This is a genomic window from Dyella sp. SG562, assembly GCF_011759495.1.
Classification (GTDB): Bacteria; Pseudomonadota; Gammaproteobacteria; order Xanthomonadales; family Rhodanobacteraceae; genus Dyella_D; species Dyella_D marensis.
Map to the genome: position 1 here is coordinate 1 of NZ_JAAOYS010000005.1, position 114,704 is coordinate 114,704.

91 protein-coding genes and 9 tRNA genes (1 of these 100 running past the window's edge) are annotated in these 114,704 nt (G+C 67.9%); 41 read left to right on the plus strand and 59 right to left on the minus strand.

Features of this window, described 5'->3' with window-relative positions:
- Positions 1–353 precede the first annotated feature (353 nt).
- Positions 354–1,997: an acetolactate synthase large subunit gene (locus FHW84_RS11065; protein ID WP_167255428.1), complete on the plus strand. Its 1,644-nt coding sequence runs from the start codon at positions 354–356 to the stop codon at positions 1,995–1,997.
- 13 nt (positions 1,998–2,010) lie between these two features.
- Entirely contained in the window at positions 2,011–3,441 is a 1,431-nt protein-coding gene (locus FHW84_RS11070; protein ID WP_167255430.1) for an aldehyde dehydrogenase family protein, read from the plus strand.
- Positions 3,442–3,611: 170 nt separating this feature from the next.
- Here the strand turns inward: FHW84_RS11070 and FHW84_RS11075 are convergent, their stop codons facing one another.
- Entirely contained in the window at positions 3,612–4,541 is a 930-nt protein-coding gene (locus FHW84_RS11075; RefSeq protein WP_167255432.1) for an AraC family transcriptional regulator, read from the minus strand.
- Positions 4,542–4,720: 179 nt separating this feature from the next.
- On the opposite strand from FHW84_RS11075, the gene FHW84_RS11080 reads away from it, so the two are divergent.
- The gene (locus FHW84_RS11080) at positions 4,721–5,782 is read left to right on the plus strand and encodes an NAD(P)-dependent alcohol dehydrogenase (RefSeq protein WP_167255433.1); all 1,062 of its coding nucleotides are present in this window, start codon (positions 4,721–4,723) and stop codon (positions 5,780–5,782) included.
- Between the two features lie 179 nt (positions 5,783–5,961).
- Here FHW84_RS11080 and FHW84_RS11085 read toward each other — a convergent pair whose 3' ends face one another.
- On the minus strand, positions 5,962–7,377 hold the full coding sequence (locus FHW84_RS11085; RefSeq protein ID WP_167255435.1) for a sugar porter family MFS transporter: 1,416 nt from the start codon (positions 7,375–7,377) through the stop codon (positions 5,962–5,964).
- 220 nt (positions 7,378–7,597) lie between these two features.
- Here FHW84_RS11085 and FHW84_RS11090 point away from each other — a divergent pair, with 220 nt between their 5' ends.
- On the plus strand, positions 7,598–8,335 hold the full coding sequence (locus tag FHW84_RS11090) for a YdcF family protein (protein ID WP_343203599.1): 738 nt from the start codon (positions 7,598–7,600) through the stop codon (positions 8,333–8,335).
- A gap of 62 nt (positions 8,336–8,397) precedes the next feature.
- Here FHW84_RS11090 and FHW84_RS11095 read toward each other — a convergent pair whose 3' ends face one another.
- The gene (locus FHW84_RS11095; protein ID WP_167255439.1) at positions 8,398–10,611 is read right to left on the minus strand and encodes a hypothetical protein; all 2,214 of its coding nucleotides are present in this window, start codon (positions 10,609–10,611) and stop codon (positions 8,398–8,400) included.
- A 281-nt stretch (positions 10,612–10,892) separates the two neighbouring features.
- On the opposite strand from FHW84_RS11095, the gene FHW84_RS11100 reads away from it, so the two are divergent.
- From FHW84_RS11100 to FHW84_RS11125, 6 genes are all read left to right on the plus strand, one after another.
- Positions 10,893–12,323 carry a phospholipase gene (locus FHW84_RS11100; protein ID WP_167255441.1) on the plus strand — a complete coding sequence of 477 codons (1,431 nt, stop codon included), beginning with the start codon at positions 10,893–10,895 and terminating at the stop codon, positions 12,321–12,323.
- Between the two features lie 108 nt (positions 12,324–12,431).
- Entirely contained in the window at positions 12,432–12,986 is a 555-nt protein-coding gene (locus FHW84_RS11105; protein WP_167255443.1) for an RNA polymerase sigma factor, read from the plus strand.
- Entirely contained in the window at positions 12,983–13,927 is a 945-nt protein-coding gene (locus FHW84_RS11110; protein ID WP_167255445.1) for a hypothetical protein, read from the plus strand. The genes FHW84_RS11105 and FHW84_RS11110 overlap by 4 nt, the downstream gene beginning before the upstream one ends.
- Complete coding sequence (locus FHW84_RS11115) at positions 13,924–14,517, plus strand: YigZ family protein (RefSeq protein ID WP_167255447.1); 594 nt, start codon at positions 13,924–13,926, stop codon at positions 14,515–14,517. Before FHW84_RS11110 ends, FHW84_RS11115 begins: the two co-directional genes overlap by 4 nt.
- A gap of 258 nt (positions 14,518–14,775) precedes the next feature.
- Complete coding sequence (locus tag FHW84_RS11120; protein WP_167255450.1) at positions 14,776–15,885, plus strand: acyltransferase; 1,110 nt, start codon at positions 14,776–14,778, stop codon at positions 15,883–15,885.
- 101 nt (positions 15,886–15,986) lie between these two features.
- On the plus strand, positions 15,987–17,759 hold the full coding sequence (locus tag FHW84_RS11125; RefSeq protein WP_167255452.1) for an ABC transporter transmembrane domain-containing protein: 1,773 nt from the start codon (positions 15,987–15,989) through the stop codon (positions 17,757–17,759).
- A gap of 175 nt (positions 17,760–17,934) precedes the next feature.
- Here FHW84_RS11125 and FHW84_RS11130 read toward each other — a convergent pair whose 3' ends face one another.
- The 4 genes from FHW84_RS11130 to FHW84_RS11145 form a co-directional block, all read right to left on the minus strand.
- On the minus strand, positions 17,935–18,666 hold the full coding sequence (locus tag FHW84_RS11130) for a copper homeostasis protein CutC (RefSeq protein WP_167255454.1): 732 nt from the start codon (positions 18,664–18,666) through the stop codon (positions 17,935–17,937).
- Complete coding sequence (locus tag FHW84_RS11135; RefSeq protein WP_167255456.1) at positions 18,666–19,691, minus strand: N(4)-(beta-N-acetylglucosaminyl)-L-asparaginase; 1,026 nt, start codon at positions 19,689–19,691, stop codon at positions 18,666–18,668. Before FHW84_RS11135 ends, FHW84_RS11130 begins: the two co-directional genes overlap by 1 nt.
- Before the next feature lie 92 nt (positions 19,692–19,783).
- Positions 19,784–22,798: a TonB-dependent receptor gene (locus FHW84_RS11140; protein WP_167255458.1), complete on the minus strand. Its 3,015-nt coding sequence runs from the start codon at positions 22,796–22,798 to the stop codon at positions 19,784–19,786.
- A 92-nt stretch (positions 22,799–22,890) separates the two neighbouring features.
- Positions 22,891–23,892, minus strand: a complete 1,002-nt coding sequence (locus tag FHW84_RS11145) for a glucokinase (protein WP_167255460.1) — start codon at positions 23,890–23,892, stop codon at positions 22,891–22,893.
- A 365-nt stretch (positions 23,893–24,257) separates the two neighbouring features.
- Between FHW84_RS11145 and FHW84_RS11150 the strand changes: the two genes are divergently transcribed.
- Positions 24,258–25,310, plus strand: coding sequence for a LacI family DNA-binding transcriptional regulator (locus FHW84_RS11150; protein ID WP_167255462.1), 1,053 nt, complete (start codon positions 24,258–24,260; stop codon positions 25,308–25,310).
- A gap of 71 nt (positions 25,311–25,381) precedes the next feature.
- Here FHW84_RS11150 and FHW84_RS11155 read toward each other — a convergent pair whose 3' ends face one another.
- The 9 genes from FHW84_RS11155 to FHW84_RS11195 all read right to left on the minus strand — a co-directional run bounded on the left by FHW84_RS11155 (position 25,382) and on the right by FHW84_RS11195 (position 33,377).
- Positions 25,382–25,588, minus strand: a complete 207-nt coding sequence (locus FHW84_RS11155; protein WP_049620931.1) for a cold-shock protein — start codon at positions 25,586–25,588, stop codon at positions 25,382–25,384.
- A gap of 162 nt (positions 25,589–25,750) precedes the next feature.
- The gene (locus tag FHW84_RS11160; protein WP_343203593.1) at positions 25,751–26,494 is read right to left on the minus strand and encodes an S-methyl-5'-thioinosine phosphorylase; all 744 of its coding nucleotides are present in this window, start codon (positions 26,492–26,494) and stop codon (positions 25,751–25,753) included.
- Between the two features lie 103 nt (positions 26,495–26,597).
- Positions 26,598–27,161 (minus strand): NADPH-dependent FMN reductase, encoded by a 564-nt coding sequence (locus FHW84_RS11165; protein ID WP_167255466.1) that lies wholly within the window; start codon positions 27,159–27,161, stop codon positions 26,598–26,600.
- 21 nt (positions 27,162–27,182) lie between these two features.
- Positions 27,183–27,743 (minus strand): hypoxanthine-guanine phosphoribosyltransferase, encoded by a 561-nt coding sequence (locus FHW84_RS11170; RefSeq protein WP_167255468.1) that lies wholly within the window; start codon positions 27,741–27,743, stop codon positions 27,183–27,185.
- Positions 27,740–28,756: a beta-N-acetylhexosaminidase gene (gene nagZ, locus FHW84_RS11175; RefSeq protein ID WP_167255470.1), complete on the minus strand. Its 1,017-nt coding sequence runs from the start codon at positions 28,754–28,756 to the stop codon at positions 27,740–27,742. Before nagZ ends, FHW84_RS11170 begins: the two co-directional genes overlap by 4 nt.
- Complete coding sequence (locus FHW84_RS11180; RefSeq protein ID WP_167255472.1) at positions 28,756–29,283, minus strand: CYTH domain-containing protein; 528 nt, start codon at positions 29,281–29,283, stop codon at positions 28,756–28,758. Before FHW84_RS11180 ends, nagZ begins: the two co-directional genes overlap by 1 nt.
- A gap of 4 nt (positions 29,284–29,287) precedes the next feature.
- The gene (rlmD, locus tag FHW84_RS11185) at positions 29,288–30,601 is read right to left on the minus strand and encodes a 23S rRNA (uracil(1939)-C(5))-methyltransferase RlmD (RefSeq protein WP_167255474.1); all 1,314 of its coding nucleotides are present in this window, start codon (positions 30,599–30,601) and stop codon (positions 29,288–29,290) included.
- A gap of 77 nt (positions 30,602–30,678) precedes the next feature.
- Complete coding sequence (locus tag FHW84_RS11190; protein ID WP_167255476.1) at positions 30,679–31,290, minus strand: YdbL family protein; 612 nt, start codon at positions 31,288–31,290, stop codon at positions 30,679–30,681.
- Positions 31,291–31,355: 65 nt separating this feature from the next.
- The gene (locus FHW84_RS11195; RefSeq protein WP_167255478.1) at positions 31,356–33,377 is read right to left on the minus strand and encodes a hypothetical protein; all 2,022 of its coding nucleotides are present in this window, start codon (positions 33,375–33,377) and stop codon (positions 31,356–31,358) included.
- Between the two features lie 122 nt (positions 33,378–33,499).
- On the opposite strand from FHW84_RS11195, the gene FHW84_RS11200 reads away from it, so the two are divergent.
- Positions 33,500–34,189, plus strand: coding sequence for a response regulator (locus tag FHW84_RS11200; protein WP_243868075.1), 690 nt, complete (start codon positions 33,500–33,502; stop codon positions 34,187–34,189).
- Between the two features lie 445 nt (positions 34,190–34,634).
- On the opposite strand, the gene recO is transcribed toward FHW84_RS11200, so the two are convergent.
- The 11 genes from recO to FHW84_RS11255 form a co-directional block, all read right to left on the minus strand.
- Positions 34,635–35,345 (minus strand): DNA repair protein RecO, encoded by a 711-nt coding sequence (recO, locus tag FHW84_RS11205; RefSeq protein ID WP_167255482.1) that lies wholly within the window; start codon positions 35,343–35,345, stop codon positions 34,635–34,637.
- A 98-nt stretch (positions 35,346–35,443) separates the two neighbouring features.
- Positions 35,444–36,388 carry a GTPase Era gene (gene era, locus FHW84_RS11210; RefSeq protein WP_167255484.1) on the minus strand — a complete coding sequence of 315 codons (945 nt, stop codon included), beginning with the start codon at positions 36,386–36,388 and terminating at the stop codon, positions 35,444–35,446.
- Complete coding sequence (gene rnc / locus FHW84_RS11215; protein ID WP_167255486.1) at positions 36,385–37,041, minus strand: ribonuclease III; 657 nt, start codon at positions 37,039–37,041, stop codon at positions 36,385–36,387. The genes era and rnc overlap by 4 nt, the downstream gene beginning before the upstream one ends.
- Before the next feature lie 7 nt (positions 37,042–37,048).
- Positions 37,049–37,429 (minus strand): DUF4845 domain-containing protein, encoded by a 381-nt coding sequence (locus tag FHW84_RS11220; RefSeq protein ID WP_167255488.1) that lies wholly within the window; start codon positions 37,427–37,429, stop codon positions 37,049–37,051.
- A gap of 145 nt (positions 37,430–37,574) precedes the next feature.
- On the minus strand, positions 37,575–38,486 hold the full coding sequence (lepB, locus tag FHW84_RS11225; RefSeq protein WP_167255490.1) for a signal peptidase I: 912 nt from the start codon (positions 38,484–38,486) through the stop codon (positions 37,575–37,577).
- Positions 38,487–38,590: 104 nt separating this feature from the next.
- Positions 38,591–40,381, minus strand: a complete 1,791-nt coding sequence (gene lepA, locus FHW84_RS11230) for a translation elongation factor 4 (RefSeq protein WP_167255492.1) — start codon at positions 40,379–40,381, stop codon at positions 38,591–38,593.
- A gap of 172 nt (positions 40,382–40,553) precedes the next feature.
- The gene (locus FHW84_RS11235; RefSeq protein ID WP_167255494.1) at positions 40,554–42,047 is read right to left on the minus strand and encodes a DegQ family serine endoprotease; all 1,494 of its coding nucleotides are present in this window, start codon (positions 42,045–42,047) and stop codon (positions 40,554–40,556) included.
- 144 nt (positions 42,048–42,191) lie between these two features.
- Positions 42,192–42,881, minus strand: coding sequence for a sigma-E factor negative regulatory protein (locus FHW84_RS23380; protein WP_167255496.1), 690 nt, complete (start codon positions 42,879–42,881; stop codon positions 42,192–42,194).
- Positions 42,878–43,471, minus strand: a complete 594-nt coding sequence (gene rpoE, locus FHW84_RS11245) for an RNA polymerase sigma factor RpoE (RefSeq protein WP_167255498.1) — start codon at positions 43,469–43,471, stop codon at positions 42,878–42,880. Before rpoE ends, FHW84_RS23380 begins: the two co-directional genes overlap by 4 nt.
- 229 nt (positions 43,472–43,700) lie before the next feature.
- Positions 43,701–46,241: an EAL domain-containing protein gene (locus FHW84_RS11250; protein ID WP_167256000.1), complete on the minus strand. Its 2,541-nt coding sequence runs from the start codon at positions 46,239–46,241 to the stop codon at positions 43,701–43,703.
- 29 nt (positions 46,242–46,270) lie between these two features.
- A complete protein-coding gene (locus FHW84_RS11255; RefSeq protein ID WP_167255500.1) occupies positions 46,271–46,765 on the minus strand; it encodes a hypothetical protein in 495 nt (164 codons plus the stop codon).
- Positions 46,766–46,965: 200 nt separating this feature from the next.
- On the opposite strand from FHW84_RS11255, the gene FHW84_RS11260 reads away from it, so the two are divergent.
- Complete coding sequence (locus FHW84_RS11260) at positions 46,966–49,026, plus strand: 3-hydroxyacyl-CoA dehydrogenase NAD-binding domain-containing protein (RefSeq protein ID WP_167255502.1); 2,061 nt, start codon at positions 46,966–46,968, stop codon at positions 49,024–49,026.
- Between the two features lie 233 nt (positions 49,027–49,259).
- Here the strand turns inward: FHW84_RS11260 and FHW84_RS11265 are convergent, their stop codons facing one another.
- From FHW84_RS11265 to FHW84_RS11285, 5 genes are all read right to left on the minus strand, one after another.
- The gene (locus FHW84_RS11265; protein ID WP_167255504.1) at positions 49,260–49,862 is read right to left on the minus strand and encodes a DUF2058 family protein; all 603 of its coding nucleotides are present in this window, start codon (positions 49,860–49,862) and stop codon (positions 49,260–49,262) included.
- A 51-nt stretch (positions 49,863–49,913) separates the two neighbouring features.
- Positions 49,914–50,129: a SlyX family protein gene (locus FHW84_RS11270; protein WP_167255506.1), complete on the minus strand. Its 216-nt coding sequence runs from the start codon at positions 50,127–50,129 to the stop codon at positions 49,914–49,916.
- 1 nt (position 50,130) lies between these two features.
- Positions 50,131–51,468 carry a UDP-glucose/GDP-mannose dehydrogenase family protein gene (locus FHW84_RS11275; protein WP_167255508.1) on the minus strand — a complete coding sequence of 446 codons (1,338 nt, stop codon included), beginning with the start codon at positions 51,466–51,468 and terminating at the stop codon, positions 50,131–50,133.
- Between the two features lie 154 nt (positions 51,469–51,622).
- A complete protein-coding gene (locus FHW84_RS11280) occupies positions 51,623–52,396 on the minus strand; it encodes an FKBP-type peptidyl-prolyl cis-trans isomerase (RefSeq protein ID WP_167255510.1) in 774 nt (257 codons plus the stop codon).
- A gap of 173 nt (positions 52,397–52,569) precedes the next feature.
- Positions 52,570–54,336, minus strand: a complete 1,767-nt coding sequence (locus FHW84_RS11285; protein ID WP_167255512.1) for a cation:proton antiporter — start codon at positions 54,334–54,336, stop codon at positions 52,570–52,572.
- Positions 54,337–54,527: 191 nt separating this feature from the next.
- Between FHW84_RS11285 and FHW84_RS11290 the strand changes: the two genes are divergently transcribed.
- The 3 genes from FHW84_RS11290 to FHW84_RS11300 all read left to right on the plus strand — a co-directional run bounded on the left by FHW84_RS11290 (position 54,528) and on the right by FHW84_RS11300 (position 54,854).
- A tRNA-Ala gene (locus tag FHW84_RS11290) sits at positions 54,528–54,603 on the plus strand.
- A gap of 16 nt (positions 54,604–54,619) precedes the next feature.
- A tRNA-Glu gene (locus tag FHW84_RS11295) sits at positions 54,620–54,695 on the plus strand.
- An 82-nt stretch (positions 54,696–54,777) separates the two neighbouring features.
- Positions 54,778–54,854, plus strand: a tRNA-Asp gene (locus FHW84_RS11300).
- Positions 54,855–54,928: 74 nt separating this feature from the next.
- On the opposite strand, the gene FHW84_RS11305 is transcribed toward FHW84_RS11300, so the two are convergent.
- Both FHW84_RS11305 and FHW84_RS11310 read right to left on the minus strand, forming a co-directional pair.
- Positions 54,929–55,429, minus strand: a complete 501-nt coding sequence (locus FHW84_RS11305) for a DUF1249 domain-containing protein (RefSeq protein WP_167255514.1) — start codon at positions 55,427–55,429, stop codon at positions 54,929–54,931.
- A gap of 25 nt (positions 55,430–55,454) precedes the next feature.
- Entirely contained in the window at positions 55,455–56,270 is an 816-nt protein-coding gene (locus FHW84_RS11310) for a pyruvate, water dikinase regulatory protein (protein ID WP_167255516.1), read from the minus strand.
- 219 nt (positions 56,271–56,489) lie between these two features.
- Here FHW84_RS11310 and ppsA point away from each other — a divergent pair, with 219 nt between their 5' ends.
- Positions 56,490–58,877, plus strand: a complete 2,388-nt coding sequence (gene ppsA / locus FHW84_RS11315) for a phosphoenolpyruvate synthase (protein ID WP_167255518.1) — start codon at positions 56,490–56,492, stop codon at positions 58,875–58,877.
- 126 nt (positions 58,878–59,003) lie between these two features.
- A complete protein-coding gene (lepB, locus tag FHW84_RS11320; protein ID WP_167255520.1) occupies positions 59,004–59,678 on the plus strand; it encodes a signal peptidase I in 675 nt (224 codons plus the stop codon).
- A gap of 5 nt (positions 59,679–59,683) precedes the next feature.
- Here the strand turns inward: lepB (FHW84_RS11320) and FHW84_RS11325 are convergent, their stop codons facing one another.
- A complete protein-coding gene (locus FHW84_RS11325; RefSeq protein ID WP_167255522.1) occupies positions 59,684–60,385 on the minus strand; it encodes a protein phosphatase 2C domain-containing protein in 702 nt (233 codons plus the stop codon).
- A 112-nt stretch (positions 60,386–60,497) separates the two neighbouring features.
- On the opposite strand from FHW84_RS11325, the gene FHW84_RS11330 reads away from it, so the two are divergent.
- A tRNA-Ser gene (locus FHW84_RS11330) sits at positions 60,498–60,587 on the plus strand.
- Positions 60,588–61,096: 509 nt separating this feature from the next.
- Here FHW84_RS11330 and dnaQ read toward each other — a convergent pair.
- Genes dnaQ through FHW84_RS11345 form a run of 3 tightly spaced genes read right to left on the minus strand, consistent with a single transcriptional unit; the run spans position 61,097 to position 62,990 of the window.
- Complete coding sequence (gene dnaQ, locus FHW84_RS11335; RefSeq protein ID WP_167255524.1) at positions 61,097–61,834, minus strand: DNA polymerase III subunit epsilon; 738 nt, start codon at positions 61,832–61,834, stop codon at positions 61,097–61,099.
- Positions 61,831–62,274, minus strand: a complete 444-nt coding sequence (gene rnhA / locus FHW84_RS11340) for a ribonuclease HI (protein WP_167256002.1) — start codon at positions 62,272–62,274, stop codon at positions 61,831–61,833. Before rnhA ends, dnaQ begins: the two co-directional genes overlap by 4 nt.
- Positions 62,275–62,297: 23 nt before the next feature.
- Positions 62,298–62,990: a methyltransferase domain-containing protein gene (locus FHW84_RS11345; RefSeq protein WP_167255526.1), complete on the minus strand. Its 693-nt coding sequence runs from the start codon at positions 62,988–62,990 to the stop codon at positions 62,298–62,300.
- Positions 62,991–63,193: 203 nt separating this feature from the next.
- Here FHW84_RS11345 and gloB point away from each other — a divergent pair, with 203 nt between their 5' ends.
- Both gloB and FHW84_RS11355 read left to right on the plus strand, forming a co-directional pair.
- Complete coding sequence (gloB, locus tag FHW84_RS11350; protein WP_167255528.1) at positions 63,194–63,958, plus strand: hydroxyacylglutathione hydrolase; 765 nt, start codon at positions 63,194–63,196, stop codon at positions 63,956–63,958.
- Entirely contained in the window at positions 63,955–65,187 is a 1,233-nt protein-coding gene (locus FHW84_RS11355) for a LysM peptidoglycan-binding domain-containing protein (RefSeq protein WP_343203594.1), read from the plus strand. The genes gloB and FHW84_RS11355 overlap by 4 nt, the downstream gene beginning before the upstream one ends.
- 263 nt (positions 65,188–65,450) lie before the next feature.
- On the opposite strand, the gene FHW84_RS11360 is transcribed toward FHW84_RS11355, so the two are convergent.
- The 10 genes from FHW84_RS11360 to FHW84_RS11405 all read right to left on the minus strand — a co-directional run bounded on the left by FHW84_RS11360 (position 65,451) and on the right by FHW84_RS11405 (position 76,865).
- Positions 65,451–67,355 carry a SurA N-terminal domain-containing protein gene (locus tag FHW84_RS11360; RefSeq protein WP_167255530.1) on the minus strand — a complete coding sequence of 635 codons (1,905 nt, stop codon included), beginning with the start codon at positions 67,353–67,355 and terminating at the stop codon, positions 65,451–65,453.
- A 90-nt stretch (positions 67,356–67,445) separates the two neighbouring features.
- Positions 67,446–67,522, minus strand: a tRNA-Asp gene (locus FHW84_RS11365).
- A 9-nt stretch (positions 67,523–67,531) separates the two neighbouring features.
- Positions 67,532–67,606 (minus strand) — tRNA-Val (locus tag FHW84_RS11370).
- A gap of 20 nt (positions 67,607–67,626) precedes the next feature.
- Positions 67,627–67,899 carry an HU family DNA-binding protein gene (locus FHW84_RS11375; protein WP_019465590.1) on the minus strand — a complete coding sequence of 91 codons (273 nt, stop codon included), beginning with the start codon at positions 67,897–67,899 and terminating at the stop codon, positions 67,627–67,629.
- Between the two features lie 343 nt (positions 67,900–68,242).
- On the minus strand, positions 68,243–70,753 hold the full coding sequence (lon, locus tag FHW84_RS11380; RefSeq protein ID WP_167255532.1) for an endopeptidase La: 2,511 nt from the start codon (positions 70,751–70,753) through the stop codon (positions 68,243–68,245).
- A gap of 218 nt (positions 70,754–70,971) precedes the next feature.
- On the minus strand, positions 70,972–72,267 hold the full coding sequence (gene clpX, locus FHW84_RS11385) for an ATP-dependent Clp protease ATP-binding subunit ClpX (protein ID WP_167255534.1): 1,296 nt from the start codon (positions 72,265–72,267) through the stop codon (positions 70,972–70,974).
- A 104-nt stretch (positions 72,268–72,371) separates the two neighbouring features.
- Positions 72,372–73,001 carry an ATP-dependent Clp endopeptidase proteolytic subunit ClpP gene (gene clpP / locus FHW84_RS11390; protein WP_167255536.1) on the minus strand — a complete coding sequence of 210 codons (630 nt, stop codon included), beginning with the start codon at positions 72,999–73,001 and terminating at the stop codon, positions 72,372–72,374.
- Positions 73,002–73,202: 201 nt separating this feature from the next.
- A complete protein-coding gene (gene tig, locus FHW84_RS11395) occupies positions 73,203–74,495 on the minus strand; it encodes a trigger factor (protein WP_167255538.1) in 1,293 nt (430 codons plus the stop codon).
- An 86-nt stretch (positions 74,496–74,581) separates the two neighbouring features.
- Positions 74,582–74,666, minus strand: a tRNA-Leu gene (locus FHW84_RS11400).
- A 249-nt stretch (positions 74,667–74,915) separates the two neighbouring features.
- Positions 74,916–76,865: a formylglycine-generating enzyme family protein gene (locus FHW84_RS11405; RefSeq protein ID WP_167255540.1), complete on the minus strand. Its 1,950-nt coding sequence runs from the start codon at positions 76,863–76,865 to the stop codon at positions 74,916–74,918.
- Between the two features lie 108 nt (positions 76,866–76,973).
- On the opposite strand from FHW84_RS11405, the gene rnd reads away from it, so the two are divergent.
- Complete coding sequence (gene rnd / locus FHW84_RS11410) at positions 76,974–78,089, plus strand: ribonuclease D (protein ID WP_167255542.1); 1,116 nt, start codon at positions 76,974–76,976, stop codon at positions 78,087–78,089.
- Between the two features lie 59 nt (positions 78,090–78,148).
- Positions 78,149–78,224 (plus strand) — tRNA-Ala (locus FHW84_RS11415).
- 107 nt (positions 78,225–78,331) lie between these two features.
- Here the strand turns inward: FHW84_RS11415 and FHW84_RS11420 are convergent.
- The 3 genes from FHW84_RS11420 to FHW84_RS11430 all read right to left on the minus strand — a co-directional run bounded on the left by FHW84_RS11420 (position 78,332) and on the right by FHW84_RS11430 (position 80,212).
- Entirely contained in the window at positions 78,332–78,691 is a 360-nt protein-coding gene (locus FHW84_RS11420; RefSeq protein WP_167255544.1) for a hypothetical protein, read from the minus strand.
- Positions 78,692–78,859: 168 nt separating this feature from the next.
- Positions 78,860–79,180 (minus strand): hypothetical protein, encoded by a 321-nt coding sequence (locus FHW84_RS11425; protein WP_243868076.1) that lies wholly within the window; start codon positions 79,178–79,180, stop codon positions 78,860–78,862.
- 96 nt (positions 79,181–79,276) lie between these two features.
- On the minus strand, positions 79,277–80,212 hold the full coding sequence (locus FHW84_RS11430; RefSeq protein ID WP_167255548.1) for a LysR family transcriptional regulator: 936 nt from the start codon (positions 80,210–80,212) through the stop codon (positions 79,277–79,279).
- Between the two features lie 127 nt (positions 80,213–80,339).
- On the opposite strand from FHW84_RS11430, the gene FHW84_RS11435 reads away from it, so the two are divergent.
- A complete protein-coding gene (locus FHW84_RS11435; RefSeq protein WP_167255550.1) occupies positions 80,340–81,989 on the plus strand; it encodes an MFS transporter in 1,650 nt (549 codons plus the stop codon).
- Positions 81,990–82,009: 20 nt separating this feature from the next.
- Here FHW84_RS11435 and FHW84_RS11440 read toward each other — a convergent pair whose 3' ends face one another.
- The 4 genes from FHW84_RS11440 to FHW84_RS11455 all read right to left on the minus strand — a co-directional run bounded on the left by FHW84_RS11440 (position 82,010) and on the right by FHW84_RS11455 (position 90,339).
- Positions 82,010–82,603, minus strand: a complete 594-nt coding sequence (locus FHW84_RS11440) for a DUF899 family protein (protein WP_167255552.1) — start codon at positions 82,601–82,603, stop codon at positions 82,010–82,012.
- A gap of 18 nt (positions 82,604–82,621) precedes the next feature.
- Positions 82,622–83,326, minus strand: a complete 705-nt coding sequence (locus FHW84_RS11445; protein ID WP_167255554.1) for a thioredoxin family protein — start codon at positions 83,324–83,326, stop codon at positions 82,622–82,624.
- A gap of 63 nt (positions 83,327–83,389) precedes the next feature.
- A complete protein-coding gene (locus FHW84_RS11450) occupies positions 83,390–83,836 on the minus strand; it encodes a metalloregulator ArsR/SmtB family transcription factor (protein ID WP_167255556.1) in 447 nt (148 codons plus the stop codon).
- A 140-nt stretch (positions 83,837–83,976) separates the two neighbouring features.
- A complete protein-coding gene (locus FHW84_RS11455; protein WP_167255558.1) occupies positions 83,977–90,339 on the minus strand; it encodes an autotransporter-associated beta strand repeat-containing protein in 6,363 nt (2,120 codons plus the stop codon).
- Positions 90,340–90,762: 423 nt separating this feature from the next.
- Here FHW84_RS11455 and FHW84_RS11460 point away from each other — a divergent pair, with 423 nt between their 5' ends.
- The 6 genes from FHW84_RS11460 (at position 90,763) to FHW84_RS11485 (ending at position 97,390) form a co-directional block, all read left to right on the plus strand.
- The gene (locus FHW84_RS11460; RefSeq protein WP_208399751.1) at positions 90,763–91,236 is read left to right on the plus strand and encodes a RidA family protein; all 474 of its coding nucleotides are present in this window, start codon (positions 90,763–90,765) and stop codon (positions 91,234–91,236) included.
- Between the two features lie 270 nt (positions 91,237–91,506).
- On the plus strand, positions 91,507–93,693 hold the full coding sequence (locus tag FHW84_RS11465; RefSeq protein ID WP_343203595.1) for a TonB-dependent siderophore receptor: 2,187 nt from the start codon (positions 91,507–91,509) through the stop codon (positions 93,691–93,693).
- A gap of 3 nt (positions 93,694–93,696) precedes the next feature.
- Positions 93,697–93,957, plus strand: a complete 261-nt coding sequence (locus tag FHW84_RS11470) for a hypothetical protein (RefSeq protein WP_167255560.1) — start codon at positions 93,697–93,699, stop codon at positions 93,955–93,957.
- On the plus strand, positions 93,954–94,214 hold the full coding sequence (locus FHW84_RS11475) for a hypothetical protein (RefSeq protein ID WP_167255562.1): 261 nt from the start codon (positions 93,954–93,956) through the stop codon (positions 94,212–94,214). Before FHW84_RS11470 ends, FHW84_RS11475 begins: the two co-directional genes overlap by 4 nt.
- A gap of 7 nt (positions 94,215–94,221) precedes the next feature.
- Complete coding sequence (locus tag FHW84_RS11480) at positions 94,222–95,808, plus strand: PepSY-associated TM helix domain-containing protein (RefSeq protein WP_167255564.1); 1,587 nt, start codon at positions 94,222–94,224, stop codon at positions 95,806–95,808.
- A gap of 166 nt (positions 95,809–95,974) precedes the next feature.
- Positions 95,975–97,390 carry a cytochrome B6 gene (locus FHW84_RS11485; RefSeq protein WP_167255566.1) on the plus strand — a complete coding sequence of 472 codons (1,416 nt, stop codon included), beginning with the start codon at positions 95,975–95,977 and terminating at the stop codon, positions 97,388–97,390.
- A gap of 85 nt (positions 97,391–97,475) precedes the next feature.
- On the opposite strand, the gene FHW84_RS11490 is transcribed toward FHW84_RS11485, so the two are convergent.
- Positions 97,476–99,935 carry a membrane-bound PQQ-dependent dehydrogenase, glucose/quinate/shikimate family gene (locus FHW84_RS11490; protein WP_167255568.1) on the minus strand — a complete coding sequence of 820 codons (2,460 nt, stop codon included), beginning with the start codon at positions 99,933–99,935 and terminating at the stop codon, positions 97,476–97,478.
- Between the two features lie 244 nt (positions 99,936–100,179).
- Here FHW84_RS11490 and FHW84_RS11495 point away from each other — a divergent pair.
- Positions 100,180–100,256, plus strand: a tRNA-Arg gene (locus tag FHW84_RS11495).
- 29 nt (positions 100,257–100,285) lie between these two features.
- Here the strand turns inward: FHW84_RS11495 and FHW84_RS11500 are convergent.
- Positions 100,286–101,368, minus strand: a complete 1,083-nt coding sequence (locus FHW84_RS11500) for an acyltransferase (protein ID WP_167255570.1) — start codon at positions 101,366–101,368, stop codon at positions 100,286–100,288.
- A gap of 261 nt (positions 101,369–101,629) precedes the next feature.
- Here FHW84_RS11500 and FHW84_RS11505 point away from each other — a divergent pair, with 261 nt between their 5' ends.
- From FHW84_RS11505 to FHW84_RS11525, 5 genes are all read left to right on the plus strand, one after another.
- The gene (locus tag FHW84_RS11505) at positions 101,630–103,165 is read left to right on the plus strand and encodes an aldehyde dehydrogenase family protein (protein ID WP_167255572.1); all 1,536 of its coding nucleotides are present in this window, start codon (positions 101,630–101,632) and stop codon (positions 103,163–103,165) included.
- A 79-nt stretch (positions 103,166–103,244) separates the two neighbouring features.
- Entirely contained in the window at positions 103,245–104,012 is a 768-nt protein-coding gene (locus FHW84_RS11510; protein ID WP_167255574.1) for a class I SAM-dependent methyltransferase, read from the plus strand.
- Between the two features lie 11 nt (positions 104,013–104,023).
- Positions 104,024–105,061 (plus strand): quinone-dependent dihydroorotate dehydrogenase, encoded by a 1,038-nt coding sequence (locus FHW84_RS11515; protein WP_167255576.1) that lies wholly within the window; start codon positions 104,024–104,026, stop codon positions 105,059–105,061.
- Between the two features lie 31 nt (positions 105,062–105,092).
- Positions 105,093–106,121: a UDP-N-acetylmuramate dehydrogenase gene (murB, locus tag FHW84_RS11520; RefSeq protein ID WP_167256011.1), complete on the plus strand. Its 1,029-nt coding sequence runs from the start codon at positions 105,093–105,095 to the stop codon at positions 106,119–106,121.
- A 3-nt stretch (positions 106,122–106,124) separates the two neighbouring features.
- Positions 106,125–106,586, plus strand: coding sequence for a hypothetical protein (locus tag FHW84_RS11525; protein ID WP_167255578.1), 462 nt, complete (start codon positions 106,125–106,127; stop codon positions 106,584–106,586).
- A gap of 9 nt (positions 106,587–106,595) precedes the next feature.
- Here the strand turns inward: FHW84_RS11525 and FHW84_RS11530 are convergent, their stop codons facing one another.
- Positions 106,596–107,834: an MFS transporter gene (locus tag FHW84_RS11530; protein ID WP_167255580.1), complete on the minus strand. Its 1,239-nt coding sequence runs from the start codon at positions 107,832–107,834 to the stop codon at positions 106,596–106,598.
- Between the two features lie 128 nt (positions 107,835–107,962).
- Between FHW84_RS11530 and FHW84_RS11535 the strand changes: the two genes are divergently transcribed.
- Entirely contained in the window at positions 107,963–108,763 is an 801-nt protein-coding gene (locus tag FHW84_RS11535; protein ID WP_167255582.1) for a helix-turn-helix transcriptional regulator, read from the plus strand.
- 108 nt (positions 108,764–108,871) lie between these two features.
- Here the strand turns inward: FHW84_RS11535 and FHW84_RS11540 are convergent, their stop codons facing one another.
- Positions 108,872–109,816 (minus strand): NAD-dependent epimerase/dehydratase family protein, encoded by a 945-nt coding sequence (locus FHW84_RS11540; protein ID WP_167255584.1) that lies wholly within the window; start codon positions 109,814–109,816, stop codon positions 108,872–108,874.
- Between the two features lie 91 nt (positions 109,817–109,907).
- Between FHW84_RS11540 and FHW84_RS11545 the strand changes: the two genes are divergently transcribed.
- From FHW84_RS11545 to FHW84_RS11560, 4 genes are all read left to right on the plus strand, one after another.
- The gene (locus FHW84_RS11545; protein ID WP_167255586.1) at positions 109,908–110,801 is read left to right on the plus strand and encodes a LysR family transcriptional regulator; all 894 of its coding nucleotides are present in this window, start codon (positions 109,908–109,910) and stop codon (positions 110,799–110,801) included.
- A 206-nt stretch (positions 110,802–111,007) separates the two neighbouring features.
- Positions 111,008–113,116: a polyphosphate kinase 1 gene (gene ppk1, locus FHW84_RS11550; protein ID WP_208399766.1), complete on the plus strand. Its 2,109-nt coding sequence runs from the start codon at positions 111,008–111,010 to the stop codon at positions 113,114–113,116.
- Between the two features lie 122 nt (positions 113,117–113,238).
- Positions 113,239–113,412 carry a hypothetical protein gene (locus tag FHW84_RS11555; protein ID WP_167255590.1) on the plus strand — a complete coding sequence of 58 codons (174 nt, stop codon included), beginning with the start codon at positions 113,239–113,241 and terminating at the stop codon, positions 113,410–113,412.
- 110 nt (positions 113,413–113,522) lie between these two features.
- A protein-coding gene (locus FHW84_RS11560) for an asparagine synthase-related protein (protein ID WP_167255592.1) crosses the window boundary here: on the plus strand, positions 113,523–114,704 show its 5' portion. 387 nt of this gene lie beyond the right edge of the window; the window shows 1,182 of its 1,569 coding nt (coding positions 1–1,182); its start codon is at positions 113,523–113,525; the stop codon falls past the right edge of the window.

Sequence of the window (114,704 nt, forward strand, 5' to 3'; positions counted from 1 at the left end):
TCCGCGTTCAGCCGCCTTGCGGTCGATCCTGCCTTGCTCATCGCCTCTCCCGGTCATCAACACTATGGGTGTTGCATTGACCCGTTGAAACCGCCCCAGCAAAGAGAAAGTGACTCGGGCGCCGGCAGGCGTCCGAAATGCCCGCTGCATAAGCGGCCAGTTCGCGACCACGCGAAAACCAGGCGATACAGAAACCGGATCCCGGCCTACGCCGGGATGACGAGCAGGTCAGGATGACGCGCAGCAAATAACAAACCCCCAAATTCCATATAACCAAACCCACCCCATCTCACACCTTTTAAACGAGAACGAGCGCATCCTGCCCGGCCATCCCCCCGATGGAACGCGAATGCATGAAAGCAGCAGCGTTATTCGTAAAAGCCCTCGAAGCCGAAGGCGTAAGACGCATCTTCGGCGTCCCCGGCGAAGAAAACCTCGACCTCGTCGAAGCCCTCCGCGACTCCAAGATCGAACTGATCGTCACCCGCCACGAACAAGCCGCCGGCTTCATGGCCGCCACCTGGGGCCGCCTCACCGGCGAAGCCGGCGTCGCGCTGTCCACCCTCGGCCCCGGCGCCACCAACCTGGTCACCGCCGCGGCCTATGCGCAGCTCGGCGCCATGCCGATGATGATGATCACCGGCCAGAAACCCATCCGCACGCACAAGCAGGGCCTGTTCCAGCTGGTCGACGTGGTCGACATGATGCAGCCGCTGACCAAGTACACGCGGCAGATCGTCTCCGCGCCCACCATCCCCGCACGCGTGCGCGAAGCCTTTCGCCGCGCCGAAGAGGAACGCCCCGGCGCCGTGCATCTGGAACTGCCTGAAGACATCGCCCGCGACGAAGTGGACGAAGCCATCCTGCTGCCCACCGAATACGCGCGCCGCCCCTCGCCCGACGACGCCGCCCTGGTGCAGGCCGGCGAGGCCATCACGTCCGCGAAGCACCCGATCCTGATGATCGGCGCCGCCGCCAACCGCCAGCGCACCGCGGTGGCGCTGCGCACCTTCATCGACAAGCTCGGCATCCCGTTCTTCACCACCCAGATGGGCAAGGGCGTGGTCGACGAGGACCACCCGCTGTGGCTGGGCAATGCCGCGCTCTCCGATGGCGACTTCGTGCATCGCGCGATCGACGCCGCCGACGTGATCGTCAACGTCGGCCACGACGTGGTGGAGAAGCCGCCGTTCTTCATGCACAAGGGCCGGCGCACCGTCATCCACATCAACTTCTCCTCGGCGGAAGTGGACACGGTCTATTTCCCGCAGATCGAAGTGGTGGGCGACATCGCGCATACGGTGGAACGCCTGACCGACGCGCTGACCCCGCAGGCGCACTGGAACTTCAAGTACTTCGACAAGGTGCGCGAGGCTTTCCACCGCCAGCTGGCCGAGCACGAGAACGACCCGCGCTTCCCCATCCACCCGGTGCGGCTGGTCGCCGACACGCGCCGCTACATGCCCGACGACGGCGTGCTGTGCCTGGACAACGGCATGTACAAGATCTGGTATGCGCGCTACTACCGCGCCCGCCAGCCCAACACCGTGCTGCTGGATAACGCGCTCGCCACCATGGGCGCCGGCCTGCCCTCGGCCATGGCGGCCAAGCTGGTGTATCCGGAGCGCAAGGTGCTGGCGATCTGCGGCGACGGCGGCTTCATGATGAATGCGCAGGAGCTGGAAACCGCCGTGCGCCTGAAGATGGACCTGGTGATCCTGCTGCTGCGCGACGACGCCTACGGCATGATCCGCTGGAAGCAGGCGGAGATGGGCTACCAGGATTTCGGCATGCAGTTCAGCAACCCGGACTTCGTCAAGTTCGCCGAAGCGCACGGCGCGCATGGCCACCGTCCGCAGAATGCGGACGAGTTCCTGCCCACGCTCAAGCGCGCCTTCGACCAGGGCGGCGTGCACCTGATCGACCTGGCCATCGACTACAGCGACAACCACCGCATCCTCAACGAAGAGATCCGCCGCCTCAGCGCGGCGGTGTGACCGGAGCGCCTGCATGCTTGAGAAAAAATATCCCTACTACCTGGCCAACAAGGCGCAGACCTCCAAGGAATGGATGGACGTGCTGGACAAGTACAGCGGCAAGGTCGCCACGCGCGTGGCGGTGCCGGATGCCAAGGCCACCGAGCAGGCGATCGCCGCCGCGGTGAAGGCCGCCGAGCCGATGCGGCAGTTCAAGCCCTGGGCGCGCCAGGCCGTGCTGCAGCATTGCGTGCAGCGCTTTACCGAGCGGCGCGACGAACTGGCCTATGCGCTGTGCGTGGAAGCGGGCAAGCCGATCAAGGATTCGGCCGGCGAAGTCACCCGCCTGATCGAAACCTTCGGCATCGCCGCCGAGGAAGCGGTGCGCACCAACGGCGAAACCATCAACCTGGAAATCGCCAGGCGGCTCGATGGCTACCATGGCTATACGAAGCGCGTGCCGCTGGGGCCAGTGTCCTTCATCACGCCGTTCAACTTTCCGCTCAACCTGGTGGCGCACAAGGTGGCGCCGGCCATCGCGGCCGGTTGTCCGTTCGTGCTGAAGCCGGCCGAGCGCACGCCGATCGGCGCGCTGATCATCGGCGAGGTGCTGGCGGAAACCGATCTTCCCAAAGGTGCGTTCTCCATCCTTAACCTCGACGGCAAGCACGCCTCGCCGCTGGTGGAAGACCCCCGCTTCAAGCTGCTGTCCTTCACCGGCAGCCAGATCGGCTGGGACCTGAAGACCCGCGCCGGCCACAAGAAGGTGACGCTGGAACTGGGCGGCAATGCGGCCTGCATCGTCGATGCGGATCAGAAGCCGCGGCTGGACCACGTGATCGAGCGCCTGGTATTCGGTGCGTTCTATCAGTCGGGCCAGAGCTGCATCAGCGTGCAGCGCATCTACGTGCACGAAAGCCTGTACGACGAGCTGAAGAAACGCCTGGTCGCGGCGGTGAAAAACCTGAAGTCCGGCGATCCGAAGAAGAAGGAAACCTTCCTCGGCCCGATGATCGACGAAGCCGCGGCCGAGCGGCTGCATGGCTGGATCGAGGAAGCGCGCAAGGCCGGCGGCAAGGTCCTGTGCGGCGGCAAGCGCAAGGGACCGATGCTTGAGGCCACCTTGATGGAGGGCGTGCCGCGCGACGCGAAGGTCAACCGGCAGGAAGTGTTCGGGCCGTTCGCGCTGCTGGCGCCGTTCAAGACGCTCGACGAAGCGATCGCGATGACCAACGATTCCGACTACGGCCTGCAGGCGGGCATCTTCACCGACAGCCTGGCTCATGCGATGCGCGCGTGGAACGAGCTGGAACAAGGCGGCGTGATCGTCAACGACGTGCCGAGCTTCCGCGTGGACAATATGCCGTATGGCGGCGTGAAGCTGTCCGGCGCAGGGCGCGAAGGCGTGCGCTATGCGATCGAGGATATGACTGAGATTCGGTTGATGGTGATGAGAGAGAGCTGAAAGACAGAACTCTTCTCCCCTCCGGGGAGAAGATGCCGGCAGGCAGATGAGGGGCGGGGCTTGCCATGTAGGATCGACAGGGCGCTGCTCGCGCTCTCTTCCCGCATCTACGCTCCGCCCGGCCCCTCACCCCAACCCTCTCCCCGGAGGGGAGAGGGAGCAGAAGCGGGTCACGCCACGCTTGCTTCCACCCTCAACCGCACCACATCCCGCAGCGGCGGCGCGCCGAAATGCCGGCTGTATTCGCGGCTGAACTGCGACGGGCTTTCATAGCCCACGCGATGCGCCGCGGTCGCCACGTCGCAGCGCTCCGACAGCAACAGCCGCCGCGCCTCCTGCAGCCGCAGCTGCTTCTGGTACTGCAAGGGACTGACCGCCGTCACCGCGCGAAAGTGGTGATGCAGCGACGAGGTCGACATGTTCACCTGCGCCGCCAGATCGTCGATGCGCAACGGCCGCTGATAGTGCTCGCGCAGCCACTGGATGGCGCGGGTGATCTGATGCCCCTGGCTGCCCGCCGTGGCGATCTGCGCCAGGCGCGCGCCCTGCTCTCCCGTCAGCAGGCGATACAGCAGCTCGCGTTCCAGCAGCGGCCCCAGCACCGGCAGATCCTGCGGCGTCTCCAGCAGGCGCACCAGGCGCAGCACCGGATCGAGCAGGTCGCCGGTGACCGGGCTCAGCGCAATGCCGCGCGAGGGAGCCGACGCGCGCGCCGCGCGCACTTCGGGCAGCAGCTCGCGCACGCGCGGCAGGTCGAAACGGATCTTGAGGCACAGGCAAGGCTCGTCCGGCGCCGCGCGCGACACCTGCGCCAGCACCGGCACGTCCACCGAGGTGAGCAGATAGCGGCCCGGCTCGAACACCAGCGCCTCCTGGCCCAGCACGATCTGCTTGGCGCCGCGCAGGGCGATGCCGAAGCTGGGCTCGTACAGGGTGCAGGTGGGCGTACTGGTGGAGTCGGCGCGGAACACCGTGAGCGAGCCCCACGGCGTGTCGTGGGTGCCCTCGCCGGGGGCGTATCGTTCAATCCGCGCTGTCAATTCCTCGCAACATTCCTGCAGGTGCGGCGGGATCGATTCGTATAAAGGCTTGTGCTGCATGGGCTTGCACCGTATAGCGACAGGCGGATTTTGCCTATTTCTACGGCCGCCGGCGACCTTCCCAAACGACTTTGCAGGATCGGGCAACGATCTCGCAGTATCCGGCTAACCGGGCGCGGGAGCGGCGACTCATACTTTTCAGGTCACCAGCCACCCTAATGACCTAGGAGCACGCCCCCATGGCCCTGACCATCCAAGGCTACGCCGCGCAGTCCGCCACCACCCCGCTGGCACCGCACCGCTTCGAGCGGCGCGATCCGCGCCCGGACGACGTGGTGATCGATATCCTGTATTGCGGCGTCTGCCATTCCGACATCCACCAGGCCCGCAACGAGTGGCACAACAGCATCTATCCGATGGTGCCGGGCCACGAAATCATCGGCCGCGTCAGCGCGGTCGGCGCCGAGGTGAGCAAGTTCAAGGTCGGCGACATGGTCGGCATCGGCTGCATGGTCGACTCCTGCCAGCACTGCGGCGCCTGCCACGCCGGCCTGGAGCAGTACTGCGCCGAAGGCGCCACCTGGACCTACAACGGCATCGACCGCCGCGACGGCATGCCGACCTTCGGCGGCTATTCCGAGCGCATCGTGTCGTCCGACAAGTTCGTGGTGAGCATCTCCGACAAGCTCGACCCCAAGGCCGCCGCGCCGCTGCTGTGCGCCGGCATCACCACCTGGTCGCCGCTGCGCCACTGGAAGATCGGCAAGGGCAGCAAGGTCGCCATCGTCGGCCTGGGCGGCCTGGGCCACATGGGGCTGAAGTTCGCCAAGGCGATGGGCGCGGACGTCACCCTGTTCACCCGCACGCCGGACAAGGAAGCCGAAGCGCGCCGCCTGGGCGCCGACCACGTGGTGCTGTCCACCGATCCGGCGCAGATGAAAGCGGTGTCGCGCGCGTTCGACTTCATCCTCGACACCGTGCCCAGCCCGCACGACCTCAACCCCTACCTGGAAACGCTCAATATCGACGGCACGCTGTGCCTGGTCGGCCTGCTCGAACCGATCGAACCGGCGGTGGCCGCGCACAACGTGGTGATCGGCCGCCGCGCGATCGCCGGCTCCGCCATCGGCGGCATCGCCGAGACGCAGGAGATGCTCGATTACTGCGCGGAGCACGGCATCGTGTCGGATATCGAGATGATCGATATCCAGAACATCAACCAGGCGTACGAGCGCATGTTGAAGAGCGATGTGCGGTATCGGTTCGTGATCGACCTTGCTTCGCTGAAAAAAGCGGCCTGAATCCCGCCTCAGTCAGCCCCCTCTCCCCGCCGGGGAGAGGGTTGGGGTGAGGGGGACCTACAGAGCGCTGAAGCGGCAACATCAAAGCAAGCGACGCTTCGTCGATCTTCCTCCGCGAGCACCCGCCCCTCATCCGGCTGCCGCCACCTTCTCCCCGGCGGGGAGAAGGGTTTCATTCTTCAGCGCCCCATCTCTTCGAGCTCCATCCCCTTCGTCTCCCGCACCGCCTTCACCACGAACACCAGCGACACCAGCGCGAACAAGGCATACAAGCCATAGGCGAAGCTGAGCCCCAGCTCCGACAGCGCCGGAAAACTGCTGGTGATGATGAAGTTCGCCACCCACTGCGCCGCCGCGGCCACCGCCAGTGCGATCGCGCGGATGCGGTTGGGGAACATCTCGCCCAGCAGCACCCACACCATCGGGCCCCAGCTCAGGCCGAAGAACACCACGTAGGCATTGGCCGCCACCAGCGCCACCATGCCCCACGGCGCCGGCAGGCTCAGCGCCGCGCCGCTGCCGGTGGCCTGCGAGAAGCACCACGCCATCAGGCCCAGCGTCACCGCCATGCCGGCCGAGCCGATCGCCAACAAAGGTTTACGCCCGATGCGGTCGACCAGGGCGATCGCCACCAGGGTCACCAGCACGTTGACCACCGAGGTCACCACGCTGATCGAAAACGCATCGGACTCGCTGAAACCCACCGAATGCCACAGCGTCGACGAGTAATAAAAGATCACGTTGATGCCGACGAACTGCTGGAACACCGACAGCAGGATGCCCACCCACACCACCGGCAGCAGGCCGGCCATGGAGCCGCGCAGGTCGCGCAGGCCGGGGCGGTATTCGGAACGCAGGCTCTGCGCGATGTCATCGAGCTTGTGGCCGAGCGCCTGCTCGTCGTGCAGGTCGAGCACCTGGCGCAGCACCTGCTTCGCTTCGTCCATGCGCCCCTTGGCCACGAGGTGCCGCGGCGATTCCGGCACGCCCAGCACCAGCGAGCCGTAGATCAGCGCCGGCAGCACCGCCACCAGGAACATCCAGCGCCAGGCCTCCAGGCCCAGCCACAGCTTGTGCGCGGCGCCGCCAGCCGTACCGGCCAGCCACGCATCGCTGAGCAAGGCGGCAAAGATGCCCAGCACGATCGCCAGCTGCTGCAGCGAGCCGAGCCGACCGCGCACATAGGCCGGCGAGACTTCGGCGATATAGGTCGGCGCGATCACCGAGGCCACGCCCACGCCGACACCACCGACCAGGCGCCACAGCACCAGGTCCCATACGCCGGTCACCAGCCCCGAACCCACCGCGCTCAAGGCAAGCAACACCGCCGCCACCTGCATGGTGCGCACGCGGCCCCAGCGGTCCGCCAGCGGACCGGCATACCACGCGCCCAGCGCCGAACCGAGCAGCGCGCACGACACCGCGAAACCGATGCTGCCGGCGCCCAGCCCGAAGCTGCCGCGCACCGCATCCACCGCGCCGTTGATCACCGCGGTATCGAAACCGAACAGAAATCCGCCCAGTGCCGCCGCCGCGGCGATCAGCACCACCCGCGCGGTCGCGCGGCCCTCCCCTTCGACCCTCTCTGCCTTCATGCCGCGGCGCTCCCCTTGCCGTATGTCGGAATCAAAATGCCGGAAACAAACCGGGCCGATTCTGCGTTGCGTGCGTGCGCCGCGTCGATGAATACGTATGCAGCTTTTGCTGCCGCGCAACACGTTTTGCATGCGAATCGAGCCGCCATGCGCGCCACGGCGATGTGCGCCGGTTAAGCTGCGCAGCTTCCCCGTGCATTGGAACGAACCGATGTCGCTGATCGTACTGCTGCTGCTCTGCCTGCTCGCATACCTGGCCCGCCGCAAACGCCCGCGGCTGGCCCGCACCTTGGGTGTGATCGCGTTGCTGCTGGTGTTCGCCGTGGGTTGCGGACCGGTGCCGGGCTGGCTGATGCGCGGATTGCAGGGCGACTACGCCAGCGCGCCCTCGTTCCCGTGGGGCGCGCGCAACGCGATCGTGCTGCTGGGCGCCGGCACCTTCAAGGATCCGGCGCACGGTACGCTGGAGCCGAGCTTCTTCGCCGACGGCCGCATTCTCGCGGCGGTGGCGCAGTACCAGTCATGCCACGCCGCGGGCGGCGACTGCAAAGTGCTGGCGAGCGGCGGCGACGCGCAGGGCAACGGCGCGCCCGAGGCCGCGGTCTATCGCGATGCGCTGGTGCATGCCGGCGTACCCGCCGCCGACGTGCTGGTGGAAGACCGCAGCCTCAGCACCTGGCACAACGCGCAGTACAGCAAGCCAATGCTCGCCGCCTACGCGCCCCAGCGCACCGTGCTGGTCACCTCCGGCCTGCACATGCGCCGCAGCCTGCTGTACTTCGCCCATTTCGGCATCGAGCCGGTACCGGTGCGCGGGGACTTGCTCGAGCCGCTGTGGTCGATCTATCCGCTGTCGTGGAATTTCACGGTCGCGGATGCGGCGCTGCATGAGTATGTGGGGATCGCGCGGTATCACGTGTACAACGCGCTGGGCTTGAATGCTCCGAAAATGCGTTGATGCTTTTCATGGCAGTCGCCCGCCGCTTGAAGGGCGGAGGGCGACTCAGGCACACCTAGTGGTCAGCGGACTTCGAGTCTGGCACTCAACTCGCGAATGAGCGCTTCAAGTGCGCCCTGGCGTTGCTCGCAGGCCTGAAGCGAGCTCTCCAGTGCGTTGCACTTCTGCTCGAGCTGTTGATATCGGGCATCGACATCGCGCTCCAGCTGCTCCTGGGTCACACGAAACGAAATGAGCTGTCTCACCGTTACAGCCTCATCCAGCTCAGCTCCATCGGCCACGTTCACCAAGCGCCGCTTAAGTCCACTATGGCCAACCGAAACCGTGCGTGCCACATCGGCAATCGAGTTCGAACCCAAGGCTACCGCTTCCGTAGCGTCCTCACTGCAAGCAGCGCGCTTGCCGAGCGCAACTGTGGCCTCTGCCGCACTGATGGCCTGTTGCCCGATGCAGACTGAATAGCGTGCCGCGATCTGCGCCGACGTACCTATAGCGATCGCTCCGCGCGCTGCTGCCACCGCGGACTGCCCCATGGCGATGCCGCTCGATTGGGTCTGGCTGTTGTAACCCACGGCGACACCGGTGTAGTAGTAACCATCCGGAGTAACTTCGGCCGCCGCCGATGCGCTGCGGCCGACAGCCACGTCGTAACTGCCAGCAGCCGTAGCCTTGGACCCCAATGCCACGCCATACTCCTGCGCGGCACTGGCACCGCCGCCCAGAGCGATCGCTTCTTTCCCGGCAGCCTCCGCATCGGTCATGCCGCTGACCGACAGGAATCGTTGTTTGGCCAACACCGGCCCCACCTGAGAGAAGTTAACCGCGTCCAGGCGATCCGTGCCATCCGCGATATTGCTGAGACGGGCCGGCGAGGCACCTGCGTTGAATGTCAGTTGGGTATGATCTGCATTGCTGTAGGTCACCACGTCGAGCAGCCGCTGATCGAGGGTTATCACCACTCCGTCGAGCTGCCCCTTATTGACCGCATCCTTGGCTTCCACACCATCAGCCACATTGCTCAGGACCGTACCGTTCTCGCCCGCCAGCGCGACCGCGCCCCGTCCGGCGTCCGCATACTGCACCGCCAACAACTGCAGCCCAGCCAACGCACCGCCCTGCTCCTGCAGCTGGCTCTGCAACGATGCGATGTCCGCGACCAGAGGCTGCACCTTGTCATCAAGCTGCCCCTTGTTGACCCCGTCGCTCCTGGCCGCGCCATTGGAGACATTGCCCAGCCGCGTCGGCTTCCCGCCGGGGTTGAAGGTAAGCTGTTCGCGTGCACTATTGTCATAGCGAGCCAGCAACCGGTCATTGCGCAACGCGTCGAGCTGGCGATACGTGACGGCATCCGCGGAATCCTGCCCGTCGGCCAGCCCAGACAAGCGACGCGCTCCCTGGGTGCCGGCGGCGTCGATCAGGGTGCCGTCGGCGGCGGCGCCGATTGTCAGCTTGCGGTTGGAGCCATTCTGCTGGACCAGACCGAGGCTTCCATTGCTTACTTCCTCGCGCAAATCCCTGAGCTGGTTGGTCGTCCGGTCGATATTCTGCGTGTTCCCGGCAATCGCGGTCTCGTTGGCGTCGACCTTCTGATTGGTGGCGTAGAGCTGGCGGCCGGTGATGGCTTCGTGGCTGGCGGAAGCCAGCTCGCCATCGGCGAGAAAGCGGATCGCGCGGCGTTGCGAGAGTGAACCGACAGACACTGTATTGTCCCTATCGGTGACCGAATTCGCTCCAAGCGCGACGGCACGAACGTGCTTTACCACGCTGGCTGCGCCCAGCGCGGTTCCGCTGTCCGCCTCAACATGCGCATTCCCGCCTACAGCCAAACCATATGTATTGGCGGAGTACGCTTGCCTTCCCAGTACCGTGGATGCCTGTCCCTTCGCATAGGATCCTGGTCCATGAGCGACACAATGGTAATCAACGGCGTTCGCCGCATGCCCGATCGCAATCGAAAAAGTACCTGAAGAGGAGGCATCAGGCCCCATCGCTACCGAACTGCCCGAAGCGTGCGCCCTCACCCCCACAGCAACACCATTCAGACCTTCTGACCTCGCTGCGCTTCCGACAGCAAGGGAGCTACCTCCTTTGGCGAATGCGGACATGCCGACGGCTATATCACCGGCCTGCGTCGCAAATGCAGCTTCCGCACCTGCGTAGGTAAGCATCGAGATGTACTTCTCGAGCGTGGACGATGGCGACTTGGGTTCCAAAGCAGTATTCACCTGCGGCACTGGTGCTTTTTTGGTATCAACTTCTGCGTCTATCGTGGACATGTGAGCCTCCTTAACGGTAATGGCACTCCGAACGGGACGCACACTCTTTCCGCACCACCGTGAAAAAACTGCATGATGCGTTTCGTTTTAAGCGCTACTCCATCACAGAAAATTGCATGTATGCATTACACCCTGGCTAATCGGCACGCATTGATCTGCGTCGTGCGCCATCGAACCATGTCGCCATTGAGCAGCGACGAGCGCTGGCCTCATATGCACAGCGACGAGCGCTTGCCTGCGGTGCTGCGTCATACTCGGTCATCCATCCAGCCCCATACCCCATGACCACCCTCGTCTTCGTCCACGGCTGGAGCGTCACCAACACCTCCACCTACGGCGCCCTGCCGCAGCGACTGCAGCAGCAGGCTTCCGCGCAAGGCATGGGCGTGCGCATCGCCGACCTGTGGCTGTCCAAGTACGTGAGCTTCGACGACTCGGTGACCATGGCCGACCTGGTGCGCGCCTTCGATCACGCGCTGCGCGATCTGCATCTGGATGGCCCGAGCTTCGCCTGCATCACCCATTCCACCGGTGGACCGCTGGTGCGCGAATGGCTGCGTGCGCAGCGCGAGCGGCCGGGGGTGTACAGCACGATCCGGTTGACGCATCTGGTGATGCTGGCGCCGGCGAATTTCGGTTCGGCCTTGGCGCAATTGGGCAAAGGATTGCTGGGGCGCATGCGCTCCGCCTTCGACGGCGTCGAACCCGGGCAGCGCATTCTCGACTGGCTGGAACTGGGCAGCCCCGAATCGCTGTCGCTCAATGTGGACCACATCCACGGCAGCGATCCCGCGGACCAGGGGCAGTTCCTGTTCGTGCTGACCGGCGACCGCCCCGACCGCGCGATGTACGACCACGTCAACAGCTATACCGGCGAGGATGGCTCCGACGGCGTGGTGCGCATCGCTTCCGCCAACCTCAACGCGGCGCATGCCGTGCTCACCTGCAAGAGCAGCGGCGCGAACGCGGACGTGCTGGGCCTGAACCTGGTGCATGCGCCGCGCACGGCGTTCAAGCTGATTCCAGGCGCGTCCCACTCCGGCGAAACGCAGGGCATCATGACCGCCGCGCCCGCCGCTACCATCGACGCCGTGCTGCGCTGCCTGCACGTGGCGGACCGCGCCGGCTACGCCGCGCTGTGCGCTGCCTTCGAGGCGGAGAACCTGCAGCGCGATGCCGACAAGGTGGAACTGGAACCGGTCGGCCCGTTTCCGCCGCGCGTGCATATCCACGATCCGCGCAGCCTGCTGATCGTGCGCCTCGCCGACGAAGCCGGCGAAGCGCTGCCGGATACGCGCTTCCTGCTCGCCGCCGGCACGCCGGCCAATCCGGACTGGATGCCGCGCGGCTTCATGCTCGACCGCCAGGCCAACAGCCGCGCGCCGGCGGTGATTTCGTTCTTTCTCAACTACGCGCTGCTCAACGGCGACTCGCGCGTGGCCGATCCGCGCAACAGCCGGCAGACCTTGCGGCCGGTGGCGGATGGACGCCGTCCGTATACCGCGCTGATCCAGCCCACCCTGGTCACGGGGCTGGTGCACCATCTGCCGGCATCGACGGTGGACGACCTGTTCGCCGCGCTGGGCCCGCACCAGACCACCGTGCTCGACGTGGTGCTGCCGCGCAAGGTGCACGAGGGCGTGTTCCGGCTGACCCAAAACCTGGCGCCGGAAGATTTCCGCAAGCCCGACCCGGGCGCCGTGATCGGCTGAAGCAACCCCGCCGGCCGCGTGGCGGCGTTGCATCCGGTGATGACGATCTGCGCACCCGCCCTGCCCGCCGCTTACCCGCGCGGCCGATTTCGCTTACCCTCGCCGGCCATGGATACCGCGGTGGACGAGGACGCGACGCTGATGCTGGCCTACGCGCAGGGCGACCTGGCTGCGTTCGAGGCCCTGTACGCGCGCCATCGCGGCACCTTGTACCGCTTTTTACTGCGGGCCTGCCGCCAGCCTGCGGTGGCCGACGAACTGTTCCAGGAAACCTGGAGCCGCGTGATCGCCGCGCGCGAGCGCTACCAGCCGCAGGCGAAATTCACCACCTGGCTGCTGCAGATCGCGCATAACCTGCTGGTCGACAGCTACCGCCGCAAGCGACCGACGCTGGACGGCGAAGCGGGCGAGCATGCGATCGCGCAGATGGAAGCGCCGCCGCAGGAGCAGCCCGAGCATGCGCTGTCGGATTTCGAACAGCGCCGCCGCCTGCAGCGCGCCATCGAGCAATTGCCGGACGAGCAGCGCGCCGCCGTGCTGCTGCGCCTGGAGCAGGAACTGAGCCTGGAGGAGATCGCCGAGGTCACCGGCGTGGGCCGCGAAACCGTGAAGTCGCGCCTGCGCTATGCCATGAACAAACTGCGCGAGCAGCTGGCCGAATGAATACGCAGCTTCCCCCCGACAACGACAACGATCTCCCTGATAAGGGCAGCCTGCCCGGCGAAGACGAGCTCGGCGCGCTGTACCGCAAGCTCCCGCGCAAGGAGCCCGGCCCCGCGCTCGACGCCGCCGTGCTGCGCGCGGCCGCGCAGGCGATCCGCGCCGACCAGCCGGCGGCAGCGAGCGCGCACGCGCCGAAGCGGCCGCGCTGGCCGATCGCGCTGGGCAGCGCGGCGGTGCTGGTGCTCGCGGCGGGACTAGGCTGGCGCATGCGCGATATGCCGGCCAGCGTGCCGGCCGCGCAGCCGGGTGCGGTGACGGTGCAGGAAGCGGCGAAACCGGCGGCTCCCACGGTGGCAGCGGCGCCCGCGCCTGCACCGGCGCCCGCGGTCCAGGGCGAGGTTGCGGAAAGCCCTGTTTCCCTGCCTGAGAAAGCCGCGCCGGCGGGCATCGTTGCCGCGAGAGTCCGCCAGGCCGATGCCGTGGCGGCAAAGCGTGCGGCTCTCCCCGCTTCCGCCATGCGCAACGCGCCGTTGCAGGAGCGGGCCGCGCTCGCCTCCGCGCCGATGGCCGCGGCACCCGCCCCTGCCGAACAGCCCACCCCTGCCGAACAGCCCAGGCCCGCCGCAGCTGCCGCCGAGCTGCGCGCCTACGCACCGAAACCGGCCGAGCCTGTCGCCCAGGGCTATGCCGCCAACCAGCAGGCCGCGGACCGCGGTGCCGATGCCGCGGCGAACGTCATGGCGACACCGGCCGCACCGCCGCTCGCCGACGACACCGCCCGCAACGCCCAGGACACTCCCGCGCAGGAACTGGACAAGATCCGCCGCCTGCTCGCCCGGCGGCATCGCGACGAAGCGCGCCAGCGCCTCGCCGACTTCCACCGCGACCACCCCGACTACACGCTGCCCGACGACCTGCGCACGCTGCTGCTCACGCCATGAGCCTGAGCTATACGCTGGCCGGTCCCTGCCAGCATCTGGAAGACATCAAGAAAAGCCGCTTCCTCGCCCAGGCCGCACCGGTGGATACGCCGGAGGCGGCGCTGGCCTTCGTGCGCCAGGTGAGCGACGCGGCCGCCACGCATAACTGCTGGGCCTACCGCATCGGCCAGGACTACCGCTTCAACGACGACGGCGAACCCGGCGGCACCGCGGGGCGGCCGATCCTGCAGGCGATCGAAGGCCAGGGCATCGACCGCGCGGTGGTGGTGGTCACGCGCTGGTATGGCGGCATCAAGCTTGGGGCGGGCGGGCTGGCGCGGGCTTATGGCGGAACGGCGGCGGAGTGCCTGCGCCTGGCCGAGCGCGTGGCGATCGTCGCGATGGCTCGCCTGGGTTTGCAGTGCGAATTCGCGGAGCTGGCGCTGCTGAAGGCGCGGTTGAAGGAGTGCGAGGCGCAGATCGAGGAAGAGCGCTTCGGCGCCGCTGGTGTCGAGCTGGTGCTGCGGCTGCCGGAAAGCCGCGTGGCGGAAGCGCAGGCGCGGATTGTCGATATCACGCGCGGGCGCGCGGCGGCACGCCGGCTGGATTGAACGCGGAGCCCCCGTAGGTTGGGGTGAGCCGAAGGCGAACCCCAACAGACCGTACCCGTAATCGCACGCGTTGGGGTTCGCTGCGCTCACCCCAACCTACGCCCACCCCGGGAAAGAATGGGCGCACCGCTCCGCCGGCCCCGGCACACGCTTCGCCGACTGCCCGCAAAACGCCACGAAACAGCGCTTGCCACCGCCTCGAGGCATTCCGAGAATCGCGTGCTTCGCACACCGCACCCTCAATGGACTGAACCTGCCATGCACCGCCTGCCCGGCCTCGACCTGCTGCGCGCCATCGCCATCGTGTGGGTGATGCTGTTCCATTCCTACATCGTCGGCGGCCTGGGCGACTCGTGGAGCTGGCTGGAAAACAACGGCTGGGCCGGCGTGGATCTGTTCTTCGTGCTCAGCGGCTATCTGATCGGTTCGCAGTGGCTCAAGCCGCTGGCCGACGGCAGGCCGCCGGCGTTCGGGCGCTTCTATCTGCGCCGCGCGCTGCGCACCATGCCGGCCTTTTTCGCGGTGCTGGCGGTGTACTTCGCGTTTCCTTCCACGCGCGAGGCACCGGGCATCCAGCCGCTGTGGCAGTTCCTCAGCTACACGGTCAATGTCCTGATCGACTACCGGCACAACCAGGCGTTCTCGCATGTGTGGTCGCTGTGCGTGGAAGAACATTTCTACCTGCTGTTCCCGCTGCTGGCCTGGTGGGTGGCGCGGCGCGGTTCGCTGCGTGCGTTCGTGGCGCTGTGCCTGTTGCTGCTGGCCGGCGGCATGGCGCTGCGCGGCTGGTTGTGGCTGCACATGGGCGAGCGGCCGTTCGTCGAGGTGATCTACTACCCGACCTGGAACCGGCTCGACGGACTGCTCGCCGGCGTCGTGCTCGCCACCATGCAGGCCTACCGTCCGGCCTTGTGGGCCGCGCTGCAGGACCGCGCGAATACCGCGCTGCTCGCGGGCCTCGCGCTTAGCGGCATCGCGCTGGCGATCTTCCAGGACCGCGCCGGCATGCTCGCCTCGGTGCTCGGCTATCCGCTGCTTTCCTGGGGCCTGGCCCTGATCGTGGCCGCGGCCACCAGCCCGGCCTGCTGGCTGGGCCGCCAGCGCGTGCCGGGCGCGGGCTGGCTGGCGCTGGTCTCGTACAGCCTCTATCTCGATCACAAGCTGGTGTTTCACGCGGTGCAGACGTGGCTTGCCGCGCATCCATCGATCCAGGGCGTGAGCGCGTTTGCACTTTATGCGGCCTGCACGCTGGCCGGCGGCGCGCTGCTGCATTACGCGCTGGAAGCGCCGTTCCTGCGCCTGCGCGACCGCCTGCAGCGCCGCCCCGCCGCGCGCCCGGCGCTGGCGCCGACGTCGGCCGGGGCCTGAGCGCCGACGTTGTCGCAGCATCACCCTTTTTGCCATGGGCATGTGATTGAATCACCGATCCGGACCCCCAATGTCCCAACGGTCCAGACCCGGCGAACCCCATGAGCGAACCCCAGGCGAACGACTCCTCCCCCAAGCGCCGGCTCGGCGCGCTGCGCCAGCTCTGGCCCTTCCTCAAGCCGCATCGCGCACTGGCGATCGGCTGGCTGGTGTTCCTGGCGATCTCCTCCGGCTCCACCCTGGTGCTGCCGATGGCGGTGCGCCACATGATCGACCAGGGTTTCGGCGCCTCCAACGCGGCCACCATCAACCTCACCTTCCTGGGCCTGTTCGGCGTGGCGCTGGTGCTGGCGGCGTCCACCGCGGCGCGCTACTTCTGCATCACCCTGCTGGGCGAGCGCGCGCTGGCCTCGATGCGCTCCAAGCTCTATGGACACGTGATCCGGCTCGACGTCGGCTTCTTCGAGCGCAGCCGCGTCGGTGAACTGATTTCGCGCCTGGGCACCGACACCGAAGTGGTGCAGGCGCTGATCGGCTCGGGCATCTCGGTGGCCCTGCGCAGCATGGTCACCCTGGTCGGCGCGGTAGTGGCGATGGTGTGGACCATCCCGCGCCTGGCCGGTTTCACCGCGCTGGTGATCCCCGCGATGATGCTGCCGATCCTGGTGTTCGGCCGCCGCGTGCGCAAACTCTCTCGCGCCAGCCAGGACCGCCTGGCCGACGCCGCCGCGATCGCCAACGAAACGCTCAACGCCGCGCCCGCGGTGAAGGCCTATGCGCGCGAGGACATCGAGAGCACGCGCTACGGCAGCGCCATCACCCGCGCCCTGGCCACCGCGCGCAAGCGCATCGGCACGCGTTCGCTGCTGACCGCGGCGGTGATCGTGCTGATGTTCGGCGCGATCACCCTGGTGCTGTGGATCGGCGCGCGCGACGTGCTGGCGGGCGACCTCACCCCCGGCCTGCTCAGCCAGTTCGTGCTGTATGCGATCTTCGCGGCCGGCTCGGTGGCCGGCCTGGCGGAAGTGTGGGGCGACGTGCTGCGCGCAGGCGGCGCGATGGAGCGCATCGGCGAACTGCTCGGCGAGCGCGCCGAAGTGACCAGCCCGGCGCAGCCCCAGCCGCTGCCGAAGCCGGTGAGCGGCGCGCTGCATTTCGAGCACGTGGCCTTCCACTATCCCAGCCGCCCGGATGCGCCGGCGCTGCATGATTTCGAGCTGCGCATCCGCCCCGGCGAGACGGTGGCCCTGGTCGGCCCCTCCGGCGCCGGCAAGAGCACGGTGCTGGCCCTGCTGCTGCGCTTCTACGACCCGCAGCACGGCCGCATCACGCTGGACGGCGTCGACCTGCGCGCCCTGGCGCTGCCGGACCTGCGCGGCGCCATCGCCCTGGTGCCGCAGGAAACGGTGATCTTCAGCGGCACCGCCGCCGACAACATCCGCTTCGGGCGCCAGGACGCCAGCGACGACGAAGTGCGCGATGCCGCGCGCGCGGCCGAGGCGCACGAGTTCATCAGCGCGCTGGATGGCGGCTATGGCTCGGAGCTGGGCGAGCGCGGCGTGCGCCTGTCGGGCGGACAGCGCCAGCGCGTGGCGATTGCGCGCGCGATCCTGCGCGACGCGCCGCTGCTGTTGCTGGACGAGGCGACCTCGGCGCTGGATGCGCAGTCCGAGGCGGCGATCCAGCAGGCGCTGGAGCGGCTGGAGAAGGGACGCACCACGCTGGTGATCGCGCATCGCCTGGCCACCGTGCAGCGCGCCGACCGCATCGTGGTGATGGATGGCGGGCGCATCGTGGCGCAGGGCACGCATGAGAGCCTGCTGGCGGAAGGCGGACTGTATGCGGAGCTGGCGAAGCTGCAGTTTGCGGCATAGCCACCTACTGGACCCTTCTCCCCGCCGGGGAGAAGGTGGCGGCAGCCGGATGAGGGGCGGGTGCTTGCGACGGAAGATCGACGAAGCGTTGCTCGTGTTTAAGCAGCCGCATCTGCGCTCCGTAGGTCCCCCTCACCCCAGCCCTCTCCCCGAGGGGAGAGGGGGTAACGGCGCGTCACCCTTGTAGCACGGCGACCAGCGCGCGCACCTGCTCCACGTCGCTGCGGATCTCGCCGCCTTCCATATCGTGCAGTTCCGGGCGCTGGTGCCGCATGCCGGAAGGCAGCTGGCGCTTGGCCGATGCATGCAGTTCGGTGGCGCCGGTCGCTTGCGCCAGCGCCGCAATGTTCTGCGGCGTCACGCCCGCTCCCGGCATCACTGCGATGCAGCCGCCCGACCGCTCCACCAGCCGGCGGATCAGCGGCGCGCCATCCATCGCACTGGCCCGCGCGCCCGACGTCAGCACCCGCTCGCAACCGAGCGCGATCACGTCTTCCAGTGCCTGCTCCGGATCCGCCGTGAGATCGAATGCCCGATGGAAGGTCACCCCCATCCCGCCCGCGGCGCGCACCAGCGGCTTGCAGCGCTCGCTGTCGACGCGGCCGTCCGCATCGAGCACGCCGATCACCACGCCGTCGCAGCCGAGCGCGGCGCAGGTGTCGATATCACGCTGCATCATTTCGCATTCGACGTCGCTGTAGAGAAAGTCGCCCGCGCGCGGACGCACCAGCACGTACAGCGGAATATGCAGGCGCTCGCGCACCATCGCGACCAGGCCGGCGGAGGGCGTGAGTCCGCCCAGTTCCAGGCCGGTGCACAGTTCCACGCGCCCCGCGCCGCCTTCCTGCGCGGCCAGCGCGGAGGCGACCGAATTGGCCGCCACTTCGAGCACGTAGCGGCCAGCCATCAGTACACGCTCTTGGACGGGAACAGCGCGTCCTGCTTGCCGCCGTCGCACACGGCGTAGCTGAAACCGGACTGGATCGCGAACGCGCCCACGTCGCCCTCGCGATTGATGGCGAGGAAACCCACCTGCAGATCCTTCGAAGCCTGCGGGCGCTTCTTGACGATGCGCATCACCGCTTCCTCGCAGGCCTGCTGCGGCGAGCGGCCCTGGCGCATCAGTTCCACCACCAGGAAGCTGCCGGCGTTGCGGATCACTTCCTCGCCCACGCCGGTGGAGGTGGCGCCGCCGACGTCGCCGTCGACATACAGGCCCGCGCCGATGATCGGGCTGTCGCCGACGCGGCCGCGCAGTTTCCAGGCCATGCCGCTGGTGGTGCAGGCGCCGGCCAGGCGGCCCTGCGCGTCGATGGCGAGCATGCCGATGGTGTCGTGGTTGTCCTTGCCGCCGGCGCCCTTGCCGTAGTCGCGCACTTCGCTGTTGGCGCTGGGCTGGTAGTGGGCGGTCTTCAGCCACTCGTGCCAGGCTTTTTCCGATTCCGGGGTGAGCAGCTTTTCCTTCTTGAAGCCCTGCTCGATCGCAAACTGCTGCGCGCCTTCGCCCACCAGCAGCACGTGCGGGGTGCGTTCCATCACGCGGCGCGCGACCTGGATCGGATGGGCGATGCCTTCCAGCGCGGCGACCGCGCCGCAGCTGCCATCGCCGTCCATGATGCTGGCGTCGAGGCTGACGTGGCCGTCGCGGTCCGGATAGCCGGCGCGGCCCACGCTGTGATTCTTGAGATCCGCCTCCGGGATCATCACCCCGGCTTCCACCGCGTCCAGCGCGCGGCCGCCCTTGGCCAGCACCGCCCAGGCGGCGAGGTTGGCGGGCACGCCGAAGTCCCAGGTGGAGATCACCCGCGGCTTGCGGCCGCCGCTGACGCCGCCGGTGTTGGCCCCGGCCGCTGCCGGCGCGATGCGGGAAGCCAGCGCCGCGGCGGTGACGCCCAGTGCTGCGGTCTTGAGAAAGCGGCGGCGGTCGGCCATCGGGGCGTCTCCAGGCAGAGGGGAAAAATGGTCGCCCGAGAGTACAGGCGAACGCCCGCGGCCGGCATGGTCCGGCCGCGGGACTTTACCGGTCAGAAATCGTAACTCACGCCGAAACGCACGTAGCGCGGCGACTCCGCCACTTTCACCGTGTCGTACAGGTCGTTGAGCTTGTCCGGCGTATTGCTGCTGTTGTAGCGCGTGTACAGCACCAGCGGACGCTGTTGGTTGAGCACATTGAACACGCTTACGTTGAACGCCAGCTTGTGGTCCGCAAAAGCCGGGCGGTAGGTGACGTTGAGGTCGACGCGGTAGGTCCACGGCAGGTCGCCCATCGAGCCGGGCACCGAGGGCTTGCCGTTGCACCAGTGGTAGTACGAGCCGTAGCCGTCGGGCTGCGACTGGTCGGTGCCGTAGAAGCCCAGGCAGTTGTGCGGGCCGCCGGAGGACAGGTTGGCCACGCCGGAAACCATCCATTCCGGCGAGATGCGGTACACGCCGTAGGCCTTGATCTGGTGCGTGCGGTTGTTGCCGAGCACGCCGTTGGCGCGGTCCATCACGTACGAGTTATCCCAGTCCTGGGTCACGCCCACCGAGTCGTTGCCGCGCGACACCTGCAGCAGGCCTTCGGAATTGCCGTAGCTGCGCGAGAACACGTAGCTGATGCGGCCGCCCCAGTTGTCCTTGCCCAGCGGATGCTCCAGGAAGGCCTCCAGCGCGTAGTACTTGCGCTTCGGTCCCTGTGCGAAACCCCAGTCGCCATTGCTCATCGGCACGCGCACATAGCCTTGCGTGGTGAGCACGTCGAAGTCGTTGGTCTTGCCGGGATTGAAGATGTAGCAGGCGCCGCGGTTGGCGGTGATCTGGTCGTCGGTGAGGTTGTACATCGCCTTGGTCTTGGCGATGAGCAGGTTGGAGCTGTCGCAGACGTCGTCGGAGATCTGCCGCAGCACGCGGAAGGTGCCCTTCACGCCGGTGATCCACTCCGGCGTGATCGCCTTGGTGGCGCCCAGGATGAACTCGTCCTGGTATTCGGCGCCCAGGTTGGTGGAAGCCACCGTGCGCGGATCGGGCGCCTGGCCGGTATGGCCGTTGACGTCGTAGTAGCCGAACGGCGTCAGGCCGGTGGGCATGCCGTTGGAGTCGATGCCGGTATAGGTGTAGTAGCTGCGGTTCCAGGCGTAGCCGGTGGCGCCGTCGTACGCGGTGTTGTTGTTGATCGCCAGGTAGTAGCGGCCGGCGTTGCCGTAGACCTTCAGGCTGGCGTCGCCGTACACGTCCCAGCTGAAGCCCAGGCGCGGCGACCAGTTATGGTTCTGCGAAGTGAATTTCTGCCCGCTGTTGTTGTAGTTGGCGAAGGCGTCGTTGCGCAGGCCGATGTTGAGCAGGAAGCGGTCGGTCACCTGCCAGGTGTCTTCGATGTACTGCGCGTGCTCCACGGTCTTGACGCCGGCTGCGCCGGTGACCACTTCCTTCATCACGTAGTAGCCGTTGCCGCCCGGCGCGCCGATGCCGTTGGCCGGGTCGACCGGCGCGCTGGCGTCGTTGTTGTGCGCATAGGTCCAGGTAAGGCTGTTGCTGCCCTGATCGATGGTGCGCGGGGTCTGGTCGTCGATGCCGGCATTGAGCTTGTGGTCGCCCAGGCGCCATTCCAGGTCGATGCGCAGATTGGTGTTCTGCGACCCCTGGGTGGGCGCCGGCACCGAGAACGTCGACTGCGTATTGCCGACCGGACGGCCGCCGGTGAGCGCGAGGTTCTGGTCCTGGATGTTCTGCAGGTACGGCAGGTTGGGGTCGTAGCTGACCGGCGCCGAATAGTCGTGCAGGCGCATCTTGCCGTACATCGCGCTCAGCGTGATGTTGTCGGCGAGATAGCCGGTGTACTTGACGATGTAGGCATCGCCGCCGGTCTTGGTGCGGTCGGAGTACGACTGGAAGGCGCCCGCGCGGTGCGTGTCGTAGTCGAACGCGTAGTTGCTGCCGGAGCCGTGCTGCTCGCTCTGGATGCCGGTGAGTTCGAGCAGGTGGTTGTCGGTGATGTTCCAGTTGAGCTTGGCGTACCACTTCGGCGTGCGGTAGCTGTAGTTGCTGCGCGAGGGACTGCTGGCGTCGCTGGTGGAGGTGTTGCTGCCCTGCTCCTTGTCGGCCTCGGCGGCGACGAAGAAGTACAGGCGGTCCTTGATCAGCGGGCCGCCGACGTAGGCGCTGTAGGTGGTGCGCCAGGATTTGTCGTCCTGGCGGTACTGGTACAGCTTGCCGGCGTAGCGGTTGCGCGCGTAGACGATGTCGTCCGGCGAGGACATCAGCGAGCGCGGCGTCCACTGCGCCTGCGCGCCGAAATGCCACTCGTTGGTGCCGCTCTTGCCCACTTGGCTCAACACGCCGCCGTCGGAGCGGCCGTACATCGAGCTGTAGCCGCCGGTCAGCACTTCCTGCTGGTCGATCGCGCCGTAGGGCAGCTGCAGCGCGCCCTGGCCCTTGTACGGGTCGGTCGTGTTGAAGCCGTTGATGTAGTACGCGTTCTCCGCGCCGGACGCGCCGCCGAAGGAAACCAGGTCGCCGCCGCCGCCGATGCGGCTGGTGAAGTTGGAGCCGGAAGTGACCGTGCCCGGCGCCAGCAGGGCGATGTCCTCGGCGGTGCGCGACAGCGGCAGCGCGTCCAGCTGCTGCGCGGTGATCACGGTGCGCGAATCCACGCTGCTCACGTCGATCGGCGGCAGCGCGCTGGCGGTGACCTGCACGCCCTGCAGATTGGTGGCGCCCGCCGCGGCGGCGCCGGCGAAATCGACCTGGGTGCCGCTGCTGACGCGCAGCGAGACCTGGTCGCGCGTGGCCACCACGGCGCCCTGCCGTTCCAGCATCACCTTGTAGTTGCCCACCGGCAGCGCGCCGGCCTGGTAGCGGCCGTCCGCGCCGACCGGGATGCGGCGCGACACGCCGTTGTCGCCCTGCACGATCACCGTGCTGCCGGCGGCATCGCTGCCAGCATTGCCGAAGATCGAACCGGTGGTCGCCTGCGCGAAGACCGTGCCGCTCAGGGCCAGGCCCAGCACGCACGCCAGGATATTGCGGGACAGCTCGTGCCCCCGATGCTTGCTTGCCAACATGCCTTCACCTCCCAATGAATGTTGTTGTCAGGTCCCGTCCACGCGATCGGCGGCGGGCTTGGTTCGCTGCGCGGGCGCCGGGCCCGCGCCTTTCAGGCCTCGTCGCGCGCGGCCAGGCCGGCCGCGCCCAGCACGCCCAGGCGGCCGTGTTCGATCAGCCGCACGGGTACGCCGGCGAGGAACCCGCGCATCACGCCCTTGTTGAAGAAGCGCTCGCGGAACGCGCTGCGCGGCAGGAATTCGCGCAGTTGCGGCAGGATGCCGCCGGCCAGGTACACGCCGCCGGAGGCCTTGAACAGCACGGCCAGGTCACCGACGAAACCGCCGAGCATGGCGCAGAAGATGTGCAGGGTGTCGAGCGCGAGCGCATCGCCGCCGTCGAGCGCGGCGGCGCTGATCCGTTCGGGCTGCGTGTGGATCGCCGGCAACCCGTCCAGTTCGGCAACGGCGCGGTAGAGATTGACCAGGCCCGGGCCGGACAGCGCGTGGCCGGTGTGCACGTAGTCGCGGCCGCGCCCGAGCAGCCGCAGCAGGGCCATCTCGCGTTCGTTGCCCGGCGCCAGCGCCACGTGGCCGCCTTCGCTGGGCAGCACGGTGGCGCCGTTCCCATCCGGCAGCAGCAGCGCGCAGCCCAGGCCGGTGCCGGGGCCGACCACCGCGACGGGGCCGGCGGCCGCGGGCGCGTCGATCACCGCCAGGCTTTCGCCGGCGCCGAGATATTGCGTGGCATAGGCCAGCGCCTCGAAGTCGTTGACCACACGCAGGCTGCGCAGGCGCAGGCGTTCGCGCAGCTCGGCCAGGCGCACGGGCCAGCGCAGGTTTTCCGCCACCAGTTCACCGTCGCGCACATAGCCGGCGACGGCGATGGCGGCTTCGTCCACGGCATGGCCGGGATGGCGGGCGAGGAAGTCGGCGAAGATCTCGGCCAGGCCCGGCCAGTCGGCGCCCGCATAGCGCTCGTAGGCCAGCACGCCGCCGGCGCCGGCCGGCGCCGCGGCATCGACCAGGCCGATGCGCGCATGCGTGCCGCCCACGTCCGCCGCCAACATGACCCGCGGCTCAGGCGCCACGGCTCCCCACGCACGATCCCGCATCGATGCTCCCCGTCATTGCTCCGACACGGCGGTGCCGTGTCGCTGTCATCGGATCGATGCTAAAGCGGAATGGTAACGTTATCAACGGTTGCTGGAGATACGGCCGAGGCTCAGCCGTGCGCTGGGTCACAACCATCCAGGCTCGTCGCTTACTCCTTATATATATGGAGTAATGCGTCATCCCGGGCGACGCCGGCGGCCTGGAGCGGGACCCTTGCCGCCCACGCCGCGCGGCGCGAACGTCGATTCGATCCGCCTCATTCTTGGTAACGCTACCTGCGACGGCCGCATGGAACGGAAGTCGCGTCGCCCGCGCCCCGCCGCTTGGGCTAGGATGGAACGTCGCCGCCAGGGGGAGCGTTGCGTTGCGTAGGCCCACGATCAAAGACGTCGCCAGCCTTGCCGGCGTGTCGCCCATGACGGTGTCGCGCGTGATCAATCTCGAGCCGACCGTGCATGCCGACACCGTGCAGAAAGTGCGCCGCGCGATCGAGACCCTGCACTACCGCCCCGACGCCACCGCGCGCAGCCTGCGCGGCACCCGCTCGTTCACCATCGCCCTGGTCTACGACGACAACCCCAACGCCAACTACATCCTCAGCCTGCAGAACGGCGTGCTCGGCGCCTGCCGCGAGCGCGGCTACGAGCTGCTGATCTATCCCTGCGACCCGCGCTCGCCGCGCCTGGTCGACGAACTGTCCCTGCTGGCCAAGAACGCGCGCCTGGCCGGGCTGGTGCTGACCCCGCCGATGTCGGAGAACGCCCGCCTGCTGACCAAGCTCAAGGCCAACGACGTGGCCTATGCGCGGATCATCGCCGCGCGCGGCGACCCGAAGGACGGCGCGCCCTGCGTCTACGTCGACGACCACAAGGCGGCGTACGCGATCACCGCCTACCTGATCCAGCTCGGCCACACCGCCATCGCCTTCCTGTGGGGCGACCCGCACTACCGCTCCAGCCCGGAGCGCTACGAGGGCTATGCGGACGCGATGAAGGAGCACGGCATTCCCGTGCGCAAGAAATACGTGCTGGAGGGCACCTACACCTTCGAGGACGGCTTCCGCCGCGCACGCAAGCTGCTGGCCGGCAAGGACGCGCCCAGCGCGATCTTCGGCAGCAACGATGAGATCGCCGCCGGCGCGCTCGCCGCCGCGCGCTCGGCGGGGCTGGACGTGCCGTGGGACCTTTCCATCGCCGGCTTCGAGGACAACCCGTTCTCGCGCCAGGCCTGGCCCGCGCTCACCACCGCCAGCCAGTCGACCAGCGAGATCGGCCGGCATGCGGCCTCGCGCCTGCTGGAGCAGCTGCAGAAGGGCACCCTGCCCGGCAGCGAGCGCTTCGTGCCGGAGCTGGTGATCCGCGGCTCCACCGCGCCGCCGCGGGCGGAACGCCGCGCGCCGGCCGCGGCCGGCGCATAAAAAATCCCGCATCTTGCGATGCGGGATTCTTTCTATCTAACCGGTGGCCGACGCAACGCCGGCGCGGCGGATCAGCCTGCGATCTCGACGCCCGAAGCCTGGGCACCCTTCGGGCCCTGAGTCACTTCGAACTTCACGCGCTGGCCTTCCTGCAGGCTGCGAAAGCCCTTGGAGTTGATCGCCGAAAAGTGGACGAACACGTCCTCCCCACCGTCCTCAGGCGCGATGAAACCAAAGCCCTTGGCGTCGTTGAACCACTTGACCGTACCGAAACGCATTGCGTGAACCTCTGAATCATGGATTGGATGCACCATGGCTTCCTGCAGAACCACCACAACCCCTTGGTTCGCCGCCCCTGGCACGGGCGGAAGTATCAACATGTTTCAGGTCAAAGCGCAATATGCGGGTGCGTATAGCGCGGACGGGGTAGGCCGGACTGCTCAAGCTTTGAGCAAGGCTTCCAGAATCCGGGGCACTTCCGCGGTCGCTGCCTTAAGGTGCGCGAAAATCTCGTCAATGCTGATCTCGGCCTCGTCGCCGCAGCCGGCGGCGAAATTCGCCACCAGGGCCAGGCAGGCGTAAGCCAGTTCCAGCTCGCGCGCCAGGGCGGCTTCGGGCATGCCGGTCATGCCGACCAGGTCGCAGCCGTCGCGCTTCATGCGCGCGATCTCGGCGCGCGTCTCCAGGCGCGGCCCCTGGGTGGCGCCGTAGCAGCCGCCGTCGATCACCGCGATGCCGGCCTGCCCCGCCGCGTCCACCAGCCGGCGGCGCAGCGCCCCGGTGTACGGCTCGCTGAAGTCGATGTGCTTTACCTCGGCGCCTTCGACGTCGCAGAAGCTGGTGTAGCGGCCGTGCGTGTAGTCGATGACCTGGTCCGGCACCACGATGGCGCGCGGCCCCATATCGTCGCGGATGCCGCCGACGGCATTGACGCCGATCACAGTTCGCGCACCGAGCGAATGCAGCGCCCACAAATTGGCACGGTAATTGACGCGATGCGGCGGCACGCCGTGGCTCTCGCCGTGGCGCGCCAGGAAGGCCACGCGCTTGCCGGCGAAGTCGCCGACCACCACGTCGGCCGAGGTCTTGCCGTAAGGCGTGTCGACGCCGTGGCGCGCGGTGTTCTCAAGGCCCGGGAAGCTGTAGAGGCCGCTGCCGCCGATGACGGCCAGATCGATAGTCACGGTGAGGTCTTCCTTCGTTTCGTACGGCGTAGGTTGGGGTGAGCGCAAGCGAACCCCAGCGCGAGGGTTGGCAGCCAGGGGCAACATTGGGGTTCGCTTGCGCTCACCCCGACCTGCCCGTCTCTGCCGCCAGCCGCGTGGCGAAAGCCTGCAGGTGGCGCGCCAGCGCCTCGCGCGTGCGCTCGTCGGCAAGCTGCCCGTCGATGATCTTGGTGTGCGCCTGGAACACCAGCACGTCGCCCTGCGGCTCGGTGCGCGCGCCGGCGCGGCGCAGCACCAGGCGCAGCGAGTCCTGCGCGCGCACGGTGCCGGTGGCGCCGGGGCTGGCGCCGACGATGCAGACGAGCTTGCCGGCCAGCACCGCGGCCTTGCGCTCATGGCCGGGCCGCGAGATCCAGTCGATCGCGTTCTTCAGCACGCCGCTGATGCCGCCGTTGTATTCCGGGCAGGCCAGCAGCAGGCCGTCGGCCGCCTCGACCGCGTCCTTCAAGGCCTTGACCGGCGCGGGGTCGCCCTGCTCTTCCACGTCCTGGTCGAACAGCGGGATGTCGTGCAGGCGGTGCACGCCGATGGCCATGCCGGCCGGCGCGAGCTGCTGCGCGGCGTGCAGCAGCGCGGTGTTGAACGAAGCGGCGCGCAGGCTGCCGGAGATGCCGAGAATGTTCACGCGTTTCCCTTGCGGCGCCGCTCAGCGCAGCGCGTAGATGCCGGGCAGGTTGCGGCCCTGCTCGTAGTAGTCCATGCCGAAGCCGAACACGTAGCGGTCCGGCAGCTCCACCCCGTTGAAGTCGGCGGCGATGCCTTCGACCAGGCGGTCGTGCTGCTTGCTGCACAGCGAGACCACCAGCACGCGGCGCGCGCCGCGGCGCAGGCAGTCGTCGCGCACGGCCTTGAGGGTGTGGCCTTCGTCGAGGATGTCGTCGACCAGCAGCACGGTGCGGTCCACCAGCGACACCTGCGGCTCGCGCAGCCAGTGCAGCTCGTTGCCGGTGGTGGCGCCGCGGTAGCGGGTGGCGTGCACGTAGTCGAACTCGACGTCGGTGCGGATCGCCAGCGCCAGATGCCCGCCGAACACCAGCGCCCCGTTCATCACGGTGAGGAACACCGCGCGCTCGCCGTCGAGCGCGGCGTCGATGCGCCGGCCCATGTCGGCGATCACGCCTTCCAGCGTGGCGCGGTCGAACAGCAGGTCGGCGTTGGCCAGGGCGTCGGCCAGCGGGGGAATGGTGCGGGTCGCGTCGGTGCTCATGCCTTGCCTTCCTCGGCGTCCAGCGCCGTGATGCGCGCGATGAAACGCTCGCGCTGCGGGTTGTCGGTCAGTCCTTCCCAGGTGGCGCCCAGCGCGCCGCGCAGCGCGGCCAGGCGCTCCGGCGCGGCGGCGGCGCGGCCCCGCACGGCGGCGATGGCCTCGTCCACCACGTCGGGGAAGCAGGCCAGCACCAGGTCGCAGCCGGCGTCCAGGTGCGCGGCCACGCGGGCGGCCGCGCCGCCGGCCGCACCGGCGGCGGCCATGCTGATGTCGTCGCTGATCACCGCGCCGCGGAAACCCAGTTCGCCGCGCAGCACCTGCTGGATCCACACCGTGGAGAAACCGGCCGGCTGCGCGTCGACGGCCGGATAGACCACGTGGGCCATCATCACCGCCTCGACCCGCGCCTCGATGCCTTCGGCGAACGGGTGCAGGTCCTCGCGGCGGATCTGCTCCAGCGGGCGCGGATCCACCGCCGCCGCCTTGTGCGTGTCCACCGCCACCGAGCCATGCCCGGGAAAGTGCTTGAGCACCGCCGCCATGCCGCCCAGGTGCATGCCGCGCACGTAGGCCTGGCCCAGTTCGGCGGCCACCGCGGGGTTGGCGTGGAAGGCGCGCGTGCCGATGGCGGCATTGCCGCGGGCCAGGTCCACCACCGGCGCGAAGCTGAAATCCACGCCGATCGCGCGCATCTCGCTGGCCATCACCCAGGCGTGTTCCTCGGCCAGGCGGACCGCCTCGTCGGGGCTGCGCTCATACACCGCGCCGATGCGCGCCAGCGCCGGCAGGCGGGTGAAGCCGTCGCGGAAGCGCTGCACCGGGCCGCCTTCCTGGTCGACCGCGACGAGGAAGTCCTCGCCGGCCACCTCGCGGATCGCTTCGATCAGCGCGCTCACCTGCTCGCGCGAGGCGAAGTTGCGCGCGAACAGCAGCACGCCGGACACGCCCGGCGCCACCAGCTGGCGGCGCTCGCCTTCGCTCAGTTCCAGTCCGGCCAGGCCGATCATCAGCATCAGGCTTGCTCCTCCGCGTCGTCGGCAGCGCGTTCGGCCGCGGTCCACCGCGCGTACGGATGCTCGATCAGGTTGACGTTGTAGTAGCGCGCCAGCGCGCTCACCTCGCGCCCCAGCCAGGCGGGACGGGGGAACGGCGCGTCCGGCGCGTCGAGCTCCACTTCGGCGACCACCAGGCCGGCGTTGTCGCCCAGGAATTCGTCGATCTCGAACGTTACGCCGTCCACGGTGACAAGGTGACGAAACTTCTCCAGCACGCCGCCGCACAGGCGCGCCAGCAGGGCCTCGGCGTCGGCTACCGGAATGGGGTATTCGAATTCGGCCCGCTGGATGCCCAGCTCCGCCGACTTGATGTTGAGCCAGGCCCGCTCGCCGGCGATGCGCGCGCGCACCGAGGCGCGCGCCAGCCCCGCGCGCAGCGCTTCGGCGCCGACCAGATAGCCCTGGGCGATGCGTTCGCTGCTGCCCGCCTGCGCGCGCCAGCCGTCGCCGCGCAGAAGAAACTTGCGTTCGATCTCCACGCCCATGGCGTCAGCCGCGCTCGAACAGGGCGATGGATTCCACGTGCGCGGTGTGCGGGAACATGTCCATCACGCCGGCGGCGCTGAGCCTGAAGCCGTGCTTCTGCACCAGGATGCCGGCGTCGCGCGCCAGCGAGCCGGGGTGGCAGGACACGTAGACGATGCGCTGCGTCTCGCGGTGCGGCAGGTACTCCAGCACCTTGTCCGCGCCGGCGCGCGGCGGATCGAGCAGCAGCTTGTCCCAGGCCTGGCGCGCCCACGGCGCGTCGCGCTGGTCGTCGAACAGGTTGGCGACTTCGAAGCGCGCGTTGCCGAGGCCATTGCGCATGGCGTTCTGCGCCGCGCGCTCGACCAGGCCGTGCTCGCCTTCCACGCCGACCACCTCGGCCACGCGGCGGGCGATCGGCAGGGTGAAGTTGCCGAGGCCGCAGAACAGGTCCAGCACGCGGTCGGTAGGCTGCGGATCGAGCAGCTCCAACGCGCGCGCCATCATGCGGCGGTTCATGCCGGCGTTGACCTGCACGAAGTCCAGCGGACGGAATTCCAGCTCCACGTCGGGCACGCCCTCGCCCGCCTCGACGCGGAAGGCCAGGCGCGGCTGCTCCGGCCACAGCGGATGCACGCTGCTGATACCGCCGGGCTGCAGGTAGATGGCGAAAGCGTGGGCCTGGGCGAAGGCCGTCAGCTTGGCCAGGTCCGAGTCGCTCAGCGGCTTGAGATGGCGGAACACCAGGGCGACGGTGTCGTCGCCCGCGGCGAATTCGATCTGCGCGATATCGCCGGCGGCTTCCAGCGACCCGACCAGTTCGCCGAGCAGGCCGATCTTCGGCCCCAGCGCCGGATGCACCACTTCGCACTGCTCGATGTCGGCGACGAAGCGCGGGTTGTCTTCTTCGCGGAAACCGACCAGCACGCGGCCCTTCTTCACCACGTTGCGTACCGACAGGCGGCCCTTGCGGCGATACGCCCAAGGCTGGTCGGTGAGCGGCGGCAGCCACGCGGCCGGCGCCACCTTGCCGATGCGCTCGAAGTTCTCGGCCAGCACGCGCTGCTTGGCGGCGATCTGCGACTCGGCATCCAGGTGCTGCAGCGCGCAGCCGCTGCACTGGCCGTAGTGGCGGCAGCGCGGTTCGACGCGGTGCGGCGAGCGCGTGCGCAGCTCCACCACTTCGGCTTCGTCGAAGCTGCGATGGCGGCGGCGGATGCGCAGCAGCACCTCTTCGCCGGGCAAGGCGCCGGAGACGAATACGGCCTTGCCGTCGATGCGGGCGACGCCGCGGCCATCGTGGCTCAGATCGGTGATGGTGGCTTCGAACTCTTTCATCGTGACCCTGAAGCAAGCGCGCCCGGATCATGCGGTCCGGGCGGCGCGGAAAAAAAACAGATGAAGCGCGCGGAGAGTTACTTCTGCTTCCAGGCGCCCGAGGGGTCCTGATAATACCAGCCGGACCGGGCCCGCTCGATCCAGCCCTTGGCGAAGGTGGCGCGGATCTGCGCTTCCCACTCCGGATGGCCGTTGGCATTGGCCACTTCGCGATACAGCGCGCTGCGGTCGCGGTTCTCGTCGGCCACGCTGGCGTTGACTTCGGCGCGCTGGTTCAGCGGCACCTTGGAGGCGTCGCGCACGGCGACCAGGCCGTCCTTGGTGAAGCCCACCGCACCGCTGTCGAACAGCGTGCCCAGGCTGCCCTGGAAGCGCTGCTGCATGCGGCCGCGGATCGCCTCGGTGGTGGCGGTCTGCACGCGCACGTCCGGAGTGTCAGCCGCATAGGCGGCCGGAATCAGCAGGTCCAGCAGCATCGCCGAGGGCTGCTTGCCGGGCTTCTCGGCGGGCTTGGGCGGGTCCTTGCCGTCGTTGTTCTGGCTGGCCGGCTTGGCGTTGTCGAGCACGGTGCCGATGAACTGGTCGGCGGCCTTCTGCGCGGCGGCCTCGGGGAAGTAGACATTGATGGTGACGCAACCGACCAGCGCGACGAACAGCGAGGTCAGCAGGACGTAGGCGAGCTTGCGCATGATCGACGCTCCATGGAGGGGATGGGAGAACTTCATGTTCGGGGCAAGTGGTTCGAGGCCGGGCTTCAGTGAACTTCGGGACCGCCGCTCTCGGCGGCGGACTTGAGCCGGCGCACCAGGGTCGGCCAGTCCACCTGGGTCTGGTGGCCCACCACCTGCAGGCGCGGCAGCCCGCTGCCTTCGACGATAGTGTAGCCATCGCCGTCGCTGTCCAGTCCGCTCATGCGGCACACCGTGCCCTGCAGCGCGCAGTTGAGGCCGATGCGCTTGTAGCTGAAATTCTTGAACAGCCGCAGCATCGCGCCCTGCAGGCCGGCGGCGATGCCGCCGCCGCCCACCGAGACCAGGCTGTTGACCGCGCGCTGGCTGATCCGGCCGCCGCTGCCGGCGAGCAGGCGTGCGTCGAACGAGACCGGATTCCAGTTCACCAGCCGCAGGTTCTGCACGCTGCCGTCCATGCGGCCGGTGATGCTGCCGATGTCGAACACGCTGGTGATCGCGCCCAGGTCCAGCTGGCGCAGGGCCAGGTCGCCGGCCAGCACCGGGCTGTTGCCGAACGGGTCCTGCAGCGACATGCGGGTGACGTCGACGAAGCCGTCGAACACGTTCATCGACAGGCCGCCTTCGAGCTCGATGCGGTCGTCCACCCAGCGCAGCGCGGGAATCGCGCCGCCCAGGGTGCCGGGGAATTCCGGCCAGCCCATGGCGCGGCTGAAGGCGGCCATGTCCACGCCGGTCAGCGCCAGCGAGGTGGACAGGCGCCGGCCCCTGGCCGCGGCCGGGCGCCAGTCGAGGTCGGCCACGTGCAGGCGCCCGCCGAGCAGCGGCACGTCCACCGCCTTCTGCAGGCCGAGGCTGCCGTCGCGGCTCTGCCAGCCCGTCTGCGCCGCGCCGTGCGCCAGGCGGTAGACCTGCGCGCTGCGCCAGCTCAGCGTGGTGGCCGGGCGCGTGCCGCGCAGCGCCCAGTCCATGCCGCCGCGCACGCCGCTGAGGGCGAGGCGGCCGTCGCCGTCGGCGATGTCGAGGCCGTCGGTATCGAAGGAGAACGCGCGCAATCCGTCGGCGGCCATGTCCAGGGTGGCGGCGAGCTGGCCGCTGATGCGCGCGTTGCGCAGGCCCATGGTGGCGAGCCAGGCCTGGCCGTAGCGCTGGTAGGCGGCGGGGAAGCTGGCCTGGAAGCGGTCGAGCTTGAGCTTCTGCAGTTCGCCCTTGGCGTCGAAGGCGAGCGAGCCGTCCAGCTGCAGCGCGTCGGCGTCGCCCACGCGCAGGCGGCTGAAGTCGAGCACGCCGTTGCGCGCGCTGGCATCCAGGCCCAGTTGCACCGGGTGGTCCGGCAGGCGCGCGTAGATCGGGCCGAGCAGCAGTTCGCCGCCGCGCAGGCTGGCATCCAGGCCGATGCGCGCGGGGCCGCCGATGGTGTCCACATTGAGCCGTCCGCTGCCGTTGAGGCGCTGGCCGGCGAGCGTGCCGGACGGCGTATCGAAACCCAGCTCCGCCAGGCCGAACTGGCCGGAGGCCTGCACGCCGCCGTTCTGCACGTCCAGCGCCAGCTCCGCATCCAGCCGCCCCGCGGTGGCGCGGCCGGACCACATGGTGGCGAGCAGCCCCTGCAGCCAGCCGGCCGGCAGGCCCTTGAGGCTGATCTGCGCATGGGTGGGCTGGTCCAGCGGCAGCGCGGCGCTGGCCAGCGACTTGCCCTGGTTCACGTCCACCTGCAGCGTGTTGGCCGCGTCGTCCAGCACCAGGTTGACCTTGGCGTCGTTCCAGGCCCCGCCCGGCGCGCCGGCCAGGCGCAGGTCGCCGTCGAACAGCCAGCGCAGGTGCGGGTCGCGCGACAGCGCGCCTTGCATGTCCAGCCCGACGCGGCGCCAGCCCAGCACCGGGAGTTCCGCCTTGGCCGCGCGCAGGGTGAGCTGCAGGCCGCCGTTGCCGTCCTCGGCGATGCGCATCTGCACGTCCTGCAGGCGCAGGCCCGGCACCGCGACCTGCCTGGCCTCGAGCACGATGTCCGCACGGGCCGGCAGCGCCACGGCGAAACCGAACACGATGCACAAATAGAACAAAAGGTGGCTTGATGTCGGGCGCATGTCGCGCCATTCTGCCAAAACCAGCTGAACGACATGGACTCGTCATGTTCAACACCCCCTCAAACGGCAGGTCGGCCGTTCCCGCGGGCAATCCTTCGGGTCATCCTTCCGGCGCTCATGCCTTGCGTGTCCTGGTAGCCGACGACGATCCGGCCAGCCGCCTCTTCCTGGTCGAAGCGATGCGCACCTTGGGCCTGGAAGCCGAAGCCTGCGACGACGGCGCCGCCGCCATCGCCCGCGGACGCCGCGAAGCCTACGACCTGCTCCTGCTCGACTGCCGCATGCCCGGCGCCGGCGCCCAGCAAGTCCTGACCGAACTGCGCGGCGACCCCGCCGCCCCCTCCGCCGAAAGCACCGCCGTGGCCACCAGCGCCGAGATGGACGCCGCCGAACGCCAGCGCCTGCTCTCCGGCGGCTTCACCGAAGTCCTGCAGAAACCCTGCGACCTGGCCGACCTGCGCCGCATCGTCGCCCTCGTCCAACCCGACTGCCAGCCTCTCCTGGACGACGCCCAAGGCCTGGCCAGCACCGGCAGCGAACCGATCATGCGCGCCATGCGCGCCCTGCTGCGCGACGAACTGGTCGGCATCTACCAGGACCTTGCCACCGCCGTCCTCACCGAAGCCGGCTTCGGCGACCGCCTGCACAAACTGCGGGGCTCCTGCGGCTTCTGCGGCGCTACCGCTCTCGCCGCACGCGTGGTGCAGCTGCAGGAACAGTTCAAACTCGGGCGCGCGATTCCACCGGCGATGCACGAGCGGTTCCGGGCGACGTTGCTGGAGACGATCGAGGCGCTGGGCGCGGGCGCTTGAATGGGTGCTGGGTTTGCACCGCGCTTCGAACAAGCCTCTGCGCAAGCCCCGGCCCCTCACCCTGCCCTCTCCCCGGAGGGGAGAGGGGTGGCATCGTGAGGCAGGCAGGAACGAAGAGCGAAAGCTGGCCTCGTTCCTTGAACGTCCTCTCGGCAACGGCACGTTGAAGCACCCGCTACGTAAACGCACTGTGGTTTCGTGTAGACCCAGGTTAATCAAGTTACCGCAGCCGCCCACTGCTCCTTCTAGTCGCGTCGCGAGCAGTTGCTCTCAGGCTATTTCTCTTTGGTTACTTTCTCTTTGAGCCAGCAAAGAGAAAGTGACTCGGGCGCCGGCAGGCGTCCGAAATGCCCGCTGCATAAGCGGCCAAGTCGCGACAACCACACCTAGTCGCTACTGGATCCCGGCCTACGCCGGGATGACGAGCGGAGCAGGATGACGAGAATCAGCGACGCGACAACGCCGCCGAAAGTACGTGCCACGCACGCAACTCAGCACCACCAAGATGAAAGCGAATCACCTCCCGCATCATCGCGCGCAGCGCCGACAACCCAGCCGCATCCGGCATCAAATCCGCCGCCAGCGCCAGCAAATCACTCCCCCGCAACGCATGCGGAAGATCCGCCCGACACGCCGTAGGCCCGACCTCCACCCGATAACGGTAATGTCGATCCGGATCGACCGCCTCCCCCGACTCCCCCTCGTAATCGAGCTGCAACCCATACCCGATCGCATCCAGCAGATCACGCTCAAAGCGCCGCAGCGTCCACGCCAACGGCTCGCCGCCCGCCATCCGCGCCAGCGTCGCCGCATACGCCTGAAACAATTCCGGATGCGGATCCTGACGCCCCGTCAGCCGCACCACCAACTCATTGAGATAAAGCCCGGCGAGACCGGCATCGCCACCAAGCCGCTGCGGCGCCCCCGCATGCTCAGCCCCCTGCAAGGTCGCCAACTCACCGCGCAGCAGCAGATCCATCGCCAACGGCTGAAACGGCTCCAGCTGCGACCGCTGCAGCTTCGCGCGCTCGCGCCGCACGCCGCGCGCCACCACGCCGATCCGGCCGTGCTCCAGCGTCAGGCATTCCAGCAGCAGCGAAGTCTCCCGATAGGGCCGCGCATGAAGCACGTAGGCAGGCTGCTGGAGGAGTTGCATGGCCTGAGCGCAGGGAACGGGGGTCGGGGAACCGGTAGATGAGGCGCTGCAAGCTTATCGAGCGCTTCCGTTCCCTGGTTCCTGTTCCCTGCTCCTCATCAATCCGTATAGCCGAACTTCTTGAGCATGCTCTCGTCGTCGACCCAGCCCTCGCGCACCTTCACCCACAGGCGCAGGTAGATCTTGCGCTCGAACAGCTGCTCCATCTTACGGCGCGCGGCCGAGCCGATCGCCTTGAGCTGCTGGCCGCCGTTGCCGATCACGATGGCCTTCTGGCCGTCGCGCTCCACCCAGATCACGGCATGGATTTCGGCCACGCCGTCATCGCGGTCCTTGAACTGCTCGATCTCCACCGTGGTGGCGTACGGCAGTTCCTGGTCCAGGCGCAGCATGAGCTGTTCGCGCACCATCTCGGCGGCGAGGAAGCGTTCGCTGCGGTCGGTGATCTCGTCCTCGCCGTACATCGGCGCGCGCACCGGCAGGCGCTTCAGGATGCCCTGCTCCAGCTCTTTCAGGCCTTTTTCCTTCAGCGCGCTGACGTAGTAGACCTCGTCGAAACTGTGCTGCTCCATCAGGCCGGCCACGAAGGGCAGCATGGCGGACTTGTCCTTGGCCAGGTCGACCTTGTTGATCGCCAGCAGGCGCGGGATCTTCTGCTCGGCCAGTGCCTCGTACAGGGCCTGGTCCTCGTCGGTCCAGCGGCCGGACTCGATCACCTGCACGGCGAGCTCCACTTCGCCGATCGCCGAGCGCGCCGCGCGGTTGAGGCTGCGGTTCATCGCGCGCTTGGCGCCGCGATGCAGGCCGGGCGTGTCGACGTAGAGAATCTGCCCCGCCTCGTTGGTGGCGATGCCCAGGATGCGGTGCCGCGTGGTCTGCGGGCGCGGGCTGACGATGGACAGGCGGAAGCCGATCATCGCGTTGAGCAGGGTGGACTTGCCCACGTTGGGCCGGCCCAGCAGCGCGACGGCGCCGCAGCGGAAATCCTCGTGCGGCAGTTCGGCCGGCGCGGGGGCTTCGAAATCTTGATCGTGGTCGCTCATGGTCTGGTTTCCTGCAATTGGCGCAGCACGGCCTCGGCCGCGTCCTGCTCGGCGGCGCGGCGGCTGCCGCCGCGGCCCTCCGCGGTGACCGGCATGGGTTCGGCGATGATGCAGGAGACGTCGAACGTCTTCGCGTGATCCTCGCCGTAGCTGTCGGTCAGTTCGTAGTGCGGCAGCGGCCAGCCGCGGGCCTGCAGCCATTCCTGCAGGCGGGTCTTGGCGTCCTTGGACGAGCGCGGAATGGCCGCGACGCGCTCGGCGAACAGGCCCCGCACCACCTCGCGGCACTGGGCGAAATCGCTGTCCAGGTAGACGGCGGCCACCAGGGCCTCGAAGGCGTCGGCGAGGATGGAATCGCGGCGGTAGCCGCCGCTCTTCAACTCGCCCGAGCCCAGTTTCAGCGCGTCGCCCAGTTCCAGCTCGCGCGCGATCAGCGCCAGCGCCTGGCCGTTGACCAGCTGCGCGCGCAGGCGCGACAGCTCGCCTTCGCTGGCGTTGGGGTGCGCTTCGTAAAGCAGTTCGGCGACCACCACGCCAAGCAGGGCGTCGCCGAGGAACTCCAGCCGCTCATTGTTCGGCTTGCCGGCGCTGCGATGGGTCAGGGCCAGTTGCGCCAGCGCCGGGTCGCGGAAACGGTAAGTCAGCTTGGCCAAAAAAACCTCAGTAACCGATGTTGCCCTGCAGAGGCACGGTCTTCTCGAAGTGCAGCAGGAAATCGATGTTGTACATAAAGGGCACGCGCTTGTCGTACTCGATCTTCAGCAGCGCGGCGTTGTTGGCGCGCGAGATGGTGATGTCCTTGGGCTTGATGGTGGCATCGTCCACGTACTGGAAGCCCAGCTTGAACATCAGGTCGCGGCGGATGTCGTCCAGCGTGCGGCCTTCGGTGCCGGCGGTGGCCACCTGGTTCATGGCCTTGCTCACGCCCATGAACTCGGCGTAGGACGGCACCAGCTTCATCGCCATGAAGCCGAAGAAGGCCACGACGATCAACACCACAAGAAACCCGATCAGGGTGATACCCGACTGCTTTGCTTTCATAGTCCCCTCGCTATGCCGACCGGCGGCGGCCCCGCTTGTATGGAAATGGTGCCACGTTGCCGGCCCGCCGGCATCGCGCAGGCGGATTCTGGCGCCACGGCGGGCCGGCGTCACGCCGCGCGACCCGACCGCTGTCACGCTTTGCTTAGTGAATCACACGGCCCATGCGCGAGAAGTCGACCCAGCCGGCGTCCGGCCCCTTCACGCTCAGCCAGATCAGGAAGGCCTTGCCCGCCAGGTTCTGCTCCGGCATGCAGCCCCACCAGCGGCTGTCGGTGCTGTTGTAGCGGTTGTCGCCCATCACCAGGTAGCAGCCCTGCGGGATCACCGACGGCACCTTGTCGTTGGGGATCGGCGGCGGGCGGTTGTAGGCCGGCATGCGCGCGGTGAGGTGGTTCACCACGGTGCCCTCCTCGGTGCGCAGGTGCTCGTTCCACACCGTCGCGCCCATTTCCAGCATCAGGCGGTCTTCTTCGCGCTTGGGGTTGCCCATGTAGGGGCCGACTTCCTCGGCATCGACCGCCTGGCCGTTGATCAGCAGCTGGTCGCCCTGCATCTCGATGCGGTCGCCCGGCAGGCCGATCACGCGCTTGATCCAGTTCTGGCTGGGCACCGGCGCCTGCGGGTTGGCGCAGGTCTGGTCGCCGCTGCGCACCAGTTTGCCGTCCACGCCGCACAGGTAGCCCGGGAAGCGGAACACCACCACGTCGCCGCGCTTGGGCTCGCCCAGGGCCAGGAACTTGTTGTTGAAGGCCGGCATGCGCAGGCCGTAGGCGAACTTGTTCACCAGGATGAAGTCGCCCACGTCCAGGGTCGGCATCATCGAACCCGACGGAATGCGGAACGGCTCGGCCACGAACGAGCGCAGCAGCAGCACCACCAGCACCACCGGGAACAGCGAGCGCGCCCAGTCCACCGCGACCGGGTCCTGCGGCTCCTGCCCGGCCGTCTCGGCCCTGGCCTTGCGCGACTTGTAGAACAGCAGGCGGTCCAGGCCCCAGACCACGCCGAACAGCACGGTCAAGGCAAGCAGAATCGCCGAAAAATCGAAATCCATGAGGGCTCCTTCAGAGCGTCAATCGCGGAGGGGTTCTCGCGGCCGGTGCACTGCGCCGGCGGTGTTGCGGTGGCCCCCTGTTCGTTCCATGTCCTGCCCGCGCCTTATTTGTCGACCTTGAGCACGGCGAGGAAGGCCTCCTGCGGAATCTCCACGCGGCCCACCTGCTTCATGCGCTTCTTGCCTTCCTTCTGCTTCTCCAGCAGCTTCTTCTTGCGGCTGACGTCGCCGCCGTAGCACTTGGCCAGAACGTTCTTGCGCAAGGCTTTCACGGTGGAGCGCGCGATCACCTGCGCGCCGATCGCCGCCTGGATCGCCACGTCGAACTGCTGGCGCGGGATCAGGTCCTTCATGCGCTCGACCAGGTCGCGGCCGCGGCGGTCGGCGTGGCTGCGGTGCACGATCAGCGACAACGCATCGACGCGGTCGCCGTTGATCAGCACGTCGGTGCGCACGAACGGACCGGCCTCGAAGCGCTCGAAGTGGTAGTCCATCGAGGCATAGCCGCGCGAGACCGACTTGAGGCGGTCGAAGAAATCCAGCACCACCTCGGCCAGCGGCAGCTCGTAGCTGATCTGCACCTGGGTGGCCAGGTACTGGATGGAGCGCTGGATGCCGCGCTTCTCCTCGCACAGCGTGATGATGTTGCCGATGTAGTCGGCCGGCGTGAGGATGTTGGCGACGATGATCGGCTCGCGGATCTCCTCCACCTGCGGCGAGGCCGGCAGCTTGGCCGGGTTGTCCAGCAGCATCACCGAGCCGTCGTTCTTGAGGATCTCGTAGACCACGGTGGGCGCGGTGGTGACCAGGTCCAGGTCGTATTCGCGCTCCAGGCGCTCCTGCACGATCTCCATGTGCAGCATGCCGAGGAAGCCGCAGCGGAAGCCGAAGCCCATCGCCTCGGAGCTTTCCGGCTCGAAGAACAGCGCGGCGTCGTTGAGGCGCAGTTTTTCCAGCGCCTCGCGCAGCGCCGGGTAGTCGTCCGCGGAAACCGGGAACAGGCCGGCGAACACGCGCGGCTGCATGGTCTGGAAACCCGGCAGCGGCTTGTCGGCGGGCTTGCCGGCGTGGGTGAGCGTGTCGCCCACCGGCGCGCCGTGCACGTCCTTGATGGACGCGGTGATCCAGCCCACTTCGCCGGCGGCGAGGCGCTCCAGCTTCTTGCGCTTGGGGGTGAACACGCCCACTTCGCTCACTTCGTGCGTGCGGCCGGTGGACATCACCAGCAGCTTCTCGCCGGGCCGGATCTCACCCTGCATCACGCGCACCAGCGAGACCACGCCGAGGTAGTTGTCGAACCAGGAGTCGATGATCAGCGCCTGCAGGCGGTCGGTGTCGCGCGGCTTCGGCGGCGGGATGCGCGCGACGATGGCCTCGAGCACTTCCACCACGTTCTGGCCGGTCTTGGCGCTGACCGCGACGGCGTCGTCGGCGTCGATGCCGATGACCGCTTCGATCTCGCCTTTGACCTTGTCCGGGTCGGCGGTGGGCAGGTCGATCTTGTTGAGCACCGGCACCACTTCCAGGCCCATCTCCACCGCGGTGTAGCAGTTGGCGACGGACTGCGCCTCCACGCCCTGGGCGGCGTCGACCACCAGCAGCGCGCCTTCGCAGGCGGCCAGCGAGCGGCTTACTTCATAGGAGAAGTCGACGTGGCCGGGGGTGTCGATGAAATTCAGCTGGTAGGTCTTGCCGTCGCGCGCCTTGTACGGCAGCGACACGGACTGGGCCTTGATGGTGATGCCGCGCTCGCGCTCGATCGGGTTGCTGTCGAGCACCTGGGCTTCCATCTCGCGCTCGGCCAGGCCGCCACAGATCTGGATGATGCGGTCGGCAAGCGTCGACTTGCCGTGGTCGATGTGGGCGATGATGGAGAAATTGCGGATCAGTTCCATGGAACACGCTGGCTGCGGTCACCGCCTGCGCGGAGCACAGGCAGCGTATCACCGGGATGGCGATACGAACCCGGCATTATCGCATGGAAAGCGCTTCGGCCGGGCGGCGGGGGCCGGAATGCGGCGGGGCGGCCCGGAGGCCGCCCCGCCGTCGGTATCACCGGTCAGGAGATCACTCCTCCTCGCCGGCCTTAGGGATGGTCAGGCCGACGAAGCCGCTCTGGTCGCCGTGGCGCACCAGCAGCAGCGCGGTATCGCCGGGCTTGAGCTCCTTGGTGGCTTCGCGGAACGCCGCCGCCGTGCCGACCCGGCGCTGGTTGACCATCAGGATCACGTCGCCCGGCTGCAGCCCGGCGCGGGCCGCGACCGGACCGTTGACGTCGCTGACCAGCACGCCCTCGCCCGCCTTCAGGCCGAGCTGCTGGCGGGTATCGCTGTCCAGGTCCTGCACCGCCAGGCCCAGCGCGGTGGAGCCGCCGCCGGTGGCCGGCGCTTCCTTGCCCGCGGCGGCAGCGATGGCCTTGCCGTCGCGCTTCATCTCGCCGACGGTGACCGGCACGTCCTGCTTCTTGCCGTCGCGCAGGATGCTGAGGGTGGCCTTGCTGCCCGGCGCGGTCATGCCGACCAGCGGCGGCAGGTCGGCGGCCTGGGTGATCGGCTGGCCGTTGTAGCCGACGATGATGTCGCCCGGCTTGATGCCGGCCTTGTCCGCGCCGCTGCCCGGATTGACCTGGGTCACCGCCGCGCCGGAATTGCTGCCGAGCTTGAGCGCCTTGGCGATGTCGTCGGTGATCGGCTGCATCATCACGCCGAGCTGGCCGCGGGTGACGTAGCCCTTTTCCTTGATCTGCTTGACCACGTTCATGGCCACGTCGATCGGGATCGAGAACGCCACGCCCAGATAGCCGCCGGTGTTGGAATAGATCTGCGAGTTCACGCCGACCACCCGGCCCTGCAGGTCGAACAGCGGGCCGCCGGAGTTGCCGCGGTTGATCGGCACGTCGGTCTGGATGAACGAGGTGTAGGGCTGGTCCTGGCTGCCCAGGTTGCGGCCCACGGCGCTGACGATGCCCTGGGTCACGGTGTAGTCGAAGCCGAACGGCGAGCCGATCGCCAGCACCCACTGGCCGGGCTTGAGGCTGCGCGAATCGCCGATGCTCACCGACGGCAGGCTGCCGCCGGCATCCACCTTCAACAGGGCGATGTCGTACTGCGGGTCGCTGCCGATCACCTTGGCGGTGAGGGTGCGGCGGTCCTGCAGGCGCACGGTGACCTGGTCGGCATCGTCCACCACATGGGTATTGGTGAGGATGTAGCCGTCGCTGGAAATGATGAAGCCGGAGCCGAGCGAGGTGCGCTGCTGTTCTTCCGGCGACGGCATCATCGGCATGCCGAAGAAGCGGCGGAAGATGTCCAGCTGGGGGTCGTCCGGCGGCATCGCGCCGCGGCCGCGCGCCTGGGGTGCGGCCTTGCGCGCGCTCTTGCCGCTGTACTTGGCTTCGACGTGGACCACGGCCGGGGCGTTCTTCTGCACGATGCCGGTGAAGTCCGGCAGGCTGGCCGCGGGGGCCGGCGCGGGACTCGCCGCCTGGGCCTGCGCTCCGCTCGCCACGGCAAGCGACACCAGCGCGCAGCCCAGCGCGCGACGCAGGTTCGTTCGACTCATGTGTTCCTCCTTTCCAAGGTGTGGGAATCGGGCTGGACGCGGAGCGCGCCCGTGCAACGTCCGGCCCCTGGGGGCCGGACGGACATCACTGCATGGGGGACAACAAGAAAGGCCATCGGGGCGGGCATGGACACACCGCCGCGATTACTGCGCCTGCGGTTCCTGCGCGGACTGCGCCTGGGGAATCCGCTGCTGCACCTGCGGGGCGAGCAGCAGGTAGCTGCCGTCGCCGTTGTTGATCGCGCGGTAGCGATCCAGCTGGTACGGGTTCTGGCGGTTGCGCGAGTACAGGAAGGTGGCGCCGTCGTCGCCGCCGACCGTGGCCGAAGCCTGCTGGGTCAGCGCCGAAGGCAGGCCGGCGTAGTTGTTGAGCCATTCCGGTGCGGCGGCCGGCACGTCGGCGCGGGCGGTGGCCGTGGCGGCGGACTGCGTCACGGCGGCCCGCTGGCTGCCGGCGGTGGCGACGCGCGGCGTGGCGTTGTCGCTGCCGGGGCCGACCGGCTGGGTGACCATGAGGGCGGCGACGGCGACCGTCGCGGCGATGGCGCCGCCGGCGGACCAGCGCAGCCAGTGGCGGCGCCTGCCGCTGCCGACCGCGATGGTTTCCTGCTCGATCGCCACCAGCACGCGCGCCGAGAAACCGGCGGAGGCGAGCGGCGGCAACTGGTGGCGCAGGCCGTCGCGCGCCACGTGATAGCGCGACCAGGCTTGCTGCAGGGCAGCGTCGTGGTCGAGCCGGCGCAGCAGGAAGCGCAGTTCCTCCTGGGTCAGTTCGCCGTCGATGCCGGCGGACAGCATGCCTTGGGAAGGATGTTCGCGATGGTTGTCAGTCATGTCAGGTCCTCACGGTCCGACAGCAGGGGCCGCAGTTTCTCGTCGATTGCTTCGCGTGCCCGGAAGATACGCGAACGCACCGTACCGATCGGGCAGCCCATCGCCTCGGCGATTTCTTCGTAGCTCAGGCCGTCCACCTCGCGTAGCGTGATAGCGGTCCGCAGCTCTTCGGGCAGCGCTTGGACAGTGGAAAAAACCGTTTGTTCAATTTCCTGGCGCAGGAGTTCGCGCTCGGGCGTGGCGGTTTCCTGCATGCGGTCGGAACCGGGCACGAAGACCGCATCGTCCACCGAGATGTCGTCGGCCGGCGGACGCCGCCCCAGAGCTACCAGGTGATTCTTCGCCGTATTCACGGCGATCTTGTACATCCAGGTATAGAAAGCGCTCTCGCCGCGGAACGAGCCGATCGCGCGCCAGGCGCGCACGAACGCCTCCTGGGCCACGTCCTCGCACTCGGCGTAGTTGTTCACATAGCGGGAAACCAGCGCGATGACCTTGTGCTGGTACTTGCGCACCAGCAGGTCAAAGGCCCGCTTGTCCCCTTTTTGGACCCGCTCGACCAGGGCGCTGTCCAGTTCGTTTTCGCCCATCCGGGCCGTCTCCTTCTGACTACCGCTGCCACCGCTTGGAGGGATTCCGCCGGCTCGGGACGGTTCGCTAGGACAAGAAACATGCCGCCGAGTTCAGCGCCCCGCGCAGATAAGGCATCCGCCCCGGCCGGCTCCGGCGCCATCGTACCCAACGCGACTGGCGTCCCGGCGGCCGACCGCCCTGCTGCAGATATAGGGACGCGCCACGGCCAGGCAAGCGGCAATCGCTTCACTCCTCGCCGGCATCCGCCGTGGCCAGCAGGCGCTGGCGTTCGTGCAGCAGCTTTTCGAAGGCCGGCGTCGGCAGCGGCCGGCAGAACAGATAGCCCTGCAGTTCGTCGCAGCGGTTGGCGCGCAGGAAATGCAGGTGCTGCTCGATCTCCACGCCCTCGGCCACCACGCCGCGCTTCAGGCGATGGGCCATTTCGATGGTGGCGCGCACGATCGCCTCGTCGTCCGGGTCCACGCCGATATTGCGCACGAAGCTCTGGTCGATCTTGATGCGGTCGGCCGGCAGCTTGCGCAAGTAGTCCAGCGAGGCGGCGCCGGTGCCGAAGTCGTCGATGGCGATGCGGCAGCCCAGCTTGTGCAGGCCGTGCAGGTTCTCCACCAGGTTGGGGGCGGCCTTGATGCTGATGCTCTCGGTCACCTCCATTTCCAGCAGGCCCGGATCCAGGCCGCTCTCCTGCAGCGCCGACGCCACGATGTCGAGCAGGTTCGGCTGCATCAGCTGCACCGCCGAGAGATTCACGCCCAGGCGCAGCCGCAGGCCGAACTTGCGCTCCCACTCCTGCGCCTGCTTGCAGGCGGTGCGCAGCACCCATTCGCCGATCGAGACGATCAGGCCGGTCTCCTCGGCCAGCGGGATGAAGAAGCCGGGGCCGATGAAGCCGAGCTCCGGATGCTCCCAGCGCACCAGCGCCTCCATGCCGACGATGTCCTCGCTGGCCGCGTCCACCTGCGGCTGGTAGAACACGCGCAGCTCGCCATTGTGCTCGGCGTGGCGCAGGCCGGATTTCAGCGCCATGTTCTGCTGCTGCGCCTGCTCGGCGCTGATCTCGTAGATCTGGTAGTTGTTGCGGCCCAGGCTCTTGGCCGCGTACATCGCCTCGTCGGCGTGCTTTAGCAAGGTCTCGGCGTCCGGCGCGTCGTCCGGGAAGAAGCTCACGCCGATCGAGGCGGTGACCTGCAGCTCGGTGCCGTCGTCGATGCGGAACGGCGCTTCCATCACCTGCACGATCTTCTCGGCGACGCGCAGTACGTCCTCGCTCTTCACGATGTGCCGCAGGATCACCACGAACTCGTCGCCCGCGTAGCGCGCCACCGTGTCCGACGCGCGCACGCTGGTGCGCAGGCGCTGGGTGGTGGTGATCAGCACCTGGTCGCCCACCGCGTGGCCGAGGGTGTCGTTGATGGTCTTGAAGCGGTCCAGGTCGACGAACAGCATGGCGAAGCATTCGCCGGTGCGGTTGGCCTCGCGGATGATGGTGTCGAGGCGGTCGTTGAACAGCAGGCGGTTGGGCAGGCCGGTGAGCGCGTCCAGCAGGCCTTCGGCGCGGCCCTGCTCGCGGGTGCGGCGCAGTTCCAGCGCATGGGCGAAGCGCGCCGCCGCGCAGCGCAGCACCGGTTCCACGATGGCCAGCTCGCCGAACGGCTGGCGCGTGCCGGCCAGCAGCGCGCCGAGCACGCTGTGGCGCTCGTCCAGCAAGGGCAGGCCGGCGAAGCCGCTCAGGTCGAGTTGTTCCAGCAGCGGATCCATCGCCGCCAGGCGGCGCGCGCCGCCGGGGTGCAGCATCGGCTGCCCGGACAGCACCAGGCGCAGCGAACTCTGCAGCTGCGGGCTGGGCCACAGCTGCTCCTCGCCGCTCCAGCATTGCGCCAGCTGCAGCGGCGCGCCGCCGTCTTCCGGACGCGCCGACCAGATCGCCAGATAGTCCAGCCCCATGTCCTCGAACAGCATCCGCGCCGCGGTGGCGATGCTGTCGTCGGCGCTGCTGCTGGCGAACAGGCGCGCCAGCATGGCCAGCGCCACTTCGGCGCGCGCGCCGGCGCGGTCGCTGCGGAACACGAAGGCCACGGCGTCGCGGCCGGCGTGGCGGATCTGCCGCGCGCTGGCCTCGCCGCTGTCCTCGCCCTGGCGCGAGCGGCGCCGGCAGGGATGCCAGCGGCGCGAATCGTCGGCCAGCGCCTGCTCCGGCGCCAGGCCCTGGAACCGCAGCAGCTCGGCCAGCGGCTGGCCGACCAGGCGCTCACCGGACAGGCCGCTGCGGCGCAGCAGCGCGGGGCTGACTTCGAGCAGGCGGCCGCGCTCGGCATCGACGATCAGCCACTCGCTGTCCACTTCGTCGAAGGCGAAGCGGTAGTCGCCGCCGCCGTGCGCCGCCTCGCCCTGCGCGGAAGCCGGCAGGATCGCGCCGGTGCGCTGCAGGCGCTGCCAGCGTGCGATCAGCTCGCTGTCGATCTGCGCGGCATACAGCCAGTCGGAAACCCCGGCCGGCAGCTGGGCCGGCTTGATCGCCGCGCCCTCGGTCAGCACCACGATCACCGGTGCCTCGGCGCAGGCCGGCAGGCGGCGCAGCTGTTCCACCGAGGCCAGCGCGTCGCGCGCGTCGCCTTCCAGCACCATCACCACCAGGGCCAGCTTGGGGCGGCCTTCGAGCAGGATGCCGGCGTGGGTGGTGTCGCGGGCGGAATGCACGGCGAGGTGGCCGTCGCGGTCCAGCGCGTCGAACACGGCGCGGCGCAGCTCGCGCTGCGCCGCCACCACCATGATGCCGCCGGGGGCGGACACGGCCGCGTTCAAAGCAGCCACCGGCCATCGCGCAGGCGCGGCCGGAGCGCGGGCTTGACCTGGCAGCTGAGCCGCACGATCACGTCGCTCAGTCCTTCCACCAGCGATTCGGGGGCATCGAGCAGCACCACCCGGCGCACGTGGCCGGTGGGCGTACGGGCCAGCTGGCGCAGCAGGGCCACGTCCGGCGCGGCCAGCGGCAGCGGCAGCCGGCGCAACAAGTAAATGCCGAAGTGATTGCTCTGCTGGATGTAGCGCAGCACCTGGCTCAGCCGCGCATGCGGCGCCTTGTCGGCGTGCTCCTCGCGCAGGTTGCCCAGGCCTTCCTCCGGACTCCACAGGTAGATGGCCTGGCCGGTGCGGCGGACCAGGCTGCGGAACTGCCCGATCAGGGCGTCGCCGTCCGCGTCTTCCAGTGAGACCAGGCAGCCGCGCGCGCCCAGGATGCGCTCGAGGATATCGGCACCTGGCTGGACGGCTGGGGCGGCAATGGAGGTGTTCATTGGGCAGCTAAGTTACGCGGTCCGCGGGGCTACGCCTAGCGCCCGAAAGAGCCTCCGCGCATTCGCCGGCGGGTTTCTTGCGTCAGCGCACAGGCCGGTCTTTTACGCCACTTTCATGGACTTGCGCACCGCCCCGGACCATCTCGCAATCCACGCTACGGCAGGGTATGGTGCCTGCCTTTCCATGCTGGACCTGACTCATGTTCGAAGGACTGCGCTTCAACCACTGGAAGACGAGCCTGGACGACAGCGGCATCGTCACCCTGACGCTCGACCGCGCCAACAGCAGCGTCAACGCGCTCTCGCGCGAGGTGCTGGACGAGCTCGGCCAGATCGTGGAGCGCCTGTCGATCGAGAAGCCCGCCGGCGTGCTGATCCATTCGGCCAAGCCGGGCGGCTTCGCGGTGGGCGCGGACATCAAGGAATTCGTCGAATACGCCAAAGACGGCACGGTGCTGCAGAACATCGAGAACGGCCAGCGCGTGTTCGAATCGCTGGCCCGCCTGCCCTGCCCCACGGTGGCCGCCATCCACGGCGCCTGCATGGGCGGCGGCACGGAGCTGGTGCTGGCCTGCCGCCAGCGCATCGCGGCGGATGACGAGAAGACCCGGATCGGCCTGCCCGAAGTGATGCTCGGCATCCACCCCGGCTGGGGCGGCACGGCGCGGCTGCCGCGCCTGATCGGCGCACTCGACGCGCTGCCGGTGATGCTGACCGGCAAGGCGCTGTCGGCCAGGCGTGCCGCCGCGCTCGGCGTGGTCGACCGCCTTGCGCCCGCCGGCGAACTGCTGGCCGAAGCGCGTGCCCTGCTGCGCCGCCCGCACGTGCGCCCCGCCGTGCAGCGGCTGAAGGCCTGGGCCACCAATACCTGGCCGGCGCGGCAGATCCTGGCGCCGATGGTGCTGAAGCAGACCGCCGCCAAGGTGCGCAAGGAGCACTACCCCGCCCCGTTCGCGCTCATCAACGTATGGCAGCGCGGCGGCTCCAGCATCCAGCAGCGGCTGAAGCTGGAGGCGCGCTCGGTGGCCAAGCTGGCCGAGACCAGCACCGCGCGCAACCTGATCCGGATCTTCCTGCTGCAGGAACGCCTGAAGGGCCAGGGCGCCGGCGCGGAGCACGGCATCGAGCACGTGCACGTGGTGGGCGCCGGCGTGATGGGCGGCGATATCGCGGCCTGGGCGGCCTTCAAGGGTTTCCAGGTGACCTTGCAGGACCGCGAGATGAAGTTCATCCAGCCCGCGCTGGACCGCGCGCGCGCGCTATACGAGAAAAAGCTGAAGACGCCGGAGAAGGTCGAAGAAGTGGCGCGCCGCCTGCGCGCCGACGCCGAGGGCAAGGGCGTGGCCGCGGCGGATCTCGCGATCGAGGCGATCTTCGAGAACGCCGAGGCGAAGAAGGCGCTGTACGCCACCATCGAGCCGCAGTTCCAGGCGGACGAGATCCTCGCCACCAATACCTCGAGCATTCCGCTGGACGAACTGCGCCAGGGCCTGCGCGCGCCGCAGCGTTTCCTGGGCCTGCACTTCTTCAATCCGGTGGCGCAGATGCCGCTGGTGGAAGTGGTGCGCCACGACGGTCTCGACCCCGCGATCGAGAAGCGCGCGCTGGCCTTCTGCAAGGCGATCGGCAAGCTGCCGGTGGCGGTGAAGGGGACGCCGGGCTTCCTGGTCAACCGCATCCTGATGCCTTACCTGCTCGAAGCCATCCGCCTGTACAACGAAGGCGTGCCCGGCCCGGTGCTGGACAAGGAAGCGAAGAAATTCGGCATGCCGATGGGGCCGATCGAACTGGCCGATACCGTGGGCCTGGACGTCTGCGCATCCGTAGGCAAGGAGCTGGCGCCCTTCCTCGGCCTGGAACTGCCGCCTGGCATCGAGGACAAGCTCGCCGCCGGCAAGCGCGGCAAGAAGGACGGCCAGGGCTTCTACGTGTGGCAGGAAGGCAAGCCGCAGAAGCCGGAAGTGGATCCCGACTACGCCGCGCCCGCCGACCTGCAGGAGCGCATGCTGCTGCCGATGGTCAACGAGGCCGTGGCCTGCCTCGCCGACGGCGTGGTGGACGATGCCGACCTGCTCGATGCCGGCGTGATCTTCGGCACCGGCTTCGCGCCGTTCCGCGGCGGCCCGATCCAGTACGTGCGCAGCGAAGGCGCCAGCGTGGTCAAGGGCAAGCTGGAACGGCTGGCGCAGCGGCATGGCGAGCGCTTCGCGCCGAAGCAGGGGTGGGACTTGCCGACCCTGGCGCAGCCGCCGGAAGCCTGAAGACAAGTCATGAAATGAAAAAGGCCGGCATCATCGCCGGCCTTTTCTTTGCTCGTCATCCCGGCGCAGGCCGGGATCCAGTAGCGTTGCCGTCCGAGTGTGCGAAAAAGCTCCAGAGCGAGCTTTGGGATGCCTTCACTACGATGCGGCACATCGCCACTGGATTCCGGCCTGCGCCGGAATGACGTCCATACGTAGTCGCGTGCCGCGATTCCCTGCGTCTCAGGTAGCGCTTACCAGACCAGATCGTCCGGCACGCCATCCTCGCCCACGCCACCCGTACCCGGCTCCGGCAGCAGCGCCAGCAAATGCGCATCGATCTCGCGCACCTGCTCGGCGATGGCGCGGCTCACCACCAGGTAGTGGCCGCCCTGCTGCACCACGCCCAGCTCGCCCGCATTGAGCGCGGCCAGTTGCGCCTGGTCGACGTAGACGCGGCGGATCTTGCCGCCGTATTCGAAGTGGCGCGCATGCTCGGCGTCCTTCTTGTTCAATGCCTGGCCCTGCAGCAGTTGCTGGACCTTCTGCTTGCGCTCGCGCTTGAGCCGCGCTTCCTCGGCCGCCGCCTGCTCGGCCTGGCGGCGCTCGGTGCTTTCGGCCTGCTTGCGGATCGCATAGGCCTTGGCCAGGTCGATCTCGCCGTCGCGCGGCGGACGCGCGGACGGTTGCTGGGGCTTGCCGCCCGGCTTCGCCTGCGGGTTGCCGGGCTTGCCGCCCTGGCTTTTGAAAGGCTTGTGCGCCGGCCTGCCGGCGGGCGGCTGCGATGCGCGCTTCTCGTCGCGCACCTGTTTGACGATGCCGCTCTTGAGCAGCTGATCGCGCAGGGAATCGGCCATGATCGATAAACCTGTCTTGCGTGTGGATCGGAACGTGGGACTAGCGAAACATCAGTAATGCGGCGGCGGCGGCTCGCTGTGCGGGTCGTGCGACTGCGAGCTGCGCAGTGCCAGCAGCTCGTCGCGCAGGTCGCGCAGGATCTGCTCCAGCTTGAGGATGCGCTGCGCCTGCTCGGTCTCGGTGGCGACCAGGGCGTTCACCGTGTCGTCGAGAAAGGTCAGGCGCACTTCCAGTTCGGTCAGGCGTTGTTCGAGCGATACCGACACGTCACACCCTCAGGCTGCGGCCGCGGCCGATGCCGTAATAGGCCAGGCCGGCTTCCTCGACCGCGGACGGGTCGTACAGATTGCGGCCGTCGAAAATGGCCGGGCTCTTGAGCGCGGCGCGGATGCGCGCGAAATCGGGACTGCGGAACGCCTTCCACTCGGTGACGATGGCCAGCACGTCCGCGCCTTCCAGCGCCTGGTAGGCGCTGTCGCACAGCACCAGGTCCGCGCGGTCGCCGTAGATGCGATGGGTTTCCTCGCGCGCTTCCGGGTCGAACGCGCGCACGCTGGCGCCGGCCTCCCATAGCGCTTCCATCACGCGGCGGCTCGAGGCCTCGCGCATGTCGTCGGTGTTCGGCTTGAAGGCCAGGCCCCACAGCGCGATGGTGCGGCCCTTGAGGTCGCCGTCGAAATGGCGCGAGACCAGCTCGAACAGCTTGCCCTTCTGGTCGTTGTTCACCGACTCCACCGCGCCGAGCAGGCGCGCCGGATAGCCCACGCTGCGCGCGGTGCGTTCCAGCGCCTGCACGTCCTTGGGGAAGCAGGAGCCGCCGTAGCCGGCGCCGGGGTAGATGAAGTGATAGCCGATGCGCGGATCCGAGCCGATGCCCTGGCGCACCAGTTCCACGTCGGCGCCGACGCGCTCGGCGATGTTGGCGATCTCGTTCATGAAGCTGATCTTGGTCGCCAGCATGGCGTTCGCCGCGTACTTGGTCAGCTCGGCAGAACGCTCGTCCATCACCACCGTGCGGTCGTGGTTGCGGTTGAACGGCGCGTACAGCTTGCGCAGCACGCCCACCGCGCGCTCGCTGGAGCTGCCGATGATGATGCGGTCCGGGCGCAGGCAGTCTTCGACCGCGTCGCCCTCTTTCAGGAATTCCGGATTGGAGACCACGTCGAAATCGACCTGGACGCCGCGCGCCGAGAGTTCGTTCGCCACCGCTTCGCGCACGCGGTCGGCGGTGCCTACCGGCACGGTGGACTTGTTCACCACCACGGCGTAGCGGTCCAGGTGCTGGCCGATGGTGCGCGCCACGCCGAGCACGTAGGTGAGGTCGGCGCTGCCGTCCTCGTCCGGCGGCGTGCCGACGGCGATGAAGAGCACCTGGCCGTGCGCGATGGCCGGCGCGGCGTCGGTGGTGAAATCCAGCTGGCCGCTGGCGTGGTTGCGCTTGACGATGGGTTCCAGGCCCGGCTCGTAGATGGGGATCTCGCCGCGCTTCAGGCGCTCGACCTTGGCCGCGTCGATATCCACGCAGACCACGTGGTTGCCCATCTCGGCCAGGCAGGCGCCGGTGACCAGGCCCACGTAACCGGTGCCGAAAATGGTGACTTTCATCGTATGCAGGGTTCCGCGATGCGTTAGACCGCAGATTCTAGCAGGGGGTCCTGCCGCATCGGACTGCCGGCTTTTCCGAAATCCGTGCCGGGAAAAGCAACGGGGCGCGAATCGCTTCGCGCCCCGTGCCTGATCTGCTGCGAACCGCGGACGCTTACTTCGCGCCGCCCTGGTCGCCAGCGGCGCCGGCCGGCGTCGGGCCGGTCTTCACCAGGGTCACGTCGAAGATGATCGTCGAGTTCGGCGGGAAGCCGTTCTGCGGCTGCGCGCCATAGGCGATGTTCGACGGGATGAACAGCTTGTAGTGGCCGCCCACCTGCATCAGCTGCAGGCCTTCGCGGAAGCCCGGGATCACGCCGGAGAGCGGGATCGAGGCCGGACCGGTGCTGCCCTCGTGCTTGGACGAATCGTCGAACACTTCGCCGTTGACGAAGCTGCCGACATAGTTCACCTGCACGGTGTCGTTCGGACCCGGACGGGCGCCGGTGCCCTGGCTGATCACCTGGTACTGCAGGCCCGAGGCGGTGGTCTTCACGCCGGCGGCGGTCTTGTTCTTGGCCAGGAAAGCGTCGCCGTCGGTCTTGTTCTTGGCGGCAACCTTCTCGTACTCGGCTTTGGCTTTGGTCTGCAGATTGGCGACGAACGCGTCGCGCACCTGCTTCGCTTCAGCCTCGCTCATGGTCGGCTTCTGGCCGGACAGGGCGGACTGCACAGCGCGGGCCACGGTGGCCGGATCCACTTCCTCGCGCACGAGCGGGGGCAGCTGGCTGGCCAGGTCCCAGCCGACCACGTAGCTGGCCTTGGTCTTGTCGACCGCGCCGGCCGCCGGAGCGGCGGTCTTGGCGGCCTGGGCGTGCGCGCCGGCGGTGAGGCCCAGCGCAACCGCCAGGGCGGCGGCCGTCAGCGTGGGACGCAAGAATTGCTTCATTTGAAACTCCCTCGTTTTTGGATGTCCCGGTGCTCACCGGACGGGCCTCCCGGATGGAGGCAGCGCCACGCATTGTGAGGCGCCTTACCGGTCTTAGCAACGATGTCGAATGTCGACCATCAGGCCATATAAAGGTTCAAAGCACGTGACATCGTGGCATTTTGCGATTTTCTTCACGAATGCCCGTTCGGCCGGCCGTCGCGTTCCAGCGTGTCGCGCAGCGCCGCCTGCAGGCGCGCATGCACCTGAACCAGTACACGCCATAGCAGCCAAGTCAGCGCCAGGCCGACCAGAACCAGCACCAGCGCCACTTCCCGCGGCGGCAGGATGGTCGAGGCCAGGGCCGCCACCAGCAGGCCGAGCACCCACATCGCGGCCAGCGGCACGATGCGTGCCAATACGGAGCGGATCTTGACGTTGAGCGCGCCGCCGAGCCGCTCCGGAATGCTCAGCTCCGCCAGCAGCATGCCCAGCGCCGCGGCCTTGCGGTACGCCGCCACGATCATCGGCAGCGACAGCAGCGCGGCGACCGACCAGGCCAGCGTGCGCTCGGTGAGCGGACGCTGGTTCAACCATTCCCAATGGAAAAACTGCCGGCGATACAGATAGGCCATGATCAGGAACACGGCCACCACCAGCATCATGTTGATGAGCACGTGCCACACCAGGCGGCGGATCATCTTCATCACGATCGCGCCCTGCCCGCTCAGGCTCACATTGCCCATCCAGTCGGTGTACGCGCCGAACATGCCGCTGACACCGGCGGGCATGCGCCGCCCGAGGAAACCCGCCAGCGGATCGGCGCCGCGGATCAGGTACGGCGTAAGAAAGGTGGTAATGGCCGACACCGCCACCGCGACCGGATACAGAAAACTGCTGGTCACCTTCAAGGTCAGGCCGAGCGAGGCGATCACGAACGAGAACTCGCCGATCTGCGCCAGCCCCATGCCCACCCGCAGCGAGGTGCGCCCGCCGTTGCCGGCGACGAAGGTGCCGAAGCTGCAGGTGATCACCTTGCCCAGCACCACCACGATGGTGACCACGGTGATCGGCAGCGCGTACTGCTTCAGCAGCGCCGGATCGATCAGCATGCCGATGGCGACGAAGAACACCGCGCTGAACATGTCGCGCACCGGGGTGATGATGCGCTCCACCCGCGCCACGCTGTCCGATTCGCCCACGATCGCGCCGATCAGGAAGGCGCCCAGCGCGATGCTGTAGCCCATTTCCGTCACCAGCAGGCAGAAGCCGAAGCACAGGCCCAGCACCGCCACCAGCAGCACGTCGTCGCGCGCCACCCGCGCGATGTAGTCGACCACCCGCGGCACCAGCAGCAGGCCCACCACCAGCGATACCACCATGAACAGCATCAGGCGCCCGACCGCTTCCATCGCCTGGCCCGCTTCCAGGTCGCCGGTGCTGGCGATGCCGGTGAGCAGCGCCATGAGCACCACGGCGAGCACGTCCTCGATGATGAGGATGCCGAAGATCAGCTGCGCGAAGCGTTCGCGCTTGAGGTCGAGGTCGTCCAGCGCCTTCATGATGATGGTGGTGGAGGAGATCGACAGCATCGCGCCCAGGAACATCGAGTCCATCGGCGTCCAGCCGAAGAAGCGGCCGATCTCGTAGCCGATCCACACCATCAGCACGATCTCGCACAGCGCCGCCACCAGCGCCGCGCCGCCTACCGCCCTGAGCTTCTTGAGGCTGAATTCCAGGCCCAGCGCGAACAGCAGCAGGATCATGCCCAGCTCGGACAGCGTGCGGATGGTGTCTTCGTCGTGGATGAAGATCACCGGCGAGGTATACGGCCCCACCAGCACGCCCGCGATGATGTAGCCGAGCACTACCGGCTGGCGCAGGCGCTGGAAGATCACCGTGGTGAGGCCGGCGACCAGCATCACCGTGGCGAGATCCTGGATGAAGTGCAGATCGTGCATGGGCGCTTCCGTGTCGAGTCATCGCAAGACTACACGGAGGTGTCGGAAGCGCGGCTTCACGCCCTCCACGCTCGCTTGCTCGCCGCCCCGACGCAGGACTGACACGCGGCGCGAACATTTGTGAAAATTTTTGTTCGCGGATGCTTGACGAAACCCCGATCCCTATCTATTCTTTCGGGCTCCACAGCAGTGGGGCCATAGCTCAGCTGGGAGAGCGCCTGCATGGCATGCAGGAGGTCGGCGGTTCGATCCCGCCTGGCTCCACCAATAAATTTTAGATTACGTCCCCATCGTCTAGAGGCCTAGGACATCACCCTTTCACGGTGGCGACCGGGGTTCGAATCCCCGTGGGGACGCCATCTTAACTCTGACGCATCGGTCGCGGTGCGTATGGAAGTTGAGGTGGACTTAGGGGCCTCGTAAGTAGCTGTTCGAAAATGCGGAGCGGTAGTTCAGTCGGTTAGAATGCTGGCCTGTCACGCCGGAGGTCGCGGGTTCGAGTCCCGTCCGCTCCGCCACTTTTCCAAGGAACCCGCCTGGTGCGGGTTTTTTGTTGCCCGCGATTCCGCGCCCTCTTCCACCCCCGGCGAACCTACAGCTCGTGCCCCGGCGGCAAGTCCACCGGCTTGTGCTGCGCCAGCGGCTCCAGCGTGCCGCGCGAATGCCCCTGCTCGGCCAGGTACTCCAGCCAGCGCGAGAGGAAGCCGTTCATGCGCAGGCGATGCTGCAGCACCGTGTGCGCCGGCGGAAACGGCCCCAGCACCTGCCACAGATGGCGGCCCGGATGGCAATGCAGCGCCTCGGCCACGTGCGCGTCGGTGTACATGCGCAGCTGCGCCGACGGCGACGGCTGCCCGGTGTTGGCATCGAGGAAGTCGTAGGTCAGTTCCAGTTCCAGCGTATAGGGATGGCGTTCCTGCACCTGCAGGCGCACGTCCAGCCCGTCGTCCACGCTCGACACATAGAAGCCCGGCGCCAGTTCGTGCGGTGCGAACAGGTGCGCCAGGCGATGGTAGTTCTCCGCATACAGTCCCATCAGGAAGCCGAAGCGATCCGGCAGCAGGGACTGGCGACTGTCCAGCACGGCACTCATAAGGACCTTGGGTACTCCTTCGAAGTCAGAACATGGTCCGCTCGATACCGAAGCGGTCAAGGATCTTGCTGGCGATTTCCTCGATCGACGTATGCGTGGTGTTGAGGCTGGGGATGCTTTCCCGCCGCATCAGCTTCTCGGCCTGCTCCAACTCCCAGCGGCACTGCTGCAGGGTCGCATACCGGCTGCCGGCGCGCCGCTGCTCGCGGATCTGCGCCAGGCGCTGCGGGTCGATGGTCAGGCCGAACAGCCGGTCCCGGTAGGGACGCAGCCGCACCGGAAGCTCCAGCTTGTCCAGGTCGTCGTCGGTGAGGGGGTAGTTGGCGGCGCTCACCCCGTAATGCAAGGCCATGTACAGGCAGGTCGGCGTCTTGCCCGAGCGGGATACGCCGACCAGGATCAGGTCGGCCTGGGCATAGTCCACGTCGATGCCGTCGTCGTGGGACAAGGCGTAGTTGGTGGCATTGATGCGCGCCTCGTACTTGTCGAAGTCCACCATGCCGTGCGAGCGGTTCACGGCGCCCGAGCGCTTGGCGCCCAACTCGTCTTCCAGCGTGCCGATGAACGGCGCGAACACGTCCAGCATCAGCGCCCCGCTCGCCGCCACGATCTCGCACAGGTCGCGCGAGGCCATGGTGTTGACCACGATCGGCCGCTCGCCACTTTGGGCGAAGCGCGTCTTGATGCGCAGCGCGGCGGCCTCCGCTTTTTGCGCGTCGTCCACGAACGGCAGGCGATGCTTGTCGAATTGCACGCCCTCGAACTGGGCCAGGATGCTGTTGCCGATCGTCTCCGCTGTAATACCAGTGGAATCGGAGATGTAAAAAACGGTACGCCGCATACCAGTTCCGCCGGGCCTGCAAAAGTTGGGCGCCACCTTAGCGCAAGCACGAATCCCTGTCTTTGCTTGACCCTCGCCTGACTGGTATGCAGTTGGCGCGGCAGTGGGCGGCAATGGTCTTCTTGTGCCGTGCACCATCGGCGGCGGACAATACCAGTTCTTTGCGGCCGATTTTTGGCTGCTCCAGGCCTACCCCTACGAGCTCTTGAGGAGACTCCCTTGAACGATCTGGTGCTTTGGCTCGACTCGCTGCGCATGACCGACCTGGGCAAGGTCGGCGGCAAGAACGCGTCGCTCGGCGAGATGATCGGCAACCTGGCCAAGCTCGGGGTATCCGTGCCCGGCGGCTTCGCCACCACCGCCGACGCGTTCCAGCAGTACCTGGACAAGAGCGGCGTGGCCAAGCGCATCCAGGCGCGCCTGACCGGCCTGGATGTCGACGACGTCGACGCGCTCATCGCCGCCGGCAAGGAAATCCGCGAGTGGGTCACCGAGACGCCGCTGCCGGCGGACCTGGACCAGGCCATCCGCGAGGCCTACGCCAAGCTGTGCAAGGACGCCGGCGCCGACGACATCGCCGTGGCCGTGCGCTCCTCCGCCACCGCCGAAGACCTGCCCGACGCCTCCTTCGCCGGCCAGCAGGAAACCTTCCTCAACGTGGTCGGCATCGACGACGTGCTGCACAAGGTGAAGGAAGTCTTCGCCTCGCTCTACAACGACCGCGCCATCGCCTACCGCGTGCACCAGGGCTTCAAGCACGAGGACGTGTTCCTCTCGGCCGGCGTGCAGCTGATGGTGCGCTCGGACGTCGGCGCCTCCGGCGTGCTGTTCACCCTGGACACCGAATCGGGCTTCCGCGACGTGGTCTTCGTCACCGGCTCCTACGGCCTGGGCGAGATGGTCGTGCAGGGCGCGGTCAATCCGGACGAGTTCTACGTGTTCAAGCCCACGCTCAAGCAGGGCAAGCCAGCCGTGCTGCGCCGCCAGCTCGGCGCCAAGCAGCTGCGCATGGTGTATTCGTCCGCGCCGGGCGAGCGCGTCAAGACCGAGCCGACGCCGGACGAGCTCCGCAACCGCTTCTGCATCAGCGACGCCGACGTGGAAGAGCTGTCCCGGCAGGCGCTGATCATCGAGCAGCACTACGGCCGCCCGATGGACATCGAATGGGCCAAGGACGGCAACACCGGCAAGCTCTACATCGTGCAGGCCCGCCCGGAGACGGTGAAGTCGCGCGCGCATGCCACCCAGCTGGAGCGCTTCCACCTCGGCGAGAAGGGCAAGGTGCTGGCCGAGGGCCGCGCCATCGGCCAGAAGATCGGCGCCGGCAAGGCACGCGTGGTGCGCAGCCTCGCCGACATGAACAAGGTGCAGCCCGGCGACGTGCTGGTGGCCGACATGACCGACCCCGACTGGGAGCCGGTGATGAAGCGCGCCTCCGCCATCGTCACCAACCGCGGCGGCCGCACCTGCCACGCGGCGATCATCGCGCGCGAGCTGGGCGTGCCCGCCGTGGTGGGCACCGGCAATGCGCTGGAAAAGATTCCCGACGGCGCCGACGTCACCGTGTCCTGCGCCGAAGGCGACACCGGCACCATCTACGAAGGCATCCTGAAGTTCGACCGCGTCACCGCGGATCTGGGCGCCATGCCCGAGGCGCCGCTGAAGATCATGATGAACGTGGCCAACCCCGAGCGCGCCTTCGACTTCGGCCTGCTGCCGAACGCCGGCATCGGCCTGGCCCGCCTGGAAATGATCATCGCCAGCCATATCGGCGTGCATCCGAAGGCGCTGCTGGAATACGCCAAGCAGGACGCCGCCACCAAGGCGAAGATCGACGAGCGCATCGCCGGCTACGCCGACCCGGTGTCGTTCTACGTCGACCGCCTGGCCGAAGGCATCGCCACCATCGCCGCCTCGGTGTTCCCCAAGCCCGTGATCGTGCGCCTGTCCGACTTCAAGTCGAACGAATACGCCAACCTGCTCGGCGGCTCGCGCTACGAGCCGCACGAAGAGAACCCGATGATCGGCTACCGCGGCGCCAGCCGCTATGTCGACGCCGGCTTTGCCGAGTCGTTCGCGCTGGAGTGCAAGGCGGTCAAGCGCGTGCGCGAAGTGATGGGCCTGGACAACGTGTGGGTGATGATCCCGTTCGTGCGCACCCTAGGCGAAGGCCGCAAGGTGGTCGAGGTGCTGGCAAAGAATGGCCTCAAGCAGGGCGCCAGTGCGCACGGCGAAGAGGCGCTGAAGATCATCATGATGTGCGAGGTGCCGTCCAACGCGCTGCTCGCCGATGAGTTCCTGGACATCTTCGACGGCTTCTCGATCGGCTCCAACGACCTCACCCAGCTCACCCTGGGCCTGGACCGCGATTCCAGCATCGTCGCCAGCCTGTTCGACGAACGCGACCCGGCGGTGAAGAAGCTGCTGGCGATGGCGATCAAGACCGCGCGCGACAAGGGCAAGTACGTCGGCATCTGCGGCCAGGGTCCGTCGGACCATCCGGACCTGGCCGAGTGGCTGATGGATCAGGGCATCGAGTCGGTGTCGCTCAATCCGGACACCGTGGTGGACACCTGGCTGCGCCTGGCGAAGAAGAAAGCCGGCTGAGCACGGTTTGCGGCAGGACCTTGAAGGGGACGGTGGCGATCACCGTCCCTTTTTTTGTCCGGAACTTCGCCGCCCGGCGCCGGTCTTCCCGCTTGGCGCCTATCGCCTCATGCCAGGGGAACGGGAATGGAACGGCTGAAGCAATGCCTCGCGAGAAACCGCGGCTTTATCGTTTTCATGTTCTGCATGCTGGTGTTCCGCAGCGCGGTGGCGGACTGGAATGTCGTGCCCACCGGCTCGATGCAGCCGACGATACGCATCGGCGACCGCATCGTGGTGGACAAGGCGGCGTATGACATCCGGCTGCCGTTTACGCATGTGTCGCTGCTGCATCGGGGCGATCCTGCACGAGGCGACATCGTGGTGCTGGAATCGGACAAGGCCGGCGAGCGGCTGGTGAAGCGGGTGGTCGGCGTGCCGGGCGACGTGGTTGCGCTGCGCGGCAACGGGCTTTACGTCAACGGGCGGTTTGCGGATTACCGGCCGATGCATGTCGATGGCATCGGCGACGATACGTGGGATCCGGCGATCTATGTCGCGGAGAATGTCGATGGACGCAGCCATGCGGTGCGCTGGTCGCAATACAACGCGAGCGCGGATCGCAACTTCGGGCCGGTGACCGTACCGCCGCATCAGTATCTGATGATGGGCGACAACCGCGACAACAGCCGGGATTCGCGTTACTACGGCTTCTTTCCGCGCAACGAGATCACGGGAAGAGCGACGCGCGTGGCGATATCGCTCGATCCGGATCATCACTATCTGCCGCGTAGCGGGCGGTATTGGGCCAGGCTGGAATAGCCCGCTCAATTGGTCCGGGCGAGAATCACCGTGATGTTGTCGCTGCCGCCGGCTTCCAGCGCCGCGAGCAGGAGGTGATCCACACATTCCTGCGCGGCGAGATCGCGCCGCTCCACGATGCCGGCGATCACGGCATCACTCACTTCCTCGGTCAAGCCATCGCTGCACAGCAGAAACGCCATGCCCGGCTCGAGCTTGCCCCGCGCCAGACCGATATGCAGTTGATCCACCGCGGTGATGCCGAGCGCCTGGGTGATGACGTTGCGCTGCGGATGGCGTGCGGCCTGGGCCGGATCGAGCGTGCCGGCCGCGACCAGCTCCTGCACCAGCGAGTGGTCGTGGCTGATCTGCTTCAGCCCGTCCTTCCACAGATAGATGCGGCTGTCGCCCACCCAGGCCACTTCGTAGTTGCCCGGGCTCAGCCGCAGCGCCGCGATGGTGGTGCCCATCGGCAACGCATCGCGATAGCCGCGCGCCTGCGCCATCAAGCGTTCGTCCGCGCCCTTGATCGCTTCGACCAGGCTGTGGCCACGGGTCACCAGGTCGGCCACCGCATCGCGCACCAGGGCCGAAGCCACTTCGCCATGCTGATGCCCCCCCATGCCGTCGGCGACCAGGAACAGGCCCTGCGCCGCGTCGGCGTAATAGGTGTCCTCGTTGCGCGCACGCCGCAGGCCGACGTGGGTGCCGTGTCCAAACTCGATCATGGGCATCCGGAAAAAAAGTCTGCGCGGAGCATGCCCCATGACCAGGGAGTTGTCACGATGAACCGCCTGGCGTATGATCGCCGGCTCGCGCGGACCACCGTGTGACCCCTTTGGAGAGGTGGCAGAGTGGTCGAATGTACCTGACTCGAAATCAGGCGTACGTGTAAGCGTACCGTGGGTTCGAATCCCACCCTCTCCGCCAGATACGCAAAACGCCCCGCAAGGGGCGTTTTGCGTATCTGGCGGAGAGGGTGGGTAGAGAGAACCGGTGACTCGGCTTGCCGAGTCACCGGTTCGACGAATTCGCCGGGAGCGAATTCGGACAGCCGCAGGCTGGCCCCGCAGCGCGCAGCGCGAAGGGGTTCGGCCCATGGATGGGCCGAACAATCCCACCCCTCCCGACCGAAGCACGCGCCCTATCGAAGCCAAACAAAAAACGCCCCTTCCGGGGCGTTTTGCGTATCTGGCGGAGAAGGTGGGTATAGAGAACCGGTGACTCGGCAAGCCGAGTCACCGGTTCGACGAATTCGCCGGGAGCGAATTCAGACAGCCGCAGGCTAGCCCCGTAGCGCGCAGCGCGAAGGGGTTCGGCCCATGGATGGGCCGAACAATCCCACCCCTCCCAACCGAAGCACGCGCCCTATCGAAGCCAAACAAAAAACGCCCCTTCCGGGGCGTTTTCCAGACCCAGCCGTGCGCAACAAGCAAACCTCAAGAAGCCGCCACCTCCCCCACCACCGCTTCCTCTTTGCGCCAGATGCTCACCCCACCCGCACTCTTGTCCAGCGCGTCCAGCCGCAGCTCATGCGCCGCCACTTCGTCGGCATTCGCACGCAACACCTTCGGCCGCCGGCTAAGCACCGCCGGCAGGATCACCTGCGCGGCGCCCTGCTGCTCCGGCGCGCTCTCGAACGCCAGGTCCAGCGCGACCTGCCCCGAGGTCATGGCCAGGTAGACCTCGGCCAGCAGCTGGGAATCGATCAGGCCGCCGTGCAGGTCGCGGGCGGAGTTATCCACGCCCAAGCGCTTGCACAGCGCGTCCAGGCTGTTGCGCTGGCCGGGGAAACGCTCGCGCGCCATCGCCAGGGTGTCGATCACCGGGCAGCGATCGGTAATGCGGCCGTAGTTACCGTCAAGGCGAGCCAGTTCGGCGTCGAGGAAGCCCAGGTCGAAGCTCGCGTTATGGATGATCAGCTCAGCCCCATCGATAAAGGCCAGAAACTCACCGACCACATCGGCAAACCGCGGCTTATCGAGCAGGAACTCATCCTCGATACCGGTGACCTGCTTCGCACCCTCGTCAATCAACCGATCCGGATTGAGATACGTCTGGTAATGGCGCCCGGTAGGACGGCGCTCGACCATCTCGATGCACGCGATTTCGATCAGGCGATGCCCCTGGCGGACTTCAAGACCGGTGGTTTCGGTATCGAGGACGATCTGCCTCATCGCGTGCTCCTGTACTGCTCGGCCTGTTCGCGCGCGGCCACGTCGACGCGCTCGTTCTCCACATGGCCATTATGGCCACGCACCCATTGCCAGCGCAGCTGATGCGTCGCGGTGGCAGTGGCAAGCCGCTGCCACAGGTCCTGGTTCTTCACCGGCTTCTTGTCGGCGGTCTTCCAGCCGTTGGCGCGCCACTTCGGCACCCATTCCTCGATGCCTTGCATGACGTAGCGCGAGTCGGTGGTCAGGGTCACCTTGCACGGGCGCGTCAGCGCCTCCAGCGCGGCGATCGCGGCCATCAGCTCCATGCGATTGTTGGTGGTGTCCGGCTCACCGCCTGCGATCAGGCGTTCGGTCCCCTTCGCGCGCAGCAGGGCGGCCCAGCCGCCCGGCCCCGGATTGCCGAGGCATGCGCCGTCGGTAAAAGCTTCCACTTCGGTCATCGTTACCTGCAATGGTTCGTCAGTCATGCGTCGGACGGGGCGCCGCGCCGCGCCCCGGGCGCGAGTTTCACGTTCACCGGCGCGGGTACCAGCGCCGGCTTCAATTTCGGCAGGATCGCCACCCGGCGGTTCTTGCGTGCGATCAGCACATACGCGCCACCCAGCGGATGCACGCCGCGGGCCTTGGCGCCGGCGTTGGGCCAGACATGCCCCACCCGCTCAACGCGTTCGATCTCCAGCTCCCCTGCCCTGACCCAGCGCTCCAGCGTCAGCGGCGAGGTGATCGCCGGCATGGTGGTATGGCGGCGCTGCCAGTACACCCAGGGCAGCCAGGCGCTGAGCGGATGCAGGCCGGTCACCGCCAGCACGCCGCCCGGCGCCAGCACGCGGCAGGCTTCCTGCAGCAGGGACTGCGGCACCGGCGCCACTTCCATCGCATGGCGCAGCAGCACCAGCCCGAAGGCGTCGTCGGCGAACGGCAGGGGCTCGTCGGCCCTGGCCTTCACGTCGCCCTGGTAACGCTTGCCGACCAGGCGCATGCGCGTCCAGTAGCCCAGCAAAGGCAGCACCGGCGGATGGTCGTGCGACAAAGCGGACAGCAGCAGCGCATGCGACCCCGCGCAGCGCTGCAGCAGCGGCGCCATGGCGGCGGCTTCCTCCGCCAGCAGGTGGCGTAGGTGCGCACTGGCGTAGATGTCGGGGTCGCGCTGCAGCATGAGATCGGGGCCAACGGTCAGGCGGAGAGTGTAAACGCTGCCCCTGCTCACATGGGTGCCGCCTACTCCGGCACAAGACTGAACACGCCGGCCCGGGTTAACGCCCGGCTAACGAGCAACCCTCCTGCCCGTTTTATAGTCCCGCACTTCGCGCAAGCCCGGATGCCTGCGCCAGTCGATACGAAAACGCAGTGGAGTCCCCCTTGCACGTCGTACCGCTACCGGCGCTAGCCGACAATTACATCTGGCTGCTGTACGACGATGCCGGCGACGCGATCGCGGTCGACCCCGGCGAAGCCGCTCCCGTGGAAGCCGCGCTCGCCGAGCGCGGACTGCGCCTGCGCGCGCTGCTGCTCACGCATCACCATAACGACCATATCGGCGGCGTCGGCGAATTGCTGGCGCGCCATCCGGTGCCGGTGTACGCGCCGCACGACGAGCGCATCGGCCACGTCACGCAGCGCGTGGCCGATGGCGACACCGTGCATATCGCGCAGCCGGCGGCGCAGTTCCGCGTGCTGGAGATTCCCGGCCATACCCGCAGCCATATCGCCTACGTGGGCAATGGCGTGCTGCTGTGCGGCGACACGCTGTTCAGCATGGGCTGCGGCCGTATGTTCGAAGGCACGCCGCAGCAGATGCTGGCCTCGCTGGACCGCCTGGCCGACCTGCCCGGCGACCTGAAGGTCTGCTGCGCGCACGAATACACCGCCGCGAACGGACGCTTCGCGCAGACGGTGGAACCGGCCAACCCGGCGCTGGCGCAGCGCATCGAACAGGTCCACGCCCTGCGCGAGCGCGCGCAGCCCACGCTGCCGGTGGCGCTCGCCACCGAGCGCGCCACCAACCCTTTCCTGCGCGTCGACAGCGACGCCGTGGCGCAATGGTGTACGCGCCACGGCGCCGGCAACGACCGCGTTTCGCGCTTCGCCGCTTTGCGCGCCGCCAAGGATGAGTTCCGCGCATGACACGTCCCAGTCTCCGTCTTCTTCCCGCTTCGCTCGCGCTCTGCCTGGCCGCCTGCGCCAGCGGGCCGCAGCAGCAGGCACCGGCAAGCACCGCCGGCGCCCCGCGCGTGGTCAAGCCATCCGGCAAGCCCGCGGTGGACAACGTTGCCAGTCGCGTCGACGCACCCGCCGCGCCGCAGGACAGCGGCAATGTGTGGGACCAGCTGCGCGGCAGCTTCCAGATGGCCGACTGCGATGCGGACCCGGCCATCATGGACTGGGCCCGGCGCTACACGCAGAACCCTTCCGCCTTCGAAGCGCAGATGCGCGACGTGATGCCGCGCCTGATGTACGTGCAGCAGATCGCCGCCAGGCATGGCGTGGCCGGCGAGTTCGCCCTGCTGCCGTGGGTGGAAAGCCATTACCGCCCGGTGCCTGGCGTGAAGGGCAACCCGGCCGGCATGTGGCAGATCATGCCGGTGACGGCCAATGCGCTGGGCATGCGCGTGGACAAGAATTTCGACGGCCGCCTGGACATGCCCGCTGCCACCGACGCCATCATGGCCCTGCTCAAGCGCTATCACGACGATCTCGGCGACTGGCGCATGGCCGACTACGCCTTCAATGCCGGCGAGTTCGCCGTGCGCGGCATGGTCAGCCGCTACGGCATGCCCGGCGAGGAGCCGGCGATTCCCAAGATGCCGGTCAAGCGCGTCACGCGCGAACACCTGGCCAAGCTGCTGGCCATTTCCTGCGTGGTGCGCGAACCGCAGCGCTTCCATGTGGAACTGCCGCTGATCGCGCCGGAACAGCAACTGGTGTCGGTGGACCTGGACCGCTCGATGCCGCTGGCGCAGGCGGCCAATCACGCCGGCATGTCGGTGGATGAACTGAAGAACCTCAATGCCGGTTTCCGCAACGGCTATGTCGACAAGCGCGCGGCTTCCTACCTGGTGATGCCGAGCGGCCGCGTCGAGCAGTTCCGCAATTCGCTGCTGCAGAACGGCAACAACCTCGCCAGCGCGGACAGCAATGACAACCGCCTGGCCGCGGCGGCGAACGGCCCTTCCGCCGCGCAGGACGACAGCGCCGCCGCTTCTTCGCGCACGCATACGGTCAAGGCCGGCGAAACGCTGTGGAACATCGCGCGCCACTATTCGCTGGACGTCAACCAGATCAAGCGCTGGAACGGGCTGCAGAGCTCCACGCTGCGGCTGGGCCAGGTGCTGAAGCTCAGCGCGCAGGGCTGACCGGCCGCGCAACGCGCCAGACTGGCGTCGCGCCATGGCGCGCCCGCGCGGCGCGTCCGCTGATGGCGGACGCGGCGGCGCCATCCTCACGCTCGGTTATCGGTGCATCACCGCAATACCGGAGCCCCTGGCGGTATCGCGGCATCGGACCGTGACGCCACCGGATTGCGGCCTGCGCCGGAATGACGGCAATAGGTGCCATCGTGGCCGGAAACAAAAAAGGCGGCCTCGCGGCCGCCTTTTCCGTTGCGCTGCCAGGTCGCTTACATGCGATCCGTAGCGACCTTGATCTCGGTCTTCGCCTTCAGCGCGTCGATGAACTCCTGCGTCGCCGAGGCGCCGTACACGCGCGCCATCTGCTGGCGCAGCATGTCGCGCTGCTGGGCCGGCAGCTTGGACAGGTCGGCGTCCTGCACCTTGTCCAGCGCCACCAGGTCGTAGGAGCCGTCCAGCTGCGCCACGCTGGTGAACTGCGGCTTGCCCGGCGCGGGATGCGGCAGCTTGAACGCGGCGTCCAGCAGCTCCGGCGCCACGTCGGCCGAGCCGCGGGTGGCTTCGGCGGAAGTCTTCAGCGGCGCGCCGACCGAGGCGGCCACGGCGGCGATGTCCTCGCCCTTCTGCAGGCGGGCCAGCAGCTCGTCGGACTTGGCCTTGGCGGCGGCGGCGACGCGCTCGTCCAGGATCTTCTGGCGCACGGTGTCGCGCACCTCGGCCAGCGGCTTGACCGCGGCGGAGACGTGCTTGTCGACGTGGATCACCACGGCGTGGTCGTTGCCCAGGTCGATCAGGCCGGAATTGTTGCCCTGCGCCAGCACGTCGTCGGCGAATGCGGCCTGCGCCACCTTCGGGTTGGCGGCAATGCCCGCCCCGCCCTGGCGCGCGAACAGCTCGGTGGTCTTGATCGGCAGGCCCAGCGCCTGCGCGGCGGGTTCCAGCGAACCCGGGTTCTGGTAGGCGCTGTCGGTGAGCTTGCCGGCGATCTCGTTGTACTTGCGGTCGCGGTCGCCGGTGAGCGCTTCCTTCACCAGCTGCTCGCGCACCTCGGCGAACGGCTTGGGCTGGCCGTTGCGCACGTCGCGCAGCCACAGCACGTGATAGCCCTCGTCGGACAGCACGGGCTTGGACACCTGGCCCTTCTGCAGCTTGAACAGCGCCTCGTCGAAGGCGGGGTTGGCCACGCCCTTCTCCAGCCAGCCGAGATCGCCGCCGGTGCGCTTGGAACCCAGGTCGTCGGAGGACTGCCCGGCCAGCTTGGCGAAGTTGTCCGGCGTCGCTTCGCCGGCCAGCTGCTCGGCCTTGGCCAGCGCGGCCTTCTGCTGCTCCGGCGAAGCGTTCTTCGGCACGTTCACCAGGATGTGCGAGACCAGGCGCTGCTCCGGCATCATGAAGCGCTGCTTGCCTTCCTCGTAGCGCTTCTTGAGGTCGTCCTCGCTGGGCTGGGTATCCAGCTTCAGGTCGTCGCCGCTGACTTCGATGTACTTCACCGAGACCTGCTCGGGATTCATGAAGTCGCCCTGGTGCGACTTGTAGTAGGCGTCGATCTGCGCGTCGTCGACCTTGACGTCGGTCAGCGCCGGGCGCGGCAGCGCGAAGTACCGCAGGTCGCGGCGCTGCATGCTCAGGTTGAGGTAGCGGTCGATGTCGGCGTCGGTGACCAGGGTGGACGCGGTGATCGCGTCGGGCAGCTGGGCGACGTCGAGCTCGTTGCGCAGCTCCGCCTCGAACTGGCCGGGCGTGCGGCCCATGCCGGCGAGGAAGGCGCGGTACAGGCCGGCGTCGAACTTGCCGTTCTGCTGCAGGCCCGGGAAAGCCATGATGGCGTCGCGCAGCTGCTGGTCGGAGATGCGCATGCCCATCTTCTCGGCGGCATCCACCAGCAGGCGCTGGTCGATCATCGCGTTGACCACGCGCAGCTTGTTCTCCGGCTTCTCGAACGCGGCGGGGTCGAACTGCTCGCCCTGCTGCTGGACCATCTGCTGGCGCAGGTTGTTCATGCGCTGCTGGAAGTCCTGCTGGGAGATCTCATGCTTGCCCACCTTCGCCACGAAGGTCTCGGTGTGCGACATGAAATACGACTCGATGCCGAAGAACGAGATGGCGAAGACACAGATGCCGAGGATGATGATCGACGGCCAGCCGTGCAGCTTGGTACGTAGTGCCTGCAACATGGGAATCTTCCCGTCAGGGTTGATCAAGTGCGCCCGACCCGGCGCGGTCCATAAAAAGCAAGGGCGCCACGCGGGCGCCCTTGCGAACTGTGGCGGAGCGGACGGGACTCGAACCCGCGACCTCCGGCGTGACAGGCCAGCATTCTAACCGACTGAACTACCGCTCCGCAGTTTTCTGGTGGGTGCTGTAGGGATCGAACCTACGACCATCGCCTTGTAAGGGCGGTGCTCTACCGCTGAGCTAAGCACCCGAAACCAAGCGAGAAGCCGCTTAGTTTAGGGCATCCTTCAGGGTCTTGCCAGCCTTGAAAGCCGGAACCTTCGAGGCCTTGATCTTGATCGTCTCGTTGGTGCGCGGGTTGCGGCCGGTACGGGCGGCGCGCTTGCGCACGGTGAACGTGCCAAAGCCCACGACCGACACATCGTCACCCTTCTTCAGCGCCTTCTGCACGGTCTCGAAGAAAGCCTCGAGCGCGCGGCCGGCGTCGGCCTTGGTGAGTTCGGCCTTCTCGGCAATGGCATTGATCAGATCGGTTTTATTCATTGAGACACTCCCTTAAACGTTATGCGGCCCGCGTGGTCAGTCTGGGACGAGACGACGCCGACTAGGATGATTTGGCGACCGGTGGGCGCCGCCCCGCGACCCCGCATCATGCGCTTGACGACGACGCGCCTGGATTGCGGTGCCGCTCTTTATACCAGTGGCCCCTAGGGTCCGCAATACAAGCAATACCAAGGCTTTCAGGCTTTTCGAAGGTCTCGCCGGCACTTGCCGGAAGGGGTGCGAAACGTTACCCGGCGCACATGCGAAGCAGTATTCGCGCAACAAAAAAGTGGCATGCCAGAGGCATGCCACTTCGGCTTGCTTACGATGACCAGTGCGCCGCTCAGTGCGGACGAACGGGCGTCTCGGCGGAGTCTTCGTTGCCGTCGACTTTCTTCTCGACCTTCGCGGCAGCTTCCGCTTCGCCGGCCTGGCGCGGCTGCAGCGGACGCTCCAGCGCGATGTCGAGCACTTCGTCGATCCAGCGCACCGCGTGGATCTCCAGCTGGCCGGTGATGTTGGACGGAATGTCGGCGAGGTCCTTCTTGTTCTCTTCCGGAATGATCACCGTGGTGATGCCGCCGCGATGCGCCGCCAGCAGCTTCTCCTTGAGGCCACCGATCGGCAGCACGCGGCCGCGCAGGGTGATCTCGCCGGTCATCGCCACTTCGGAGCGCACCGGCACCTTGGTCAAGGCCGACACCAGCGCCGTGCACATGGCGATGCCCGCGCTCGGGCCGTCCTTCGGCGTGGCGCCTTCCGGCACGTGGATGTGGATGTCCAGGTTCTGGTGGAATTCCGGGTCGATGCCGAAGCGGTCCGCGCGTGCGCGCACCACGGAGAGCGCCGCCTGGATCGATTCCTTCATCACGTCGCCGAGCTGGCCGGTATGCACCAGGCGGCCCTTGCCCGGCACGATCGAGGCTTCGATGCTGAGCAGATCGCCGCCCACCTGCGTCCACGCCAGGCCGGTGACCAGGCCCACTTCGTTCTGCAGTTCCTTGCGGCCGAAATCGAAGCGGCGCACGCCGAGGTAATGCTCGAGGTTCCCGGAGGTGACCTTGATCGCCGACGGCTTCTTCGCCTTGGCGGTCTTCGCCGTTTCCGGCTTGGCGGCCTTGGCCTTCGACACCTTCTTCGCCTCGCCCAGGGTGAGCTCCTTCACCACCTTGCGGCAGATCTTGGACACCTCGCGCTCGAGGTTGCGCACGCCGGATTCGCGCGTGTAGTAGCGCACGATGTCGCGGATGGCTTCGCCGTCCACGCTGAGTTCTTCCGGCTTCAGGCCATTGGCCTTCAGCTGCTTCGGCAGCAGGTACTTCTGCGCGATTCCCAGCTTCTCATCCTCGGTGTAGCCGGGGATGCGGATGACTTCCATGCGGTCCAGCAAGGGGCCGGGGATGTTGAGCGAGTTGGCGGTGGCGATCCACATCACCTCGGACAGGTCGAGATCGACCTCCAGGTAATGGTCGTTGAAGGTGTGGTTCTGTTCCGGATCCAGCACCTCGAGCAGGGCCGAGGACGGATCGCCGCGGAAGTCCATCGACATCTTGTCGATTTCGTCCAGCACGAACAGCGGGTTCTTGGTGCCGACCTTGTTCAAGTTCTGCACGATGCGGCCCGGCATCGAACCGATGTACGTGCGGCGATGGCCGCGGATCTCGGCCTCGTCGCGCACGCCGCCCAGGCTCATGCGGACGAACTTGCGGTTGGTCGCCTTGGCGATGGACTGGCCGAGCGAGGTCTTGCCCACGCCGGGCGGGCCGACCAGGCACAGGATCGGGCCCTTCATGGTGTTCACGCGCTGCTGCACGGCGAGGTATTCGAGGATGCGCTCCTTGACCTTCTCCAGGCCGAAGTGGTCGGCATCGAGCACGTCCTGCGCCAGCTGCAGGTCCTTGCGCACCTTGCTGCGCTTCTTCCACGGCACGCCGACCAGCCAGTCGAGGTAGTTGCGCACCACCGTGGCTTCGGCCGACATCGGCGACATCTGGCGCAGCTTGCTGAATTCCTGGCGCGCCTTGGCCAGCACCGGCTTGGGCATGCCGGCGTTGTCGATCTTCTTCTGCAGTTCCTCGACTTCGTTCGGGCCTTCCTCGCTCTCGCCGAGCTCCTTCTGGATGGCCTTCATCTGTTCGTTGAGGTAGTACTCGCGCTGGCTCTTCTCCATCTGCGACTTCACGCGGCCGCGGATGCGCTTTTCCACCTGCTGCAGATCCATCTCGCCGTCGACCAGGCCGATCAGCAATTCGAGGCGCTGGCCGACGTCGGCGGTTTCCAGCACCTTCTGCTTGTCGGCCATGCGCACGGACAGATGCGCGGCGATGGAGTCGGCCAGGCGCGAGGGATCGTCGATGCCGGACAAGGTGGCCAGCACTTCCGGCGGCAGCTTGCGGCTCTGCTTCACCAGCTGCTCGAACAGCGAGACCAGCGTGCGCGACACCACGTCGAGCTCGCGCTCCTTGGCGCTGTACTGCGGCTCGATGATGCGTGAGGTCGCCATCAGCATGCCGCCGTCTTCCTGGTACTTCTCGACGGATACGCGCGCCTGGCCCTCGACCAGCACCTTCACGGTGCCGTCGGGCAGCTTCAGCAGCTGCAGCACGCCGGCGAGCGTGCCGATCTGATGCAGGTCGGCGACCGCGGGGTCGTCGATGTCCGGGCTCTTCTGCGCCACCAGCAGGATCTGGCGCTCGCCTTCCATGGCGCGCTCCAAAGCGCGCATCGATTTGTCGCGGCCCACGAACAGCGGGATGACCATGTGCGGATAGACCACCACGTCGCGCAGCGGCAGGACCGGAAGCGCGTCCAGCGCGGCACCGGTGGCGACGGGAAGGGGGGCATTTTTTGCCATGTGAAATGGTTCCCTCTGGGGACTAAAACGACTACGCCCCGACACTGCGCCGGAGGCATCTGATCGTCAAGTGGAGGCCGGGGCGTTGTCATACAAGTGCATGCGCGGCAACGAAAAGCAAAACGGCCTGTAGCAATGAAACAGCCACGAAAACCTGGGCCGCAAAAAAAACGGCCCCGGATGGCGCCGGAGCCGTTCGTTCAGCCTGGAAAGACTGTTCAGGCCGCGTCGCCGCTCTCGCCCGCCACGCGCTGCTGCTGCAGGTTGCCGCGATAGATCAGGTAGGGCTCGGCCTGGCCGTTGATGACGGCGTCGTCCACGACCACCTTGCTGACGTGCTCCAGCGAGGGCAGCTCGTACATGGTGTCGAGCAGCACCTGCTCCAGGATCGTGCGCAGGCCGCGCGCGCCGGTCTTGCGCTTGAGCGCCTTGCGGGCGATCGCCTGCAGGGCCTCCGGGCGGAATTCCAGCTCCACGCCTTCCATCTCGAACAGCTTCTTGAACTGCTTGGTGACGGCGTTGCGCGGCTCGGTGAGGATCTTCACCAGGGCCGGCTCGTCGAGCTCGTCCAGGGTCGCGACCACCGGCAGGCGGCCGACGAATTCCGGGATCAGGCCGAAGCGGACCAGGTCCGCCGGCTCCACGTCCGCCAGCACCTTGCCGAGGTTCTCGGTGCGCTCCTTGCTGCGCACTTCGGCGGAGAAGCCGATGCCGGTCGTTTCGGAACGCTGCTGGATCACCTTCTCCAGTCCGGCGAACGCGCCGCCGCAGATGAAGAGGATGTTCTTGGTGTCGACCTGCAGGAATTCCTGCTGCGGATGCTTGCGGCCGCCCTGCGGCGGCACCGAGGCCAGCGTGCCTTCGATCAGCTTCAGCAGGGCCTGCTGCACGCCTTCGCCGGACACGTCGCGGGTGATCGACGGGTTCTCGCTCTTGCGCGAGATCTTGTCGATTTCGTCGATGTAGACGATGCCCGACTGCGCCTTGTCGACGTCGTAGTCGCACTTCTGCAGCAGCTTCTGGATGATGTTTTCCACGTCCTCGCCCACGTAGCCGGCTTCGGTCAGCGTGGTGGCGTCGGCGATCGTGAACGGCACGTTGAGCAGGCGCGCCAGCGTCTCGGCCAGCAGCGTCTTGCCGGAGCCGGTCGGGCCGATCAGCAGGATGTTGGACTTGCCCAGTTCGACGTCGTCGCTCTTCTGGCGCGATTCCATGCGCTTGTAGTGGTTGTACACGGCCACCGCCAGCGCCTTCTTGGCGCGGGTCTGGCCGACCACGTACTGATCGAGCGTCTCCATGATCTCGCGCGGCTTGGGCAGCTGGCTGCGCCCGGAGGCGGCCTTCTCCTCCAGCTCCTCGCGGATGATGTCGTTGCAAAGCTCCACGCACTCGTCGCAGATGAACACGGAGGGACCCGCGATCAGCTTGCGCACTTCATGCTGGCTCTTGCCGCAGAAGGAGCAGTAGAGAATCTTGCCGCTGTCGTTGGAACGGCCCTGCCGCTCGTCAGTCATGCTGTAACCCTGCTGTAAATCGGTTGCGACGCGAGAATAGCACAGGGTTCCGCGTCCGATTCCAGACGCAGAACCCGGCCCTCAAGCACTGTAACGGCCGCGGATCAGGCGGACTTGACCGTTTCGCCGGCGCGGCGGTCCAGCACCTGGTCGATCAGGCCGTAGTCGCGGGCGGCCTCGGCGCTCATGAAGCGGTCGCGCTCCATGTCCCGCTCGATCTTGTCCAGCGGCTGGCCGGTGTGCTGTACGTAAATATCGTTAAGGCGGCGGCGCAGGTACAGGATTTCCTGGGCCTGGATCTCGATATCCGTGGCCTGGCCGCGGGCGCCGCCCGACGGCTGGTGGATCATCACGCGCGAATTGGGCAGCGAATAGCGCTTGCCCTTGGCGCCGGCCATCAGCAGCAGCGAGGCGGCGCTGCAGGCCTGGCCCACGCACATGGTGCTGACGTCGGGCTTGATGAACTGCATGGTGTCGTAGATCGCCAGGCCGGCGGTAACCGCACCGCCCGGGCTGTTGATATACAGATGGATGTCCTTGTCCGGGTTTTCGGACTCCAGGAACAGCATCTGCGCGACCAGCAGGTTGGCAACCTGGTCGTTGACTTCGCCGACGAGGAAGATCACGCGCTCTTTCAGCAGGCGCGAATAAATGTCGTACGAACGCTCGCCACGCGCCGTCTGCTCGACGACGATGGGGACCAGGTTGAGGTTCTGGATCGGGTCCATGGCCATGCTTGTCGCTCTCCGGGTTGATACGCCTGACATTGCTGATGGATCGTGCTGGAAACCGCGCCAAACCGCCATCCGGGCGGAAATCGCGCGTTCCTGCGGCACGTGGTTCGTCGCTGCCCGCTCCGCGGCCAGACCATCAAGGCCGGCCGCGTCGACTCCTCAAAACTCCAAGGAACGGCGGGCTGTCGATCGATACCCGCCTCAGGCGCTGACCGGGCGCATCACCTCGTCGAAGCTCAGGTTCTCGTCGGTGGTCTTGGCGTTATCCGCCACCCACAGCGCGACCTGGTCTTCCATCACGCGGTTCTGCAGCCCGGACATCAGTTGGGGGTCGGAGTTGTACAGTTCAATGACCTTTTCCGGCTCCTCGTAGGTCGAGGCGATCGCGGCGAGCTGCTCGGCCAGGCGGGTGCGGTCCAGCTTCAGCTCCTGCTTGCGGGCCAGCTCGCTCATCAGCAGGCCGGCGATCACGCGCTTGCGGGCCATCGGCGCGGCGGCCTCGACCAGCTGCGGCGGCGGCTGCTGGCCGCGCGGCACGCTGCCGGCGGCGAGCTGCTGGGCCTCGGACTGCACCATGATGTTCGGCACTTCCAGGCCGTCGTGGGCGTCCGCCAGCTTCTCGGCCACCTGGGACTTCAGGCGCGCCATCAGGGTGGCCTTGAGCTCGCGCTCCAGGTTGTTGCGCACTTCCTTGCGGAACTGCTCCAGGTCGCCGTCGGCGATGCCGAACAGCTTGGCGAACTCGCCGTCCACGGTGGGGAGCTTGGGTTCCTGCACCTTCACGATCTTGAACGAGACCTTGGCGGTCTTGCCGGCCAGGTTCTCGTTGCGGAAATCGGCGGGGAATTCCACGTCGGTCTCGAACTCGTCGCCGGCCGAGCGGCCGGTCAGGGCCTCGTCCAGCGCCTTGAACAGGGTGCCGGAGCCCAGCACGCTGCCGGCGCGCTCCAGGCCTTCGGCCGGGAAGCGGTAGTCGCCGGCGGTGGCGCTGTACTCGAACATCACGAAGTCGCCCTCGGCCGAGGCGCGGGCCACTTCGTCGAAGCTGCGGCGCTGGGCGCGCAGGGTCTCGATCATCTTCTCGATGTCGGCGTCGGTCACTTCGGCGACCGGGCGCTTGATCTCCAGCGCGGCCACGTCGACTTCCGGGAACTCCGGCATGATTTCGAAGGTGGCGGTGTAGGTGATCTCGCCGTTTTCCGGCTGGCCGGTGGTATCCACCGAGGGGTTGGCGACCGGACGCAGGTTCTCCTGGTTCACCGCCTCGCGCAGGGTGCTGCCGATCAGGTCGGACAGCACCTCGCCGCGCACCTGCGCGCCGAAGCGCTGCTGGATCACCGTGGTCGGCACCTTGCCCGGACGGAAGCCCTTCAGGCGCACCGTGCGGCCCATCTCGGCGATGCGAGCGCTGACCTGCGACTCGAAGCGCTCCGCGGGGAACTTCACCGTGAGCTTGCGCTCGAGCTTGCCAACGTTTTCAACCGAAACCTGCATGACGTCTCCTGAATACCCGAAAGTGCGCGCCGACCGCGCCCGGCGGTCGTGCCGCCCGCAATAAAAACCACCAATTCGATAAGGGATGGTGCGAAAGGAGGGACTCGAACCCTCACGGGGTTAACCGCTGGAACCTAAATCCAGTGCGTCTACCAATTCCGCCACTTTCGCTCGGACCGACCCGGGGAAAGACGCCTAAGCTGCGGATACCGCGAGGAATTCACGCAGGCACCTGGCCTGCCCCGTCCCCCGTCCGTACCCGGGCCCCTCGCCCTAAGTCGATGATTCCCTTACACGAAAGCGGGCCATTTTACGGTTGCGCGCGGCGGCAAGACAAGCCAATGGCGGCTTGTCCACGCCTTTGTATAAAGATGCCGCCCGCTCAATGGCTTGCGCGCCGCAAGCCGCGCGGGCGCGGTCTCACAGCTCGCGGAGAACGCGAAAGCCCACCCGTCCGCTGCGCACATTGCCGTCGGCGCCCTGCCGGTAGGCCGAGCGCACCTGGTCCGGCGAGCTGCCCCAGGAGCCGCCGCGCACCACCCGGGTCGAGCAGCCGGGGTTGACCCAGGCGCTGCCGTCGGTGGGCGCGCGCACGTAGCTGTCGTGCCAGCAGTCCATCACCCACTCCGACACGTTGCCGTCGATATCGAACAGGCCGTATGGGTTGGCTTCGAAGCTCATCACCGGCGCCGGCCCCCAGTAGCCGTCGCGGTACTTCTCGAACGCATTGCTCCAGCGCCGGCCGCTCTGCGAGCGGTCGCCCGCGCCGGTGAGGTTTTCCACCTTGCGGGTGGGCGTGCCGTTGCCCCACCAGTACTTGGTGGTGGTGCCGCCGCGCAGCGCGTATTCGAACTCGGCCTCGCTGGGCAGGCGGTAGCGCTTGCCGGTGCGCTGGCTGAGCCAGTCGACGTAGGCCTTGGCGTCGTTCCAGGAAATGTTCACCACCGGCAGGCGCTCGTCGGTGGCGGCGCGGCCGGCGTAGTCGCTCTGCCAGGTGGCGTCGGGATCGTCGCGCAGCGCGCCGCTGCGTTCGTCGTAGACGCTGGCGCCGCCGAGCTTCTGCGAGTCCGGCTGGTAGCCGCTGGCGCGCACGAATTCGCGGAACTGCCCGATGGTGATTTCCGCGCGCGACAGCGCGAAGCCCTTGCCGATGGCGACCTGGTGCTGCGGCGTCTCCGCACCCGCATGGCCTTCCTCGCCATCCGGCGCGCCCATGCTGAAGCTGCCGGTGGGAATGACCACCATCGACGGCGTCTGCCCCGGCAGATCCACATAACGGTCGGCGAACACCTGCCCCGGCTTGTAGCTGGCGTAGAGGCGCGCATTGGTCAGGCGTTCCTGCAGGTCGGCGAGGCCCTGCAGGTCTGGCGCCAGCTCCTTCACCTGCTCGGCCAGCTGCAGCGCCAGCGCCTGGTCGCCGCCGTCCAGCGCCGAACGCGCCTGCGCCAGCAGGTTGGCGGCGCGCTGGTGGCGGATGCCGTCGACGCGGCCCTGCACGTCCTGCAGCGCGGGCGAGCCGGGCAGGATGGTGGCCGCCTCGGTCAGCGCATCGCCGGCGCCCTTGAAGTCGTTGCTGGCCACCGCGGCCAGGGCGCGATCGAGCACCGCGCGCTGCACCTGCGCGATGCCCTGCGCGGCCACCGCGTTTTCGGCATCGAGCTGCTGCACCTGGCGATACAGCTCCAGCGCATTGCCGCCCTTGGGCGCGTCCACCTTGCCCTGCTGCAGCAAGGCTGCCGCCTGCGCCAGCATCGGCCGCACCTGGGCCAGTGTCTTGAGCCTGGCCTCGGCCTGGGCCACGTCGTCCTTGCTGTCGGGCACGCTCTTCAATGCGTCGAGCAGGTCCTTGGCCGACTCCTCGTCGCCGACCAGGATGTCCTGGCCGATCTCCGCCACCAGGCGCGCGCGCACTTCGTACAGGCCCTGCGCGGCGGCGCGGCTGTCGGGTTTCAGCTTCAGCGCTTCGGCGAACAGCGCGGCGGCGCCGTCCTTGTCGCCGGCCAGCTGGCCGTTGCGCAGCGCCTTGGTGGCCTTGTCCAGCAGCGCTTCGACTTCGGGCGTATCCGCGCTCTTCTGCTCGGGCAGGCTTTCGTTCTTCCTGCTCATGCGCGCCACGATCACATCGGTCGGCGCCAGCGTCACCGGCGGGCCGGCATCGAGTTCGGCCTGCGCCGTGCTCGCCGGCGCGCGGCCGGTGCCGAGCGGCGCGGCGGCGGGGCCGAGGTTCATGGCGCGCTGCGTCTGCACCCGCGTCGGGTCGACATGGAACACGCGCGGAAAGAAGTGATAGACCAGCGCCATCCCGAGCACGACCACGCCAAGCGCTCCGCCCAGGGCGCGCTGGCGTTGTACGGTTTCCTTGCTCGGCATGGTGCGTGTCCTTGGGGCAGCCTGCTAAGGTGCGCCGCTAACCATAGGCACAAACCCCTGACAGGACAATGAGCGATGCATGTCCCTCAGGCTGCGAAGGAAGCTTCGATGCAACTTCCCGTTATCCCGGCGGCGGACTGGATCACCAGCCGCGCTGCGCTCGAGCAATGGCTTGCCGCGCTGCCCGCCGACGCCGCGCTCGATCTCGACACCGAGTTCATGCGCCGCAATACGTTCTATCCGCAGCTGGCGCTGCTGCAGCTGGGCTGGAACGGGCGCTACGCGCTGGTCGATCCGCTCGCCTTCGACATCGGCGACGCGCTGCGCCCGCTGCTCGGCAACGGGCAACTGCTCACGGTGATGCACAGCGGCAGCGAAGATCTCGAAGCGCTGGCCCCGCTGCTGCCCGGCGGCCCCGCGCGGCTGTTCGACACGCAGATCGCCGCGGCCTTCGTCGGCATGGGCCTGGGCATCAGCTATCGCGCACTGGTGGCCGAACTGGTCGGCGCCGAACTGGACAAGGGCGAGACGCGCTCGGACTGGATGCAGCGTCCGCTCACCGAATCGCAGCGCGCCTACGCCACGCTCGACGTGGTCTATCTCGAACCCGTGCACGAGCAGCTTGCCGCGCGCCTGGAGCAGCGCGGCCGCGGCGCCTGGCATGCGGAAGACTGCGAACGCCTCAAGCGCCGCGCCTGCGTGCGCGAAGGCGATCCGCAGCCGCAGGAGAATTTCCGCGGCGCCGCCGAATGGCAGCCCGCGCAGCAGGCGCGCCTGCGCCGCATCCTGCTGTGGCGCGACGCCACCGCGCGCCAGCAGGACCGCCCGCGCCCCTGGCTGCTGGAAGACGCCCAGGCCATGAACCTGGCGCAGCTGCCCCCGCAGAGCATGGCCGAACTCGACGAACGCACCCGCGGCCAGCGCGCCCTGCGCAGCCCGCAGCGCACCGAGCTGTTTCATCTGTTGCAGCAGCCGGTCACCGAAGAAGACATCGCCGCCACCGCGCCGATTCCCGGCACGCCGCAGGGCGAGGCGAAGAAGGCGCTGGCCGCGATGAAGGACGCCGTCGACAGCACCGCGCTGGCGCTGGACCTGCCCCCCGGCCTGCTGTGCCCGCGCAAGGTGCTGGAGACCTACGTCGTCACCCGCGCCTGGCCGGAATTCCTGGAAGGCTGGCGCCGCGAACACCTGCACGACCGCCTGGCAAGCCTGCTGCCCGGCTGAGGCTTGCGCGAGGGGGCTTGGCGGCCCCCGGTGCCGCTGCTAATATTCGCGGCTCGCGTGGGGCGGTAGCTCAGCTGGGAGAGCGTCGCGTTCGCAATGCGAAGGTCGGGAGTTCGATCCTCCTCCGCTCCACCATTCATTCCAGACATAAAGCCCCGAAAGACCAGCGCTTTCGGGGCTTTTTCGTTGCCCGCCGTTCTTCCCTGCGCTTCATGCTGCATGTGGGGCTTGCGCGCACCTCGTCAGGCAGAACAGCGCAGGTCCAGCATCAGGTGGCGCACGGTTGCCTGGGCCGGACTGTCGATGGTGCCGGTGGCGTTGATGCGGTAAGCAGAGCAGTCGGCATTCTCCTCGCGCCCGTCTTTGATCGCGCACTCGGCCTGGATGGTGAAACCCATGCGGCCATTGAGAGCCGCCCGCGCGACGGAAACGTCCTGGCAGTTCTCCGACACTCGCGCCAGAACCGTGTCGTTGCGAAGGACGAACGCAAGCAACCCGCGATCCGTGGAGACATCGTCGCTGGCATAACTGGCGGAAAAGGGGCCCAGGACGGCAAAAGCAGCCACCGGGATCACCGCTATCGTCCGGAACTTCCGATTCATATCCATCTCCTTTGGTTGCATAGGGGTCAGCTGGCCGTGACTCGCAAACGCATGATGAAGCGAGCGTCTGATGCGCCAATGACCGATTAAAGGCCAGAATCGGCCGGCCCCTCGCCTTCCGGCATATCCGTCAAGAAGTCACCAAGCCGCCCGGCGATGCGTGGCCAGTCAGCGGGCTGAGGAAGGCGGCGCCATCCGCTGCGGCACGCCGGTCACGTTCGACGAGACCAGCCCCAGTCCCTGCCAGAAGTCCGCCGGATACGACAGCGTGGGCCGCCCCACCCAGCCGCGCACCACGTCCAGCTCATAGCCGCCGTCCACGCGCTTGTATGCCACCGAGTTGAGCGCGATGGCATCCCAGTCGCCGGCGTAGCGGATATCGCGCAGGGCATCCGGGTAGTGGCCGTAGCGCACCTTGTACAGCTCGATCAGCGCGATGGCGGTCTTGAAGTTCTGGTCGCCGAACTTGGCGTCCGCTTGCTGTTTCATGGAGCAGCCCGCGCCGAGGAAAGCTGCTCCAAGCACCACCGCAAGCATGCATGCACGCAATTTCATTCCATTCTCCTTTTGCGATCCGAAGGAACCCTAGCGGCGGGCCGCGCGCCGCGGCCTTCCCGCCGGCTTGCCGTCCGGCGGGCCGCAGACCTCCCGAACGCATTCGCGCAGCCATTGGTGCACCGGATCCGCATGCAGGCGCGGATGCCACAGCATCGAGATGTTCAAGACCGGCGTCGCCACCGGCAACGCGAAGCTGTGCATGCCTTCGCGCAGATTGCCGGTATGGCGTTCCGGCACGCTGGCGATCAGGTCGGTCTGCCGCGCCAGCGACAGTGCGGTGGCGAAGCCGCCGACGATGGTGGCGACTTCGCGCGCCAGCCCCAGCGCGGCGAGCGCGGCGTCGATCGGTCCCTTTTCGCGGCCGCGCCGCGACACGCTGATATGGCGCCCGCCCGCATAGCGCGCCGCGGTGAGCCGGCCGCGGCCAAGCGGATGGCCATGGCGCACCACGCCGACATAGCGGTCGCGGAACAGCGCCTGCACGCGCATCTCGGGGCCGGCGTTGGAGTCGACCACGCCGGTTTCCAGGTCGACGATGCCGTCGCGCAGCGGCGCGCTGTCCTTGTCCGGCTTCTGCATGAAACGCAGGTGGATGCCCGGCGCTTCGGCGGCGATGCGGGCGATCAGCGCGGGGCCGAAGTTCTCCACGAAGCCCTCGCTGGTGCGCAGGGTGAAGGTGCGCGCCAGCTGCTCCAGCCGCGGCCTGACCGCGGGGCGCAGCACTTCCTCCGCACCCAGCACGAGCTGGCCGACCCGGTCGCGCAGTTCCAGCGCGCGCGGCGTCGGCACCAGGCCGCGGCCGGCGCGCACCAGCAGCGGGTCGCCGGTGGCTTCGCGCAGACGGGCCAGTGCGCGGCTCATCGCCGAAGGGCTCAGCCGCAGCCGCCGCGCGGCGCGCGCGACGCTGCCTTCGGCCAGCAGCACGTTGAGAGTCACCAGCAGGTTGAGATCGGGCATGGACATGCGCGCCACCATGGCAGCGGCGATACCTGGCGTCAAACGCACGGATAAAGTGCAAATGCTGCGCCTTCCGCCATGCCACGAGCGGCATTAATTTGCCGGCATCCACGCTGCCGGAGTCGCCCGCTTCATGTCCAAGCCGCTTGTTTCCGCCCAGGGCGAATGCGCCATCGAGGGCTCCACGCGCCAGCCCGCCGCGCCCTGGGCGCTGGCCGGCCTGGCGCTGTCCATGCTGCTGCCCTCGCTGGACACCAGCATCGCCAACACCAGCCTGCCGCTGCTGGCGAAAGCGTTCGACGCGCCGTTCCAGCAGGTGCAATGGGTGGTGCTGGCCTATCTGCTGGCGATCACCACGCTGATCGTCGGCGCCGGACGCCTGGGCGACCTGGTCGGCCGCAGGCGCCTGCTGCTGGTGGGCATCTTCTGCTTCACCTTCGCTTCGATGCTGTGCGGCGTGAGCGGGCAGCTGTGGGTGCTGATCGCGGCACGCGCGGAGCAGGGACTGGGCGCGGCGATCATGCTCGCGCTCACCATCGCCAGCGTCAGCGAAGCCGTGCCCCGCGACCGGATCGGCCGCGCGATGGGCCTGCTCGGCACCATGTCGGCGATCGGCACCGCGCTGGGGCCGTCGCTGGGCGGCGTGCTGGCGGCGGCGTTCGGCTGGCCGGCGATCTTCCTGGTCAACGTGCCGCTGGGGGTGCTGGCCTTCGTGCTGGTGTCGCGGCATATGCCGCGGGAGCGCACCGCCGACAAGCCGGCGAGCGCCGGTTTCGACCCGCTCGGCACCGTGCTGCTGGCGGTGGCGCTGGCGGCGTATGCGCTCGCCATGACGCTGGGCCACGGAAAGTTCGGCGCGCTCAACCTCGCGCTTCTGCTGGCCGCCGTTGCGGGCGCCGCGTTGTTCGCTTACGCACAGACGCAAGTGGCCGCACCGCTGATCCGCCTGTCGATGCTGCGCGATGGCGACCTGAGCGCGGGGCTGGCGATGAGCGCGCTGGTGTCGGCGGTGATGATGACGACGCTGGTGGTCGGGCCGTTCTACCTGTCGCGGGCGCTTGGCCTGGCGCCGCTGTGGGTGGGCCTGGTGTTGTCGTCCGGCCCTTGCGTCACCGCATTGAGCGGCGTGCCGGCTGGCCGCCTGGTGGATCGATTGGGTGCGCGCCGCACGACTACGCTCGGCCTGATCGGCATCGCCATCGGCACCTCGCTGCTGTCCATGTCCACGCTGTGGCCGCTGGGCGTGGCCGGTTACATCGGCCCCATCGTAATCACCACGCTCGGCTATGCGCTGTTCCAGGCTTCCAACAACACCGCGATGATGACGGGCGTGGCGCAAGGCCAGCGCGGTGTGGTGTCGGGGATGCTCAGCCTGTCGCGCAATCTCGGCCTGGTGACGGGTGCGTCGGCGATGGCCGGGATATTTGCGTGGGCGGTGGGCAGCGGCGATGTCGCACATGCCGCGCCAACCGCGGTGGCGTTCGGCATGCGCACGACCTTCGGCGTGGCAGCTGCATCGATGGTGCTGGCGATCAGCGTTTCAGCCCAACGCCGGCACCGCTTCGCACGTCCGTTGGGGTTCGCGTTCGCTCACCCCAACCTACGCCGGATGTTTCTACGCGGGGTGCGATGCTTTCAACCGGCGCGGCTTGATCGCTTTGTCGACGTGCTTCGCGGGAGCATCCCGCCGGCGCCGCTTCGCCACCGAACGCCACGCCACGGTGGCGACGCCACCGGCGGAACTCACGCCGCCGGCGATCAGCCACGCGGTACCGATGCATAAAGGACACATAACCGCCCTCCTCAATGTTCGCCGCAGCAGGGCGGCACGGCCGCGGTCACCCCGGGCCACGCGCCGACGCCGCCCGGCAGCATGTCGAAGAAATGCCACAGCACGCAGAAGTCGTCGCCGGGACTGAAGCCGGTGTCGGATACGCGCAAGATGGCGGCGCCGTCGCGGCGGAACACCGACAGCCCCGGCAGCCAGCCGCCCTTGGGCGATACATAGCCCATGTCCCTGGCGAAGCTGCTGCCTTCGTGGCTGAGTATCGGGAATGTCCAGCCGCGCAGCTCCGCCATGCGCTTCTGCACCGAAGGACGATCCGGACTGGTCACGGCGAAACCCGCGCGCGTCACCACATGCTGATGGATGCCGTTGTAGCCATCCGCCCACAGCGTGCAGTACGAACAGGCCACGCCCATGTTGTGCACCACGATCAGGTCTTCGTGTTCGCCGAACAGCTCGGACAGGCGCACCTTGCCCTCGCTGCCGTTGAACTCGTAATCGTCCACCCGCTGCGGCTCCACGCTGGCCAGCGTGTCGCGCATCTGCTCGCGGATGGCGGCGATCTGGCGGCGGTAGTCGGCGAGCTTGCCGCTCACGTCGTTGTATTTCATGGCGGTGTTCCTTGGCGCTCAGGTGCCGTAGGCGATGCGGTGCTTCACCCAGGCCATCGGGTACGACAGGCTTTCCTCGTTGCGGCCCAGCGGCGAAGCGTCCAGGTACTGGTACGCGGCGTTGAACATGTCGATGCCGCGCGAGTAAGTGGAATAGGTGTGATAGACCTTGCCGTCCTCGTCCTTGAAGAACGCGCTGACGCCGGGGTAATCGGTGCCGCTGACCTTGATGCTGCCGTAGTTGTAGTAAGCCTCGCCGCGCTCGAGCACGTCGGGCCGGAACGACACCTGGTAGTCGTAGTTGAAATCGTCCAGCGAGGACACCCAGGGGAAAGCCCAGCCGAACTCGCGCGCCTGCTTCTGCAGCTTGGCCAGCGGCGCGCGCGAGATCGCCGCGAAGGCGACGTCGTGCTGGGCCAGGTGCGGCACGATGCCGTTGAAGTTGTCGGCCCAGAACGCGCAGCTCTTGCAGCTGATTTCCCACTCCGGCGCGTACATCAGGTGATAAACCATCAGCTGGCTGCGATCGCCGAACAGATCGGCCAGCGTGGCCCTGCCCTGCGCCGTCTCGAACGCATAGTTCTTCTCGACCAGCTCCCACGGCAGCTCCTGGCGCTGCCGGGTGACTTCGTCGCGCAGATGGGTGAGTTCTTTCTCTTTGGCGAGGAAGAGCTTGCGGGCCTTGAGCCATTCCTCGTGACTGACGATGCGATGCTGAGCCATGACCATTACCTCGGGATAAGGGGGAGTTGGGGCTTGCATGGACGGCGCGCCGTCGCGGCGCGCTTATTTCCTGCCTGGCGTGCGCTTCTTCGCGGCTTTGCGCGCAGGCTTCGCGGCCGCCGCGGCGCGGCGCTCGTCGATATCCGCCAGGGTGACGGCGAGCAGGTCGAACTGCTGCTGCCAGTATTTGCTGTAGCGGTTCATCCATACCGCCGCTTCCAGCATGGGGCCGGCATCCAGGCTGCAGCGGCTGATCCGGCCGGTGCGTTCCTGCTGGATCAGGCCGGTGCGCACCAGCACCTGGATATGGCGCGATACGGCCTGCAGCGAGATATCGAAAGCGGCGGCGATTTCCGATACCAGCAAGGCCTGGCCGTCGAGCCGTTCGAGGATGTCCCGGCGTACCGGATCGGAAAGCGCGAAGAACACCTGGTCGAGGCGTTCCCGGGCCAGCTCGGGGTGTTCGCCCGAGGCGTCGACGAGGTGCAGGAGCTGCTGGATATTCATCATGGGGGATGAATATCAACTCATTCGTTGATAATCAACAATGAAGTTGATTTTTTAGACGACTGAGCTATCCAGATCATTGGGATAGCTCAATCGACTCAGAAATCAGCACCGAACAGAAGTCCGACCGGCGCTCCCTCGCCTCAGAACCGGTAACTGAACGTCACCGACGCCGCCTGCGCCGACGCATGCCCCACCTTGAGCAGCGCGTCGTAGCTCAGCGACAAGGTCGACGCCCGCGTCGGATGCATCGCCACGCTCGCGCCCAGCGTGGCGTAGGAGCGCGGCAGATCCGTGCCGGGTGCGGCGAACAAGGTGCCGTCCTGCGCCGCCACCGTCACGCCGCGGTGGCGGCCGGCGGTTTCGGTGGCGTAGCCGGCGCGCAATTGCAGATCCAGCGGCTTGCCGTCGTTGTCGAAGGACCGGTCGAACGACAGCCCGACATACGGCTGCAGGCTGCGCGCGCTGTCCACGCCTACGCGCAGGTTCTGCCCGCGCGCGCCGTCTTCGCCGAAGGCATTGCCGTGGAAGTAGGCGTAGCGCGCGCCGATGCTCGGCGTCAGCGTGCCGCCGCCCACCGCAAGCGGCATGGCCGCCTGCAGCGCCGCGGTGAATTCGTGCCCCACGTGATCGCCTTCGGCCACGCCGATGCCGCCGAAGTTGCGCTTCTGCGAGAGGTCGTCGAAGGCGTAGCCCACCGTGCCGGACAGGCGCACCGCACCCAGCGGCTGCGCGCCGTAAAGGGCCAGGCGCACGGTGTCGGTCTGCGCGGTGTCGCCGGTCACGTTCTCGCGCAGGTTGCTGTGCGAGAAGCCCGCCGCAACGCCGACGGTGGCATCGCCCAGCGGACGATCCACACCCATCATCAGGCCGTACTGGTCCATGTGGAAACCGGGTTGCCCGCTGCGTCCTTCGATATCGGTGCCGGCACCCGATGCGGTCACCCACAGGCCGTCGCCCTTGCGCGACCGGTCATCGAGCAGCGCGCGAGCCACCAGCGAAGCATTGGCGGACTGCGCGCGCAGCAGCGCGGCGGTGCCGAGCGCGGCGTAGTTGGAGGTCTGCGTGGGTGCGATCACGGTCGGGCCGGCCGGGCCACTCGGGCCGGTCGGCGTCGCCAGGTTCAGGCCGACCTGGTTCGCGCCGTAGGTGACCGTGGGCGTAAGCGTGCCGAGCGCGGCGCCATTGGCATACGTATTGGTGACGTTGCCGAACGTGCCGGTGACGCTGCCGCCCGCCGTCACGATGGTGTACTGGTGCGCGGCATAAGTGCCCGGATCGTAGATAAGCGCCAGCGTGCCGCCCAAGCTGGCGTTGCCGCCCACCTTCAGCAGCGAGGCATCGGTCGGACTCACTTCGATGGACAGCGTGCCGTTCGCCGATTGCGCGTAGTTGCCAGCCACCGTCAACGTACCGATGGATCCACCCGGCGCCACCATGCCGCTGTTGGTGACGCTGCCGGTGATGCTGCCATGGCCTTGTAGCTTGCCTTGCGCACCCACCGCCACGTCGCCGCCGAGAACCGCGCCGGGCGAACTGGCATCGCCAACCGCCAGCGTGCCAGCCGTCACGTTGGTCTTGCCGGTGAACGCGCTGCTGTCGCCATTGACGGTCAGCACCGCACTGCCCTGCTTGTTCAACACGCCGCTGCCCGTGAAGCTGCCGGCGAACGTGCCGCCGCCGAGGTTCAAGGTGTTGGCGCCGAGCGCCACGCGGCTGCCGCCGACGCCGGCCAGCGTGGCGATGGTCTGCGCGCCGGCGGCGGAGATATCGAAGCTCGCGCCGCTGCCGTTCAAGGCGAGCGCCGTCGCCGGCACCAGCGAGCCGCTGCCCGCCAGGGCCAGGGTGCCGCCGGTGACAGTGGTGGCGCCGGTGTAGGTATTGGCGCCGGTCAATGTCTGCGTGCCACCGCTCAAGCTCAGCCCGCCCGTACCGCCGATCGCGCCGCCGAAGCTGCCGTTCGCCTGCGTGAGGGTCAGCGACTGGCTGCCGAGATTCACGCTGCCGGTACCGGCCAACCCGGCGATCGACGTACCGGACGTGGTCGCCGAGATATCGAAGTTGCCGTTGGCGAGCGTGACGCCGCTCGATGCCGCGATGCTGCCTGCGCCCTGCAGCAGCAGCGTGGCGCCGTTGATGGTGGTCGCGCCGGTGTAGGTGTTCACGCCGGTCAGCGTCTGCGTGCCGCCGCCCAGCGTCAGTCCGCCCGCGCCGCCGATCACCCCGTCGAACGTGCCGGCGGCCTGCATGATCGTCAGCACGCTGCCGCCGAGATTCACGCTGCCCGTGCCGGTGAGGTTGGCGACCGATGCGCCGCTGCTGCTCGCGGCGATATCGAAGGTGCCGTTCGCCAACGCAAGCCCGCTGGATGCCGCGATGCTGCCGCCGCCCTGCAGCGCGAGAGCGCCGCTGACGGTCGTTGCGCCGGTATAGGCGTTATTGCCCGTCAGCGTTTCGGTACCGGCAACGTTCAGACCGCCCGCTCCGGAAATCGCGCCACCGAACTGGCCACTGCCCACCAGCGTGAGCGCCTGGCTGCCGAGGTTCACCGCACCGCCGCCGCCAAGCGCGTGGATCGTCGCGCCGGTGTTCGCGGCCGTCACGTCGAGCGTGCCGTCGACCGTCACCGCGCTGGAGGAAGCGATGCTGCCCGCGCCGGTCAGTGCCAGCGTGGCGCCGGTGCCGATCGCGGTCTGGCCGCTGTACGCCTGCGCGGCGCTGAAAACCTGCGTGCCGCCGGTGATGGCAACGCCGCCGGTTCCCGTCATCGCGCCGTCGTAGCTGCCGCTCGCGCCTGTCAGCGTCAACGTCTGCGCACCGAGATTCACGCTGCCAGGGCCCGTCAGCGCCTTGATGCTCGCACCGGCCGTCGTGCCCGAGATATCGAAACTGCCGCCATTCGCCACGCCGCTCGACGCCGCGATGCTGCCCGTCCCCGCCAACGCCAGCGTGGCCCCCTGCTGGATCGTGGTGGCGCCGGTATAGGCATTGCTGCCGCTGAGCGTCTCCGTGCCGCTGGCCACGACCAGGTCGCCCGCGCCCGTGATGTTGCCGCCGAAGTTGCCGGCCGCCTGCGTCAAGGTGAGCGTGCGCAAGCCCAGGTTGACCTGGCTGTTGGCGCCGCTGCCGCTGAGCGTGGCGATGGATGCGCCGTTCGTCGCACCCGTGATGTCGAACAGTCCATTCGCCACCACCCCGCTCGACGCCGCGATGCTGCCGTTGCCGGACAAGGCCAGCGTGCCGGCGCTGTCGATGGTGGTCAGCCCGGTATACGCGTTGACGCCGCTGAGGAATTGCGCGCCACCCGCGATGGTGAGCCCGCCGCTGCCGGAGGCGATGCCGTCGAACGCGCTGCCGCCATTGGCGATGGTGAGCGTCTGCGCACCGAGCGTGACGGCGCCGCTGCCGGAAAGCTGCCGGATGCTCGCACCCGCGGTCGTTCCCGCGATATCGAACGTACCGTGGTTCGCCACACCGCTGGACTGCGCGATGGAGCCGGCGCCGCTCAGCGCCAGCGTGGCGCCGCTGTCGATCGCGGTGGCACCGGTATAGCCGTTGTTGCCGCTCAGCGTCTGTGTGCCCGCACCGATTCCGATGCCGCCCGTGCCGCCGATGGCGCCGCTGAAGTTGCCGCTGGCCTGGGTAATCGTCAGCTGCTGCGCGCCGAGATCGACCGCGCCACTCCCAGTCAGCGTGCGGATGCTCGCACCATTGCTGGTGGCGGAGATATCGAAGATGCCATCGCTCGCCACCCCGCTCGACGCCGCGATGCTGCCCAGGCCGCTCAATGCCAGCGTGGCGCCGCCGCCGATGCTGGTGGCGCCGGTGTATGCCTGCACGCCCGAGAACGTCTGCGTGCCGCCGCTGACGGTCAGCCCGCCGCTGCCGCCGATCACGCCGGCATAGGTGCCGCCGCCGTCGGTCAGCGTGAGCGTCTGCGCGCCCAGCGCGACATTGCCATTGCCGGCCAGGCGGGTGATCGATGCGCCGCTGCTGGTGCCGGAGATGTCGAAACCGCCGCCGTTCAATACCAGGCCTGCCGAACTGGAAATACTGCCCGTGCCGGTGAGCGCGAGCAGGGCGCCATTGGCGACGGTGGTCTGGCCCGTATACGCATTGCTGCCGCTCAGTGTCTGCGTGCCGCCCGCGATGGTCAGGCCACCGCTGCCCGCGATGCCGCCCGCGAAATCGCCGCTGGCGTCGGTGATGTTGAGGTACTGCGAACCAAGCGCCACCCCGCCGCTGCCGGTCAGCGCGGCGATCGCCACGCTGCCGCTGCTGCCGGAAATATCGAAGTTGCCGTTATTCACCAGGCCGCTGGAACTGGCGATGCTGCCGGCGCCGGCCAGCGCCAGCGTGGCGCCGGCATCGATGGCGGTCTGGCCGGTGTAGGTGTTGACGCCGGAAAAGCCCTGCGTGCCGCCGGCTACCGTGACGCCGCCCGAGCCGGAAATGACACCGGCAAACTGCGAACTGGCCTGGGTCAGGGTCAGATCCTTGGCACCCAGCACGACCGAGCCCGCACCGGCGAGCGATGCGATGCTGCTGCCGCTGGCCGTGGTGCCGGATATATCGAAGCTGCCATCGGCAGTAACCAGCGATGACGAAGCGATGCTGCCCGCGCCGGTCAACGCAAGCGTCGCACCGGCGCCGATGCCGGTCGCGCCGGTATAGGCCTGCGCGGCGGTCAGCGTCTGCGCGCCGCCGGCGATCGACAGGCCGCCGCTGCCGCTCGCGACGCCGTCGAAGCTGCCGCTCGCATTGGTCAGCGTCAACGTCTTGCTGCCGAGCAGGATATTGCCGGCGCCGCTGATGGCCGTTACCGAAGCGCCGGCGTTGGTGCCGCTGATATCGAAGTTACCGTTCACTGCCACGCCGCTCGAAGCGGCGATGCTGCCGTTGCCGCTGAGCGCCAGCGTGCCGCTGTTGATGGTGGTGGAACCGGTGTACGTATTGACGCCCGACAGCGTCAGCGTGCCGCTGCCGTTCTGTTCCAGATTACCGGTGCCATCGATGGCGCCGCCCAGCGATACCGCATCGCTGCGGTTGAAGGCGAGCGTGCCCAGGTTGTGCACATTGCCGACGATCGAACCGGTGGTGCCGCCGTTGCCGATCTGCAAGGTGGAACCGATGTCGATCGAGGTGCCGCCGGTGTACGTACCCGTGCCGGAAAGCGTGAGCGTGCCGGCACCGGTCACGGCCAGGGCGCCTGCGCCGGAGATCGGGCCGGAGAACTGCAGCCCATCCGCGCCATCCATGTCGCCGGTGAGGATGGAACCGGCGCCGAGCGTGATCGCGTTGTCCAGCACCATGTTCACGTCCTGCGCGAACACGCGCGCCTGCGCGCCCGCCGCGAGGTCGATGCCGCCGGTGATGCTGCTGCCGTCGAACATGGTCAGCGCATTGCCGGTGCCGTTGAACTGGATCGCCAGTGCGGTGCTGCCGTCCGGGTTGAGTCCGCCGCTGATGCTGCCGCCGGGGCCGTTGACGATGGTGTTGCCGTTCCAGGTGACCACGCCGATGCCGCCCTGTCCGCCCACGGCACCGTTGCCGCCGGCGATGCTGCCGTTGTTCTGCAGCGTAGCGAACTGGCCGACCAGGTTGACGCCCGCACCGCCGCTGCCGCCGTGCGCGGAGTTGTCGGCGCTGCCGGTGCCCGCCACCGCGCCGTTGCCGCCCTGGATCCCGCCGCTGTTAGTGGTCGAGCTGTTCTGGCCCAGCACCAGCACGCCATCGCCGCCCGCGCCGCCGCCGCCGTTGTTGCCGCCGCTGCCGCCCGCGCCGCCGGAACCGCCGGTGACCTGGCCATCGATCTGGATGTCGGCATCGTCCGCCACCGCCAGCACGCCGGCACCGCCGCCGCCGCCGCCCGCGCCATTGCTGGCGCCGCCGCTGGTACCGTTGCCGCCCGCGCCGCCGCTGCCGCCCGCCACCGCCGCGCCGCCCTGCACGTTCAACTGGATGCCGGCAGCGGTAAACGTCACGCCCGCACCGCCGCCGCCACCGCCGCTGGCGAAATTGAAGCCGTTGGCACCGGCCGCGCCCGTGCCGCCATTCGAGGTGGCGGTAATGTCGAGCGTGCCGCCACCGGTGGTGCCGACGCTGCCGCCGGCGCCGCCGGCGTTCTCGCCCGCCGCGCCCGCGCCGCCTACGCCATTGGCACCCGCCGGTGCACCGACGACCTGGTCGGTTGCGCCGGTGCCTGAATTGAACACGCTCGCGCCACCGCCGCTGCCATTGCCCGCGCCGCCACCACCGGTGCGTTGCGGAATGCCCGCGCCGCCCGGCGCGCTGCAGGAAGGAATATCGCTGGCGTTGGAGCTGCACGCGGCCCACGCCGTCGACGAGATCATGGCCAGGCTCACCGCCAGCGCGAGGGGGCGCAGCATGGGCGCAATCCGCGCCCCGCTTCGGCCGGACACGCCGCTGCTTGCATGCGCCAGTTCGGAAGCCACCTGCAGCAGGCGCAGCGAACGATTCCAGACGAGCCGGTAGATGCGGTTCATGGCGGTACCCCTGTTTATGGGTCGATCGATCGGCCACTCGCGGCATGGCGCCGGGGCCGCTTGCAGCAAGCATGGGCGGATGGCATAGACCGATCGTTCGGGGTGCGTGCGGAACCGGCTTGCAGCACAAAGCTTCGCGCCGCGCGATGGAAGCGATTCCATCGGCGTTCCCCAACGACCGCTACCAACATCCCCTGGATTCGACTTTGCGCCGTGCCTTCCGCCGGATGGAGGAACAGCGCCCCCTTGTCGAGCCGGGGGCCTGAACGCCGCACTCCATGGCGACGGGCCGTCGACTCGCGTGGCGTATGGTGCACGCGCGGATGTGGCCCGGCAATGTAACTTCCGGCCGGTGATGCGCCCGGCAGCAGCGGCGGCGGGCACTGGCTATGATCTGCCGTTTCCCCACGCCAGGAGTGTGCCGTGTCGCGACGTCCCGCCTGCTGTCTCGCTGTTGCCGCGCTCGCCTTCGCCGGCTGCGCCCATGCCGCCGATGCGCCCGCCGGCGTGCGCCATCTCGATCCCGCCGGCTTGTCCAAGCCCACCGGCTATACCCACGTGGTGGACGTGCCGGCCGGCGCGCGCACGCTGTATCTGTCCGGCCAGATCGCGCTGGATGCGAAAGGCAACCTGGTCGGCGCCGGCGATTTCGCGGCACAGGCCGAGCAGGTCTTCGCCAATATCGATACGGCGCTGAAGGCGTCGGGCGCGAGCTTCCGCAATGTCGTGAAGCTCAACATGTACGTCACCGACATGACGCAGCTCAAAGCGCTGCGTGCGGCGCGCGACAAGTACGTCGACGTGCAGCATCCACCGGCGAGCACCTTGGTCGAGGTGAGCAAGCTGGGGCGCGAAGGCTTGCTGCTGGAAGTCGAGGCGACGGCCGTCGTGCCATAACGCTACCCCCTCTCCCCGCGGGGAGAGGGTCGGGGTGAGGGGGCCTACGGAGCGATGAAGCAGGAGCACAAAAGCAAGCGACGCTTCGTCGATCTTCTACCGCAACCACCCACCCCTCATCCGGCTGTGCCACGTTTAGCCGCCCAAACACTTGCTCTCTCCATATAAGAATCATTATCATTTGGGACTGACAACCCCGCAGCAAGCCACGTCGCTCCGCCGACCCAGCCGCTCCTTCTTCATCAACGGTGCCTCCCGCGTGGAAGCACCGTGCCCAAGGACGCACCCGTGGCCGGCCACTCCCCCGCTTCTCCCTCGTTCCACCGCAGCGCTCTCGCCCTCGCCTGCCTGCTCGCCCTCGCCGCACCGGCGCTCGCCACCGAACCGCCCGCCACCGGCAGCGACCACAAGGACCAGCGCCGCGTCACCACGCTCGAAGGCGTGAGCGCCACCGCCAATGTCGACGACCACGGCTACACCGTGCCCGCCGCCAGCGGTGCGACGCGCCTGCCGCTGTCGCTGCGCGAGACGCCGCAGTCGGTAAGCGTGGTCACGCGCGCGCAGATGGACGACTTCGGCCTGAACAACATCAACGACGTGCTCGGCCGCACCACCGGCATCAACGTCGAGAAGATCGAAACCGACCGCACCTACTACAGCGCGCGCGGCTTCGACATCACCAACTTCCTGACCGACGGCCTGGGCATGCCGTTCGCCAACGGCGGGCAGGAAGGCGATATCGACACCGCCATCTACGACCATATCGAAGTGCTGCGCGGCGCCAACGGCCTGCTCTCGTTCACCGGCAATCCCTCGGCCACCATCGACTTTGTGCGCAAGCGCCCCACCGCCGACCTGCAGGGCAGCGTGGGCGCCACCGTGGGCAGCTGGAACAACCGGCGGCTGGACGGCGACCTGTCCGGCGCGCTCAATGCATCCAAGAGCGTGCGCGGCCGCGTGGTGCTGGCCGATCAACAGAGCGACAGCTATCTCGACCGCTATGCGGTGCGCAAGAAAGTGGCCGCCGGCATGCTGGAAGCGGACCTGACGCCCAACACCCTGCTCTCGGCCGGCATCACCTGGCAGAAGAATGCGCCGAAGAGCCCGATGTGGGGCGCGCTGCCGCTGTACAACACCGACGGCACGCCGACCGACTACCGCCGCTCCACCAGCACCGCAGCCGACTGGTCGCGCTGGGACATGAGCAACACGCAGTCCTACCTGTCGCTGTCGCACGACTTCGCCAACGGCTGGAGCGTGAAAGCCGCGCTCAACTACCGCCGCCTGGCCGGCGCCAGCGAGCTGTTCTACATCTATGGCACGCCGGATGCGGCCACCGGCCTGGGCCTCTTCAGCTACCCCTCGCAGTACAACAGCACCGAAAAGCAGTACTACGCCGATGTCTACGCCAGCGGCCCGTTCTCGCTGGGCGGCCGCGAACACGAGCTGGTGCTGGGCGTGAACGCGGGCAAGAGCGACGTGGACCAGCTCTCCGGCTACTCCACCGACATCGGCACCGCGCTGCCGCCGCTGTGGGACTGGAACGGCCGCTACGCCAAGCCCGCCTTCAACGCCTACTACAACAGCGCGCAGTTCCACATCCGCCGCCGCAGCGCCTATGCCACCGCGCGCTGGAACCTGGCCGACTCGCTGAAGCTGATCACCGGCGCCACCCTCACCCATGTCGAGAGCACCGGCCAGAACTACGGCGTGCCGCATGCGTACGAGAAAACCAAGGCCACGCCCTTCGTCGGCGCGGTCTACGACCTCGACGCGCACTACTCGCTGTATGCCAGCTACGCCAAGCTGTTCAATCCGCAGACCGAAGTGGACGTCAACAACCGCGTGCTCGCGCCGGTCACCGGCGACAATCTCGAAGCCGGCATCAAGGGCGCCTGGATGGACGACCGCCTCAACGCCTCGTTCGCGGTGTTCCGCTCGCGCCAGAACAACTACGCCGAATCGGTGGGCATCAACCCGGCCACCGCGCAGAACTACTACCGCGGCATCAACGCCACCTCCACCGGCTACGAATTCGATCTCGCCGGCCAGATCACCCCGGACTGGGAAGCCAGCGCCGGCATCACCCAGCTCGGCATCGAGGACGACCAGGACCGCAACGTCCGCACCTACGTACCGCGCCGCACGCTGCGCATCAACACCACCTACCGCTTGCCGTGGATGCCCGGCCTGAAAGTGGGCGGCTCGCTGCGCTGGCAGGACCGCATCGTGCGCGACCAGCTGGCGCTGGATACGCAGGGCCGCGAGATCTACACCACCCAGGGCAGCTATGCGCTGCTGGGCCTGATGGCGCGCTACGACTTCGATCCTTCGTGGAGCGCCACGCTCAACCTGGACAACCTCACCAACCGCAAATACATCGCCAGCCTGTACTGGGCACAGGGCTACTACGGCGCGCCCACCAACTGGCAGTTGAACGTGACGTACCGGTTCTGAGCCATGGTGCCCGCCGCCCTCCTGCTGTGTTTCGCCAGCGCGCTGCTGTTCTACCTGGCCAGCCCGCAGCAGCGCCTGCGCGCCCGGCCGCTGCCGTCGTGGATACGGCTGGCGGCATTGGCGTTCGCGGCCAGCGGCGCCGGTGCGTGGATCGACGTGCTGGGCCTGGGCGCGGGGCTGTTCACCGCGCTTACCGCACTGATGCTCGGCTGGGTCGGCCTGCCCTACGCGGCGTGGTATGCCTCGCGCGGGGAGCGGCGATGATCGCGCGCTGCCTGGCCGGCACCGTGCTCGGCTTTCCGCTGTCGGGGATGCTGCTGGCGCTGTGCCTGTTCTGGCTGCCCGGGCATGGGCAGGATTGGTTGATTCCCGTGCTGCTGCTGTTCTTCCCGCTGTGGGTGGGCGTGATGGCGGGCAGCTATATGTTCCGCAGCGGCGCGCGCGCATGGCTGATGCTGGCTGCCGCCAATGGCGCGGCGTTCGCTCTGCTGTGGCTGTCGCGCCACGTCGCCGGTGCCTGAGGCCCGCATGAAATCCTCCACCATCCGCACCTTCCAGACCGTCCACACCTGGGCCGGCCTGCTCGCCGGCTTCGCGCTGTTCGTGGCGTTCTATGCCGGCGCGCTCACCGTGTTCCATCACGACATCGCGCTGTGGCAAAGCCCGCCGTGGCGCAGCGAACCGGCGCGCGACGTCTCCGTGCAGACCATGATCGACCGCCTGCTCGCCGCGCATCCGAAGGCCGCCAAGGATTTCGGCATCGTGCTGGCGCCGCCGGGCACCGCCCAGGGTCCGTATGCGTACTGGAACGATGGCGAGGAACATTTCGCCACCGCCGACAAGCTGGACCGCCCCACCGACGACGCCGGTGCCACCCGCGGCCAACTGGCCGACTTCGTCTACGCGCTGCACGATTCGCTGGGCATTCCGGTGGTGGGCCTGTACCTGATGGGCATCGTCAGCGTGATCTACGGCCTGGCGCTGATCTCCGGCCTGCTGATCCACCTGCCGCAGCTGCTGGGCGACCTGTTCGCGCTGCGCCCCGGCCGCAACCTCAAGCGGCTATGGCAGGACGCGCACAACGCCATCGGCGTGCTGAGCCTGCCCTTCCACATCATTTTCGCGGTGACCGGCGCGCTGATGTGCCTGTTCGTGCCGCTGTTCGCCGCGCTCAACCTGATCGCCTTCGACGGCAAGCTGGACGATGCCTTCGCCAAGGCGATCAGCACCGCGCCGACGGTGCAGGCCAGCGGACGCGCGGCACCGATGCTTTCGGCCGAGGCGCTGATCGAACGCGCGCGCGCCTCGGCGCTGTCGCTCGGCGTCACCCGCTTCGAACCGGACTACGTGCACTACGACCACTACGGCGACGCCAACGCCCTGGTGCAGGTGCGCGGCGTGTCGGAGCGCACGCTGGGCACCTACGGTACCATCGCGCTCAACGGCGCCACCGGCGCGGTGCTGGAGCAGCACGTGGGCGCCGCGCACAGCGTCAACGGGCTGGTCAATTCCTCGATCTATGCGCTGCACTTCGGCAACTTCGGCGGACGCGCGGTGCAGTGGCTGTATTTCCTGCTCGGGCTGGCGGGCGCATTCCTGTTCTATTCCGGCAATTTGTTGTGGATCGAATCGCGGCGCAAGCGCCGCCACGCCGAACAGCCGCGCAAGACGCTGGTGATGGCGCGCGCCACCCTGGGCGTGTGCCTGGGCACCTGCGCCGGGATTGCGGCGGCATTCGCGGCGACGATGCTTGCGCAGGCGCTGGGCATCGATCCCGCCATGCCGCAGCAAGCCGCCTGCTATGGCGTGGTGGCGCTGGCGGTGGCGTATGCCTGTATGCGTCCGGTGGCGCGGGCCGCAGTGGAGTTGCTGCTGTTCACCGCGGCGGCGCACATGGCCGTGGCGATCGCCGACCTCATCCGCAACGCGCCGGCGTGGAGCCAGCCATGGACGCCGCAGTCGCTGGCGGTGCTGGGCGTGGACCTCACCGGCATCGCCCTGGCCATCGGCTTTGCGTGGCTGGCGCGGGCCAGCCGGCAGCGTGCGCTGCATGGGGATGCCCATAGCGTATGGGCCGCCTCTTCCGCTCGGCCAGGCATGCACGCCGAAGTCTGAAGAACCTGCCGGTCACGCGTACTTCACGCGTATAGAAATCATCGATCGGTGCAATTCGATCAATCAATTATTCATGGCCGCCGGCGAGGCATAGGCTCGCGGCAGGCGGCTTCATTACCAAGGGGGACACGTCAGGCCGCCTGCTACCCAACGCAAGGGAGGCCCCATGAAACGCGCAACCGTAAAGCACGGACGGCGACTCGCGCTGGCGATCGCCGTGACCTTCGCCGTGGCCGGATCGGTGCAGAGCCAGCAAGCCGACTCTTCCCGCAAGCCGCCGCCGAGCAGCTACGCGCCGGTGATCGAACCGGATTTCGCCACCACCATGCAACGCATGTCGCAGGCCAAGGCCGGCGTCATGCAGCGCCAGAAGAACCTGCTGCAGGAACGCTACGACCTTGCCGACAAGCCGGCCAAAGGCGTGACCATGTCGCGCGGCAAGCCGGTGCAGGAAGGCGTACGCGTGAAACTCCGCTCCGGCACCAGCTGGCAGCAGCTGGCCGACCTGTCGCCGGACGAGATCAAGAGCAAGGACCTGTTTCCGTCCGGCTTCCTGCCCCTGCCGCATCCCAACCATCCCGAAGGCGGCATGGTGTTTCCGCATTTCGAGATCGAGCGGATCAAGCAGCAGGACAACCGCGACCTGACCCGCTTCGACCTGGACTTCGACCTGCCGGACCACATCCTGCCGGAGTTCCCGCAAGCGATCTTCCTCACCACGCGCCCGGACCTGGGCGATGTCTCCAAGGGCAAGCTGGTCACGCTGGACAATTACTACGAGCTGTTCAACGGCCTTCTCAATCCGAAGCAGCTGGAAGGCCTGCGCCTGCTGGTCACGCCGTTTCCGCAGCAGCAGTTCAACGCCACCGGCGACCGCCGTTCCGCGCGGCCCAGCCTGGGCGTGGCCTGTTTCGATTGCCATGCCAACGGCAGCACCAATGGCGCCACCCACCTGGTGGGTGACATCCGCCCGCAGGAATTCCGCCACCGCATCGAGACACCGTCGCTGCGCGGCGTGAACATCCAGCGGCTGTTCGGCTCACAGCGCGCCTTGAAGACGGTGGAGGATTTCACCGAGTTCGAACAGCGCGCGGCCTACTTCGACGGCGATCCGGTGATCGCCACCAAGAAGGGCGTGAACATTCTGGAGCGCGGCAGCCAGGTGCATTTCATGGCGGAGTTCCAGGAGATCCTGGATTTCCCGCCCGCCCCCAAGCTGGCCTGGGACGGCAAGCTCGATCCCGCGAAAGCGAGCGAGCAGGAGTTGCGCGGGCAGGCGGTGTTCTTCGGCAAGGGCCAGTGCAGCGGCTGCCATACGCCGCCCTACTACACCGACGGCAATATGCATAACCTGCAGGCGGAGCGCTTCTACAAGCCGCGCATGATCAACGGCATGATGGCCGGCGCGGACGGCCCGATCAAAACCTTCGCGCTGCGCGGCATCAAGGACACGCCGCCGTATCTGCACGATGGCCGGCTGCTGACGCTGGACGACACGGTGGAGTATTTCAACCTGGTGCTGGGCACGAAGTTGAACGAGCAGGAGAAGCAGGACCTGGTGGCGTTCATGCGGGTGCTGTAGGCATCAACGCCGGCGTAGGTTGGGGTGATAACCCCAACGTCGTCGCATCCACGATGCGCAGCGATGTTGGGGTTGTCACCCCAACCTACGGCTTGGGCAGCGCATAGGCGACCAGGGCGTCGCCCATCTTCGTTCCCAGCGAACCATGGCCGCCGGCCATGATCACCACGTATTGCCGCCCGGTCTGGTCGGAGACATAGCTCATCGGCGTCGCCTGCCCGCCTGCCGGCAGCCGCGCCTGCCACAGCTGGCGGCCGTCGCGAACGTCGTAGGCACGCACATAGTCGTCCAGCGCAGCGCCCATGAAGGCCACGCCGCCGCCGGTGGTGATCATGCCGCCGAGGCTCGGCACGCCCAGCGGCAACGGAATCGGCAGGGGCGCGTTGTCCACCACCGTGCCATTGCGATGCATCCACACTTTGCGCATGGTGCGCAGGTCCACCGCCGCCACATAGCCCCACGGCGGCGCCTGGCAGGGAATGCCCAGCGGCGACAGCAGCGGCTGCAGGTCGACCGCGAACGGCGTGCCCTGCATCGGCTGCAGGCCGTGCTCGACGCCGGTGGAACCCTTGGCGCTCTTGGCCTCTTCCTTCTCGCGCGTGATCAGCCGCGACACGAAGGCCATGTAGTTGGGATTGCCCACCAGCAGCTGCCGCGCGGGATCCACCGCCACGCCGCCCCAGTCGAACACGCCGTAGTTGCCCGGATACACCAGCGAGCCCTGTTCCGAGGGCGGCGTAAAGATGCCGTCGTAGCGCAGCCGCTTGAACTTGATGCGGCACACCAGCTGGTCATAGGGATTGGTACCCCACATATCCGCTTCGCGCAGCGGACGCTCCGGCGTGAAGCTCAGTTCGGAGAACGGTTGCGTGGGCGAAGTGCGGTCGCTGGTGGCCGCGCCCTGCGGCACCGGCTGCTCCGGCGCCGGCACGATGGGCTTGCCGTCGCGCCGGTCCAGCACGTAGATATCGCCGCGCTTGGTCGACGCCACCAGCGCCGGCCGCTTGCCCTGCGGCGTGTCCAGGTCGACCAGGCTGGGCTGGCCGCCGATATCCATGTCCCACAGATCGTGATGCACGGTCTGGTAGACCCAGCGCAGCTTGCCGGTGGCGATCTCCAGCGCCACGATCGCGCTGCTGAAACGCTCGCCTTGCGGATAGCGGTCGCCGCCCCACATGTCCGGCGTCTGGTTGCCCATCGGGATATAGACCAGGCCGAGCTTCTCGTCGACGCTGGACACGCTCCACGAGTTCGGCGAATTGTGCTTGTAGTGCGCGCCGGCCGGCAGCGGCTCGGTGCTGGCGGGATCGGCCGCATCCCAGTTCCACAGCAGCTTGCCGCTGGTGACGTCGTAGCCGCGGATCACGCCGGAGGGTTCGTCGGTCGATTCGTTGTCGGTGACGCTGGCCGACACGATCAGCACATTGCGCGTGACCGTGGGCGGCGAGGTGGGATTGAGAAAACCGCGCCGCGTCATCGCCATGCCCTGGTTCAAGCCGATCGCGCCGTGGTCGCCGAAGTCGGTGCAGGGCTGGCCGTTGTCGGCATTGAGCGCGATCACGGTGGCATCGGCGGTAGGCGCGAAGATGCGGCGCGGGCAGCTGTCGAAATGGATCGCCTCGGCCACCACCGCACCCTTAGGCGTCGGCGGCGGCGCCACCGGCGCCACGCCTTCGGCCGCAGCCTGTGCGGCATAGGCGCCGGAATCGTGATACGCCACGCCGCGGCAGATCATGTGCTGATAGCCCTTGGCATCGCGGTTGATCTTCGGGTCGTAGCGCCAGCGTTCCTTGCCGGTGTCGGGATCGAGCGCAATCACGATGTTGTGCGGCGTGCACAGGTACAGCATGCCGTTGGCTTTCAGCGGGGTCACTTCATTGGCGATCTCGGTGGGGTCGCCGGGGCCCTTGAGGTCGCCGGTGTGGAAGGTCCACGCCACCTGCAGTTTCGAGACGTTTTCCGGCGTGATCTGCGCCGCCGGCGCGTAACGCTCGCCGTAGCCGGAGCGGCCGTAGGCGGTCCAGTCGTTCGGCGGCGTGCCGGTGGCATCGGCGGACGGAGGCGCGCCCACGCTCTCGTCGGCCATGGCGCCGGCGAGCGTGTGGTAGTCGGTGAAGTACGCCACCGCGCCCACCGCCACGCTTGCGGCCATCGCCACCCACAGCGGCAAGGTGCCCGTCGCCCAGCGCAAGGCCGCTTCCGGATCCGGCTCCAGGCGCCGCGACACCCACGGCAACAGCAACCACGCGCCCAGCACGAACCACACCGCCAGCCGCGGCACCAGCTGCCACCAGTCGAAGCGCACCTCGTAGATCGCCCACAGCAAGGTGGCAAGCAGCAGCAGCGCGTGCAGGCCCAGCGCCAGGCCGCTCCCTCGCCACGCCAGCCAGCCGGTGGCGATCAGCACCGCGCCGGCCAGCACGTAGTACGGCGAACCGCCGAGCACGAGCAGCCACGCGCCACCGGCCAGCAGGGCCAGGCCCAGGAGTACGAACACTGCCGCGGTGATCCACAGCGCGGCGGCCGGTCGGGACTTCGTCTCCATTCGCTCTTCCCTTGTCGCGTATCGAACGGCGGGGCATCGCCAGATGGGCCCGCGCCACATGGTCGGCAAGCCGCCGTTGGGGTTTCGTGACGCCAAGCGCGTGCTTGCCGCAGCGCCCGACTATGGCGCATGCCGATGAACGCACACCGAGCCGCGCGGGCCGACCGCGTACGCGCTGGGAAAAAGCACGCCACCCCGCCGCTTTCTCGCGCCGGGTCCGCTTCCTCTATACTTGCCGCCCGTTGCCCCCGTAGCTCAGTTGGATAGAGCGTCCCCCTCCTAAGGGGAAGGTCGTACGTTCGAATCGTATCGGGGGCACCACTCTTCGCTGGCGGCGGGCCGGCTTGTCACTAAGCGGCCTCGCCCGCCACCGGCTCCAGCGGCCTGCGCGCGATGCGCTGCTTGAGCGCCATCGCCGGCGCCTCCACCAGCCGCCAGGACAGCATGCCGGCCAGCAGCGCCAGCGGCGCGGCCAGCACGAACATCTTGTACGGACCGGCCGACGGCAGGTAATGCGCGATCACCTGCTGGATGGGAAACGCGTAGAGATAGACGCCGTAGCTGTAGTCGTCGATCCAGCGCGGCAGCGCCAGCTTGCGTCCGTAGCCGATCACCAGCGTGCCGTAGGCCAGGGTCAGATAGCACAGCGGATAGAACGCGCGGGTATCGGCGGAAAGAAAGGCCATCGCCAGCAGCGCCACCGCCAGCGCCGGGCTGTAGGGAATGAAGCGGCGGTTGACGTACACCAGGCCGCCGAAGCAGAACATCGCCGCGAGCTTATATTCCCAGACCCCATGCGCAATCATCGGCAGAAAGTCGAAGAACGCGGATGCGATCAGCAGCACGGCCAGCGCATTCAACGCCGCGCGCGACTTGTACGCCGCCAGCGCGGCCAGGCCCACCAGGATGTACAGCCGCACCTCCACCGGGATGGTCCACAGGCTGCCGTTGATCACGCCGGCGAAGGCGCCGTCGCGCAAGGTCACGCCGGGAAGATCGCCCGCGATGCGATACGTGGTGGCGTTGGTGAGCAGATAGCGCCAGGTGGTGGGCGAGGAGAAATACTCCGGCAGGCTCAGCGACGTGAACACCGTGCCCAGCACGAAGGTCATCACCAGCGTGCAGACGATCAGGCCCGGAAAAATGCGCAACGCGCGCTTGGCGAAATAGCTGGCGGCGGAACGGCTTTCCACGCAGCTCTTGGTCACCAGGAAACCGCTGATCACGAAGAAGATGAAAAGCCCGATCCGGTGGCTGAGGATTTCCGGGTCGCGCGACACCAGCGAAGCCAGGTCCACGCAGGAAGCGCATTCCGCGGCCAGGCGGAACGAATGGCCGTAGACCACCAGCATCGCCGCCAGCAGGCGCAGCAGCAGGAAGTTGTTGGACTGCTGGTCTGCGCGTTCCGCGCATATCGCTTCGAACGTCTTCAAGAGGACTCCTCGCAACGGCGGCAGGGCCGCGGCCGTTTTTTTCCGCGCGGAGGATACGCCAGAACCATGTCGTATCCCTGTCACGCAAATCCACCCGGGTGAGGCCTTGCCGGCCCGATGGCGCGGCGCACCATCCGCCGCCGCCGGCCGTGCCTCGGGCCTACCCGTGCCGGCCTGCTAGAATTGCCCTTTTCCACCCATCCCTAATCACCCATCCCAAACCACCTCCGCGCCCCCAGGCGCCACGGTCCAGGAGCAAGCATGTCCCACGAAATCCTCAAGGCGCTCGGCATCGGCGCGGAGCATTCCGGCACCTATCTCGGCCAGGGCGAATGGTCCCGCACGGCGGATGCCGGCGCGCTGCAGCCGGTGAATCCGGCCACCGGCGAGGTGATCGGCACCGTGCACGCCTCCAGCGCCGCCGACTACGAAACCATCGTCAAGCGCGCCCAGGAAGCCTTCAAGACCTGGCGCACCACCCCGGCCCCGCGCCGCGGCGAAGCCGTGCGCCTGTGCGGCGAAGCGCTGCGCAAGCACAAGGACGCCCTCGGCTCGCTGGTCGCGCTGGAGATGGGCAAGATCAAGCCCGAAGGCGACGGCGAAGTGCAGGAGATGATCGACATCGCCGACTTCGCGGTGGGCCAGAGCCGCATGCTCTACGGCTACACCATGCATTCGGAGCGCCCCGGCCACCGCATGTACGAGCAGTACCACCCGCTGGGCCTGGTCGGCATCATCAGCGCGTTCAACTTCCCGGTGGCGGTGTGGGCGTGGAATGCCTTCCTCGCGGCGATCTGCGGCGACATCTGCATCTGGAAGCCATCGCCGAAGACCCCGCTGTCGGCCATCGCCACCATGAAGATCTGCAACGAGGCGCTGCAGGCCGGCGGCTTCCCGGACATCTTCTTCCTGTTCAACGACGCCGGCACCGACCTCTCGCAGGGCTTCGTCGACGACAAGCGCATCCCGCTGATCAGCTTCACCGGCTCCACCAAGGTCGGCCGCATGGTCGGCGAGCGCGTGGCGCGCCGCATGGGCCGCTCGCTGCTGGAGCTGGGCGGCAACAACGCCATCATCCTGGACGCGAGCGCCGACCTTAAGCTGGCCATTCCGGCCATCGTGTTCGGCGCGGTCGGCACCGCCGGCCAGCGCTGCACCACCACGCGCCGCCTGTTCGTGCACGAGTCCATCGTCGGCGAAGTGACCGACAAGCTGGTCGCCGCCTACAAGCAGGTGGAAGGCAAGATCGGCGACCCCACCCTGGCCACCACCCTGATGGGCCCGCTCAACAGCCAGGACGCCGTGCAGGCGTATCTCGGCGCGGTGGAGAAGGCCAAGGCCAGCGGCGGCAAGGTGCTGACCGGCGGCGCCGCGCTCACCGACCGCAAGGGCAACTTCGTGCTGCCGACCATCGTCGCCGGCGTCAAGAACAGCGACGAGGTGGTGCAGACGGAAACCTTCGCGCCGATCCTCTACATCATGCCGTTCAAGAGCCTGGACGAAGCGATCGAGCTGCAGAACGACGTGCCGCAGGGCCTGTCCTCGGCGATCTTCACGCGCGACCTGAAGGCGGCGGAGCAGTATCTGTCCGCGGCCGGCTCGGACTGCGGCATCGCCAACGTCAATATCGGCACCTCCGGTGCGGAAATCGGCGGCGCCTTCGGCGGCGAGAAGGAGACCGGCGGCGGCCGCGAATCCGGTTCGGACGCGTGGAAGGTGTACATGCGCCGCCAGACCAACACCAGCAACTATTCGGATTCGCTGCCGCTGGCCCAGGGCATCAAGTTCGACCTGTAAGTGCGACGGCGCCCGGCCACGCGCCGGGCGCTTTTTCCATAGGTAACGGTGGCTCCCTGAGGTCCCAAGGACTAGCGCCATGACCGATCTGCAAGCCACGGAACGATTCAGCAACCGCGTCGAGGACTATGTCCGCTACCGCCCGGATTACCCCAGGGCGATGCTGGACTGGCTGCAGCGCGAGCACGGCGTGACGCCGCAGTGGCTGGTCGCCGACGTCGGCGCCGGCACCGGCATCTCCAGCAAGCTGTTTCTCGATGCCGACTACCGCGTGATCGCGGTGGAACCCAATGCCGCCATGCGCGCGGCGGCGGAGAAATGGCTGGGCCTGGACCAGCACTTCCGCGCCCTGGACGGCCGCGCCGACAAGACCGGCCTGGCCGCGCACAGCGTGGACCTGGTGTCGGTGGCGCAGGCCTTCCACTGGTTCGACCAAGACGCCACCCGCCACGAGTTCGCGCGCATCCTGCGCCCGCACGGGCTGGCGGCGATCTACTGGAACAGCCGCCGCCTGACCGGCACGCCGTTCCTGGAAGGCTACGAGGCGCTGCTGCAGCGCTACGGCACCGACTACACCAGCGTGGCCGAACGCTACGCCGACGAGCCGCGCATGCGCGCCTGGTTCGGCGACGGCTACCGCGGCAGCGGCAGTTTCGAGCATCGCCAGCAGCTGGATTTCGACAGCCTGCGCGGGCGCTTGATGTCCTCCTCGTATGCGCCGAAGGAAGACCATCCGCAGCACGCGCCGATGATGCAGGCGCTGCGCGAGCTGTTCGACGCCACCGCGCGCGACGGCCAGATCAGTTTCGATTACGACACCCGCGTCTACGTGGGCCACCCAGGCTAAGCACCGCACGCATGTATTCCTATCTTCGCCCCCTGCTGTTCGCGCTCGACGCGGAAACGGCGCACCGCGTCACGCTGTACGGACTGGACGTGGCCCACCGCAGCAACTTCCTGCACGTGCTGGCCCGGCCGCCGCAGGCCTTGCCGGTCAATGTGTTCGGCATCGACTTCCCCAACCCGGTCGGCCTCGCCGCCGGCCTGGACAAGAACGCCGACCATCTCGATGCGCTCGGCGCGCTCGGCTTCGGTTTCGTCGAAGTGGGCACCACCACGCCGCGCCCGCAGCCGGGCAACGACAAGCCGCGCATGTTCCGCCTGCCGCGGCACGAGGCGGTGATCAACCGGCTGGGCTTCAACAATGCCGGCGTGGATGCGCTGGTGCGCAACGTGCAGCGCTCCAGCTACCGCGGCGTGCTGGGCATCAATATCGGCAAGAACAAGGACACGCCGAACGACAAGGCGGTCGACGACTACCTCTTCTGCCTGGAGCGCGTGTATGCGCACGCCAGCTACGTGACGGTGAACATCTCCTCGCCGAACACGCAGGGCCTGCGCGACCTGCAGGAAGAAGCCACGCTGCGCCGCTTTATCGAAACGCTGCGCGAGGCGCAGGAGCGCCTGGGCGCGCAGTCCGGCCAGCGCAAGCCGATGCTGCTGAAGATCGCGCCGGACCTGGCCGAGGCGGAGCTGGACGGCATCGCCGAGGTGCTGCTCGCCACCGGCATCGACGGCCTGATCTGCACCAACACCACCATCGAGCGCGGCCACGTGGCCAGCTCGCCGCACGGCAACGAAACCGGCGGCCTGTCCGGGCGCCCGCTGTATGCGCGCTCCACCGAAGTGCTGCGCGGCATGCGCCGCCGCCTGGGCGAGCGCGTGCCCATCGTGGGCGTGGGCGGCATCCTCGACGGCGCCGATGCGGCCGGCAAGATCGCGGCGGGCGCGGCGCTGGTGCAGCTGTATTCCGGCATGGTGTATCGCGGCCCGGAACTGATCGGCGAATGCGTGGACGAAATCCGCCGCCAGGGCGAGCACGACGATGCCGGCTGACCGCTACGCGCTGCCGCCGGAACGCACCGACATGGGCGGCTACGCGCTGATCGAAAACGCCCCGCTGGGCCAGCGCAACACGCTGCGCGTCAATGCGCGCGCGCGCCTGCTGGCCGAGGTGACCGAAGCGGCCAGGCTGCCGGAGCTGCTGGACTTCCCCGCCGTGCGCAGCGGCCCGCTGCTGGTGCTCGGCGAAGGCAGCAACCTGCTGCTGGCCGGCGACGTCGAGGGCACCGTGGTGGCCATGGCCAACCGCGGCGTGCAGGTGGAGCAGGCAGGCGAGCTCACCCGCATCGCGGTGGCCGCGGGCGAGCGCTGGGACGACTTCGTGCGCTGGACCCTGGGCCAGGGCTTCGCGGGCCTTGAGAACCTGATCCTGATTCCCGGCACGGTCGGCGCCGCGCCGATCCAGAACATCGGCGCCTACGGCACCGAAGTGGCCGAGTTCATCGAAAGCGTGGAAGCCTGGGATACGCGCGAGCGCCGCGTGGCGGTGCTGAGCCGCGACGACTGCGCCTTCGCTTACCGCGACTCGCTGTTCAAGCGCGAACCCGGCCGCTACATCGTCACCGCGGTGCGCTTCGCCCTGCCCCGCGCGCACGCGCTGCGCCTGGACTACGCCGGCATCCGCGAGGAGCTGGCGCGCATGGGCGTGGACAAGCCCGCGCCGTTCCACGTCGCCGAGGCGGTGGTGCACCTGCGCACGCGCAAGCTGCCGGACCCGGCGGTGATCGGCAACGCCGGCAGCTTCTTCAAGAATCCCGTCGTCGCTGCGGCCGTGGGCGAAGCACTGAAGCGCCACCATCCGGAACTGGCCGCCTGGCCGGGCGCGGACGGGCGCTGGAAGCTCTCCGCCGCCTGGCTGATCGAAGCGGCCGGCTTCAAGGGCCAGCGCGACGGCGACGCCGGCATCTCCAACCGCCATGCGCTGGTGCTGGTCAACCACGGCCAGGCCAGCGGCGCCCAGCTGTGGGCGTTCGCGCAGAAGGTGATCGCCGGTGTGCACGCCAGGTTCGGTGTGACGTTAGAGCCCGAACCGGTGGTCGTCGGCAAGGGATAAACCATGAGGCTGGCAGGGAAGATCGCGCTGCATCTGTTGCTGATATTCGCGGTCCTGCTGATTCCGCCGCTGCTCTACGACCAGGTGTCCAAGCACATCCACGGCGAATCGCCCTGGCTCTATGTCGGCGGCCTGACGTATCCGCTGTACCTCGGCTGGTGGATGACGCGGATCGGCCATCCGCGCATCCGCGCCATCCTGCTGCACCTGCTCGCGTTCGCCACGCTGTTGTCGGCGCTGGTGCTGGTGCTCGATCCGCGTACCGCCGGCTTCGCGCCGTTCCTGCCGGCCGTGGCGACCCTGCCCTGCATCGCGCTGGCCGTGCTGCGCGCCTGGCAGGGGCGCGGCGAGCAGGCGCGCACGCATGTGTATGCGCTGTTGCTGCTGATTCCGTTCGCGCTGTTCCTCACCGCGCTGATCGTGATCGGCATGTCGCTCACCGCCATGCACGGCATGCGCTGGTAAGCCGCCGGCTCAGGCTGCGCCGGCGGCCTTGCGCCTGGGGCCATCGAGGTTCGGCAGCAGCACGGTGATCACGCCCAGCAGCGGCAGGTAGGCGCACAGGCCGTAGACGAAGTCGATGCCCTGCGCGTCCGCCACCTTGCCCAGCACCGCGGCGCCGATGCCGCCCATGCCGAAGGCGAAGCCGAAGAACAGGCCGGAGATCATGCCCACGCGGCCGGGAATCAGCTCCTGCGCATAGACCAGGATGGCCGAGAACGCCGAGGACAGGATCAGACCGATCACCACCGTGAGCACGCCGGTCCAGAACAGGCTGGCGTGCGGCAACAGCAGGGTGAACGGCGCCACGCCCAGGATCGAGGCCCAGATCACCCACTTGCGCCCGATGCGGTCGCCCACCGGTCCGCCGATCAGCGAACCGGCCGCCACCGCGAACAGGAACACGAACAGATGCGTCTGCGCGTTGGGCACCGACACGCCGAACTTGTGGATCAGATAAAAGGTGTAATAGCTGGTGATGCTGGCGATGTAGAAGTACTTGGAGAAGATCAGCAGCCCCAGGATCGCCACCGCGCCGGCCACGCGGCCGCGCGTCAATGTCACCGTTGCGTGGCGCGCCTTGGCCTTGCCGCGCACCGCGTGGTGGTCGCGGTACCACGCGCTCACCTGCAGCAGCACCACGATCGCCAGCAGCGCCGCCAGCGCGAACCAGGCCACGCTGCCGCGGCCGTGCGGCACGATGATCCACGCCGCCAGCAGCGGCCCCAGCGAGGCGCCGGTATTGCCGCCGACCTGGAACAGCGACTGCGCCAGGCCGTGGCGCCCGCCCGAGGCCATGCGCGCCACGCGCGAGGATTCCGGATGGAACACCGACGATCCCGTGCCCACCAGCGCCGCGGCCACCAGCAGCAGGCCGAAGTTCGGCGCGTTCGCCAGCAGCAGCAGGCCGCACAGGGTGAAGCCCATGCCCACCGGCAGCGAGAACGGCATCGGCTTGCGGTCGGTGATCATGCCCACCATCGGCTGCAGCAGCGAGGCGGTGACCTGGTAGGTCAGCGTGATCAGGCCGACCTGGGCGAAGCTCAGGTGGAAGCCTTCCTTCAGGATCGGATAGATGGCCAGGATCAACGACTGGATCATGTCGTTGAGCAGGTGGGCGAAGCTGATCGCGCCAATGATGCCGAATTCGGTCTTCGGCTCGGTCTTGGGCGCGGCGGCCGGCAGGGGGAGATCTTCGACGCGGGTCTGCATGGGAGCGGGCGGGTCTGTGGGGGACGGTGGGTGCGGCGGCTTGCCGCGCACAGGCCAGCACCTTAAATTGGGCCTTGCCGGCCCGCTCACGCCAGCGGGTCAATATCCGTCGAATCCGGGCCATCTCCATGCGCCAGACCCGCGTCAACCACTATGAGGACGTGCCGCGCGCCATCGTCGCCACCGGCAACGACTACCCCGCCCGCTTCGTGCTGCCCGCCCATGCGCACAAGCGCGCCCAGCTGCTGTACGCGGCCACCGGCGTGGTCAAGACCATCACGCCCGAAGGCAGCTGGATCGTGCCGCCGCGCCGCGCGCTGTGGATTCCGGCCGGCGTGATGCACGAAGTGCATATGGACGGCGAGGTGAGCACGCGCAGCGCCTATCTGCAGCCGGAGGTGGCGCGCCATCTGTGGCCGCACTGCCAGGTGATCGCCGTGTCGCCGCTGCTGCACGAGCTGCTCGAAGCCGCCGTCGACCTGCCCGTGGAATACGCGCTGGACAGCCGCGACGGCCGCCTGATGGCGCTGCTGCTGGACGAGATCGCCGCCATGCCCACCCTCGCCCTCAACACCCCGCTCCCGGCCGAGCCGCGCCTGCACAAGCTCTGCCGCGCGCTGCTGGACGCGCCGGCGCTGGATCTGGATATCGACGCGGTGGCGGCCAAGGTGGACATGAGCCGGCGGCATTTCACGCGCACGTTCCGGCAGCAGACCGGGATGAGCTATGCGGCGTGGCGCCAGCAGGCGTGCCTGCTGGCGGCGTTGACGCGGCTGGGGCGGGGGCAGTCGATTACCGAGGTGGCGGTGGAACTGGGGTATGGGAGTGCGAGTGCGTTTACGGCGGCGTTTCGGCGGGTGCTGGGGGAACCGCCGAGCCGGTATATGGCGGGAGAGCAGCGGCCGCGCGCCAAGGGTGCTCCGACCTGAAACAGCACGGCGCAGGTTGGGGTGAGCGCAGCGAACCCCAACACCGCACCGCCAGGCGCCTCGCATTGTTGGGGTTCGCTGCGCTCACCCCAACCTACGCCGACCGCGTCAGAGGCAACCGGCTCCCACCAGCGCACTACGCAGCGCGTCCACCACCGGCGTCGCCGGCACCTCGCCGAGAAACCGCCGCAGCTTCGCATCCTCCAGCCGCGCCTCGTGCTTCCACAGATAGCGCATCTTCCATAGTTCGCGCAGCGTCTCCACGAACGGCTGCGCCACTGCCACCATCCACCATGGAAAGCGCGCCGCGCGCACCGTCGCATCGCCGGTCGCCGCGCGCACCGCGTCGACCATCTGGTGGCCGTCGAGCCAATAGCCGCCGAAATGGAATGCAGCGAACGGCTCCAGCTCGTCGGCGCGATCGAGCAGGCGCGCCAGCGTTTCGGCCACGTCGGGCAGATACGCCCAGGCGTGGCCCAGCTCCGGCGGCCCCGGATAGCTCACCGCGCGCACCTTGCTGCCGGCCTTCACCAGCCCCTGCGAGAACCAGCTGTTGCCCGTATTGCGCGGGCCGATGAAGTCGCCGCAGCGCAGGATCAGCACCGGCGCGCCTTCGTTCGCCGCCTGCGCCAGCCGCTGCTCCATCGCCACGCGCAGTTCGCCCTTGCGGCTGGCCGGATGCTGGGGCGCATCCTCGGTAAGCACCGGGAAGGCGTCGAGGCCGTAGTTGTAGATGGTGCCCGGCAGCACGATGCGCGCGCCGGCTGCTTTTGCCGCGGCGATGGTGTGGTCCAGCATCGGCAGCACCAGTTTCTCCCAGCCGCGATAGCCCGGCGGATTCACCGCATGCACGATCACGTCGGCGCCGGCCGCAGCGCGCAGCACGTCGGCCGCCACCATCGCATCGCCCTGCACCCACTCGATGCCTTCCAAGCTGCCGGGCCGGCGCGCCAGCGCGCGCACATGCCAGCCATGGCGGAGCAGGGCCATGCAGGTCTCGCCGCCCACGCCGCCGTTGGCGCCTACCACCAGTACCGTCTTCGTGCGCTTCATCGTGTCGTCCTCCGTTGGGATGGGCCAAGCTTGGGCTGGGGGCACCCATAAGAAAATCCACGAAGACCGAACATCTGCTATACAAATATGCATGGACAAGCCCGAGCCCTCCTGGGACCTCTACCGCTCCTTCCTCGCCGTGATGCGCGAAGGCAGCCTGTCCGGCGCCGCGCGCGCCCTGGCCATGACCCAGCCCAGCCTGGGCCGGCATATCCGCGAGCTGGAAGCGGCGCTGGACGCCGCGCTGTTCACCCGCTCGCCGCAGGGCCTGCTGCCCACCGAGCTGGCCCTGCGCCTGGTGCCACATGCGCAAGCGATGGCCTCGGCGACGGCGGCGCTGCGGCGTGCGATCGGCGCGGGCGAAGATGCCGTGCGCGGCGTGGTGCGCCTCACCGCCAGCGAAGCGATCGGCACCGAAGTGCTGCCGCCGATGCTGACCGAGTTCCGCCGCGAACACCCCGGGGTGACCATCGAGCTGGTGGTCACCGACCGCGCGCAGGACCTGCTGCGCAAGGACGCGGACCTGGCCATCCGCATGGCCCGCCCCACCCAGCAGGCGCTGATCGCGCGCCAGCTCGCGCGCATCGAGCTGGGCCTGTTCGCGCATCCGCGCTATCTGCGCCGGCACGGTGCGCCGGCCACGCTGGACGAGCTGCGCGAACACAGCCTGATCGGCTTCGACCAGGAACCGCCGTACCTGCGCACGCTGCGCCCCAAGCACCTGCCCTGGACGCGCGAGCATTTCGCGCTGCGCACCGACCACCCGCTGGCCGCGCTGGCGGCAATGCGTGCCGGCTACGGCATCGGCATCTGCCAGGTGCCTTTGGCCGCGCGCACGCCGAAGCTGGTGCGCCTGCTGGCGCAGGAACTGTCGATCCCGATGGAATGCTGGGTGGTGATGCACGAGGACCTGCGCCGCCAGGCCGCCGTGCGCAGCCTGTTCGACTATCTCGGCGAAGCCTTGAATGCTTACGCGCAAAGCTGAGCGCCGTCACGCCGCCGTCAAATTTCCGCAGCAATATGACGGTTTGCGAAATGGCCTGGACTGACCGCCGGGCTTACGGCATGCCTGCCGCGGCAACGGGGTAGGATGCCTGTTCCCACACCCCGTCCGCGGGGATCAGGAAGCACCCGATGTCCAGCAGCGAAAACCGCCCCAGCCTCACGGTCGAAGAAGCGCCCGCCACCGCCATGCCCGCGGGCGACGCGCAGGGCGCGCCGCCGGATCTCAACGACAGCAGCCTGTACATCCACCGCGAGCTGTCCCAGCTGCAGTTCAACATCCGCGTGCTGGACCAGGCGCTGGACGAGCGCAAGCCGATCCTGGAGCGCCTGAAGTTTTTGCTGATCTTCTCCAGCAACATGGACGAGTTCTTCGAGATCCGCGTGGCCGGCCTGAAGAGCCAGATCGCCTTCGACCACGAGATCGTCGGCCCGGACGCCATCGCCCCGCGCCGCGCGCTCACCGAGATCAGCGAGATCGCGCACAAGCAGATCGAGCGGCAGTACACCATCCTCAACGAGAGCGTGCTGCCGGAGCTGGCGCGCCACGGCATCCGCATCGTGCGCCGCAACGAGTGGTCGCACAAACAGAAGCTGTGGGTGCGCCGCTATTTCCGCCACGAGGTGGCGCCGCTGGTCACGCCGATCGGCCTGGACCCGACGCATCCCTTCCCGCTGCTGGTCAACAAGAGCCTCAACTTCATCGTGCAGCTGGAAGGCGTGGACGCGTTCGGCCGCGACTCCGGCCTGGCCGTGGTGCCAGCCCCGCGCGTGCTGCCGCGCCTGATCCGCCTGCCGGACGACGTGTGCGAAGGCGGCGAGAACTTCGTGCTGCTGTCCTCGATCATCCACGCGCATACCGAGGAATTGTTCCCCGGCATGTCGGTGCGCGGCTGCTATCAGTTCCGCCTGACCCGCAACGCCGACCTCACGATCGATCCGGAAGACGTGGAAGACCTCGCCCGCGCGCTGCGCGGCGAGCTGTACTCGCGCCGCTTCGGCGACGCGGTGCGCCTGGAAGTTGCCGACAACTGCCCGAAGGAACTCACCGATTATCTGCTGAAGCAGTTCGGCCTTACCGCGGCGGAGATGTACGAGGTCAACGGCCCGGTCAATCTCACCCGCCTGATGGGCCTGGCCAACAAGTCGCATGCGCCGCAGCTGCTGTATCCGCCGTTCACGCCGGCCATCCCCAAGGCGCTGAAGAAAGAGGAAGACCTGTTCCAGGTGATCGGCAAGCAGGACGTGCTGCTGCTGCACCCGTTCGAATCCTTCGCGCCGGTGGTGGATCTTCTGCATCAGGCCGCGAAAGACCCGAACGTGCTGGCGATCAAGCAGACGCTGTACCGCAGCGGCGCCAACTCCGAGATCGTCGACGCGCTGGTGGACGCCGCGCGCGCGGGCAAGGAAGTGACCGTGGTGGTGGAACTGCGCGCGCGCTTCGACGAGGAGTCCAACCTCACCCTCGCCTCGCGCCTGCAGCAGGCGGGCGCGATGGTGATCTACGGCGTGGTGGGCGTGAAGACGCATGCCAAGCTGATGCTGATCCAGCGCCGCGAAGGCGACGAACTGGTGCGCTACGCGCACCTGGGCACCGGCAACTACCACACCGGCAATGCGCGCCTGTACACCGACTACAGCCTGCTCACCTCCGACCAGGCGCTGTGCGAGGACGTGCACAAGCTGTTCAGCCAGCTCACCGGCATGGGCAAGGTGCTGCGCATGAAGAAGCTGCTGCATGCGCCGTTCACCCTGAAGAAAACGCTGCTGGACCTGATCGCGCGCGAGACCGCGCATGCGCAGGCCGGCCGCGCCGCGCAGATCATCGCCAAGGTCAACGCGCTGACCGACCCGAAGGTGATCCGCGCGCTGTACAAGGCCAGCATGGCCGGGGTGAAGATCGAACTGATCGTGCGCGGCATGTGCTGCCTGCGCCCCGGCGTGCCGGGCGTATCGCACAACATCCGTGTGCGCTCGATCGTGGATCGTTTCCTGGAACACAGCCGCGCCTACTGGTTCGCCAACAACGGCGACGACGAGCTGTTCCTGGCCAGCGCCGACCTGATGGAGCGCAACCTCGACCGCCGCGTCGAAACCGGCTTCCCGATCGAGAGCAAGAAGCTGCAGCAGCGCGTGAAGAAGGAACTGGAACTCTACCTCGCCGACAACAGCAGCGCGTCGGTGCTGCAGGCGGACGGCCATTATCACCGCCTCGCACCGTCCGGCCAGGCGGTGCGCAATGCGCAGGCGCAACTGCTGGAGCGCATCTGCGGCGTGGGCGCCAACCCCGTCGAATAGGCCGCCACGTGCAGGCTTCGTGAAGGGCCAGGCGAGCGTGATGGAGTTCTGGTTTGACCTGATATCCCGGTGCTAGTCTCGATCGGCCGCATTGTCGCGGCTCAATCGCAAAGGGCATTCACATGGAACTTCAGGAACTCACCGTGCGTGAAGAAGGCGTGATTGCAGCTGACGTGTTCGGCGTGCCGATGGACGCGCCGATGCAGAAACAGGCCCCCATGCAGAAGCGTGCGCCGAAGACCCGGTTCGATGGCGATATCGGCACCTTCGGCGGCCGCAACGACGGCGGCGGCTGAGTCGCCGCGCAACGTGACCACGCGCCCTCACGGGTGACCGCCAAGCCGCCTCGCCAACGGGGCGGCTTTTTCATGCCGGTATGGCTGGCCCCGCCTTTCATGGACGGAACATGCTCAAGGCCACGATCGCGCTTGCCGATCTTGCATTCGATCCGCGCTGGGACGGCCAGGCCGTCGCCTTCGGCGCCAGCCGCATCGAACCGTTCGCGCATCCCGCGCTGGAAACCCTGCTGGTGCGCACCGACGGCCAATGGTTTGCCACCGTGCGCGAGCGCCGCACCGGAGGCGGCGCGCCGGCGCGGCAACTGGACGTCGACGCGGCCGAATTCGAACAGCGCTACCGCGAATGCCTGCTGTGGCCGCTCGATTACACCATGGTCGAAGCGGCGCAGGCCGGGTGCCGCCTCAAGCTGCGCGCAGGCGTGTTCGGCGCGTTGCCGGTGTATGCGCGCGCCACGGACGACCGGCTGGAACTGTCCTGGGATGCCGGCGACCTGACCCGCGCGCCGACCGCGCTGGACTTCGAAATAGCGAGCCATCGCCTCGCGCTGCACACGATCTACTCGGCGCGGCAGATCGCGGTCGGCATCGTGATGCTGACCGAACGCGCCTCGCTGTCCGTCGAACCTGGCAAGGCCAGCTATCACTACCCGCCGCCGGTGCAGGTCACCACGCTGGCGCAGGCGCGCGAGCGCGACGCATGGCTGGCTTCATTCGCCGCGCAATTGCGCGAAGCAGTCGATGCGCGCCCGTTCGTCGCGGCACGCAGCGCACTCGAACTCAGCGGCGGCATGGACTCGGCCACGGTGGCCTGCGGCCTGGCCGCGATCGCCGCGCCGCGCAGCAGCCTCGGCATCCTGCTCGAAGGCGAGACCCGGCCGCCGCAGTTGAAGCGCCGCGGGGCTATCGTGGAACGGCTTGGGCTGCACGACGAAACGGTGGAGATCGCTGCGCGGCCCCCAAGCCTCGACCTGCGTCCGGCGCCGGGACAGCGGCTGGGCTTCAATCAGGAGTATTACCTGGAGGCCTGCGCCGCACTGTGGGATCGCGCCGCTTCGCTCGGTTGCGACCGGCTCTATACCGGCGTGGGCGGCGACGAGCTGTTTCCCGACTACCTGCACGAACTGGCCAGCGAAGACGACACGCTCGAAGCGCAACGCGAGCGCACGCACCGCGCACAAGTCGACACGCTGCTCACGCCGCGCGCGCGGGAAGCCGCGCGCGGCCTGCACAGCTTCGGCGCGCCAGCCGGCCCGGTGCCGGCCACCGCGCTCGCCGCGCAGGCCTGCCGC

What these genes read in the sequence shown, in the direction of transcription:
- FHW84_RS11195 (WP_167255478.1), bottom strand. Translation starts at nt 33,377, where the DNA reads ATGCGCCCGACATCAAGCCACCTTTTGTTCTATTTGTGCATCGTGTTC.
- FHW84_RS11180 (WP_167255472.1), bottom strand. Translation starts at nt 29,283, where the DNA reads ATGGGCGTGGAGATCGAACGCAAGTTTCTTCTGCGCGGCGACGGCTGG.
- FHW84_RS11515 (WP_167255576.1), top strand. Translation starts at nt 104,024, where the DNA reads ATGTATTCCTATCTTCGCCCCCTGCTGTTCGCGCTCGACGCGGAAACG.
- FHW84_RS11445 (WP_167255554.1), bottom strand. Translation starts at nt 83,326, where the DNA reads ATGGCTCAGCATCGCATCGTCAGTCACGAGGAATGGCTCAAGGCCCGC.
- FHW84_RS11130 (WP_167255454.1), bottom strand. Translation starts at nt 18,666, where the DNA reads ATGGCTGGCCGCTACGTGCTCGAAGTGGCGGCCAATTCGGTCGCCTCC.
- FHW84_RS11505 (WP_167255572.1), top strand. Translation starts at nt 101,630, where the DNA reads ATGTCCCACGAAATCCTCAAGGCGCTCGGCATCGGCGCGGAGCATTCC.
- FHW84_RS11075 (WP_167255432.1), bottom strand. Translation starts at nt 4,541, where the DNA reads ATGCAGCACAAGCCTTTATACGAATCGATCCCGCCGCACCTGCAGGAA.
- FHW84_RS11455 (WP_167255558.1), bottom strand. Translation starts at nt 90,339, where the DNA reads ATGAACCGCATCTACCGGCTCGTCTGGAATCGTTCGCTGCGCCTGCTG.
- FHW84_RS11555 (WP_167255590.1), top strand. Translation starts at nt 113,239, where the DNA reads ATGGAACTTCAGGAACTCACCGTGCGTGAAGAAGGCGTGATTGCAGCT.
- FHW84_RS11100 (WP_167255441.1), top strand. Translation starts at nt 10,893, where the DNA reads ATGACCACCCTCGTCTTCGTCCACGGCTGGAGCGTCACCAACACCTCC.
- FHW84_RS11255 (WP_167255500.1), bottom strand. Translation starts at nt 46,765, where the DNA reads ATGAACACCTCCATTGCCGCCCCAGCCGTCCAGCCAGGTGCCGATATC.
- FHW84_RS11530 (WP_167255580.1), bottom strand. Translation starts at nt 107,834, where the DNA reads ATGCAGACCCGCGTCGAAGATCTCCCCCTGCCGGCCGCCGCGCCCAAG.
- rpoE (WP_167255498.1), bottom strand. Translation starts at nt 43,471, where the DNA reads ATGGGCGAAAACGAACTGGACAGCGCCCTGGTCGAGCGGGTCCAAAAA.
- FHW84_RS23380 (WP_167255496.1), bottom strand. Translation starts at nt 42,881, where the DNA reads ATGACTGACAACCATCGCGAACATCCTTCCCAAGGCATGCTGTCCGCC.
- FHW84_RS11250 (WP_167256000.1), bottom strand. Translation starts at nt 46,241, where the DNA reads ATGGTGGTGGCGGCGCAGCGCGAGCTGCGCCGCGCCGTGTTCGACGCG.
- FHW84_RS11480 (WP_167255564.1), top strand. Translation starts at nt 94,222, where the DNA reads ATGAAATCCTCCACCATCCGCACCTTCCAGACCGTCCACACCTGGGCC.
- FHW84_RS11305 (WP_167255514.1), bottom strand. Translation starts at nt 55,429, where the DNA reads ATGAGTGCCGTGCTGGACAGTCGCCAGTCCCTGCTGCCGGATCGCTTC.
- FHW84_RS11080 (WP_167255433.1), top strand. Translation starts at nt 4,721, where the DNA reads ATGGCCCTGACCATCCAAGGCTACGCCGCGCAGTCCGCCACCACCCCG.
- FHW84_RS11110 (WP_167255445.1), top strand. Translation starts at nt 12,983, where the DNA reads ATGAATACGCAGCTTCCCCCCGACAACGACAACGATCTCCCTGATAAG.
- FHW84_RS11095 (WP_167255439.1), bottom strand. Translation starts at nt 10,611, where the DNA reads ATGTCCACGATAGACGCAGAAGTTGATACCAAAAAAGCACCAGTGCCG.
- FHW84_RS11355 (WP_343203594.1), top strand. Translation starts at nt 63,955, where the DNA reads ATGACACGTCCCAGTCTCCGTCTTCTTCCCGCTTCGCTCGCGCTCTGC.
- lepA (WP_167255492.1), bottom strand. Translation starts at nt 40,381, where the DNA reads ATGGAACTGATCCGCAATTTCTCCATCATCGCCCACATCGACCACGGC.
- FHW84_RS11475 (WP_167255562.1), top strand. Translation starts at nt 93,954, where the DNA reads ATGATCGCGCGCTGCCTGGCCGGCACCGTGCTCGGCTTTCCGCTGTCG.
- ppk1 (WP_208399766.1), top strand. Translation starts at nt 111,008, where the DNA reads ATGCCCGCGGGCGACGCGCAGGGCGCGCCGCCGGATCTCAACGACAGC.
- rlmD (WP_167255474.1), bottom strand. Translation starts at nt 30,601, where the DNA reads ATGAAAGAGTTCGAAGCCACCATCACCGATCTGAGCCACGATGGCCGC.
- FHW84_RS11140 (WP_167255458.1), bottom strand. Translation starts at nt 22,798, where the DNA reads ATGTTGGCAAGCAAGCATCGGGGGCACGAGCTGTCCCGCAATATCCTG.
- lepB (WP_167255490.1), bottom strand. Translation starts at nt 38,486, where the DNA reads ATGGATTTCGATTTTTCGGCGATTCTGCTTGCCTTGACCGTGCTGTTC.
- clpX (WP_167255534.1), bottom strand. Translation starts at nt 72,267, where the DNA reads ATGACTGACGAGCGGCAGGGCCGTTCCAACGACAGCGGCAAGATTCTC.
- FHW84_RS11545 (WP_167255586.1), top strand. Translation starts at nt 109,908, where the DNA reads ATGGACAAGCCCGAGCCCTCCTGGGACCTCTACCGCTCCTTCCTCGCC.
- FHW84_RS11510 (WP_167255574.1), top strand. Translation starts at nt 103,245, where the DNA reads ATGACCGATCTGCAAGCCACGGAACGATTCAGCAACCGCGTCGAGGAC.
- FHW84_RS11260 (WP_167255502.1), top strand. Translation starts at nt 46,966, where the DNA reads ATGTTCGAAGGACTGCGCTTCAACCACTGGAAGACGAGCCTGGACGAC.
- FHW84_RS11535 (WP_167255582.1), top strand. Translation starts at nt 107,963, where the DNA reads ATGCGCCAGACCCGCGTCAACCACTATGAGGACGTGCCGCGCGCCATC.
- FHW84_RS11235 (WP_167255494.1), bottom strand. Translation starts at nt 42,047, where the DNA reads ATGAGTCGAACGAACCTGCGTCGCGCGCTGGGCTGCGCGCTGGTGTCG.
- FHW84_RS11280 (WP_167255510.1), bottom strand. Translation starts at nt 52,396, where the DNA reads ATGAAGCAATTCTTGCGTCCCACGCTGACGGCCGCCGCCCTGGCGGTT.
- FHW84_RS11405 (WP_167255540.1), bottom strand. Translation starts at nt 76,865, where the DNA reads ATGCCGAGCAAGGAAACCGTACAACGCCAGCGCGCCCTGGGCGGAGCG.
- murB (WP_167256011.1), top strand. Translation starts at nt 105,093, where the DNA reads ATGGGCGGCTACGCGCTGATCGAAAACGCCCCGCTGGGCCAGCGCAAC.
- FHW84_RS11375 (WP_019465590.1), bottom strand. Translation starts at nt 67,899, where the DNA reads ATGAATAAAACCGATCTGATCAATGCCATTGCCGAGAAGGCCGAACTC.
- FHW84_RS11440 (WP_167255552.1), bottom strand. Translation starts at nt 82,603, where the DNA reads ATGAAATACAACGACGTGAGCGGCAAGCTCGCCGACTACCGCCGCCAG.
- FHW84_RS11115 (WP_167255447.1), top strand. Translation starts at nt 13,924, where the DNA reads ATGAGCCTGAGCTATACGCTGGCCGGTCCCTGCCAGCATCTGGAAGAC.
- FHW84_RS11435 (WP_167255550.1), top strand. Translation starts at nt 80,340, where the DNA reads ATGTCCAAGCCGCTTGTTTCCGCCCAGGGCGAATGCGCCATCGAGGGC.
- recO (WP_167255482.1), bottom strand. Translation starts at nt 35,345, where the DNA reads ATGCAACTCCTCCAGCAGCCTGCCTACGTGCTTCATGCGCGGCCCTAT.
- clpP (WP_167255536.1), bottom strand. Translation starts at nt 73,001, where the DNA reads ATGGCCATGGACCCGATCCAGAACCTCAACCTGGTCCCCATCGTCGTC.
- FHW84_RS11345 (WP_167255526.1), bottom strand. Translation starts at nt 62,990, where the DNA reads ATGCTGCAGCGCGACCCCGACATCTACGCCAGTGCGCACCTACGCCAC.
- lepB (WP_167255520.1), top strand. Translation starts at nt 59,004, where the DNA reads ATGGAACGGCTGAAGCAATGCCTCGCGAGAAACCGCGGCTTTATCGTT.
- FHW84_RS11525 (WP_167255578.1), top strand. Translation starts at nt 106,125, where the DNA reads ATGAGGCTGGCAGGGAAGATCGCGCTGCATCTGTTGCTGATATTCGCG.
- FHW84_RS11450 (WP_167255556.1), bottom strand. Translation starts at nt 83,836, where the DNA reads ATGATGAATATCCAGCAGCTCCTGCACCTCGTCGACGCCTCGGGCGAA.
- FHW84_RS11325 (WP_167255522.1), bottom strand. Translation starts at nt 60,385, where the DNA reads ATGATCGAGTTTGGACACGGCACCCACGTCGGCCTGCGGCGTGCGCGC.
- nagZ (WP_167255470.1), bottom strand. Translation starts at nt 28,756, where the DNA reads ATGCTGATGATCGGCCTGGCCGGACTGGAACTGAGCGAAGGCGAGCGC.
- FHW84_RS11105 (WP_167255443.1), top strand. Translation starts at nt 12,432, where the DNA reads ATGGATACCGCGGTGGACGAGGACGCGACGCTGATGCTGGCCTACGCG.
- FHW84_RS11425 (WP_243868076.1), bottom strand. Translation starts at nt 79,180, where the DNA reads ATGAAACAGCAAGCGGACGCCAAGTTCGGCGACCAGAACTTCAAGACC.
- FHW84_RS11155 (WP_049620931.1), bottom strand. Translation starts at nt 25,588, where the DNA reads ATGCGTTTCGGTACGGTCAAGTGGTTCAACGACGCCAAGGGCTTTGGT.
- FHW84_RS11540 (WP_167255584.1), bottom strand. Translation starts at nt 109,816, where the DNA reads ATGAAGCGCACGAAGACGGTACTGGTGGTAGGCGCCAACGGCGGCGTG.
- FHW84_RS11275 (WP_167255508.1), bottom strand. Translation starts at nt 51,468, where the DNA reads ATGAAAGTCACCATTTTCGGCACCGGTTACGTGGGCCTGGTCACCGGC.
- era (WP_167255484.1), bottom strand. Translation starts at nt 36,388, where the DNA reads ATGAGCGACCACGATCAAGATTTCGAAGCCCCCGCGCCGGCCGAACTG.
- FHW84_RS11065 (WP_167255428.1), top strand. Translation starts at nt 354, where the DNA reads ATGAAAGCAGCAGCGTTATTCGTAAAAGCCCTCGAAGCCGAAGGCGTA.
- FHW84_RS11430 (WP_167255548.1), bottom strand. Translation starts at nt 80,212, where the DNA reads ATGTCCATGCCCGATCTCAACCTGCTGGTGACTCTCAACGTGCTGCTG.
- FHW84_RS11170 (WP_167255468.1), bottom strand. Translation starts at nt 27,743, where the DNA reads ATGAGCACCGACGCGACCCGCACCATTCCCCCGCTGGCCGACGCCCTG.
- FHW84_RS11265 (WP_167255504.1), bottom strand. Translation starts at nt 49,862, where the DNA reads ATGGCCGATTCCCTGCGCGATCAGCTGCTCAAGAGCGGCATCGTCAAA.
- FHW84_RS11360 (WP_167255530.1), bottom strand. Translation starts at nt 67,355, where the DNA reads ATGTTGCAGGCACTACGTACCAAGCTGCACGGCTGGCCGTCGATCATC.
- FHW84_RS11220 (WP_167255488.1), bottom strand. Translation starts at nt 37,429, where the DNA reads ATGAAAGCAAAGCAGTCGGGTATCACCCTGATCGGGTTTCTTGTGGTG.
- FHW84_RS11085 (WP_167255435.1), bottom strand. Translation starts at nt 7,377, where the DNA reads ATGAAGGCAGAGAGGGTCGAAGGGGAGGGCCGCGCGACCGCGCGGGTG.
- FHW84_RS11470 (WP_167255560.1), top strand. Translation starts at nt 93,697, where the DNA reads ATGGTGCCCGCCGCCCTCCTGCTGTGTTTCGCCAGCGCGCTGCTGTTC.
- FHW84_RS11070 (WP_167255430.1), top strand. Translation starts at nt 2,011, where the DNA reads ATGCTTGAGAAAAAATATCCCTACTACCTGGCCAACAAGGCGCAGACC.
- FHW84_RS11190 (WP_167255476.1), bottom strand. Translation starts at nt 31,290, where the DNA reads ATGCGCAAGCTCGCCTACGTCCTGCTGACCTCGCTGTTCGTCGCGCTG.
- FHW84_RS11125 (WP_167255452.1), top strand. Translation starts at nt 15,987, where the DNA reads ATGAGCGAACCCCAGGCGAACGACTCCTCCCCCAAGCGCCGGCTCGGC.
- FHW84_RS11490 (WP_167255568.1), bottom strand. Translation starts at nt 99,935, where the DNA reads ATGGAGACGAAGTCCCGACCGGCCGCCGCGCTGTGGATCACCGCGGCA.
- FHW84_RS11285 (WP_167255512.1), bottom strand. Translation starts at nt 54,336, where the DNA reads ATGCACGATCTGCACTTCATCCAGGATCTCGCCACGGTGATGCTGGTC.
- FHW84_RS11120 (WP_167255450.1), top strand. Translation starts at nt 14,776, where the DNA reads ATGCACCGCCTGCCCGGCCTCGACCTGCTGCGCGCCATCGCCATCGTG.
- FHW84_RS11485 (WP_167255566.1), top strand. Translation starts at nt 95,975, where the DNA reads ATGAAACGCGCAACCGTAAAGCACGGACGGCGACTCGCGCTGGCGATC.
- lon (WP_167255532.1), bottom strand. Translation starts at nt 70,753, where the DNA reads ATGGCAAAAAATGCCCCCCTTCCCGTCGCCACCGGTGCCGCGCTGGAC.
- FHW84_RS11310 (WP_167255516.1), bottom strand. Translation starts at nt 56,270, where the DNA reads ATGCGGCGTACCGTTTTTTACATCTCCGATTCCACTGGTATTACAGCG.
- FHW84_RS11135 (WP_167255456.1), bottom strand. Translation starts at nt 19,691, where the DNA reads ATGGCCGACCGCCGCCGCTTTCTCAAGACCGCAGCACTGGGCGTCACC.
- FHW84_RS11420 (WP_167255544.1), bottom strand. Translation starts at nt 78,691, where the DNA reads ATGAATCGGAAGTTCCGGACGATAGCGGTGATCCCGGTGGCTGCTTTT.
- tig (WP_167255538.1), bottom strand. Translation starts at nt 74,495, where the DNA reads ATGCAGGTTTCGGTTGAAAACGTTGGCAAGCTCGAGCGCAAGCTCACG.
- rnd (WP_167255542.1), top strand. Translation starts at nt 76,974, where the DNA reads ATGCAACTTCCCGTTATCCCGGCGGCGGACTGGATCACCAGCCGCGCT.
- rnhA (WP_167256002.1), bottom strand. Translation starts at nt 62,274, where the DNA reads ATGACCGAAGTGGAAGCTTTTACCGACGGCGCATGCCTCGGCAATCCG.
- FHW84_RS11145 (WP_167255460.1), bottom strand. Translation starts at nt 23,892, where the DNA reads ATGCGGGATCGTGCGTGGGGAGCCGTGGCGCCTGAGCCGCGGGTCATG.
- dnaQ (WP_167255524.1), bottom strand. Translation starts at nt 61,834, where the DNA reads ATGAGGCAGATCGTCCTCGATACCGAAACCACCGGTCTTGAAGTCCGC.